Origin of the sequence: Cellulomonas sp. ICMP 17802 (genome assembly GCF_041295535.1) — a bacterium.
In the GTDB taxonomy this organism is placed as follows: Bacteria; Actinomycetota; Actinomycetes; order Actinomycetales; family Cellulomonadaceae; genus Cellulomonas.
The window spans coordinates 108,545-219,656 of record NZ_JBGFQZ010000001.1; the positions used below are offsets into that span (position 1 = coordinate 108,545).

Below are 111,112 nucleotides of genomic sequence, written 5' to 3' on the forward strand. Positions count from 1 at the left end.
CGCCGTTGGAGACCGCGTCGGCGTAGTGCAGGAAGCCGCGCAGCGTGCTGGCGCCGTCGTTGTACACGTTGGTGATCGCCGTGTGGTCGATGCTGCTGACCAGCACCATGTGCCGGCGGGCGCGGCTGAAGATGACGTTGAGCCGCTTCTCGCCGCCCGCGTTGTTGATCGGTCCGAAGTTCATGCGCATGCGCCCGTCCGGGCCGGCGGCGTAGCAGACGCTCATGAGGATCACGTCGCGCTCGTCGCCCTGGACGTTCTCCAGGTTCTTCACGAACAGCCCGACCACCTGGCCGTCCTCCTCGCGCGCGACCTCGGCGTCGTAGCGCCGGTCGAACTCCGGGTCCTCACGGGCCAGGGCGTCCAGCGCACGCTCGATCTGCGACTGCTGCGCCTCCGAGAACGCGACGATCCCGAGCGTCTGCCCGGTCTCGCGGGCCAGCAGCTCGCGCACCAGGTGCGCGATCCAGACGGCCTCCTGCGGGTTGGTGCGCTGGACGTAGACGCCGTCGAGCACGCGCATCGCGCTGATGCTGCGCTCGAGCAGGCCGTCGACGGCCGCGACGACGTCGTCCGGGTCGGGCGCGTCGCCCACCGTCAGCTCCAGCGGGCGGGCCCGCACGTGCGTGAGCGTCCGGTCCGGGATGGTGGTGAGCCGGCCCTCGTAGAAGGCGGCGTTGCTGAACTGGATGAGCGCCTCGTACTGGCTGCGGTAGTGCCAGGTGAGCATGGTCGACGGCAGCCGGACGGACCCGACCGCGAGGAAGCTGTCGGAGTCGAGGACGGAGCCGACCGGGGCGTCGTCGTCGCCCCCCTCGAGGAGCTCCCCGGAGCCGGCCTGGAAGTACCGGGTGGGCGGCAGCTGCATGCGGTCGCCCACGACGATCACCTGCGCCCCGCGGAACAGCGCCGGCACGGCCTCCTCGACCGGGATCTGGCTGGCCTCGTCGAAGATCACGACGTCGAACGAGCCCTCGAGCGGCAGCGTGTCCGACAGCGACGACGGGCTCATCAGCCACACCGGACGCATCGCGGCGACGACCACCCCGGGGTCCGCGGACGCCAGGTGCCGGATCGACTTGTAGGCCCGGACCTTGCCGAACTCGTGCTCCAGCTCGCGACGGCCGGCCATCCAGGCGGCCTTGTCTGCACGCTCCTCGGGGTTCATGCCGCTGACGCTGCGCTGGGAGTGCGCGACCGCCGCGGCGAACCTCGCGCGCAGCCGCGCCGTGACGACCTCGGCGTTGGCCCGCTGCAGCTGGGGCGCCCGGTGCGCGACGCGGTCGAGCAGGTCGGCCAGGCGGTCGCCGTCGAGCCGGCCGAGCGCGGGCAGCTGCGCCCGCGCCTCCGCCATCGACGCGGCGACCACGGCGTACTCGAGCTGGTCGGGCGCGGCGTCGAGCCGGCGCAGCGCCCGCAGGACCGTCGGCGCGGCGGCCAGGTCGCGCAGCGGGGCGGCGACGGCCCGCACCAGGGCCTGGCCGGTCGCGCCGGTCAGGCCGCGGAGCTCGTCGCGCAGCGCCGCGAGCGGCAGGTCGTCGACACCCGCGACCAGGCCGCCGAGGGCCGAGCGCACCGCGTCGACCAGCTCCGGGAGGCGGTCGAGCACGTCGTCGGGCTGCTCGTCCGCGAGGCGCGTGCGCCAGACCGCGAGCGCGCCGGTGTACCGCCGGACGGCCGCGATCCGGTCCGTCAGCACCGCGAGGTCGCCGTGGCCCCAGTCGCGTGCCGTCTGCTGCGACAGGACGTCGGCCCGCGTCGCCGTGTCGTACCGCGCGACCAGCAGCTCGAGCGCCTGCGTGGCCGTGGGCCGGACCTGCCGGTCGGCGGCGTCGAACCCGTCGTCGACCAGCCGTCGCACCCGGCGCCAGCCGCCGTCGAGGAACTTCCAGAACGAGCCCTCGCGCCGGCGGGCGATCTCCAGCGCGGCGGCGGCGTCGGGTGCCGACAGCGGCGCGCGCCAGCCGACCGCGGCCCGGTCGGCGGCGTCGGCGGCCGCCTCGACCTCGCGCCAGGCGACCGTGGCCTCCTCCAGCCGGCGGGCCTCGGGCGTGCGCGGCGTGACCGCGGCCCCCAGCGAGCGCCGGACCAGCGGGGCGAGGACCGCGTGCATCTGCCCGACCGCGTCGGCGTCGTCCAGCGTGAGCCCGTCGGTCGAGCCGCCGGCCGCGACCAGCAGCGCGAGCACCGCGTCGGACGCCGCCACGGCCTCGGCGGCCCGCTGCGCCACGACCGCGTCGGCCCGCGGCTGGTCGAGCACCTCGGGGTCGACCAGCCGGACCGGGCTGCGCGCGAGGACGGGCTCGACCCCCGCCCGCGCGAGCGCACCGACGAGCGCGTCCACCAGCGGCCGCGCCGGCACCCACGCGCCCGGCTCCGGCAGCAGCGCCTGCTCGACCGGGGTCAGGTCGGCGCCCCAGCGGGACCCGCGCAGCGCGACCAGCCGGTCGAGCACCTGCTGCACGGCGACGCCCCCGCCGTCGGACGCCAGGGCGTCCTCGTACAGCCCGACCTCCGCCAGCGCCGCGGTGGTCGCCTCGATGAGCGCGGTCCGCCGGGCCTCGACCGCCTCGAGCGGCTCGGCGTCGGTCAGCCACCGCTCGTACGTCGCCCGCAGGCCGTGCACGAACTCCTTCTTGTCCTCCTGGCTGTCGTGCACCAGCGTGCAGATCTCGTCGAGCCCCTGAGCCCGCAGCCGGGCGTGGACGACGTCCAGGGCGGCCCGCTTCTGGCAGACGAAGAGCACGCGCTTGCCGTGCGCGACGAAGTCGGCGACCAGGTTGGTGATCGTCTGCGACTTGCCCGTCCCGGGCGGCCCCTGGATCACGAAGTTGTCGCCCGAACGGGCCTGCGCGACGGCGGCCACCTGGGAGGAGTCCGCCGGCACGACGAGATAGCGGTCGGTCACGGGGATCGTGGCGCCCGTCGGGGCGACGTCGCGGGGCGCGGTGGAGAACAGCTCCTCGAACGCGGCGTTCGGCACCGGCTCGGCCAGCAGCGAGTCGTAGTCGCGCACCAGGCTGAGCGTCCGGTAGTTGAAGTTGGCCAGCGTGACCATGGTCAGGTCGACGTCCCACGTGTACGGGTTGTCGTCGGCGGTCGAGGTCACCGAGAAGGTCTCGACCACGTGCTGGGGCGCCGGCTCGTCGCCCAGCTCGACCGACATCGGGATCGGCCGCCGCGCGATCCGGTCCCGGAAGATCTGCACGCCCAGCGGCGCCCATCCCGGCCGCCGGTAGGAGTACGCGTACTGGCGACGCCCGACCGCAGGGCTGCCCGACGGCCGTCGGCGCCGGTACGCCTGCAGGGCCACCTGCGCGCGGTGCCGGACCAGCTCGATGCGCGGCGTGTCCACGAGCCCGACCACCACCGCCGGCTGCGTGGCGCGCGCCTGCTGCTCGATGGTCGCGCGCAGCTGCTCGACCGCCCCGCCCTCGGCGAGGTCGACCGTCTCGGGCAGCCGCAGCCCGAAGAGCTCGTCCAGCTGGTGGCGCAGGACCGGGTTGACCTCGGCGACCGTGCTGGTCAGCTGCAGCCGGTAGGCGTCGCGCACCCCGCGCTGCTTGGTCAGCGTCACCGGCGCGAGCACGAGCGGCGACTCGATCGGCGTGCCGGGGTCGTTCTTCACGTCGTGCCAGCGCAGGAACGCGGTCACCAGCCGCAGCTGGTCGTGCCCGTACTCCGCCCGGTCCCGCCGCGCCGACGAGATGATCGCGTCGAGCGACGCCGCGGCGTACGGGGCGTCGTCCCACCGCACGAGCGAGCCGACGTCGAGGGCCTTGCCGTCCACCAGCCGCGCCGACGCCGGACCGCCCCACGTGAACAGCTGCGAGGCGCGGACGTGGCGGACGTCGAGCACCAGCGGCACCGACGCCTCGGTGAGGTTGAGGGTCCGGCCCGTCGGCCGGAAGTACAGCAGGGGGTTGCGCCGGGACGCGTCGAACAGCCGGTCGCGCAGGTGCTCCAGCACCGCCGCCCGCGGGTCGGGGCGCTCGCCCAGCACCCGCACCAGGTCGAAGTCCTCGGGCTGGTCCCGGTACGTGTCGAGCCTCGCGACGACGTCGGCCAGGTCCTGGGCCCGGCGGCGGCGGTCGGGGGCGATCATCGAGCTGGCGACGGTCGCCAGCACGGGGTGCAGCGACGGCGCGAGCGCGAACAGGTTGTTCCGCCGCTGCTGGAGCAGGTCGGCGTCGGCCTCGTCGGCCAGGTCCAACCCGCACAGCAGCGCGACCAGCAGCTCGCCCAGGCTCGCGATGTCGGTGAGCTCGTCGTGGTGGCCCACCAGGTGCTCCCACCGCTGCCACCCGGCGACGATCCGCATGGTGCCCTGCGGGGTCGTCCGCGTCGGCGCGTCGGCCCCGGACAGGTCGCGCTCGACGGTCACGTCATGCTCGACCTCGACGGCGCTCGAGCGCTCGGCCGCCGCGAGCGCGGCGCGGTTGCGCACCGGCGGACCGGCCAGCGCGACGTCGACGGTCACCGGCTCGTCGTCCGCCTGGCCGAGCGCGTCCAGGCCGCGCAGGGGCGCCACCCGGCCGGTCTCGTGCAGGCTCTGGACCGTCCGGAACATCGGGAGCAGCAGCCCGAGCACGTCGTCGGCGGGCAGCCCGCCGCGGGCGACGGACTGGTCGACCAGGGCCCGCATCAGCCGGCCGCCAGCTGTGCGGTCGCCCGCTCGCCCAGGTCCAGCTCGGCGGCGACCATCCGCAGCAGGTCCGGCCCCAGGCCGACCCGGCGGGCCAGCGCGACCACCGCGGCGAGGTCGCCGAGGCCGCCGTCCTCGTCGGCGGTCGCGAAGTCCAGCAGCACCGCCGCGAGATACGTGCGCGTCTCGGCGGGCAGGTCCGCCGGGGTGTCCGTGAGGGCGGGGCTCTGGGTGCCGACGAGCACGCCGTACTGCTCGGCCAGCGCGGCGGCCTCCTCGCCGCGCACGGCGTCGTCCGCCACCAGCATCCACACCAGGGACCGCGTGAGCTCGGCGAGCCGGTCCTGCCCGAGGACGTCGAGCGCGGCCAGGTCGAGCTGCGGGCCCAGGGCGGCCGCCACCGCGGGATCGGCTCCCGACCCGCGCTCCTGCCACTCCTGCAGCGCCCACGCCCGCAGCACCGTCTCGGGGTGCGTGGTCCCCGCGCTCGGCACGCTGTAGTCGACCTCCGCCGCCTGCCGCAGGTACGCCGCCGAGTCCACCCTGGCCAGCCCCGTGGACACCTTGACCAGCCCGCTCACCGTCGTGGTCAGCGACCCGCAGGCCAGCACGGCCCCGCGGTCGGCGTACAGCTCCGTGGCCAGGCGGAACCGCCGCGCGGTCTCCAGGTACTCCGACGGCGTGCGGGCGTCCGACTCGGCGGCGTCGAGCAGGCGCGCCGCCGCGAGGTAGCGGCCGCCCTCCGCCGTCCACAGCACGTGGTGCGCGAGCTCGTGCCCGGCGACCGCGCAGAGCTCGGCCGGGTCCAGCAGGTTGAGCGTGCCGCCGCCCAGCACCAGCACCGCCCGGTCCGGGACGAACACCAGCTCGGCGGTGGTGCCCGGGCCGCCCTCGTCGACGTAGATCTCGACCGGGACGGCCACGCCGAGCGCGTCCGCGGCCCGCTGGACGGCGGCGTGGACCTCCGGGTGGGCGGTCGCCTCGACCCGGTACGTCTGGCGCAGCAGCAGCTGGCCGAGCTCCGGGCCGGTCGTGGGTCGCAGCGCGCCGATCGCCACGGGGTTCTCGCGCTCGAGGAGCGCCGTGACCTCGCGGTGGTACGGCAGCGGTCGCCAGTCGGTCACAGCGCCTCCCGTCGTCGTCCGGCCCCGGCGACGATAGCCGCCGCGCGGTCGCGGGGCCCGCGACGACGCCGGTCAGCCGGCCGGGGTCGTCACCAGCCCGGGGCGCAGCCGGGTCCCGCGGCCGGCCCGGCGCCGGACGACCCACTCGGCGACCGCGAGGTTGACCACCCAGCCCGCACCCATCAGCAGGGCGCGCGTGGTGACGTCCGGCGTGCCGACGGTCAGCGTCCAGGGCGCGAAGATCAGCGCCTGCGTGCCCGCGCCCAGGCCGAGGGCGTACCCGCGGGTCATCCACGCGCTGTGGGTGACCACGTCCCCGCGCCGGACGGCCGCGACGCCGAGCACCAGCGACGCGACCATCGCCGACCCGGCGAGCCACCGGAACACCTCGAGCAGCGTCCCGTCACTCGGCGGCAGGTCGGAGAACGACGCCATCCAGAGGCCCGCGAGCGCCGCGAGGATGCCCGCGGGCGCCACCACCCGACCCGCGAGCCGGTGCCACCGTGGTCGGCGTCGACGCAGCCCGGGGTGGAACTGGAACGCGCCGAGCAGCAGGAAGGTGGTCGCGCACACGATGTGCGCCACGACCGGCACCGGCATCGTGACGAACCGCTCGTTCTCCGGCGTCACCGCCGGGTCGCCGCCCAGCTCCGCGAGCCGGAGGGCTCCCGCGAGCACGGGGACCAGGCTCAGCGCGATCAGGCCGGTCGGGATGCGCCAGGCGTGCGCTCGTCGGGTCATGCCCCGAGCCTGCCGACGGCGGCCGCCCCGGTCATCGGTCCTTCGCCCGGCCGCGGGGTCGGCCGATCGGCCGAGGCGCGGGTGTCCGACGCCAGGTGCAGAGTGGGCGCATGGTCGCCTCCGCGTTCCGCGCGCTGCACGACGGGTCCGGCCCGCTGCTCCTGCCCAACGCCTGGGACGTCGGCTCGGCGCTCGCGTTCGTCGACGCGGGCTTCCCGGCGGTGGGCACCACGAGCTTCGGCGTCGGCGCCGCGGCCGGAAAGCCCGACGGCGACCGCGCGAGCCGGGACGCGACCCGCGAGCTCGTGCGGCGGCTGGCGCACCTGCCCGTGCCGGTCTCGGCGGACGTCGAGGACGGGTACGACGACGACCCGGAGGTGGTCGCGGCCTTCGTCGCGGACCTGCCGGTGGCCGGCATCAACCTCGAGGACAGCACCGACGGCCGGCTGGTGGAGCCCGCCCGCCACGCGGCGAAGGTCGCGGCGGTCGCCCACGCGGCACCGGACCTGTTCGTCAACGCGCGCGTCGACACGTACTGGTTCGGCCAGGACGCCACCGTGCGCGCGACGGTCGACCGGGCGCTCACCTACGTCGACGCGGGCGCCGCCGGCATCTTCGTCCCCGTCGTCGGCGGCGTCCTCGCCCCCGCCGACCTGCGCGTGCTCGCGCGGGAGATCCCGGTCCCCCTGAACGTGCTGGTGGTGCCGGGCCTGAGCCTGACCGAGCTGGGCGAGCTCGGCGTCCGCCGCGTGAGCACGGGCTCGCTGCCCTACCGCGCCGCGGTCGACGCCGCCGTCTCGGTGGCGACCGCCGTGCGCGACGGCCGACCGGCACCGGCCGCCACCTCGTACGCGGACATGCAGGAGCGCCTGCGCCGGCACGACGCCTGACGCTCGGGCGACCCGCTCAGACGAACCGCTCGACGAACGCGATGACCGTCGACTCGTTCCACCCGTCGATGCCCTCGAACACCTCGGCGCGCTCGGGCGAGGCCATCCACGCCCGCTCGAGCCGCCCGAACTCCTCGGTGTCCCCCTCGGCGCTGACGGCCCACGTGAACTCCGCGGCCTCCCGGTTGAGGTACGCGGACTCCACGGTGAAGCCGTACGCGGCGCGGGCGGGCACCAGGCGGGACGGCCACCACGCGAGGAAGTCCTCCACCAGGTGCGGCTTGAGGTGGTAGCGGCGCAGCTGCACGGTCCTGGTCATGCGCCCTGCGCCAACCACGCCTCGAAGGCCTCGAACGACGACGGCCGCCCGAGGAAGCCCTCGACCAGGTCGGCGGCGTCGGCCGAGCCGCCCGGCGCCAGGATGGCCTCGCGGTACCGGCGGCCGACGACGGGGTCCATGAGGCCGGCGGTGAAGGCCGTGCGCAGGTCCTTCGCGATCACCAGGCTCCAGAGGTACGTGTAGTACGCGGACCCGTAGCCCTCGAGGTGGCCGAACCCGGCGTACTGGTGGGTGTCCGGGATCGGGGTGTACGGACCGAAGCGGGCGTCGACGTCGGCGGTGTACCCGGCCAGGTCGGCGGGCGGGTCGGCGTGCAGGCCGTACGAGAGGGCCGTGAAGTTGAGCTGCCGGCGGGTCCAGGCGCCGCGCGCGAAGCCGTCCGCCCGTCGCATCGCGGCCACCAGCTCGGCCGGGATGGGCTCCCCGGCGGCGTTCGTAGCGAACGAGCCCAGCACGCCCGCGTCCCAGCCCCACTCCTCGAGCAGCTGGCTGGGGGCCTCCACGAAGTCCCACTCGGTGGCCACGCCCGTGAACATCGCCCACTCCTGGTGGCCGCCCAGCACCTCGTGCACCAGGTGGCCCAGCTCGTGGAAGAAGGTCAGCACGTCGTCGTGCTCCATCAGCCCGGTCGGGAAGTTGCAGACCAGCACGCCCTCGGGCAGCGACCGGCCCGCGATGCCCGGCACCAGCCCGAACTGCGCGGCGTGGTTGAACTTGCCGGCGCGCGGGTGCATGTCGAGGTACACCCGGCCGATCAGCGAGCCGTCGGCGGAGACGTCGTAGACCTGGACGTCCTCGTGCCAGGTGGGGGCCTCGACCGGCACCAGCGCGATGTCGAAGAGCCGCGACACCACGTCGAGCACCCCGGGCAGCACGGCGTCGTACCGGAAGTACTCGCGCACCTCGCGGGCGTCGACGTCGTACTGCTCGTTCTTGATGACCTGCTCGTAGTACAGGTTGTCGGCCGGGGTGACCGCCGCCGCGTCCGGGACGTCCTGGCGGTAGCGGGCGAGCATGACCTCGACGTCGCGGGCGGCCGGACCCGCCGTGAGGGCGTCGAGCCGCTCGATCAGGTCGGCGATCGCCTGGCCCGAGCCGATCATCTTGACCTCGGCGTCGTAGGTGGGCCAGTCCGGGTAGCCCAGCAGCGCGGCGCGCTCGGCGCGCAGCCGCAGCAGCTCCGCCAGCAGGGGCTCGTTGGCCGGCCAGCCGAGGGACTGGTGCTCGCGTGTCAGGGCCAGCCGGACGTCGGGGTCGGTCGCGTAGGTGCGGACCGGCAGGAGGTCCGGGTACTCGGTCGTCAGCGTGACCAGCCCGTCCTCGTCGGCGGGGTGCTCCGCGCGGAAGTCGTCGGGGAGCCCGTCCAGCTGCTCGAGCGGCACCCGGATGCTGCGCACGCCGTCGCGGATGTTGCGCGAGAACTCGAGCCCGATCTCCGTGCACCGCTGCGCCAGCGCCCTCAGCCTGTCGCGGTCCTCGAGCGAGCGGTCGACGCCCGCGCGCCGGAAGTCGCGCAGCACGTGCTCGCGGACGCGCGCGGCGCCCGGCTCGAGCCCGTCGGGGTCGGTCGCGGCCAGCACCTGCCAGAGCTCGTGGTCCAGGCCCCGCTCGGTGGCCAGGTCCTCAGCCGCCTGCGCCCGCTCCTCGGCCGCCTGGCGCAGGTCCGCGTCGGGGTGCACCTCGGCGAGCAGGTGCGCGACGGCCGACGCCGACCCGAGCGCGATGTCGGCGTCGTTCCACCCGGCGAGCACCTCGGCCGTGGTGCGCGGCGTGCCGTCCTTCAGCCGGGCGATCAGCGCCCGGGCGGCGTCGAGGGACGCGTCGACCGTCGTCGCCAGGAAGTCCGGCCAGGCGGCGGGGTCCGTGGGGAAGACGGTCGGCGGCTGCGCAGGCATGCGGCCGACGATATCCGCCGGACCGCGGCGTGCGAACAGGTTTCAGCGGGGACCGCCCAGGACCAGCCGGACGGTCACGGTGTCGCCGACGTCGAGGTACTCGGCCTTGCGCACCATGTCCTTGACGGGCACCAGGTACCGGCCGTCCTTGGGGAACAGGGACGTCTCCCACTCGGTGTCGTCGATGCGCGCGAGCACGGGGATGACGCCCCAGCCGTAGGTGACCATCGCCGAGACGGCCTTGATGCTGGCGCTCTCGGCCTCGGGCACCGGCACGTAGTGGAACGGCGACGGCCCCCGCCAGTAGATGATCTCGCCGCTGAACTCCAGCTCCATCGGACCAGGATGGCGCAATCGGTTTGCCCCGGCGACGCCGGTCCTGGTCGACTGCCGCCGATGGCCACCACCGGGATGCACGACCGATCGCCCGCGTGGCGTCCAGCGGCACCGACAACGCGATGTTCCGGCTGGGCGACGACCTGGTGGTCCGCATGCCGCGCATCCACTGGGCGAGCGGCGGCGTCGACCACGAGGCGCACTGGCTGCCGCTGGTCGCCGGGCGGCTGCCGGTGACGGTCCCGCGGGTCGTGGCGGTCGGGGAGCCGACCCCGGAGTACCCGTGGACCTGGTCGGTGCTCACCTGGGTGCCCGGCGAGAACCCGCGGCTGGGCGAGCTGCACGAGCCGGCGGTGCTCGCCCGCGACCTGGCCGCGCTGCTGCGGGCGGTGCGCGCGATGGACCTCGAGGGCGGCGTCGACAGGGCCCGGCCCCTCGCGCACCGCGACGCCCAGGTGCGGGACGACATCGCGGCGCTGACGGACGAGATCGACACCGCGGCGGTCACGGCGATCTGGGAGCACGCGCTCGCGACCGCCGAGTGGACCGGGCAGCGGTCCTGGGTGCACGGCGACCTCGCGCCCGGCAACCTGCTGCTCGTCGACCACCGGCTCACGGGCCTGATCGACTTCGCGAGCATCGGGATCGGCGACCCCGCGCTCGACCTCGGCGTCGCGTGGAACCTCCTGCCGCCGTCGGCGCGCGCCGTGTTCCGGGAGGCGCTGGAGGTCGACGACGTCACGTGGACCCGGGCGCGGGCCTGGGCGCTGGCGCAGGCGCTGGTCCAGCTCCCGTACTACCGCGACACCAACCCCGCGCTGGCGGCCAACGCCCGGCACGTGATCCGCGAGGTCACCGCGGAGGCGTGACGTCCTGCAGCGACTCGGCGATCCGCGCGATCGCGGACAGCCGGCGGTCCCACTCGGCGCCGATCGCCTCGAGCGCCCGGGCGGTCTCGCTCAGCCGGGCGCCCAGCGCCCGGTACCGGATCTCGCGACCGACCCGGACGGGTTCGACCAGGCCCGCGTCCGCCAGCACGGTCAGGTGCTTGGCGATGGCCTGCCGGGTGACCGGGAGGCGGGTGGCCAGCGCGGACGCCGACCGCTCCTGCCTGCCCAGCTCCTGCAGGACCGCCCACCGGGTGTCGTCCGCGAGCGCGGCGAACACGGGGACCAGGGTCGCGGTCATCGGTCGGCGCCCTCGAGGTACGCGACCAGCTCGTCGAGCTCCTCGGTCCAGCCCTGCCGGTTCGAGCTCATCGCCTCGAACGGGTCGCGGCCCAGCAGGTCGAAGCCGGACTCGACGACGCTGAGCACGGTCGCGTCCCCGTCGGCCACGAGCGTGAACCGGACCAGGGTGGAGTTGTCCGGGCGGATCGGCTCGGCGGGCGTGCCCCACCGGAACGCGAACACCACGGGCTCGTCGAGCTCTTCGATCCGCACCGGAAACTCCCCGTAGCCCTCGAACCCGAACGTGCCCTCGCCACCCACCCGCAGGTCGGGCAGCGACGCCATGGTGCCGAACCACCGGGTGATCAGGTCGTCGCGGGTGAGCGCGGCCCACACCCGGGCCGGGGTCGCCCGGACGTGCACCGTGCGCGAGACGGTGTAGCTCTCCGTGTCGACGACGGCGGGCTGCTGGGTCATGGTCGTTTCCTCCGGCTCGAGCGGTCAGTCGTGCAACGTCAGGGTTGCACGAGATATCTCGTCGTCGCAACTGTGGGGTTGCATCTAGCCTGGCCCGGTGTCGATGGTGGACTGGCTGCGCGCCGACTTCGGCCTGGCCGTGGTGGAGCTGCGCGCCGCGGGCGGGTCCGACAGCGCCGCGCAGGTGTGGCAGGCGGTCACCGCGGACGGCGCCCGCTACGCGGTCAAGTGGACCTCCGGCGGGTCGGCGGCGGGGATCCTCCTGCCCGCGACGCTCGCGCTGCGGGGGATGCCCGTGCACCTCCGCACGGTCGGCGGCGCGTGGTGGAGCGACCGCGACGGTCGGCGGCTGTCGGTCGCCGGGTGGGTGGCGGGCCGCTCGGGCGTGGACTGGGAGGGCGTCGGCGACCTGCTGCGCCGGCTGCACGCGGTCCCGGTGGACGCGGGCCCGACGCTCCCCGCCGACGACGGCGCCCGGCGCGCGGTCGACGCGGTCGCGCTGGTCGAGAGCAGGCTGGCCACCGCGGACGACCCCGTTGGCCGCGAGGCCGCGGAGCACTGGCGCGCGATCGGGCCCCGGGTGTCCGCCGCGGTGGCGCTCGCGGAGGCGCATCCTCCCGTGGCAGTGCCCGTGATCTGCCACGGCGACCCTCACCTGGGCAACGTCGTGCTCAGCGCGGAGGGGCCGGTGCTGGTCGACTGGGACGACGCGGTCGTCGCCGCCCCCGAGCGGGACCTCGCGCTGCTGCTGGGTGGCATGGGTCGGTTCGGCGCCCGGACGGACCGCGAGCGCGGTCGGCTCCTCGACGGCTACGGATCCCAGCCCGACGAGGGTCGGCTCACGTTCTACCGGTGCGTGCGAGCCGTGGAGGATGCCGGGCTCTGGCTCGCGGACGCCCTCGACACCGGTGCGCCCGCCGACGAGCGCTCCCGGGCGCTCGCCATCGCGCGGGACGTCGCGGCGCCGGGCGGCCTGCTGCCCCTGGCGCTCGAACCGCTTTGACTCCGCCGTCGTCGCGGCGCACCATCGAATCCGACGTGTGCCGCGGGACGAGCCCCGGCCATCGGATCGGAGCGCATCACGATGCAGCGGGGAAGCGGGGCGGCCGTCCAGGCCTGCTCAGGCGTCGACCGGACGCCCGCCCAGCACGCCTGACGCCACCCGGCGCCACCACCGACGTCGCCGTCGGCGCTCAGGCGTGCCCTTCCACGCCGCACGAGAGCCGAGACCCATGAACCCCCTGACCGAACCCCTGATCCGCGCGTCCTTCGTGAACTGCTCGAAGCGCGAGGCCGCCCAGCTGACCCTGCCCGCCGACCTGGCCGACCTGCGCTGGGACCGCCTCGACTACCTCGGGTGGATCGACCGCAAGGCACCCCTGCGCGCGTACGTCGTCGTGCCCGTCGGCGAGACCCTCGTCGGCGTCACGCTGCGCTCCCCGGAAGGGACCGCGAAGCGCCGCCGGGCCGTCTGCGCGTGGTGCGAGGACGTCTACGCCACGGAGGACGTGTCCATGTACGTCGCGCGCCGCGCCGGCGGGCCCGGGCGCAACGGCGACACCATCGGCACCCTGATCTGCACGAGCTTCGACTGCTCCGGCAACGTCCGGCGCAAGCCGACCATCATCGAGGCGGGCCAGGACCCCGCGGGCGTCGTGCAGCGCCGGATCGAGGGCCTGCGCGAGCGCTCGGAGCGGTTCGCGCGGGAGGTGCTGCGCGAGCTCTGACGCGTCAGTCCTCGTCGAGGCAGAGGCAGAACGGGTGGCCCGCGGGGTCGATCATCACGCGGATGTTCGGCTGGAACTGCGCGTCCGCCTCGCGCGCGCCCAGCGCCAGCGCGTCCTCGACGGCGGACTCCAGATCACCCACCTGGAAGTCGAGGTGCATCATCGGCCTCTGCTGCCCGTCGACCGGGGGCCACACCGGCGGCTGGTAGCCCTCCGCCTGCTGGACCACCACGAAGCTGGCGCCGCCGGGCGCCTGGAGGATCGACGTCCCGGGCTCCTCGTGCCCGACCGGCCAGCCGAGCAGTGCGGAGTAGAACCCCGCGAGGGCTGACGGGTCGGGGGCCTCGATGGCCAGTCCCCACCACATGCCGTCCGACCGTGATCGCATGCAGCAAGTCTGCCGACCGCTCAGAGCAGCTGGTAGACCGACACGTGCGAGCGGGAGCCGGCGGTGAGCTCCGCGCCCGACCAGTCGGCGTGCCGGCTCTCGAGCGCGAACCCGGCCAGCTGCGCCATGAGGTCGAGCTCGGCGGGCCATACGTACCGGTGCGGGCTGCGGCCCAGGGTCGCCTGGCGCCCGTCGTCGAACCGGAAGTGGTGCGACACCACGCGCTGGTGCAGGACGTCGTAGGTGTCGAGGCCGATGTACCCGTCCTCGACGTGCCAGACCGTGGCCTCGACGCCCGGCGGGAGCGTGCGGAGCTCGGGGATCCAGAGCTCGATGACGAACCGCCCGCCGGGCGCCAGGTGGCGGGCCGCGTTGCGGAAGCACTCGACCTGGGACTCCTGGGTGAGCAGGTTGGAGATCGTGTTGTAGACGAGGTAGACGAGCGTGAACTCGCCCGGTGCCCGGGACGTGGCCATGTCGCCGACCACCACGGGGATCGTCGCCTCGTCGACCTTGGTCCGTAGCTGGTCGACCATCGGCCGCGAGAGCTCGATGCCGACCACGGGCACCCCGCGCTCCGCGAGCGGCACGGCGACGCGGCCGGTGCCGATCGCGAGCTCGAGCGCCCGACCGCCCTCCGCGAGCGCCGCGAGCCGGTCCACGGTGGGGCCCAGCACCTCGGGCGCGAACATGCCGGTGCCCGGCGTGTCATAGCGCCGGGCGGTCTCGGCGTCCCAGAGCTGGTCCTGGTCCATGCCGCCGACCATGGCAGCGCGGGCGCGCGCCGTCCACGGCTTTCACGGCTGGCGGCGGTGCACCGTCCACGCGGCCGCGGTGTCGAGATCCCCGTCCGCGACGCGCGTGAACACCAGGCGGTCGTGCAGGCGGTCGCGCCGGCCCGCCCACAGCTCCACCTCGTCGCAGTCGATCCGCCACCCGCCCCAGCCGTCCGGGACGGGGACGTCGTCGGGCGCGCCCGTGTCGGGGTAGAGGGCGGCGTACCGCTCGTAGGCCGCCACCAGCGCGGCCCGGTCGGCGACGGCACGCGACTGGTCCGACGCCCACGCGCTGATCCGCGAGCCCCAGGGCCGGGTGACGAAGTACTCGGCGATCTCGTCGCGCCCGATCGGCACCGCGCGGCCACGGAACCGGACCGCCCGGTACATCGCGGGCCAGGTCAGCGACGCCGCCACGCCGCCGGTCGCCAGGATCTCCGTGCTCTTGGCGGACCCCAGGTCGGTGACGAACCCGGGACCCCGCGCGTCGAGGAAGCGCATGAGGACGGTCCGCACGTTCGGGCGGCCGTCGGCGTCCACCGTGGCGACCGAGAGCGCGGTGGGTTCGACGACGTCGCCGCGCTCGGCCTGCCGGGCCTGCGCGTCGGTGAGCCACTGCCGGACGTGCTGGAGCGGCGTGGGTGCCAGCTCGCTCTCGCTGAGCCCGTCCCCGGAGTACTCCGTGCGCACGCCACCACCCATCGCCGTCCCAGCCGAACCTCCGGCGAGAGTACGCCGGTACCGTCCTGCCATGACCGCGAGCGACGACGTCCGGACCAGCGCCTTCCCGTGGGCCACGGTCATCGGCTGGACCGCGCTGCTCCTCGCCGGGCTCGCGGCGGTCGGCGCGGGGCTGGCCGCGAGCTACGCGGTCGACGGGGCGCGGGACCCGCAGTCCTGGGGCGACCTGGCCGCGGCCGTCGTCCTCCTGTACTCGACAGTCCCGGCGCTGGTCGCCCTGCCGGTCGCGGTCGTGCAGGCGCGCCGCGGGTGGGCACCGCCGTGGCGGACGCGGACCACCCTCGTCCTGGCGGCGCTCGCCCCCGTCGGGCTCGTGGCGCTGGTGGTCGTGAGCGCGTTCTCCTGATTCCTCGTGCTCCGTCGCCGAGCCCGCGCGTACGGTGACGCGATGGCCGAGCCGCCGATCCACGACCACTACGACACCGCCTTCGACGAGGACACGCGCCTGCGGCAGGGCCTCGGGCTGCTCGAGCTGGCCCGGGTGCAGGAGATCGTCCGGCGCCACCTCCCGCCGGCCGCGCGCGTGCTCGACGTCGGCGGGGCGACGGGCGTGCACGCCGAGTGGCTCCTCGCGGACGGGCACACCGTGCACCTGGTCGATCTGCTGCCCGGGCACGTCGCCCGGGCAGCGCAGAACCTCGGCCGGCACGAGCGCTTCACGGCGACCGTCGGCGACGCCCGCGCGCTGGCCCTGCCCGACGCGTCGGTCGACGCCGTCCTGCTGCTCGGCCCGCTCTACCACCTCACCGACCGCGCGGACCGGCTGGCGGCGTGGCGGGAGGCGCTGCGGGTCGTCGAGCCCGGCGGCGTCGTCGTCGCCATGGCGATCTCGCGGTTCGCGTCGCTCTTCGACGGCCTCGCGCAGGGCTACCTCTTCGACCCCGCGTTCCGGGCGATCGTCGCGCAGGACCTGGCGACCGGCGTGCACGAGAACCCCACCGGTGACCCGCGCTGGTTCACCACGGCGTACTTCCACCGCCCCGAGGAGCTCCCCGCGGAGGCGACCGAGGTGGGCCTCGACGTGGAGGAGACGGTCGGCGTGGAGGGGCTCGCGCACTGGATCCGCCCGCTGGTCCCGGCGCTCGACGACGCGGGCGACCGCGAGGTCGTGCTCGCGTCCGCGCGGGCGATCGAGGCGGAGCCGAGCCTGCTGGGGCTCAGCTCACACCTCGTCACGGTCGCTAGGCGCCGTAGAAGCTCTTGAGCAGCTCGAACACGACGATCGCCGGCCAGACGAGCGCCTTGGGGATCGCCAGCACGAACAGCCAGAACGTGTCGGCCTGCTGGAAGTAGTAGACCGCGCCGCCGATCAAGCCGAGGCCGTAGACGGCGCCGCCGCCGGCACCCGCACCGCTCGCCATGGTTGCTCCCGTCCGCCCCGCACCCGTGGATCGTCCCGGTCCACCACCCTAGGGCTCCGGCCTCCCCGGCGTCGCTGCCCGGACCTCGGCTCGTGCCCCTCCCGCGGGCGGCCGGGCGGGCCTACGCTCGGATGACCTGCCCTCGCACGCACGACCCACGGGAGCCCCCGTGACCGACACGATCGACCTCGACCTCCAGCTGGACCTCGACGACATCCTCGAGCGCCCCGTGGTGACGCGTCGCCCGCAGCGCGCCCCGGACCCGCCGTACCAGCCCCTCTCGGCCACGGTGCGGTACCCGCCGGGCCCGGTGCCGGACGTGCAGGACGCGGTCGTGGCGCCGGCCCGCGAGACGGTCCGACGACGACCGCGCCCCGCCCTGACCTGGACGTGGACCTGGCAGCGCTCGCGGGTGGTGGCCGGCCTGCTCGGGGTGTTCCTCGGCGGCCTCGGGCTGCACCGCATGTACCTCGGCTACTGGCGGCGCGGCCTGATCATGCTGGCGATCACGGTGGTCGGCGGCTTCTTCACGCTCGGGCTGGCGGCCCTCGTCATGGGCATGTGCGGCTTCGTCGAGGGGCTGCTGTACCTGTGCGTGCGCCGCGGACGGTTCTCGCGCGACGCACGCGGTCGACCCTTGCGCGGCTGACATGGACGAGGCACCGCTGCTCCGACAGCTCCGCAGCGACCTGCACGCGATGGACGACCCGCACGGCGCGGAGGCCCGCGCCCTGCGGCTGGTGGTCGGGTGGGCCGAGCACGGCGAGCGCGTGGACGGGCTGCCGTTCACGCAGGCGCGAGTGCACGGCCTGGTCACGACTGCCGTCCAGCGGCTCACCGACGAGTCGGTGGTCTTCCTCGAGGCCGGCGAGACGGTCCACGCCGACGCCGCCCGACGGAGCGCGTCCGCCCTGGAGGCGTACCTCTGACGGTCAGCCCGCCGGGTTCTGGTTGATGCGGACCATGTTGCCCGACGGGTCCCGGAACGCGCAGTCGCGCGGGCCCCAGGGCTGGTCGATGGGCTCCTGGAGCACCTCGGCGCCCGAGGCGCGCAGGGTCTCGAAGGTCGCGTCGACGTCGTCGGTCCGGAAGACGAGCATCGGCAGGACACCCTTGGTGAGGAGCTCCTGCAGCGTGTCCCCGTCGGCCTGCGAGCGGCCGGCGTGCGGGACGGACAGGACGATCCCGAGGCCCGGCTGCGCGTCGCTGCCGAGGGTCACCCAGCGGTACTCGCCGGACGACACGTCGTTCTGGACCTTGAGCCCGAGCGCGTCGCCGTAGAAGGCGATCGACTCGTCGACGTCGTTGACGGTGATGTTGGTGTACTGCAGTGCGATGGTCATGAACGGGACCCTAGGACGCGCTCTCCGGCGTCGCTTCTCTGATCCTGCTCGATGTCCCGCTCGATGATGCCGAGCGTGTAGGTCGCGTGTGGACCTTGGCGACGCAGGTGGGCATCGCCTTGACCGCCGCGTGCTCGTGGCGCCGGTAGGCGGTGGGGGTCTCGCCGACGATCTCCGTGAACCGCGAGCTGAACGACCCGAGCGACGTACAGCCGACCTCCATGCACGCGTCCGTGACGCTCACACCCGCCCGCAGCAGCGCCATCGCCCGCTCGATCCGGCGGGTCATCAGGTAGCTGTACGGGGTCTCGCCGTAGGCCGCGCGGAACTGGCGCGAGAAGTGCGCGGGGGACATGAGCGCCTTGGCGGCCATGGTCGGGACGTCGAGCGGCTTCGCGTAGTCGCGGTCGATCAGGTCCCGGGCGCGGCGCAGGTGAGCGAGGTTCTCCAGCTCCTGCGGGGTCATGCTCCGACCGTAGCAAAGGGCCGCCTGCGCGCGACGGCCGTCACACATCGGCCTCTGCGACCTCCTCGCGCACCTGCGCCGGCGCCGGCTCCCACGCGAAGCCGTCGGGGTCCGCGAACGCCCTCGCGTCACCGGCGATCGCCAGCCGGTGCGACCCGTCCCCGTCGGGCGCGACCCCGGCGTCCTTGGCCAGCGCGCGGCGCCCGTACAGAGCCAGCGTCACCGGGCTCGCCGACGACTCGAACTCCACGTACTTGCGGCCGAAGCTCTTGGCCACGACGAAGCCGTGCTCGACGTAGAACCGCTTGCTCACGGCCACGTCGGTCGCACCCAGCAGGAGCACGAGCTTGTCGATCGTCCGGGTGGCCGGGCCGGAGTCCTTCTTCGCCGACGTCGCGATCTTCCAGAGCGTCCCGTCGGGGGCCCGGAGCACGCCGCCGACGCCCCAGAACGTCTTCTCGACCGGCTTCACGGGCTCGGCGCCCGCGGCGACGGCGTCGTCGACGAGCGCGCGGACGTCCGCGGGCTGCGGCACCGTGATCGAGAGCGTGAAGCCGCGGAACCCGGTGGTCGGGTCGTCCGAGGCCTGGAAGCGGAGCGGCGCGTCAAGCCCGAACGCGTCGCGGTAGAAGTTCGCGGCGGCCGTGGGGTCCGCCACCTGCAGGGTGATCGAGTCGATGGTTGCCATGCCGACGACGCTAGGTCGGGGCGGGCCGGCGGTGCTTCTCGGTTCCTGCTCGATCCGAACCCGTCACCAGCCGTCCGAGGAGTCGGCGTGCATGGCCGGGCACGCGGTGGCGCCGTCGGCGAGCATCTCGAAGTGCCACAGCTCGTTCGCGTACGCGCGGCACAGGCCCAGCTCGACCCCGTGCTCCTCCAGCCAGAGCGCGCCGTCCGTCGGACCCACGTCGATCGCCAGGCCCTGCACGTGCGCCGACGACTCGGGAGGGAGAACCCACCGGTGCGCCTCCTCGAGCGACCCGTAGCGCTCCACCGCGGCGTCGACGAGCGCCTGCTGCTCCGCGGCGGACCGCCACCCGGACGTGAGGGTCAGCTCGACGCCGTCGGCCGCCGCGGCCGCCTGGGCTGCCACGAACCGTCGCTCGAGCTCGGGGTCCAGCCCGTGCGCGACGTGCGGGGACGCGACCGCGAGCCGGTCCGACCCGCGCACCCCCGCCGTGGACAGGGCGTAGGCGGCCGCCGCGACCGCGACGCACGCGCCGGTCAGCAGGGCGATGCCGGTCGTCCGGGCACGCCGGCGGCGCACGCGCTCCGGGAGGCTGCCGATGTAGAGGGTCACGCTGTCACTGTGCGTTCCGGGCACCGCGCTCCGCGTCCACCCAGGAGCGCCTCGCGGGACCGGTCGCGTGGACCCGGGGTCGGACCCGGATCCTCCCGTGGGTGGTGGTCGTGTCGGTGGCGCGTGCCACGGTGGGTCCCATGGAGATCACCCGCCTGCAACCGGCTGGGCTCGTCCGGAGCCCGGCGTTCAGCCACGTCGCCGTCGTGCCTGCGGGCGCGACGACCATCTACGTCGGGGGCCAGAACGGCGTCGACGACACCGGCTCGATCGTGTCGGACGACGTCGCCGAGCAGTCCGCGCGCACCATCGACAACGCGGAGACCGCGCTGCGGGCGGCCGGCGCGACACTCGCCGACGTCGTGCAGTGGACCGTGCTCATCGCCGCCGACGCCGACCTCGCCGCCGCCTACGGAGCCATCGCGCCGCGCCTGGCCGGCCCCGGGGCGCCGCCGCTCGTCACCGCCGCGCGGGTGGCCGGGCTCGGCGTGCCGGGCGCGCTGATCGAGGTCAGCGCGATCGCCGCGGTGCTCCCGAGCGCCTAGAGGCCCTCGACGACCTTCTTGAGCAGGGCGAGGTCGGCCCGCACCAGGGCCGTGTCCCGCTCGAGCTCGTCGTCGCTCATCCCCGGCGCGCGGCGCAGCGTGAAGACCACCTCGCAGCCGTCGCCGTCGGCGAGCGCGCGCATCGGCACGTACACGGACTCGCCGGTGGGCGTGAGCACCTCGTGGTCGAGGACGCCGTACTCGTTGGGCGGCGCGAACGTCACCCGCACCCGGCCCGCGGGCGTCTCGACGAACCAGTGGCCGCCGTCGTGCACGACCGCGCTGCCCAGGCCCGGAGCCCACCGGGGCAGGTTGGCCGGGTCGGCGACGAAGGCGTACACCTGCGCCACCGGTCGGGCGACGAACACGCTCAGGTGCCGGGACTCGGTCATGTCGCGATGCTTGCACGGCTGGCACGATGGCGGCATGGAACGCGTGGTGGGGATCGGTGGGTACTTCGTGCGGGCGTCCGACCCCGCGGCGCTGGCCGCGTGGTACCGCGACTGCCTGGGCCTGGACGTCGACGAGCACGGGCTCTGGGGCCAGGAGGCTGGACCGACCGTGTTCGCGGCGTTCGAGCCCGGCACCGACTACTTCGGGTCCCCCACCCAGCAGACCATGCTCAACTTCCGGGTCCGCGACCTCGACGCGATGCTGTCCCAGCTGCGCGCCGCCGGCGCGGACGTGTCGGACGAGACGCAGGACATGGACGGCGTCGGTCGGTTCGGCTGGGTCACCGACCCCGAGGGCCGCCGGATCGAGCTGTGGCAGCCCGCCTGAGCGGGCGACGAGCGGCGCCGACCGCGCGTGTCGAGGCACGATCTGACGCGTGACCGTCGATGTCCAACGCCTGCGCCGTGACGCCCACGAGCGCGCCGTCGCCCGGCCCCGCCGCGAGTTCGCCGGTGCGGTCGACGACCTGACCCACGCCGGGGTGGCGATGCGCCGCTACGTGCCCGCGGTCGACGCGCCGGCGGCGGCGGTCGTGTTCCTGCACGGCGGGTACGGCCTGTTCGGCGACCTCGAGCTGCAGGACGGCTACTGCCGGCGGCTCGCCGAGCGGCTCGGCGTCGTCGTGCTGTCGGTGGACTACCTCCTCGCGCCCGAGTCGACGCTGGACGACGCCGCGGCCGACGCGCTCGCGGGCCTCGAGCTCCTGGTCGGCGACGGGTTCGCGAGGGTGCTGCTGTGCGGGGACTCCGCGGGAGGGGCGGTGGCGATCCGGGCCGCGCAGCGCTCGGCGGTCCCCCTCGCGGGCCTCCTGCTGACCAACCCGAACGTCGACCTGACGTTGGCGTCGTACGACGCTGCGCGACCCGCCGGCCCCGACCGGGAGCTGTCCGCGACGTCCTTCCGCGCCTGGGCCCGGGTGAGCGACCTGGCCGACGCCCCGCGCCTCGACCGTGAGGTCGCGCGACTGCCCAGCGTGGTCGTGGTCGTCGGGACCCTGGACTCGCTGCTGCCCGAGTCGCGCGCGCTGGCGCAGGCCTGCGAGCGCGCCGGGGTCGCGTGCCGGGTGGTCGAGCTGGAGGGCGCCGAGCACGGGTTCGTCGGGACGGACCGCGCGGAGGAGGCGCTCGCCGCGTTCCGGGAGCTCATCGACCGGGTCTGAGGCGCTCGACCGGCAGCCTGGGGGTCCGGCCGCCCGGACCAGTCCGTCCGACCGTCAGGCCTGCGATGGCTGCGTGCCTGGCGGCCCGGTGAGCACCGTCGGGCGGTAGTCCAGCAGCTGCAGGCGGCCGTCGAAGGTGCGGCTCTCCAGCAGCTCGAGGGCGACGTCCGGATACTCGTCGTAGATCCGCTCGCGTCCCGTCTTCCCCGTGATCACCGGGAACACCACCACGCGGAAGCGATCCACCAGGCCGGCCTCGAGCAGCGACCGGCACAGCGTGAGGCTGCCGATCGTGCGCAGCGACGCGCCGTCCGCCTTCATCGCCCGGACCTCCTCGACCGGGTCCTCGCGCACGACGCGCGTGCGAGCCCACGCCACGGGCTCGCGCAGCGTGGAGGAGAACACCACCTTCGGCAGCTCGGTCAGGGAGGCGAAGCTCGGGTCGTCCGACGCGGCCGCGAACTCCGCCATCAACCGGTAGGTCGTCGCGCCCATGAGGATCGTGTGCTCGGCCTCGGGCGACGCGTCGCGCCACGACACGTACTCGGGCCCCTCGAGACCCCAGTACCCCGGCCAGCCCTCCGCGGACGCGTAGCCGTCGAGCGAGATGATGAAGTCAACGAGCAGCTCGGACATCGGGTCCTCCGTCCTCCCGGGTCGTCCTCACCCTGCTCGCCCCGGCGCCGGGCGGCAACCGCGCTCGCGGCACGCCGTCGGGGAGGCGGTGAGATGCTGGCCGGATGCTCGAGGCGCTCACCGGCACCGGCCTGGCCACCGCGGCCGGGCTCAACGCGTACATCCCGCTGCTGGTCCTCGGCGCACTCTCGCGGTGGACCGACCTGGTGAACCTGCCTCCCGGCTGGGAGTGGCTCGGGAACGGCTGGGTCCTGGCCGTGCTGGCCGTGCTGCTGGCGCTCGAGGTCGTCGCCGACAAGATCCCCGGTGTCGACAGCGTCAACGACGTGGTGCAGACGGTCGTCAGGCCCGCCGCGGGTGGCATCGCGTTCGGTGCCGGCGCGAGCTCGCAGACCGCTGTCGTCACCGATCCCGGCGCGTTCGTGTCGTCCGGCCAGTGGATCCCGGTGGCCGTGGGCATCGTCCTGGCCCTCGTCGTGCACGGCGCCAAGGCCACCGCGCGGCCCATCGTGAACGTCACGACGCTCGGCACCGGCGCACCCGTGGTGAGCACCGCCGAGGACGTCACGAGCGCCGGGTTGTCGTTCGCCGCGATCCTGGCGCCCCTGCTGGTGCTGGTCGGGCTGATCGGGCTGGTCGTCGTGTGGTTCCGCATCCGCGCACGACGCCGGCGCGGCGGGCAGCCCGGGGAGCCGTCGCACGAGGTCTCGCAGCCGCCGCCGGTCGACGTCCCCTAGCCGCTGCTCGAGGGAGCAGCCCGCAGGAGAACCGGCGTCAGGCCTGCATGTCCACGAAGCGTGAGTAGTGCCCCTGGAACGCCACGACGAGCGTGTCCGTCGGGCCGTTTCGGTGCTTGGCCACGATCACGTCGGCCTCGCCAGCGCGCGGCGACTCCTTCTCGTACGCGTCCTCGCGGTGCAGCAGGATCACGATGTCGGCGTCCTGCTCGATCGAGCCCGACTCGCGCAGGTCGCTCATCTGCGGTCGCTTGTCGGTGCGCTGCTCGGCGCCACGGTTCAGCTGCGAGATGGCGATGACCGGGACCTCGAGCTCCTTGGCCAGCAGCTTGAGCGCCCGCGAGAACTCGGAGACCTCCTGCTGGCGGGACTCGACGCGCTTGCCCGACGACATCAGCTGCAGGTAGTCGATGACCACGAGCTTGAGGTCGTGCTTCTGCTTGAGCCGCCGGCACTTGGCACGGATCTCCATGAGCGACATGTTCGGCGAGTCGTCGATGAACAGCGGCGCCTCGGAGATCTTGCCCATGGTCGCGGCGATCTTGGCCCAGTCGTCCTCGCCCATCTGGCCGTTGCGCAGCTTCTGCAGGTGCACGCGCGCCTCGGCCGACAGCAGACGCATGGTGATCTCGTTGCGGCTCATCTCGAGGGAGAAGACCACCGAGGTCAGGCCGTGCTTGATCGACGCCGAGCGAACGATGTCGATGCCCATGGTCGACTTGCCGATGGCCGGGCGGGCGGCGAGGACGATCATCTGCCCGGGGTGCAGGCCGTTGGTCAGCCGGTCGAGGTCCGAGAACCCGGTGGGCACGCCGATCATGCCCTCGCCGCGGTGGCCCGCCGCCTCGATCTCGTCGACCGCCCCGCCGATGATGTCGCCCAGGATCATGTAGTCCTCGGACGACCGGCGCTCGGTCACGGCGTAGACCTCGGCCTGCGCGTTGTTCACGATCTCGTCGACGTCGCCGCCGTCGGTGCCGTAGCCGAGCTGCACGATGCGGGTGCCGGCCTCGACCAGCTTGCGGAGCACCGAGCGCTCCCGCACGATCCGCGCGTAGTAGCCGGCGTTGGCGGCCGTGGGGACCGACGAGATGAGCGTGTGCAGGTACGGGGCGCCGCCGATGCGCTGGATCTCGCCGCGCTTGGTCAGCTCGTCCGCGACCGTGATGGCGTCGGCCGGCTCGCCGCGGCCGTACAGGTCGATGATCGCGTCGTACACGACCTCGTGCGCCGGGCGGTAGAAGTCGGTGCCGCGGATCTGCTCGACGACGTCGGCGATCGCGTCCTTGGAGATCATCATGCCGCCGAGCACGCTGCGCTCGGCGTCGAGGTCCTGCGGCGGGGTGCGGTCGTAGCCACCGCCACCGCCGCGGCTCGTGCCGGACGGCGCGCCGTACTCGAGCTCCTCGATCGTCACCTGGTCCCCATCGTCGTCGTCGAACACATGTTCCATGGGGGGTCTGACATCCGCGCCCAGACGAGCCCTGCCGACGTTCCGACAGGTCCTCGCACACGCGACGTTAGGGCTCCCGAGCCGCGCGACCAAACCGCCGCGACGGCCTGTGGGGAACTGACCGCGCACCTGTGGGGACGGTTGTGGACTTCTGTGGAGCAACCCTCGCCTACTGTGAACCGAGCTGTGGATCGCGTCCGATTTTGTCCACAGGCCGTGGACAGTCGTGTGGACGGACGGGCGATCCTGCGCCTGGATCTGGCCCTCACCCGCGCAAACGCTGTGCACCTGCTGTGGATGGGAGAAAGGTTGGCCGAGATTTCATCTGTCGGACACCCGTCCCCCGGCCTGGACAGGCAGATACTCGCGCTCGCCGTGCCGGCCCTCGGCGCGCTGGTGGCCGAGCCGCTGTTCGTCCTCGTCGACTCGGCCGTCGTCGGCCACCTGGGCACCGCGCCGCTGGCCGGTCTGGCGCTCGCGTCGACCGTGCTGGTGACCGTCGTCGGGCTCTGCGTCTTCCTCGCCTACGCCACGACCGCGGCCGTCGCGCGACGCCTCGGGGCCGGCGACCGGGGCGGCGCGCTGCAGGTCGGCGTCGACGGGATGTGGCTCGCTCTCGGCCTCGGGGTCGTCCTCGCCGTGGTCACCTGGCTGAGCGCGCCGACGCTGGTGGAGGCGCTCGGCGCGTCCGGCGAGGTCGCGCACCAGGCCGTGACCTACCTGCGCTGGTCGTCGCCCGGGCTGCCCGGGATGCTCCTGGTCCTCGCGTCGACGGGCGCGCTGCGCGGCCTGCTGGACACCCGCACCCCGCTGGTGGTCGCCTCGTCGGGCGCGGTGGTCAACGCGGTGCTCAACGTGCTGCTGGTCTACGGGGTCGGCATGGGCATCGCCGGCTCGGGGCTGGGGACCGCCCTCACCCAGCTGGCCATGGCCCTCGTGCTGACGGTTGTGGTCGTGCGCGGCGCCCGGGCCGCCGGTGCCCACCTGCGGCCCGCCGCCGGCGGCATCTGGGCCAACGCCCGCGCCGGCACGCCGCTGCTGATCCGCACCCTCTCGCTGCGGCTCGCGATCCTGCTGACCGTCTGGGTGGCCACGGGCCTCGGCGCCGTCGAGCTGGCCGGGCACCAGGTGGTCAACGCGATCTGGGGCCTGGCGGCCTTCGCGCTCGACGCCCTCGCGATCGCGGCGCAGGCCCTCGTCGGCCACGCCCTGGGCTCGGCCGACGTCCCGCGGGTGCGCGCGATCCTGCGGCGGACCCTGCAGTGGGGCGTCGGTGCGGGCGCCGCGCTCGGGCTGGTCGTCGGCGGTCTGTCCTGGGCCTACGTGCCGCTGTTCACGTCCGCCGACGACGTCCGGCGCGCCGCCGTGGCCGCCCTGGTGGTCGCCGCCGTGACCATGCCCATGGCCGGCTGGGTGTTCGTGCTCGACGGCGTCCTCATCGGCGCCGGCGACGGCCGCTTCCTCGCGTGGGCCGGCATGGCGACTCTTGTCGTCTACGTGCCGTTCGCGATGGCCGTCCGAGAGCAGGCGCCACCCGGCGCCGCGGGACTCGCGTGGCTCTGGGCTGCGTTCGCCGGGGTCTTCATGCTCGCCCGCGCCGCCACCACCGGCTGGCGCGCCCGCGGCACCGCCTGGATGGTCACCGGCGCATAGAAGAGACGCCCCGCTCCCACCAGGGGAACGGGGCGCCTCTCAGGACTGCTCAGGTCAGGCTGCGACGACCTTGACGGTCACCGTCGCGGACACGTCTGCGTGCAGACGGACCGACACCTGGTAGTCGCCGAGGGCCTTGATCGGCTGACCGATCTCGACCTTCCGCTTGTCGATCTGCGGGGCGCCCGACTTCTTGACCGCGTCAGCGATCTCGGCAGTCGTGACGGCACCGAACAGACGGCCCGACTCGCCGGCCTTGGCCGACACGACGACCGGCTTGCTCTGCAGCGAGTCGCGGATCGCCTTGGCGTCGTCGAGCGTCGCGATCTCGCGGGCCTTGCGGGCCTTGCGGATCGCGGTGACGTCCTTCTCGGCGCCCTTGGTCCAGGGCGTCGCCAGGTTGCGCGGGACGAGGAAGTTCCGGGCGTACCCGTCCTTCACCTCGACCACGTCGCCGGGCTCACCGAGACCGGTGACCTCGTGGGTCAGGATGATCTTCGCCATGATGGTCCCCTTTCTCAGCGCGCCGACGACGAGTACGGCAGGAGCGCCATCTCGCGAGCGTTCTTGACGGCACGCGCGATCGCGCGCTGCTCCTGGACGGACACACCGGTCACCCGGCGAGCGCGGATCTTCCCGCGGTCGGAGATGAACTTGCGCAGCAGCGCAGTGTCCTTGTAGTCGACGACGTCGATCTTCGCCGCCTTGAGCGGGTTCTGCTTCTTCTTGGGCTTTCGGACCACGGCCTTGGCCATCGTGGTGCTCCTTGTCTGCTGGAGCCCTGGGCGTTGCCGTGCCCAGGGATGGGGAATGTCTGAGTGTCAGGCGCCGATCAGAACGGGGGCTCGTCGGAGTAGCCGCCGCCGGAACCACCTGCGGGCGTCGCCCACGGGTCGTCCTGCTGGCTGCTGCCGCCGCCGGAGCCACCGAATCCGCCGCCACCGCCACCGTTGTTGAAGCCGCCGCCGCCCCCGCCGCCGAAGCCACCGCCGCCGCCACCCGAACGCTGGGTCCGGGTGACCTTGGCCGTGGCGTAGCGCAGGGACGGGCCGACCTCGTCGACCTGGAGCTCGTACACGGTGCGCTTCTCGCCCTCGCGGGTCTCGTAGGAGCGCTGCACGAGCCGGCCGGTCACGATGACGCGGGTGCCCTTGGTGAGCGACTCGGCGACCGACTCGGCCGCCTCCCGCCAGATCGAGCAGCGGAGGAACAGCGTGTCGCCGTCCTTCCACTCGTTGCTCTGGCGGTCGAACGTACGGGGGGTGGACGCGACGGTGAAGTTCGCGACCGCAGCCCCCGAGGGGGTGAAGCGCAGCTCGGGATCCCCGGTCAGGTTCCCGATCACCGTGATGACGGTCTCACCGCTCATGCCCAGCTCCTCGTTCGTTCGATCAGTCGGAATGTGTGGAGCCGCACGCTACGCGCGCGCACCCACAAGAGATCAGGCGTCGGCGCGAAGGACCTTGGTGCGCAGGACGACCTCGTTGAGGCCGAGCTGGCGGTCGAGCTCCTTGGCGGTGTCAGGCGTCGCGTGGAAGTCGATGACGGCGTAGATGCCCTCGGACTTCTTCTGGATGTCGTACGCGAGACGACGGCGACCCCAGATGTCGACCTTGTCGACAGTGCCACCGTCGGTCTTGACGACCGTCAGGTACTTGTCGAGCGACGGAGCAACGGTGCGCTCCTCGATCTCGGGGTCAAGGATGATCATGAGTTCGTACTGACGCAGGCTCATACCCACCTCCTCTGGTCTCAGCGGCCACGGTCGATCCGTGGCAGGAGGGTCTGTGCGTCGCTGGCCGGACCGCTCCGTCCATGACGACGGCGCTCTCCGGGCACAGCAATCTCCAAGGCTACCCGGCCCGGAGCCACCGCCGAAATCGGCTGTGGACGGGCTGGGACCCGGAAGCTCGGGCGAGGGGCGGGCGAGCGCCCCTCGCCAGGGTCAGGGGGTCGGCGTGGGGGCCGGTGTCGGTGCGGTCGTCGGTGGCGCCTTGGGACCGGTCGAGATCACCAGGCCCACGCTGCTGCCGGGCGGCAGCGAGGTGCCGCCGCCGGGCTCGACGCGGATGACGCGGCCGCTGGTGACGGTGTCGGACGGCTCGGACGTGATGGTCGGGTTGAGGCCGACGTTGAACAGCGCCGCGGACGCGTCCGCCTCGAGCTTGCCCTCGAGACCGCCGGGCACGTTCACCGCCGCGGGTGCCTGCTCGGTGGGCGCGGTGGTGGGCTCGGTCGTCGGCGCCGTCGACGGTGCTGCGGTCGGCGTGCCCTTGGTCCCCACGTTGGCGCGGTCCGGGAACGGCACCACGTCGACGTAGGCGGGCATCGCGAAGACCTGCTTCATGTACGACGCCCACAGGAACGCCGGCCACGAGCCACCGGTGACCTCCTTGAGCGTGCGGCCGCCCTTGGTCTTGCCGAACGGCGTGATCGTGTCGATGCCCTTGCCGTCGACGCTCTGCTGGCTCAGCGAGACCTCGGTGACGATGTTCGGCGTGAACCCGATGAACCACGCCGACTTGTTGAGGCTCGCCGTGCCGGTCTTGCCGGCGATCGGGCGGCCGAGCGGCTTGACCCAGTCCTTGCCCGAGCCGGACTCGACGACCTGCTGCATGGCGTACGTGGTGTCGGCCATGACGTCGGCGGCGAACACCGACTCGCCCGCGACCTTGTGCTCGAACGCGACCGTGCCGTCGGAGTTCTTCACCGTGGCGACGATGTACGGGTCGTGGCGGGTGCCGCCCGACGCGATGGTGCCGTACGCGCTCGCCATGTCGAGCGGGTTCACCAGGTCGGTGCCCAGCACGTTGGCGGGGTTGGTGCCCATGGTGATCCCGACGCCGGCCGCCTCGGCCGTCTTCGCGGTGTTCTCGGGGCCGACCTTCATGTTGAGCTGCGCGTAGACCGTGTTCACGGACTGCGCGGTGGCCTTGACCAGGTCGATCGTGCCCTCCTGCTCGTTGTCGAAGTTGCGGACGGGCTCGTTGTTCGCCGGGTCCCAGCCCGGGACGACCTGCGGCGTGTGCCCGTTGAACTTCGTCGTGAGCGGGATGCCCTGCGAGAGGGCGGTGATCAGGGTGAACGGCTTGAAGGTCGAGCCACCCTGGATCGCGTCGTACGTCGCCCGGTTCTTGGAGTCGGTCAGGTAGTCCGGGCCGCCGTACAGGGCGAGGATCGCGCCGGTCTTCGGGTCGACGGACGTGATCGACGGGCGGACGCGGGCGGCGACGTCGTCGCCGTTGTCGGCGGGCTTGCCGCTCTGGCCCTCGAGCGTCCCGGCCATGAACTGGTTGACCTGGTCGACCGTGAGGTCCTGCATCTTCTTGTCGATCGTGGTCACGATGTTGTAGCCGGAGCGGTTGAGCTCGTCGCGCGTGATCTCGTACGGCGGCTTCTCCAGCTCGTCGATGACCATCTGCAGCAGGTAGCCGTTGGTCCCGCGCATGGTCTCGCTCGGCGCGTACGCGATCGTCGGCGGGAACACCATCGCGGCCCGCGCGGTCGGGTCCACCCAGCCCTGCTCCTCCATGGAGTCGAGCACGATGTTCCAGCGCGCCTCGGCCTTCGCCGGGCTGACCGCCGGGTCCCAGTTGTTGGGCGACGGGATGATGCCGGCCAGCAGGGCGGCCTGCTCGACCGTGAGCGCGGAGGCGTCGACACCGAAGTACGCCTGCGCGGCGGCCTGGATGCCGTACGAGTCGCGACCCCAGTAGATGGTGTTGAGGTAGCCGTCCATGATCTGGGCCTTGGACTTGCTCTTGGCCACCTTGATGGCCAGCAGCGTCTCCTTGAACTTGCCCACGTAGTCGGTGGTCGTCTTGTCGACGTAGTAGCGCTCGACGTACTGCTGCGTGAGGGTCGACCCGCCCTGGGTCTTGCCGCCGCGCAGGTTGTTGATGAGCGCGCGGGTCATGCCCGTGACGGAGACGCCGCTGTTGTTGGTGAAGAACGTCTTGTCCTCGGCCGCCGCGACCGACTGACCGACGTACGGCGGCAGGGCGGTGGTGTCGACGATCTGGCGCTTCTGCATGGCGAACGTGCCCATGACGGCCGGCGGGGTGCCGTCGGCGTCCGGCGCGAAGTAGACGGTGGACGTCTGCGCGCGGGTGTCGTCGGCGGGGTTCGGGACCTTGGTGAACGCGTAGGCGCCGACGACCGCGCCCATGCCGAGGAAGCCGACGGTGAGGACGGTGCCGAGCACCACGCGCCAGGAGGGCAGCCAGCGGTGCAGGCCGTGGAACCCGGTGCGCGGGTAGTCGAAGAAGCGTCGCTTGGGGGCGCTGCTGCCCGACGAGGACGTCGACCCGCGGGGCGCGCTGCGCTTGCCGCGAGCGGGAGCCCTCCGATTCGTGCCTGCCAACGCGCTGCCTTCCGTCCGACGACTGTGATGGGCGCGCCGCCCGGATCCGGGCAGGCGTCAGCCGCGCAGCCAGTATGGGGGACCGCTCTGTGCCCGCCAGTGGACCCGCGGGCCGAATGCGGAGAGCCTTCACACGATCGGCACGGCGCCCGCGAACACCGGCCCCACCTGGGCCTCAGGACGTGACGCCGGTCACCCCCGGCGGGGGCCGACTTGCTCGTGGAGTCACACTCGACATACTCTCCGGATGTATCGAGTTGATACATCGACTCCACCAACATCCTGAGGAGGTGCCCCTGTGCGCGGTCGTTCAGACGTGCTCGAGCCGGCCATCCTCGGGCTGCTCCACGAGTCCCCGATGCACGGCTACGAGCTGCGCAAGCGGCTCAACCTGGTGCTCGGCTCGTTCCGGGCCCTCTCGTACGGCTCGCTGTACCCCTGCCTCAAGTCGCTGGTCGACCGCGGCTGGATCCAGGGGACCGAGTCGATCGTGGCCCCCCACACCGTGGCGTCCAAGCGCGCCCGCATCGTCTACCAGCTGACCGCCGACGGCAAGGAGCACCTCCAGCAGGTGCTCGCGTCGTCCGGCCCCGCCACCTGGGAGGACGAGAACTTCGACGTCCGGTTCGCCTTCTTCGGGCAGACCGACGCCGAGACCCGCCTCCGGATCCTCGAGGGTCGGCGCACGCGCCTGACCGAGCGTCTCGAGACGGTCCGCCAGTCCTTCGCCCGCACCCGCGAGCGCATGGACGAGTACACCCTCGAGCTCCAGCGGCACGGCCTCGAACAGGTCGAGCGTGAAGTCCGCTGGCTCGACGGGCTGATCGACAACGAGCGCGGCCTTCGTCGCACCCGTCCTGCAGGCACCGGTCGTCCGGCCGTTGCTGACACACCCGTGGAGGACGACGACGTCGCCCCCGCGCGAACCACCGAGAAGGAGCGAGGATGACCTCCATCCGCGTCGCCATCGTCGGCGTCGGCAACTGCGCCGCGTCGCTCGTCCAGGGCGTGCACTTCTACGCCGACGCCGACCCGAGCGGCACCGTGCCCGGCCTGATGCACGTGCAGTTCGGCGACTACCACGTCAGCGACATCGAGTTCGTCGCCGCGTTCGACGTCGACGCGAAGAAGGTCGGCTTCGACCTGTCCGAGGCCATCGGCGCCTCGGAGAACAACACCATCAAGATCGCCGACGTCCCGCCGCTCGGAGTGACCGTGCAGCGCGGTGTCACCAACGACGGCCTCGGCAAGTACTACCGCGAGACCATCACCGAGTCCGACGCCGAGCCGGTCGACATCGTCGCCGCCCTGCGCGAGGCCCGTGCCGACGTCCTCGTCTGCTACCTGCCCGTCGGGTCCGAGATCGCCGCGAAGTACTACGCGCAGTGCGCGATCGACGCCGGTGTCGCGTTCGTCAACGCCCTCCCCGTCTTCATCGCGTCCGACCCGGTCTGGGCCGCGAAGTTCGAGGCTGCCGGCGTCCCGATCGTCGGCGACGACATCAAGTCGCAGGTCGGCGCGACCATCACGCACCGCGTGCTCGCCCGCCTCTTCGAGGACCGCGGCGTCGTGCTGGACCGCACGTACCAGCTGAACGTCGGCGGCAACATGGACTTCAAGAACATGCTCGAGCGCGAGCGCCTGGAGTCCAAGAAGCTCTCCAAGACGCAGGCCGTGACCTCCAACCTGTCCGGCCCCCTGGGCGGCAAGAAGGAGGACCGCAACGTCCACATCGGCCCGTCGGACTACGTCGCCTGGCTCGACGACCGCAAGTGGGCCTACGTCCGCCTCGAGGGTCGCGCGTTCGGCGAGGTGCCCCTGAACCTCGAGTACAAGCTCGAGGTCTGGGACTCGCCCAACTCGGCCGGCATCATCATCGACGCCGTCCGCGCCGCGAAGATCGCCAAGGACCGCGGCATCGGCGGCCCGATCCTGTCGGCGTCGACGTACTTCATGAAGTCCCCGCCCGTGCAGACCGAGGACACCGAGGGTCGCGCGCAGGTCGAGGCCTTCATCCGCGGCGAGCGCGAGCGCTGAGCTCGGCTCACCCGCTGATCTGACAGACGAAAGGCGCGCACCCCTCCGGGGGTGCGCGCCTTCGTCATGCCGGCTGCGACCTCACTCGCCGACCAGCCAGGACGTCAGGCCGGTGGTCCACCTGCCGCCCGGGGGGACCGGCGCCAGCACGAGGGAGCCACCGTCGGCGCCGTGCACCGTCAGCTCGGTCGGCAGGGTCGCCGCCTCGCAGCCCGGTGTCGCCGCTACGTAGACCGTCCCGCCGACCGCGGCGACCCGGTAGGAGGCAGTGGCCCTCTGCACGGGCGTGCCGTCGGTGAGGTACACGCCCTCGGGGCACGCGTTCGCGGTAGCCAGCCCGGGCGTGAGGGGCACGCCGGACAGGGCCGCGATCCCGTCGCTGACGAACGCACCCGCTCCGGCGGAGGTGAACGGGTCACCCTCGACCTGCTGCCGGACCACCGTGACGGTCCCGTCCAGGTCCGCCCGGACCAGTCGGGGGTTCCAGTCGAGCGGACCGCCTCCGCCGGTGAAGTCGAAGCACTGGGCCAGCACGCCCGTCGCATCGATCCAGGCGACGGTGCTGCACTGCGCGTTCGGCTGCCCGTAGGGGATCTCGACGCGCGTCCCCGCGACCGGGTCGACCACCACCACCGCGTCGGCCGATGCCGTGTCGGACGCGACCAGACGCCGGTCCGGGCTGAGGCTGACGGGCGAGGAGGAGGACCCGAGGCCAGGGATCGCCCGTGCGTCGCCGTCGACCGGCACGGCATAGGTGTCCGGTGAGCCGGGCCCTTGGACGGGTACCGTCCACACCTCGGTCCCGTCGGCGACCGTCGCCACGTAGACGCCGGGCAGCTGACGCGGGTCCGGCGTGACGGAACCGGTCCCCAGGTCGAGGGTCGCGGGCGCTCCTCCCACCGTCACCCGGGCGTTCGTCGCCCCCGCCCGCCACCACAGGATCCGGAGCTCGCTGGAGCTCGTCAGGTCCGCCACGAGGTAGCGGTCGCCGTGCGGCGACACGAGCAGCACGTACTGCCCGGCGACGGTGCCGTCCTCGGCAGCCGGGCGGTAGGTCACCAGCACCCACCCGGGCGTCGTCGCGGCCGGCAGACCGGCGGGCAGCGGCAGCGACGGCGGCATGCCGGGTGCCGTGAGCGGGATGGGAGTCGCCGTCGGGGTCGGCGTGGGGGACGGGGTCGGCGTCACCATCGTCGGCGACGGTGTCTGGGCCGGCGGCGGCGGTGTCGGGGTGTACCGGGACCCGATCCAGCCCGCGGTGGCCAGTCCGGCGATCGCCGCGACCGCGAGGGTGGACTCCACCGAGTGCCGGACCAGCCGCCGGTGCTTGACCCGACGCACCGTCCGGGCAAACGCGGCGGACGCCGGGGCGATCCCGGCGATCGCGCGCTCCTGCGCGACGAGGGCGTCGGCCATCAGGTCGCTGAGCTCACGCGTCATGGCGCACCTCCGGAGTGGGGACCAGCCGGACGGGCTCGCCGTCGCTGGTCGTGCTCGTCGTGCCGAGCAGGGCATTGAGCGTGCCGACGCCGTCGGCCACGTACCGCTTGACTGCGCCCTCGCTGAGACCGAGCAGCGTGGCGGTCTCGCGGACCGACAGGTCGTCGAGGTGACGGAGCACGACGCAGGCACGCTGCCGAGGGCTGAGGCGGGACAGCGCCGCGCGGAGCTCGTCGGGGAGGCCACGCTCGGCCGGCTCGTCGACGACCACCACCTCTCTGGCCGACGCGCGCTCCAGCGCCGCGTGCTCGACGGTGTCGTGCCGGGCGCGGTCGATGAAGCGCGAGACGATGGCGCGCCGCACGTACTGCTCGGCCTGCTCGACCGACCGGAACCGCGCCCGCCCGCCGAACGAGGACACGAGCGCGTCCTGCACCAGGTCCTCGGCGTCCGCGCGTGACCGGACCAGCAGCATCGCCCGGGCGACCAGTCGGGCGTAGCGCTCGGCGACCACCCGCTCGAGCATCGGCTCCCAGTGCCTGCTCATGTCGCCTCCTCCACGCCGTCCTACCAAGACAACGAGCCCCGCCGCCAGGAGGTTGTGGGTGGTGCGTGCGCGGGTGGGGAGACGGGCAGCGTGGAACCGGATGGGAGGATGACCCGGTGCAGGTGATCGCCGACCTCAAGGCCCTCTGGCCGCTCCGGGACTTCCGCAAGCTGTTCGCCGTCCGGCTCGTGAGCCAGACGGCCGACGGCATGTTCCAGGTCGGGCTGGCCACGCTGTTCTTCTTCTCGCCCGAGAACGCCAGCACCGCGGTCGGCGTCGCGACCGCCTTCGCCGTCCTCCTGCTGCCGTTCACCATCGTCGGCCCGTGGGCCGGGGTGCTGCTGGACCGGTGGCGGCGGCGGCAGGTGCTGTTCGTCGGCAACCTGGTCCGCGTCGCGATCACGCTGCTCATCGCGGTGCTCATGGTGACCGACGGCGTCGGACCCGCGGTGTACGTGCTCGCGCTGGTCAACCTGTCGATCAACCGGTTCCTGCTCTCCGCGCTCAGTGCGTCCCTGCCCCGCACGGTCGACGGCCCGCTGCTGCTCACGGCGAACTCGCTCACGCCCACCCTGGGCGCCGCGGCGGCCGGCGTCGGCGGTGCGATCGGCCTGGTGCTCGGCCTCGTGCTGCCGGCCGGGCGCGGCCGGGACGCGGCCGCGCTGTTCATCGCGGCGGGGGTCATGGCGACGGCGGCCGCGCTGGCCACGCGCCTGGGCAAGGACCGGCTGGGTCCCGACGAGCGCGCCGACGCCCGCCAGATGAAGACCGCGCTGAGCAGCCTCGCGCACGGCCTGGTCGCCGGGGCGAAGCACCTGATCGCGCGGCGGACCCCCGCCCGGGCGCTCGGCATCATGGCCGCGCACCGGTTCCTCTACGGCGTCACGTTCATCGCCAGCATCCTGATCGCGCGCAACCTGCTCTCGGACCCCGCGGACGCCGGCGAGGGCCTGCGCACGTTCGGCCTGGTGCTCGGGGCGTCGGCGGCCGGGTTCGTGCTCGCCGTCGTGCTGACCCCGGTGCTCTCGCCGCGCACCGGGCCGCACGTGTGGATCGTGCTCTGCCTGTCGCTCGCCGCCCTGAGCCAGCTGCTGCTCGTCGCGTCGGCGTCGCGCGGGGCGGTGCTCGTCGCCGCCGGCTCGCTGGGCCTGGCCGCGCAGGGCGCGAAGATCGCGGTCGACACGATCGTGCAGCGCGACACCGACGACGCCTTCCGTGGCCGGGCGTTCGCCCTGTACGACGTCCTCTACAACGCGGCGTTCGTCGGCGCCGCCGCGCTCGGCGCGGTCACGCTGCCGGACACGGGGTACTCCCGCGGCCTGTTCCTCGTCCTCGCGGTCGCGTACGCCGGCTTCGCCGCGCTGTACGGCTCAGCCTCTAGGGGGGTACCAACCGTGCGCGCGTCCGAGGCACGATTGGCCTCGTGAGCAGCAACGACAGGACGGCCGGGCTCCAGGGCGACCTGCCGCTGCGTGCCGTCCTCGCCAGCGACCTCGCGCTGAGCATCTCGGACGCGCTGCAGCCCGACAACCCGCTGGTCTGGGTCAACGGGGCGTTCACGCGGCTCACCGGCTACCCGGCGGACGAGGTGCTGGGCCGCAACTGCCGGTTCCTCCAGGGCCCCGACACCGACGCGGTCGCCGTGGCCCGCATCCGGACCGCGCTGGACGAGGGGCGGGCGAGCGCCTCGGTGATCCGGAACTACCGGCGGGACGGGTCCCCGTTCTGGAACCAGGTGGTGATCAGCCCCGTGAGCGACGAGACCGGGCTGATCACCCACCATGTCGGCATCCAGGCGGACGTGAGCGACCGTGCCGACGGCGACCGCGTGCGCGACCTCGAGATGGAGCTGGTCGAGCAGGCGACGGCCCGGCTCGACCTGCTCGCGCGGATCAGCGACGAGCTCGTCCGGCACCTGGACTACGACGACGCGGTCGACGCGCTGGGTGACATCGCCATCCCCGCGCTGGCCACCTGGGGCTACGTCGCCATGACCGACGACCGCGGCCGGTTCGCGCGCGTGCACCTGGTGACCGGCGACCCGCACGACCGCGAGACCGCCCGGGCCCTCGCCGACGCGGACATCAGCTGGCTGGCCCGCTCGCCCAAGATCGCCGAGGCGCTCACCAGCAGTCCCGGCTTCGTCGCCACCCCGTACTCGGTCGACCTCGCGGGTCTGCCCGACCGCACCACGCCGGAGCAGCTGGACCTGCTGCGCCGGCTGGGGCTGGGCAGCGCGATGGTGGTGCCGCTGCGTGCGCGCGACCGCGTCATCGGCGTGCTCGCCCTCGTGGCCGTGGACGGGTTCAGCGGCGACGCGGTCGTCACGGCCGCCCACCTGGGCCGCCGGGCCGGGCTCGCGCTCGACAACGTGCGGCTGTTCCTGGCCGAGCGCACCGCCGCGCTGACGCTGCAGCACAGCCTGCTGCCCCAGATCCCGCAGATCCCCGGGCTCGACATCGCCACCGCCTACGTGCCGTCGACCCGGCGCACCGAGGTGGGCGGCGACTGGTTCGACGTGCTGCCGCTGCCCGACGGGGCCATCGGTCTCGCGGTCGGCGACGTGGTCGGCCACGACCTGCGCGCCGCCGCCGCCATGGGCCAGCTGCGCTCGCTGCTGCGGTCGTACGCGTGGGAGGGGTCGACGCCGGGCCAGGTGCTCGCCCGGGCCGACGAGCTGGTGCGAGGGCTGGACATCGCCGACATCGCCACCTGCGCCTACCTGCGCTGGCGGTCGTCCGACGACGGCGCGCACGTCACCTACGCCCGTGCCGGCCACCCGCCGCCGCTGCTGCGGCTCGTCGGGGGCGAGGTGCGGTCGCTGGACGAGGGGCTGTCGACGCCCATCGGCCTGGCGGGACCGGGCGGCGCGGAGGCGACGATCGACGTGCCCGCGGGAGCGACGCTCGTCCTCTACACCGACGGCCTGGTGGAGCGCCGGGACCGCGGGTTGCGCGACGGCATCGCGGCCCTGACCGCCGAGCTCTCCGCCCTGCCGGACGGCGCCGACGCGACCAAGGTCAAGGACCGGCTGGTCGAGGCGTTCGTCGGCCCCCACCAGGAGGACGACGTCTGCCTGCTCGTGGTCAGGCGCGCGCTGCCCACCAGCTGAGCAGCTCGTCGCGCGCTGCCTCGGCACCCAGCGGTCCGCGCTCCATCCGGAGCTCGAGAAGGTACCGGTACGCCTCGCCCACCTCGCGGCCCGGTGCGAGCCCGAGGATCTCCATGATCTGCGTGCCGTCCAGGTCGGGCCGGACCGAGTCCAGCTCCTCCTGCTCCTGCAGGCGGGCGATCCGCTCCTCGAGGTCGTCGTACGCCGCGGACAGCCGCGCCGCCTTGCGCAGGTTCCGCGTGGTGCAGTCCGACCGGGTCAGCCGGTGCAGCCGCTCCAGCAGCGGGCCGGCGTCGGTCACGTAGCGGCGCACGGCCGAGTCGGTCCACGCACCCTCGCCGTAGCCGTGGAATCGCAGGTGCAGCTCGGTCAGCCGGGCGACGGCCTGCACGGTCGCCTTGTCGAAGCGCAGCTCCTTGAGCCGCTTGGCGACGAGCTTCGCGCCGACCATCTCGTGGTGGTGGAAGCTGACGCCGCCGCCCTCCTCGAACCGCCGGGTCCGCGGCTTGCCGATGTCGTGCAGCAGCGCCGCCAGCCGCAGCACCAGGTCGGGCCCGGGGACGACGCCGTCCGGGCCGGTCTCCAGCGCGATCGCCCGCTCGAGCACCATCAGCGAGTGCTCGTAGACGTCCTTGTGCCGGTGGTGCTCGTCGATCTCGAGGCGCAGCGCCGGCAGCTCGGGCAGCACGTGGTCGGCGAGACCCGTGTCCACCAGCACCTCCAGGCCCGCACGCGGCTGGTCCGAGAGCAGCAGCTTGCTCAGCTCGTCGCGCACGCGCTCGGCCGAGACGATCGCGATGCGGTCCGCCATGTCGACGATCGCCTCGCGCGCGGCGGGGTCGACCCCGAAGCCGAGCTGCGCGGCGAACCGCGCGGCGCGCATCATCCGCAGCGGGTCGTCGTCGAACGACTGCCGCGGGTCGACGGGGGTGCGCAGCAGGCCGGCCGCGAGGTCGGTCAGGCCGTCGAACGGGTCGACGAACGTCAGCTCGGGCACCCGGACCGCCATGGAGTTCACCGTGAAGTCGCGGCGGGACAGGTCACCCTCGAGCGAGTCGCCGAACGCGACCTGCGGCTTGCGCGACGCTGGGTCGTACTCGTCGGTGCGGTAGGTGGTGACCTCGACGACGACGTCCTCGGCCAGCGACGAGCGGCGGCCCGCGAACCGGCGGGCGCCGATGGTGCCGAACTCCTTGCCGATGTCCCAGTGCGCGTCGCCCCAGCGCGCCAGGATCGCCTCCGTCTGGTCCGGCATCGCGGACGTCGTGAAGTCGAGGTCGGCCGAGACCCGGCCGAGGAAGGCGTCGCGGACCGGACCGCCGACCAGCGCGAGCTCGTGCCCGGCGGCGCGGAACAGCTCGCCCAGCTCGAGCGCGTCCGCGGGCAGGCCGGCCAGCACGCCGAGGGCGCGCTTCCGGAGCGCGGCGAGGGCGGCATTCAGGTCGGAGGGCTCAGGGCTGACGGACGGCACTCGTCCAAGCCTGCCAGACGCACAGGGTGACGCGGCCCGCTCCGGGCGGGGGGCGGGGCGTCGAGTCGTTACAGTGTCGATATGTCGAGCCCGGCGCGCCCACCCGTCCCCGGGGGCGTCCCGTCGCCGCCGGGCGGTCATCCGCTGCGCATCGACCCCCGCCACAGCATCAGCCGCGTGCCCGCGCCGCCGCTCCCTGTGGTCGACGAGACGTCGGCGGGCGGCATCGTCGTCAGCCGACGCCAGGGCGTCGACCACGCCGCGGTCATCGCGCGCCGCAACCGCGCCGGGCGGCTCGAGTGGTGCTTGCCCAAGGGACACCTCGAGGGCGACGAGACCCCCGAGGAGGCCGCGGTCCGCGAGATCGCGGAGGAGACCGGCATCACCGGGCAGGTGCTGCGCAGGCTCGGGGTCATCGACTACTGGTTCAGCGGCGACGACCGCCGGGTGCACAAGGTCGTCCACCACTTCCTGCTCGGGGCCACCGGCGGGTCGCTGACCGTCGAGGGCGACCCGGACGGCGAGGCCGAGGACGCCGCGTGGATCCCGGTGGCCGAGCTGCACGGCATCCTGGCGTACCCGAACGAACGGCGCCTTGCCGAGGCAGCACTCCTCGTGCTCGTCGGCGAGGCATGAGCGCCCGCTCGCTGCGACGCCGGGTGCTGTGCGCGGCCCTGGCCGTCGCGGGTGCGCTCGCGAGCGTCGCCCTCCCCGCGAGCGCGGCGACCAAGGAGCCCGACCTCCCGGTCTCCGTGCAGATCACGTCGGTCTCCCCGAGCGTGCTGCGGCCCGGCGAGGACCTGCAGGTCCACGCGGTGCTGCGCAACGACGGCGACACGGCGATCGCCCGGCCCAGCGCCGCCCTGCGGCTCAGCCGGTTCCGCGTGAGCTCGCGGGCCGAGGTCGACGCCTGGGCGCAGGGCGGGGCCTCGGGGCTCGGGCGCACGTCCCGCGTGGCCACGGCACCGGTCGCCGCACCGCTGGCGCCGGGGGCGAGCATCGCGGTCGACCTGGTGGTCCCGGCCGCCGGCATCCGCCTGCTCGACGGCGCCGACACCTGGGGACCGCGCGGCCTGGTGGTCGAGGCGCTGGACGGGTCCGACCGGGTGGGACTGCAGCGCACGTTCCTGCTCTGGCTCACCACCGACGACGTGCCGCAGGTGCCCGTGTCGATCCTCGTCCCCGCGGTCGGCCCCCCGTCCGCGCCCGCGCCGGCCGAGGACGGCGCCGGTCCCGACGAGCAGACCGTCGCCGCGCTCGACGAGCTCACGGCCCCCGGAGGCCGGCTCCACGACCTGGCGACGGCGGTGGCCACCGACCCGGACATCGGCGTCGCTGTGGACCCCGCGCTGCTCGCCGCCGCCTCCGCGGGCACGCCGCGCACCCGCACGTGGGCCACCGAGCTCACCGACGAGCTGCGCACCCACGACGTCGTCGCGCTCCCGTGGTCCGACCCGGACATCGCCGCCGCCGCGCACGCCCAGCACGCCGACCTGGTGCAGGTCGCGGTCGACCGGACCGCGCAGGCGGACACGTCCGGCCTCGACGCGGCGTCCGGGCTCCTGTGGGCGCCGGGCGCGGAGCTCCCCGACCAGACGACGGCGGCCGTGACGTCGCAGGTGGGCGCCGACCTGCTCGTGCTGCCGCCCCGCACGGACGCGGACGCGCGGGTGACCCCGGACGCCCACGCGTCGGCGCACACCACCGTCGGCACGGTCGCGACGCTCGGCCCCGACCGGACCCTCACGCAGCTGCTCGCCGCCCCGCGCACCGTCGACCCGGGCGCCACCACGACCACCACGGTGCAGCGCGCGCTCGCGGAGCTGGCCGTCATCAGCCGGGAGGCGTCCGACCCGCCGCGGCTCCTGCTCGCGCCCGACCGCGCCTGGGTGCCGGACCTGCCCAACGTCACGGCCCTGCTCACCGCGCTGCAGAGCAGCCCCTGGGTCAGGGTCGCCCCGGTCGCCACGCTCCGCGCCGTCGCCGCGAACCCCACCCGGACCACGCTGCCCGCGGAGAGCACGGGCGCCGACGAGCTCGCCCCGGCCTCCGTCCGCGCCGTCGCCGACGCCCGCGAGCGCGCGATCGCGTTCGCCAGCGTGACCAGCGAGCCGGCCATCCTGCTCGAGGGCGTGGACACGGCCGTCCTGGCGCCGCTGTCCGTCGCCTGGCGCGCGGAGCCGGCCGGGCGCGACGCCCTGGTGACGTCGGTGGTCGACGAGGTGGACGCGCGCACCACCGGGCTGTCCATCGCGCGGGTGAGCGACGTCCGGGTGGTCGCCGCCGACAGCGAGCTCCCCATCGTCGTGCGCAACACGCTCGCCGTCCCCGCGACCGTGCTGCTCGAGGTCACCCCGCGCAAGGCCTGCCTCGAGGTCGGCGACATCGAGCCCGTGGCGGTCGACGCCGAGAGCGAGCTGAGCGTCCGGATCCCGCTGCACGCGCGGGCCAACTGCTCGGTCGTCGTCACGGCCCGCCTCACCGCGACCGACGGGCTCGCCGTGTCCCCGACCGTGCGGTTCACCGCGCAGGTCGCGCCCACCATCGAGAGCATCGGCACCATCGTGGTCGGCGTGCTGCTCGCGATCGGGCTGGTGCTCGGGATCGTGCGGACCGTACGCCGCGGGCAGAGCGGCCGGCGCGGCGCCCGGACCGTGTCGGAGGCCGACGCCCCGACCACGCTGCCCGTGCTCGGCGGGACGCCCGAGGACGAGCAGGAGCCCCGATGACCGCCACCTCCGACGACGGGGTGCGGCGCGGCGCAGCGCTGATGGCCTCGGGCACCGCCGCGTCGCGGATGCTCGGGCTGCTGCGCGGCATGGTGCTCGTCGCGGCGATCGGGGCGACCGGCCAGGCCGCCGACGCCTTCGCGGTCGCCAACAAGCTGCCCAACGTCCTCTACATGCTGCTCGCCGGCGGCGTCCTCAACGCGATCCTGGTCCCCCAGGTGGTCCGCGCGTACCGGCGCTCCGGCGGCCAGGAGTACGTCGACCGGCTGCTCACCTTCGGGTTCGTGGTGCTGGCCGGGGCCTCGCTGGTGCTCACGGTCGCCGCGCCGCTGCTGGTCCGGCTCTACTCCGACCCGTGCAGCCAGTCGCAGACCGGCCTCGCGACGACGTTCGCGTACTGGTGCATCCCGCAGCTGTTCTTCTACGGGGCGTACGCGCTGCTGGGCCAGGTGCTCAACGCGCGCGGCTCGTTCGGGCCCTACATGTGGGCGCCGGTGGTCAACAACGTCGTGTCGATCGCCGGGTTCGGCGTCTTCATCTGGGCCTTCGGCATGGCCAAGAGCACCGACGTCGAGCTGGCGGCCACGTGGACGTCTGGCCAGGTCGCGCTGCTCGCCGGCGCCGCCACCCTGGGCGTCGTCGCGCAGGCCGTCGTGCTGATCCCGGCGCTGCGCCGCGCCGGCGTGCACTACCGGCCGCGCTGGGGCCTGCGGGGCTCCGGGCTGGGCCGCGCGGGGAACGTCGCCACGTGGACGCTCATCGGCCTGACCGTCGGCCAGCTGGGCTACATCGTGGTCTCGCGGGTCGCCTCCCAGGCGCCCGGGGCCGCCGCCGGTGCCGTCGCGTGCGCGGCGCCCGGCGCGGTCGCCGGCAACGCGGCCTACGACTACGCGTTCCTCATCTTCATGCTGCCCCACTCGCTGGTCACGGTCTCCCTGGCCACCGCGCTCTTCACGCGGCTGTCCGGCCAGGCCCACGACGGCGACGTCGACGGCGTGCGGGCCACGCTGTCGTCCGGGCTGCGGGTGGTCGGCATCTTCACCATCGCGGCCACCGCGGTCATCGCCGTGCTGGTCACGCCCCTCACGCAGCTGGTGCTCTGGACGGCCACCCCGGCGGCGGCCCACGCCGTCGCCGGCGTCGTGCTGACGATGATCCTCGGGCTCGCGGCGTTCGGCGCCTGGTCGATGTGCCAGCGCGTGTACTACGCCTACGAGGACGCCCGGGGGATGGTCCCGATCCAGGTCGCCATGGCCGCCGTCGTCGTGCTCGGCACCCTGCTGGGCCGGTCCGTCCTGCAGCCCGGGCTCTGGGTGGCCGGCGCCGGGCTGGCCATGAGCGTGTCGTACGCCGTCGGCACCGCGCTCGCCCTCTGGCACCTGCGGCGCCGGCTCGGCACGGTCGACGGAGCGCACGTCGCGCAGGTGCACGCGCGGGCCCTCGTCGCGGGCATCGCCTCCGCCGCGGTCGGGTTCGCGCTGCAGCAGGTGCTCGCGCACACCATGCCCGGCGGCCATCTCACCTCGATCGTCGAGTGCGTCGTCGTCGGCTCGGTCATGGGCGCCGTCTACCTGGGCGGCCTGCGGGTGCTCCGGGTGCGCGAGCTCGACCAGCTGCTGGGACCGCTGCTGGCCCGGATCCCCGGAACGGGTCGCCTGCGCGGGGGACGCCGCTGATCCAGCACGTCTAGCATGCAGGTGGTCGTGCGGACGTGCGGGCTGGGGATCGACACGGAGGTGCTGGTGAGCGAGGTCGTCGGACGAGGCACGGTGCTCGCGGGCCGCTACCGCGTGCTCGCCCCGGTGGTGTCCGACCTCGAGGGCGCCAGCGCGTGGCAGGCGACCGACCAGATCCTCGACCGCCCCGTGCGCGTGCGCATCCTCGAGCACGGTGCCGTCGCCCCCGCGCTCGACGCCGCCCGCCGTGCCGCTCTGGTCACCGACTCCCGGCTCGTGCGGGTGCTCGACGTCGGCACGCACGAGGGCTACGGCTACGTCGTCTCCGAGCAGCTGGTCGGCCCGTCCCTCGCGCAGCTCGCCGCCGCCGCCCCGCTCACGGCCGAGCAGGCGCGCGCGATCGTCGGCGAGGCGGCCTCCGCGCTCGAGGTCGCCCGGCGGCGCGGCGTCCACCACCTCGCCCTGCGGCCGTCCGTGCTGCACGTCAGCCCCGACGGACGCGTGCTCCTGGGTGGTCTCGCGCTCGATGCCGCCCTGCTGGGCGACTCGGGCGGCGACGCCCGGTCCACCACCCGTGCCGACGCCGTCGGCCTGGTCCGCCTCCTGTACGCCGCCCTCACCGGCCTCTGGCCGGCCGACCCGCGCGCGCCGCAGACGCCCGGCGGGGAGACCTTGCCGCCCGCGCCCGTGGTCGACGGCTCGCCGGTGGCCCCCGCGGACCTCGTGCCGGGCGTGCCCAACGACCTCGACACCCTGTGCGTCGTGACTCTGGGGCCGAACGACGACGGCCCGCACAGCCCCGGCGAGCTTGTGCGCGAGCTCGAGCCGTGGGGTGAGATCCGCGCCTCCGTCGACCCCGCGCCGGTCGGCGGGGCGGCGGTCACCGCGCAGTTCCCGCCCACGGGCGAGGCCGCGCCCGGTGGCGGGGTTCCCGAGCCCGACGAGGGCGACGAGCAGGACACCGCGCCCGTCGTGGTGCAGCGGCAGTCCGTCCGGACCGCGTTCCAGCAGCAGGACCCCCCGGGCGCGAACCGCCCGGGCACGCCGCCGCCCGCCATCCCGGCGCGCGCCGGGTCGCTCGGGGCCACCCCGGTCGAGCCCGCGACGGTCCCTACCGGTCCTCCCGCGCCCGAGCCGCCCGTCGCGGCCACGGCCACGCTGCCGCCCACCGCCCCGGCCCCGGCCCCGGCCCCGGCCCCGACGCCACCACCGCCCGCCCCCGAGCCTCCGGTGCTGCCCACCGTGATCCGCCGCCCGGTCGCGCAGTCGACCGGGTCCGGCGCTCCGCCCTCCGTGCCCCCCGCCGTGCCGCCGGCCGCCGCACCGCCGCCCGCGCCGACGTCCGCGTTCGACTTCGGCGACGTCATCGGCGCGGAGCAGGCCACGCGGGCGCGCCGGCCCACGCGGCTCCGGTTCGACCCGACGGCGTTGGTGCTGATCATCGTCGTGATCGTCGTGATCGTGGGCGTGGTGCTGGCGTTCAAGGCGCTGTTCTCGTCGACCGGATCGTCGGGGAGCCCGAACACCGCGGCGTCGCAGAGCACGTCGGCGCCCGCCGGGTCGGCCGCACCGACCGAGGCCGCGCCCGCGGCGTCCGAGCCCGCCGCCCCGGTCGGTGGCGCCCCGGTCATCGCCTCGGCGACCACGATCGACCCGTCCGACTCCGACGGCGAGCACCAGGAGGACGTGGCCAAGGCGTTCGACAGCGACCCGTCGACGTTCTGGTACACCCAGACCTACAAGCGAGACGACTTCGCGGGCTTCAAGAACGGCGTCGGCTACGCGATCACGCTGACGGCGAAGACCACCGTCACCACCGTGACGCTGCACTCCAACAGCACGGGCGGCAACGTCGAGATCCGGGCGACGGACGCCGCGAACCCGACCACGGGACCGGTGCTGGCCTCCGGGCCGTTCGGGCCCGACGCGGTGTTCACCCTCAACCCCGCGACCGAGACCCAGTCCCTCGTCCTGTGGATCACGCAGCTGCCCACGGCTCCCGACGGCGGCTTCCGGCTCGAGCTGACGGAGATCGCCCTGTCGTAGGCGGGCCCTGGAACAGATCCCGCCTAGGATCGGTTGATCCCGTCAGCCCAGCCGGAACGTCTCCGGCATGCCGAACCGCAAGGAAGTCCCGTGACCGAGCAGTCCACCACCATCCGCGATCTCGTCATCGTCGGCTCGGGCCCGGCCGGCTACACCGCCGCGATCTATGCTGCCCGCGCGGGCCTGGCGCCCCTCGTCATCGCGGGTTCCGTCACCGCCGGTGGCGCGCTGATGAACACCACCGAGGTGGAGAACTTCCCCGGCTTCCCGGACGGCGTCCAGGGCCCGGAGCTCATGGAGGGTCTGCAGAAGCAGGCCGAGAAGTTCGGTGCCGAGGTGCTGTGGGACGACGCGTCGTCGCTCGACCTGACCGGTGAGATCAAGACCATCGAGACCCTCGGTGGCGAGACCTTCCGGGCCCGCGCCGTCATCCTGGCCACCGGCTCCGCCTATCGCGAGCTGGGTCTCGACGACGAGAAGCGCATGTCGGGCCGCGGCGTGTCCTGGTGCGCCACCTGCGACGGGTTCTTCTTCCGCGACCAGGAGATCATCGTGGTCGGCGGCGGCGACTCGGCCGTCGAGGAGGCCACGTTCCTCACCCGGTTCGGCAAGCGCGTCACCCTGGTGCACCGCCGCGACCACCTGCGCGCGTCCAAGATCATGGCTGACCGCGCCGCGAACGACCCGAAGATCGAGTTCGCCTGGAACAGCGAGGTCGTGGCCATCCATGGCGAGAACAAGGTCACCGGCGTGACCCTGCGCGACACGGTCACCGGTGAGACCCGCGAGCACCCGGCCACCGGCGTGTTCGTCGCCATCGGCCACGTCCCGCGCTCCGAGCTGGTGCGCGGGCAGGTCGACCTGGACGACGAGGGCTACGTGCAGGTCATCGGCCGCTCGACGGCGACCAACCTCACCGGCGTCTTCGCGTGCGGCGACCTGGTCGACCACACCTACCGCCAGGCGATCACCGCCGCCGGCTCCGGCTGCGCCGCGGCGCTCGACGCCCAGCACTTCCTGGCGTCGCTCGGCGACCTGGTCGCGCCGGTCCCCCCGATCGAGTCCTACGCGCAGGAGATCCGATGAGCACCACCGCCCCCGTCACCGACGCCACGTTCCAGGCCGAGGTGCTGGAGTCGACCGTGCCCGTGATCGTCGACTTCTGGGCCCCGTGGTGCGGACCGTGCCGCATGGTCGCCCCGGTGCTCGAGGAGCTCGCGGCCCAGTACGACGGCCGTGTGAAGATCGTCAAGGTCAACTCCGACGAGAACCCGCAGGTCACGGGCGACTACGGCATCGTCTCCATCCCGACGCTCAACTTCTACGCCGGCGGTGAGCTGGTGAAGTCGGTGATCGGCGCACGGCCCAAGTCGATGATCGCCGAGGACATCGAGAGCGTGCTCGCCTCCGTCTGACGCCTTCCGAGAGCCCCCTGCCCAGCGGCAGGGGGCTCTCGTGTCGCTGGGACGGTGCACGGAGCATCGTGGCCGCCGTGCGAAACTCGGCTGCATGACTGAGCACCCGGTTCCCGACGGCGAGACGTCGGGCCCCCCCACGTCCTTCGCCGCCGGCACCGGAACGCGCCTCGACCGCTGGCTCGGCTCCTACGCCGAGCGGACCCACGGCATGCGGTCGTCCGAGATCCGCGCGCTGTTCGCCGTCGCCAACCGCCCCGAGGTCGTCTCGCTCGCCGGCGGCATGCCGTTCCTCGAGGGCCTCCCGCTCGACATCCTCGGCGACCTCGCCCAGCGCGTCGTCGCCACCCGCGGTCTGCAGGCGCTCCAGTACGGGTCCGGCCAGGGCGACGAGACGCTGCGCGAGCAGATCCTCGACGTCATGGCCCTCGAGGGCATCGACGCGCACCCGGACGACGTCGTCGTCACCACCGGCTCGCAGCAGGCCCTCGACCTGGTCACGCGCATCTTCATCGACCCGGGCGACGTCGTCGTCGCGGAGGCCCCGTCCTACGTCGGCGCGCTGGGCGTCTTCCGCGCCTACCAGGCCGACGTGGTCCACGTGCCCATCGACGCCGACGGCCTGATCCCCGCCGCGCTCGAGTCCACGCTCGCCTCGCTGGCGCGCGAGGGACGCCGGGTCAAGTTCCTCTACACGGTGCCCAACTTCCACAACCCGGCGGGTGTCTCGCTCTCGGTGTCGCGACGCCCCGAGGTGCTGGCGATCGCGCGGCGCTACGGCGTCCTCGTGCTCGAGGACAACCCCTACGGCCTGCTCGGCTTCTCGGGGGACCCGCGGCCCGCGCTGCGCTCGATGGACGACGAGGGCGTGCTCTACCTCGGCTCGTTCTCCAAGACGTTCGCCCCCGGCTACCGCGTCGGCTGGGTGGTCGCCCCCCACGCCGTGCGCGAGAAGCTGGTCCTGGCCAGCGAGTCCGCGATCCTGTGCCCGTCCAACGCCTCGCAGATCGCGATCTCGACGTACCTGGCCACCTGCGACTGGCAGGGCCAGATCAAGTCGTACCGCGAGCAGTACCGCGAGCGGCGCGACGCCATGGTCTCCGCCCTCGCCGAGCACCTTCCCGACGCCTCCTGGAACGTCCCCGACGGCGGCTTCTACACCTGGGTCCGCCTGCCCGACGGCCTCGATGCCAAGGACATGCTGCCTCGCGCCGTCACCGCCCGGGTCGCCTACGTCCCCGGCACCGCGTTCTACTTCGACGGCTCCGGCGCCGACCACATGCGCCTGTCCTTCTGCTACCCCACGCCCGACCGCATCCGCGAGGGTGTCCGTCGCCTGGCCGGCGTCGTCGCGGGTGAGCGCGAGCTGGTCGAGCTCTTCGGGACCACCGGCTCGATCGGGCAGCGGGACGTCGAGGCACCCGGTCCGGATGTCGCCTGACCTGCGGCTTCACTCCGCCGACGCCCCGCCCGACCGCCCCGACCTCGTCGCTCGTTCCGCGTCTACCGCTCGTTCCGCGTCTGCCGCTCGTCCCGCGTCTGCCGCTCGTCCCGGGTCTGTCGCTCGTCCCGGGTCTGTCGCTCGTCCCGCGACTGTCGCTCGTCCCGCGTCTGTCGCACGTCCCGCGCCCGTCGCACGTCCCGCGCCCGTCTCCCGTCCCGCCATCGGAGCTCCGCTGTCATGACCGCCGTACCGCCGCCACGCGTCGTCGTCCTCGCCGGGGGCCTGTCCCACGAGCGTGACGTCTCGCTGCGCTCCGGCCGACGGGTCGCGGACGCCCTCCGATCCGTCGGCGTCGACGTCTCGGTGCACGACGTCGACGCCGACCTGGTCCCCGCGCTCCTCCAGCTGCAGCCGGACCTTGTCTGGCCGTTGCTGCACGGGACCAGCGGCGAGGACGGATCGGTGCGGGACGTCGTCCAGATGCTCGGGCTGCGCCTCCTGGGCACCGGCCCCCGCGAGAGCCGCATCGCGTGGAGCAAGCCCATCGCCAAGACGGTCGCCGTCCGTGCCGGGCTCGCGACGCCCGACTTCGTGACGCTCCCGCAGTCGCTGTTCCGCGAGCTCGGCGCGCGGCAAGTGCTCGACTCGATCGTGCGTCGCCTCGGCCTGCCCGTCGTCGTGAAGCCCTCCCGCGGCGGCTCGGCGCTCGGGGTCACGCTCGTGTCCGGCGCCGACGCGCTCCCCCAGGCGATGGTCGACTGCTTCGCGTACAGCGACACGGCCCTGGTCGAACGGGCCGTCGCGGGTACCGAGGTCGCCGTGAGCGTGGTGGACACCGGGGACGGGCCGTTCGCGCTGCCGGCCGTGGAGATCGTCACCGACGGTCCGTACGACTTCGACGCGCGCTACAACCCTGGGCGCACCGAGTACTTTGCGCCCGCCCGGCTGTCGCCGGCCCTGACCGAGCGCGTGCGCGACGTGGCCGTGGCGGCACACGTCGCGCTCGGTCTCGAGGGCCTCTCGCGAACCGACCTCATCGTCGACGACGACGGCACCGTGTGGTTCCTCGAGGTCAACGTCGCACCCGGGATGACCGAGACGTCCCTTCTCCCGCAGGCCGCCGAGGCCGCCGGGCTGCAGCTCGGCGACCTCTACCGGGCGCTGGTCGAGGCTGCGCTAGCGCGCTGACCTGCGGCAACACTCGTTCCTGTACACACACGCGCGGCGGGCGTGTACGTGACGCCGGCCGCCGCTCGTCCCGCTCAGCCCTTGAGGAGGCCTGGGTCCTCAGGGGCCAGGCTGGCCAGGATCCGGTTCAGGTCCTGCACCGAGGCGAACTCGACGGTCAGGCGGCCGCGCGACTTGCCCAGGCTCACCTTGACCCGGGTGTCGAATCGATCCGAGAGCCGAGCTGCCAGGTGGTCGAGGGCCTCGTTCTTCACGCCGGCCCGCGGCGCCGCGCGACGCACGGCGGGCTCGCCGTCTCCCCCGAGCGACACGATCTCCTCGACCGCGCGGACCGACAGCCCCTCGGCGACGATCCGCTGGGCGAGCCGCTCGATCGCCGCGCCGTCGCTCAGCCCGAGCAGCGCGCGGGCGTGCCCTGCGGACAGGACGCCGGCCGCGACTCGTCGCTGGACCAGCGGCGGCAGCTTGAGCAGGCGCAGCGTGTTCGAGATCTGCGGCCGCGACCGCTGGATCCGCGTCGCCAGCTGCTCGTGCGTGCAGCCGAAGTCGTCGAGCAACTGCTGGTAGGCAGCCGCCTCCTCGAGCGGGTTCAGCTCCGAGCGGTGCAGGTTCTCGAGCAGGGCGTCCCGCAGCAGGTCCGCGTCCTCGGTGTCGCGGATGATCGCCGGGATCGTGGCGAGCCCGGCCGCCTGGGTGGCACGCCACCGGCGCTCGCCCATGATCAGCTCGTACCCGTCACCGGCGTCCCGCACGACGATCGGCTGGAGGACGCCGACCTCACGGATCGACCCGACCAGCTCGTCGAGCGCGTCCTCGTCGAAGACCGTCCGCGGCTGCTTGGGGTTGGGGCGGATCTCCCCGACGGGCAGCTCAGCGAACCGCGCACCCGGCACGGGGACCAGTCCGTCGCCGCTCTGGACCGCCTCGGTCGGAACGGCCGCCTCGGTGATCGGCTCCACGGGCACACCGTCATCTCCCGCCGACTGCGGGAGCACGTCGACCTCGGGCACCTGCACGGCCTCGTCGACCTGCTCGGCGACGACCTGCGGCGACGTCTCGACAGGCGGCGCCTCCGTCAGGACGGCCGTGGTGCTTGCGCCCGACGCGGTGGCCTCGGCGCTGTCCCGCTTGGGGTCGGGGAAGAACACGTCGACCGGTCGCTCCGCCCCGGTGGGGCGCTGGCCGTCGAGCCCGGTGGGGATAAGGGCACCGAGGCCCCGGCCCAGGCCGCGTCGCTTCTCGCTCACTGTTCCTCCTGAAGCACGGCCGAGGCCGGCTGGTGTTCGTGGATGGTCGGCTGCACGGCGCCGTCGGCCGAGTGCCCGTTCACGTGTGTCTCCTGCGCGTCCGGTTCGCCAATGACGCCGGCCGCGCCACGCTCCGCGACCTCCCGGGCTGCCTCGAGGTAGGCCAGGGCGCCCGACGAGCCCGCGTCGTACGTCATCACCGTCTGCCCGTAGCTCGGAGCCTCGGAGATGCGCACCGACCGAGGGACGGTCGTGCGCAGCGTCCTCTCCGGGAAGTGCGTCCGGACCTCGTTCGCCACCTGCTGGGCGAGGTTGGTCCGCGCGTCGTACATGGTCAGGAGGATCGTCGAGACGTGCAGTCGCGGGTTCAGGTGCGCCTGGATCAGCTGGATCGTCTTCAGCAGCTGGCTCAGACCCTCGAGCGCGTAGTACTCGCACTGGATCGGGATCAGCACCTCGCGGGCGACGACGAACGCGTTGACGGTGAGCAGGCCGAGGCTCGGCGGGCAGTCGACGAACACGTAGTCGATGCGCTCCTGGCCGTTGGCCACCCGCCACTCGAGGTACGTGTCGAGGGCGTTCCGCAGGCGGGTCTCACGCGCCACCATCGAGACCAGCTCGATCTCGGCCCCGGAGAGGTCGATCGTCGCGGGCAGGCCCCACAGGTTCGGCACGTCGGGGCTCTCCTGCACCGCGTCCGCGATCGGAGCGCCGTCGACCAGCACCTCGTAGATCGAGGGCGTCCCCGCGCGGTGCTCGATACCGAGCGCCGTCGACGCGTTCCCCTGCGGGTCGTTGTCCAGCACCAGCACGTTGAGCCCAGACTGCGCGAGTGCAGCCGCCAGGTTGACGGTGGTCGTCGTCTTGCCGACCCCGCCCTTCTGGTTCGCGACCGTGATGATCCGCGTCTGGGGCGGGCGCGGGAACCGCCGTCCCCGGAGCTCGATCCGGCGTCGAGCGTCCTGCTTCAGCTGCGCCATCAGGGGCGTGTCGTCCGTGACGGCCGGCAGGCTCTCGACCAGCGCCGCACGACGGCTCTCGTCGGGGTCGAGCCCGTGGCGCGGCGTCATGGGCGAGATGGTGTCACGGCCGACGGCCCCTGCGGTGCCAGCATCGCCGGTCGCAGGGTCCAGTTCTCCCGCTGCACCGTGCTGCTCCTCGGCCGAGCCGCCGGTGTAGGTATCGGCAGGGTCCGTTGCGAGCACTGCGTCGGCACCCACCCGTGGACCGTCGGCACCGTACCCAGCGCGAGGGTCATCCCATGACCCGTCCTGCTCGCCGTCCGACAACTGCTCGGGCGACCCATCCAGCTCGCCGGCTGTTTCACGTGAAACAAGGTCCCCACGTGCTCCCGATCCGGTGGCGACTGCCGCTCCGGGCGCGACGCCCTCTTGCGAGTCGAACTGTCGGACGTCGGAAGTCGGCGCCGTCACAGGGGCGGCACGGCTCGGGCCGCCGTCCGCTGGAGGCAGGCCGCGAGAGCTCTCCAGCCCCTCTGCCGGTGGCTCGTACACGCGCGGACCGGGTGCGGTCTCCATGACCTGCGGTTCGGCCTGACGCGCGTGCGGCACCGCAGTCAGCCCAGGGTCACTTCCCTGAAGGGCAGCGGCCGCCGCAGGCGCGAACTGAGTAGCGGCTGAGGCACCAGCGGACTCAGCGGCAGTGGGCTGACCAGCAACGGCGTCATGCCCAGTGGCAGTGGTCTCAGGAGCCCAGACGGACGCGGGTGCCTCACCTTGAGTGCCGGCGTCGGCCGGTGTAGCCGGAGCGCCCAGGTCGATTGCGGCGGCCTCGTCCCCGGCCTCGTCGTCGTGACGCCGCTTCTTCCTACCGAACACCAGGAACTGCCTCCCGTACGACGCGGACCACTCTCGTCACTTCGACCCCCTCGATCGTGGGTGCCTCCAACACCGAGGCGGCGCCGGCTCCCAGCTTGCGGCCCACGTGCTTGGCGGCCTCGATCTCGTCCTCTGCCCTTCCGCCCTTCAGCGCGACAAGCGATCCACCCGGCCGGAGCAGCGGCATGGCCCACCGGTAGAGCTTGTCGAGCGATGCGACCGCCCGGACCGTCACAGCATCCGCCGTCAACTGTCCGTGCTCGTCCTGAGCCCGCCCCCGGCGCACGACCACGTTGTCGAGCCCGAGCGCCTGCGAGACCTCCGTCAACCAGTCGGTCCGTCGCTCCATGGGCTCGAGGAGGACGACCTCGGCCTGGGGCAGCATCGCGGCGACCACCACGCCCGGGAGCCCTGCTCCGCTCCCCAGGTCGATGATCCGGCCCTCAGTCGGAAGGAAAGGCACCACCGCAGCGGAGTTCAGCAGGTGGCGCTCCCAGAGACGCGAAAACTCCCGAGGACCGACGAGACCCCGAATCTCTCCCTCGCGGACCAGCATGTCGTGGAAGGCGAGGACCTTGGGCCACGCGCTCCCGAAGAACGGCGCCAGTCGAGGGTCGCCGTCCAGAGGGTCGGCTCTGTCGACGTCTGCCGACCGAGCTTCTGTCACCGTCTGGACCCCTTGGTTTCACGTGGAACATGTGCCGTTCACAGCCAGCGTGTCGCTTCTGCGGGCCCCGTTCAAGCGCCCACACCGCGCGGCGCCGCCCTACCGTACCGTGCGTCAGCGAGACCGCTCGCTCCGTCCGATGGCGGCTGTGGAGAGAACCTGGGTCGAGGTGGTCCGCTTGTCACGCGCCCCCGGTCCAGGTCACCCAGCGACAGCCAACGTGACGGGATTGGTCCCGCGCATTGAAGGCTGGATGCGGCAGCAGAGCCCGCGTCCCGCGGGCGATTCCCGACCGCATCCGGTGCGCCTCACCCCTCTTCACTGCTGTCCAGCACGCCCCGTGGCCGCTCCCCTTCCCTTGGGGCTTCACAGGGCCCGACGTGGCTCGAGGCCAGCGGCGCCGCGGCTGATGACCACACGAGACCCGTGCGGACGCACGAGCGCGGCGCGATCTTCCGCAGACGGCCCCGGATCGCCCTGATGACACGCGACGCGCGGTTTCACGTGAAACGAGGCCGCCCGCACGTCCCCGAACTTGGTACCGAGTCAGACCGGTCAGGGCGCGCCGGGCCGAGCCGATCGGGGTGGGGCGGGCCGAGCCGGGCCGGTCAGGGCGAGCACGGCCGGTCAGGGCGAGCCGGGCCGGTCACGACGAGCTGGTTCGGTCTGGGCTAGCCCGGCGGGGTCTAGCCGGCGTGTGTGCGGGTCGTCGCGCGCGGAACGGCGACCACCAGTATTCAGTCAGCGGCGAAGACCAACGAGGCGTGCAGTGTGATGTTCCACGTGAAACATGTGCCGAACTTGCGCGAGGGAGCCGAGACAGCCGTAGTCGCGAAGGGTGGTGCCCTTCCGTCGAGATCCCGTGGCGCAAGGCAATGCCACCGGCCACGCCGACTCGGCACCTGCCCGGGACTAGCAGGGCCCGTCACCGAGGCTCGAGGACGTCAAAGAGGCGCGTTCATACAGGGGCGTGAACTGAGCTCAGCCACTCTCGTCTGTCCACGCAAGCACGTGGAGCGCATGTGTCAGGCCGCTGTGGGTTCTCCGCACGAATCGACGGCTTCATGTCGGCCACTTCCCGTCGGCCGCTCGGGCATGCGGGGCTCGCGGGGCGCCGAGTCTTGGCTCAGCCGCTCGTTGCCGGCAGCACAGGCGCCTCAAGTGCTCGCATGGCACCAGGCCTTGTTGCGCCCGGCCAGCCGGCAACACAAGCATGGGAGGACTTGCACCATGTCGGCGCAGTGCTCTCCGTGCCCACGCGCCGTTGGCTCAGCCGCTCCCCGATCGACGCCCTCGGCAGCTGGGCTCGACTCTGTGCACCAGCGCCCGCTCGCGCGGCCCCGAGCCAGTCACCGAACGCGGATCGAGCATTTGCGAAGCGGCCGGGTGCGGCGACCAGGAACGACCAGGACGACGCCTCACACAGGAGCGTGAGGTCCGGCTCGGCTCGCGGGCGCACGCCGACGCGAGTGGTAGCGGGCGAAGGCATCGTGGCCGAAGGGTCTGGACCTGGCGCGATCGTCGGCCGCGCGTCGTCGCGCGCCATTGTCGGCCTCTCTCGCGCGCAAGCGCGATCCACAGCGGCCCATCCACGATCCGTCGGCGAGCTACCGACGTTGTTTCACGTGAAACAGACCGGTTCCTCGGCACGGACTGCGCGAGCGCGATAGGCACGCGAGTGGACATGGGCGGGCCGTTGCCATCCAGCGGCGAGCGGTTGTGAGTCCGGATCACCCGCGGACCGGTGACTGGCTGACGGTTCGTACGTCTGACCCGGTCGGCCCAAGGGCGCTCGATGCCCGCGAGATCGCCGTGAACGGCCGGGGTCGGGAGGTCAGGAGTACGGGAGCGGGCCACCTTCCGAGCAGTGCGGACCCCTAGTACCGACAGCGACAGGTGCGCTGTTCTCCGTGGAACAAGCTCAGACACCACTAAATGTTTCACGTGAAACACGCCTGGACCGCTTCGGGGCCACTGTTGTACTTGCGTGGGACACCCTCGGGCACCCACACCGGCGGCACGCTGTTTCACGTGGAACAAGCTCGGACGCCACCCGCTAGCAGCCGGCTGTTTCACATGGAACAACCTGGCGACAAGGATCGCAGGGAAGCCGACGCCACCGGGCAGAACGAAGGGGCGGGCTCGGAAGCCCGCCCCTCAGCCCTACGCGACGATCCTCAGGCGGGGCGGATCACCACGTGGCGGTTGGGCTCGACACCGTCCGAGTCGCTCGACATCCCCGCGCTCGCCACGGCGTCGTGGACGACCTTGCGCTCGAACGGGTTCATGGCGTCCAGGGCCACGGCCACACCGGACTCCCGCACGCGGGCGATCGCCTCGTTGGCGACGGTGATGAGCTCGGCGCGACGACCGGCACGGTAGCCGGCGACATCGAGCATCAGGCGGCTGCGCTCGCCGGTCTTCGCCTGGACGGCGAGGCGGGTCAGCTCCTGCAGAGCATCGAGAACCTCGCCGTCGGGCCCGGCCAGCCGGGACAGGGACGTGTCGGCGGGGTCCTCGGACACGATCTCCACGGCGGCACGGCCGTGGTCGATGTCGATGTCGATGTCGCCATCGAGGTCGGCGATGTCCAGCAGCTCCTCGAGGTAGTCGGCGGCGATCTCGCCCTCTTCTTCGAGGCGCTTGGTGCTGACCGTCTCGACAGGAGCGGCGTCAGGCTGGGTCGAACTCATGGAGTCTCTCTCCGATCAACGTCGCGCGGGTGCGCTACTTCTTTGGCTTGGTGGGGGCGGCTGGCGCCGAGGTGCTGGGCCCGTCGGGCTCGTCGTCGGGCGACGAGTTCGGCTTGTCGGTCACGTCGCCCGAGATGACTCGGGGCGGCTTGTTGCGGTCCTTGCGCTTCGGCTGCTGGCGCTGTCCGCGCGGCTTCTCCTCGATGAGGACGGTCGTCGACGGGGCGGCGTCCTCGATCAGGGGGGCGTGGCCGGCGGCCGCCTTGCGGGCCTTCCGTTCCTTCATGGCGATCTCGGCCTGGGAGCCAGGGGCCGGCATCCGGCGGATCGTGTAGAACTGCTGGCCCATCGACCAGAGGTTGGTGGTGGTCCAGTAGATGAGGACACCGATGGGGAAGTTCACGCCCGAGAAGGCGAAGATCAGCGGCAGGACGTAGAGCAGGACCTTCTGCTGCTGAGCCATCGGGCCCTGGAGCGCGGCCGGCGGCATGTTCTTCATGGTCAGCTGGCGCTGCGTGAGGAAGGTCGTCGCCGACATCGCGACGATCAGGAGGGCGCTGACCACCCGGATGTGCCAGTTGTCACCGGCCTGCATGAACGTGCCGGACAGCGGGGCACCGAAGATCGTCGCGGCCTCGGCCTGCGCCGCCAGCTCGGGCGACATCGGGCCGATGGGCGGGTACGCACCCGACGCGACCTGCGGGAGCTCGATGAGCACGCGGAACAGCGCGAAGAAGATGGGGGACTGCAGCAGGATCGGCAGGCAGGACGCGAACGGGTTGGTGCCGTTCTCGCGGTAGAGCGCCATGGTCTCGCGCTGCAGAGCCTCGCGCGACGCCGGGTCCGTCTTCCCCTTGTACTTCTTCTGGATCGCCTGCATCTGGGGGGCGATGAGCTGCATGCCCCGCGATGCCTTGATCTGGCGGAAGAAGAGCGGGATGAGGGCGATCCGGATGACGATCACCAGCCCCACGATGGACAGGCCCCAGGCCGCGCCACTGGCAGGGTCGAGCCCGACCGCCTCGAAGAGCGCGTGGAACTGGACCATGATCCAGGCCACGACGACCATGATCGGTTTCAGCAGACCGTCGAACCACGACATGTGGCAGAACTCCTCGTTGGGGTCAGTGCGTGGCCGTGGCCACGGGGGAATGACGGTGAGCGGACCGTGCTGGTGGAACGTCGTCCACGCCGCCCAGGTTCCAGGGGTTGCACCGCAGCAGCCGCCAGACCGCAAGCCGTGTCCCGCGGATCGCGCCGTGACGCTGCAGCGCGATCACCGCGTACTGCGAGCAGGACGGGTAGAACTTGCAGGTGGGAGGCGTCATCGGGGAGATGAACCGCTGGTATACCCGGATCAGCAGCACCAGCAGGAGCGCGGGAGCACGCCCGATCGCACGAACCACGGAGTGAAGAGTCATGGGATGACTACGCCTCGGTCCGTCGGCGGGCGCGGCGGGCCGCCGTCTCGAGCGCACCGTCCAGATCGGCTCCGAGGAGCGCGAATGGTCGGTCGGCGGCGGACGGGAGCGCCCGGATGACGATCCCCGCGTCGGCCGGCAGGTCGGCGAGCCGAGCCCGCACGAGCTCGCGGAGACGCCGCTTCACCAGGTTCCGGGTGACCGCCGTGCCGACAGCCTTGGACACGACAAGACCGACCACCGGCCCGGTGGGCGAGTGATCGGTCCGTGTCGTCAGATGCACCACGAGGGTGTCCCGTCCGCCGCGCGCACCTCTGCGCACCGCCTGCTCGAAGTCGGCAGCGCGGCGCATCCGGTGCGCGGCGGACAGCACCGACGGTGGTGTCAGGCCGAGAGCTCCGCGCGGCCCTTGCGGCGGCGAGCCGCGAGGATCGCGCGGCCGGCACGCGTGCGCATGCGCAGGCGGAAGCCGTGGGTCTTGGCCCGGCGCCGGTTGTTCGGCTGGAAGGTGCGCTTGGTCACGAGAGTCTCCAACTACATCGGGTGGGTCTCGCAGGTGCCGCGCGACCAGGTTCAGGCTGCCGAGAACGAATGCTCCGGGACACACAGGCAGACACAGCTGCACGCGTGCGGCGTCAGGGCGCGCCAGGAGGAGCCATCGATAAGGCTGCAATACCGTACTTCCCGCCGTGCTGGCCGGTCAAATGCGCGCGACTCGCCGAACCGATCCTCCCACACCCGTGCGCGGAGCCCTCTGACGTCACCCGCTGAGGCACTGCCCGTGCCGGAGGGTGACCACTACGATCGGTCAGCGTCGCAAGGAGGCGCGCAACCTGTGGACCGCCACGTGGTGGACAGGGGACGACGTGCGACGAGCACGACCACCACGGCCGCTCCGGATGCCGTCCTGATCACGTCGGGCAGCGTCAGAGTCCGCCGAGCACATCCGCTCACAGGTGTGGACAACTGTGTGGACAACCCGGGGTCGTGCGAGACTCGACCACCCACGCGAACGAACAACCGAGGTAGCACGTGTCACAGGACGAAGAGCTCGCCCGGGTCTGGGGGCACGTGGTGTCGACCCTCGAGGAGAGTCCCGACATCACCCCGCGCCAGATCGCGTTCGTCCGGCTGGCGCGTCCTCTGGGACTTCTCGACGGGACGCTCCTCCTCGCGGTCGGCAACGACCTCACCAAGGACTATCTCGAGTCGCGCGTGCGCGGCGAGGTGACCGTCGCCCTCAGCGCCGCGCTCGAGCGCGAGGCCCGTTTCGCCATCACGGTCGACCCCGAGCTGGCCGAGGACGCACCTCCTGCTCTCCGCGTGGTCGGTACCGAGCAGCGTCACGAGCCGTACAGCCCGTCGCGCGACGAGCGCGAGGCGGACGAGGCCGACGCGCGCCGCGAGGCACGTCCCGACCTGTCGCTCGTGAACGACGACGACACGAGCGACCACGACTCCCGCCGGACGGGCCGCTACAGCGGGCGTGACGACGACCGCCCGTCACCGGGCAACCGACGCCAGCCGGCCGAGCCGGCCCGACTGAACCCGAAGTACCTCTTCGAGACGTTCGTCATCGGCAGCTCGAACCGCTTCGCGCACGCCGCCGCGGTCGCCGTGGCAGAGGCGCCGGCCAAGGCCTACAACCCGCTGTTCATCTACGGGGACTCCGGCCTGGGCAAGACGCACCTGCTCCACGCGATCGGGCACTACGCGCAGAACCTCTACCCGAGCGTGCGTGTGCGGTACGTGAACTCCGAGGAGTTCACCAACGACTTCATCAACTCCATCAGCGAGGGCAAGGCCGGCGCGTTCCAGCGTCGCTACCGCGAGGTCGACGTCCTGCTCATCGACGACATCCAGTTCCTGCAGGGCAAGGAACAGACGATGGAGGAGTTCTTCCACACGTTCAACACGCTGCACAACGCGAACAAGCAGGTCGTGATCACGTCCGACCTGCCGCCCAAGCAGCTGAACGGCTTCGAGGACCGCATGCGGTCGAGGTTCGAGTGGGGCCTGATCACCGACGTCCAGCCGCCGGACCTCGAGACCCGCATCGCCATCCTGCGCAAGAAGGCCGGCAGCGAGCGCCTGCAGGCACCGCCGGACGTGCTCGAGTACATCGCGAGCAAGATCTCGACCAACATCCGCGAGCTCGAGGGTGCGCTCATCCGCGTCACCGCCTTCGCCAACCTCAACCGCCAGCAGGTGGACCTGTCGCTCGCGGAGATCGTCCTCAAGGACCTCATCACCGACGACCAGACCACCGAGATCACGGCCACGCAGGTGATCGGGCAGACCGCCGCCTACTTCGGTCTGAGCATCGACGACCTGTGCGGCTCGAGCCGCTCGCGCGTCCTGGTCACGGCCCGGCAGATCGCGATGTACCTGTGCCGGGAGCTCACTGACCTGTCGCTGCCGAAGATCGGCCAGGCCTTCGGCGGCCGCGACCACACGACGGTCATGCACGCCAACCGCAAGATCCGCGAGCTCATGGCGGAGCGCCGGTCGATCTACAACCAGGTCACCGAGCTCACCAACCGGATCAAGCAGCAGAACCGCGGCTGAGACGGGCCTGTTCTGGGTGATTCGCCCGGCCGTCTCCCCATGGTTATCCACAGCTGTCCACAGGAACCTGGGGACGCTTGTGACGGCATTCACCCGATCGGCGCATCTGGTGCCCGAGGCGCTCATGGCAGCCCGCTGACCTGCGGCGACGGCACAAAACCGGGCGATAGGGACGAATGTGGACGCTCACAACCCGTCATTCTGGGCTTCTGGGCATGAGACAACTCTCACGGTCGAAACGTTCCGACCCCCTTGACCACAACCTTCACCCTCGGGATGAGACATGCATGGGACGAATCTCCACACCTGTGCGTACACCTGTGGATGACGGTGGACGACCCCCGGTTGTCATGTGGATGGGAGGCCCTCTCGCGGTGGACGCAGAACGCCCCGACCACAGCCGTCCACGACCGTCCACCGGGTGTCCGATCCCGCCCACACCCGGCGTGCACAGCCAGAACCGCGACTGACCTGGGCGGAGACCTGTCATCCACACGATGCACAGCACCGATGACGATGACGAGACTTCTCTCCCTGGTGGATCCACACACCGCCAAAGGGCTCCGAGCGTCCACGAACGACCTGCGAACGACACGGTTGTGGTTGTCATCCCCATGCCCGTACCGAGCGTCGGACCACTCGCGTAGTGTTCGCCTGACGCCTGTCCGACCGGACCTCCTCACAACCTGTGACGGCACGCCGGCAGGCCCGCTCGACGAGAGGTGAGGTATGAGGTTCCGGGTCGACCGCGACGTTCTCGCGGACGCCGTCACGTGGACGGCGCGCAGCCTGCCCACACGGCCGCCGGTCCCCGTCCTGGCAGGTGTCCGCCTCGAGGCAGACACCACCGGGACCGTGCAGCTCTCCAGCTTCGACTACGAGGTCTCCGCACGGTCGCAGATCCCGGCAGACGTCAGCGAGGCCGGCTCCGTGCTGGTCTCGGGCCGCCTGCTCGCGGAGATCTCCCGCGCGCTGCCGGACAAGCCGGTCGACGTGGTGCTCGAGGGCACCAAGGTCGTCGTGACCTGTGGTGCCAGCCGCTTCACGCTGCTGACCATGCCGGTCGAGGACTACCCGAACCTCCCGGTCATGCCGCCGACCACGGGCACCGTCGACGGCGACGAGCTCACGCACGCCGTCGCACAGGTGTCCGTCGCCGCGAGCCGGGACGACACGTTGCCGCTGCTCACGGGCGTGCGGGTCGAGATCGAGGGCGAGAAGGTCACGCTGCTCGCCACCGACCGCTACCGGCTCGCGCTGCGCGAGCTCACCTGGAAGCCGTCGTCGCCCGACATCTCGACCGTCGCGCTGGTCCGTGCCCGCACCCTCTCGGACGCGGCCAAGTCGCTCGGCGGCGCCGGCTCGGTGACGGTCGCACTGTCCACCGGTTCCGGCGTGGACATGATCGGATTCGAGGCCGCCGGCCGGCAGACCACCAGCCTGCTCGTGGACGGCGACTACCCCGCGGTCCGCCGGCTGTTCCCCGACGAGACGCCCATCCACGCCATCGTCGGCACGCACGCGCTGGCCGACGCGGCCAAGCGCGTGGCCCTCGTCGCCGAGCGCAACACCCCGATCCGCCTGTCGTTCAGCGAGGGCCAGGTCGTCCTCGACGCCGGCCAGGGCGACGACGCGCAGGCCTCCGAGGCGCTCGAGGCCACGCTGGTCGGCGACGACATCTCGGTGGCGTTCAACCCCCAGTTCCTGCTGGACGGTCTGGGTGCGCTGAGCACCACGTTCGTCCGGCTGTCGTTCACGCACCCGAACAAGCCGGTCGAGTTCACCGGTCAGGAGACGCTGGACGGCGAGGACAACCCCGAGTACCGCTACCTGCTGGTGCCGATCCGCTTCGCGAGCTGATCCCGACCAGGCTGATCCTGATCAAGGTGACCCTGACCAGCGCCGCACGCCGCGCTGCGGCAGAGTGAGCGAGACACGCACGACGGAACCGAAGAAGAGGCAGGCGGCATGCACATCGGTCTGGTGGGTCTGGGCAAGATGGGCGCGAACATGCGGCAGCGCATCCGTGCCGCGGGGATCGACGTCACCGGGTACGACCGCAACCCCGACGTCACCGACGTCCCGTCGCTGGATGCGCTCGTGGCCGCGCTCCCCGAGGGCGAGCGCATCGTCTGGGTGATGGTGCCCTCGGGCGAGATCACGAACGCGGTCATCACGGCGCTGTCCGTGCAGATGTCGCCGGGCGACATCGTGATCGACGGCGGCAACTCGTACTACCAGGACGACATCCCGCACGCGCAGCTGCTCGCGTCGCACGGCATCCAGTTCATCGACGCCGGCGTCTCGGGCGGCGTGTGGGGCCTGACCAACGGGTACGGGCTCATGGTCGGCGGCGACGCGGACACGGTCGCCAAGGTCATGCCCGTGTTCGACGCGCTGCGCCCGGAGGGGCCGCGCGACGAGGGCTTCGTGCACGCCGGGACGGTCGGCGCCGGCCACTTCGCCAAGATGGTCCACAACGGCATCGAGTACGGGCTGATGCAGGCGTACGCCGAGGGCTACGAGCTCCTGGCGGCAAAGGACCTGGTCACGAACGTGCACGGCACGATGAAGGCCTGGCAGCGCGGCACCGTCGTGCGGTCCTGGCTGCTCGAGCTGCTGGTCAAGGCGCTCGAGCAGAACCCGGGCCTGGGCGAGATCGACGACTGGGTCGAGGACTCCGGCGAGGGCAGGTGGACCGTCGACGAGGCGATCGACCTCGCCGTGCCGGCGCCGGTGATCTCGGCGTCCCTGTTCGCCCGGTTCGCGTCGCGCCAGGAGGAGTCGCCGGCCATGAAGGCCGTCGCCGCGCTGCGTCAGCAGTTCGGCGGGCACGCCGTGAAGCCGGCCGGGACCACGGGCCCGGTCACGGGCACGCCCCCGGCACGGTCGGTCTAGCCGGGACCCGATGTACGTCGCGCACCTCTCGCTGACCGACTTCCGCTCGTACGCGCAGGTCGAGCTCCCCCTGGAGCCGGGCATCACCGCGCTCGTCGGACCCAACGGGCAGGGCAAGACCAACCTGGTCGAGGCGCTCGGCTACATCGCGACCCTCGGAAGCCACCGCGTCCCGACCGATGCGGCGCTGGTGCGTGCGGGGACGACGCGGGCCGTGGTCCGGGCCAAGGTCGTGCGGGAGCTCGAGCCGGGTCACCCACGGTCGACGCTCGTCGAGATCGAGGTCACGCCGGGCAAGGCGAACCGCGCGCGGGTGAACGGCGGGTCTCCGACGAGGGCGCGCGACGTGCTCGGCATCCTGCGCACCGTGCTGTTCGCGCCCGAGGACCTCTCGCTGGTCAAGGGCGACCCGGACGGTCGCCGCCGGTTCCTCGACGACCTCCTGGTGCAGCTCACGCCGCGGGTCGCCGGCGTGATCACGGACTACGACAGGGTGCTGCGGCAGAGGTCGGCCCTGCTGAAGTCGGCCGGCGCGGCCCGGCGGGGGGCCGGCGCCGACCTGCGCACGCTCGACGTGTGGGACGCCAAGCTCGCGCAGACCGGAGCGCAGATCATCGTGGCGCGGCGGAGCCTGGTCCGGTCGCTCGCGCCGCACATCGAGCGGGCATATGCGCAGGTCAGCGCCGGTCAGGGCGACGCGATCGTCACGTACAAGGCGTCGCTCGACGCGGTCCTCGAGACCGACGACGACGCGGCGTCGCCGGAGCTGGTCGAGGCCCAGCTGCTCGAGGCCATGGGTCGGCTGCGGACCAAGGAGATCGAGCGCGGGGTCAGCCTGGTCGGTCCGCACCGCGACGACCTGGTGCTCACGCTCGGCGGCCTGCCCGCCAAGGGGTACGCGAGCCACGGGGAGTCGTGGTCGTTCGCGCTCGCCCTCCGGCTGGCGTCGTACGAGCTGCTGACCCGCGGCGACGAGGTCGACGGGTGGGCCGGCGGCGACTGGGGACCGGACGGCGAGCCCGTGCTCATCCTCGACGACGTGTTCGCGGAGCTGGATGCCCGCCGCCGCGACAGGCTGGCCGAGCTGGTGGCCCCGGCGCGCCAGGTCCTCATCACGGCCGCGGTCGCCGACGACGTGCCGGCCCCGCTGGCCGGTGCCCGGGTGGACGTGATGGGCGGGGAGGTGGCGCGTGTCCTCTAGCGACGACGACCCCGGCCTGTTCACCAGGCCGAAGCCCGTGGACGGCGTCCCGCTGCGCGACCTGGTCGACCTCACGCCACCGCGGCAGGTGGCGCTGGGGGCCCTGGGCCGGGCGAAGGCCGCGGCCGCCCAGCGCGGGTTCCGGCCCGGCGACCCGGCGCGACGACGTCCGCTGGTCCCCGTGGCCGTCGGGACCGCAGGCCCGGGCGCGCGGGACCCCCAGCTCATCGGCTCCACGGTGAGCGGCCTGCTCGACCAGCTCGGAGGTACCTCGGACCAGGTGGCCGGCGTGCTCAAGCACCGGTGGTCGGAGCTCGTCGGGCCGCAGGTGGCCGAGCACTGCGAGTACGTGTCGTTCGAGGGCGGGGCCCTGACGCTCCGCGCCCACTCGACGTCGTGGGCGACGCAGCTGAAGTTCCTGACGCCGGCCATGCTCGGCCGCTTCGCGGCGGACCTCGGCGACGGGGTCGTCCTGGAGATCACCGTGCTGAACCCCGGCGGGCCGCGGTTCAAGACCGGGCCCAAGCGGGTTCCGGGCCGGGGAGAGCGCGACACGTTCCGCTGACTGCGGACACCCGCGCGGATGGCTGTGGGAAAAGAGGGTCCAGGCCCGTCCACCAGGTAGACTGTGAAGGTCATTCCTGGCGCATGTGTGCCCGGAACTCCAGCGTCATGGAGTGATCCGACCCGGTGAAGTTCGGTCGGCGCGCTCCGTCGCGTGTGAGAGCTTGAGGAGCACCACCGCCCGTGGCCGAGCAGAGCACCACCCCGTCCAGCACCACCAAGAGCACGAAGGATGGCAACGGCGGGTACGACGCCAGCGCGATCACGGTGCTCGAGGGGCTCGAGGCGGTGCGCAAGCGCCCCGGCATGTACATCGGCTCCACGGGCGAGCGCGGCCTGCACCACCTGGTGTCCGAGGTCGTCGACAACTCGGTAGACGAGGCGCTCGCCGGCTACTGCGACCACATCGAGGTGACGCTGCTGCCCGACGGCGGCGTGCGCGTCGTCGACAACGGCCGTGGCATCCCGGTGGCCATCCACCCGACCGAGGGCCGGCCGACCGTCGAGGTCGTCATGACGATCCTGCACGCGGGCGGCAAGTTCGGCGGCGCGGGCTACGCGGTCTCGGGCGGACTGCACGGCGTCGGCATCTCCGTGGTCAACGCGCTGTCCACGCGCGTGGAGACCGTGGTCAAGCGCGACGGCTTCACCTGGCAGCAGGACTTCTCCGACGGCGGCAAGCCGCTGGGCGAGCTGCAGAAGGGCGCGCCCACGGACGAGACCGGCACGTCGCAGACGTTCTGGGCGGACCCGGCCATCTTCGAGACCACCGAGTACGACTTCGAGACGCTCCGCGCGCGCTTCCAGCAGTACGCGTTCCTCAACAAGGGGCTGCAGATCTCGCTGACCGACGAGCGCCCCGCGCACCTCGACACGGGCGACGAGGTCGCCGGCGACGAGGAGACGGAGGAGGGAGCCCCGGCCGCCTTCCGCACCGTCACCTACAAGTACGACGACGGCCTGGTCGACTACGTCAAGCACCTCAACAGCGCCAAGAAGGTGGAGGTCGTCCACCCGGACATCATCGACTTCGAGGCCGAGGACACCGAGCGCCGGATCGCCGTCGAGATCGCCCTGCAGTGGACCAACGCGTACTCCGAGTCGGTGCACACGTACGCGAACACGATCTCGACCACCGAGGGTGGCACGCACGAGGAGGGCTTCCGCGCGGCGATGACCTCGCTGATCAACCGCTACGCGCGCGACAAGGGCATCCTCAAGGACAAGGACGAGAACCTCACGGGCGACGACATCCGCGAGGGCCTCACGGCCGTCATCTCGATCAAGCTGGGCGAGCCGCAGTTCGAGGGCCAGACGAAGACCAAGCTGGGCAACACCGAGGCGAAGACGTTCGTGCAGCGGGTGGTCAACGACCAGCTGGGCGACTGGCTCGAGTCGCACCCGACCGAGGCCCGCGACGTCATCCGCAAGTCGATCCAGGCCGCCGCCGCCCGCATGGCCGCGCGCAAGGCCCGCGAGGCCACGCGCCGCAAGGGGCTGCTCGAGTCCGGCGGCATGCCGGGCAAGCTGCGCGACTGCCAGTCGAACCGGGCCGAGGAGTGCGAGGTCTTCATCGTCGAGGGCGACTCGGCCGGGGGCTCCGCGGTGCGCGGCCGCAACCCGCGGACGCAGGCGATCCTCCCGATCCGCGGCAAGATCCTCAACGTCGAGCGCGCGCGGCTGGACCGGGCGCTGGGCAACCAGGAGGTCCAGGCGCTGATCACGGCCTTCGGGACGGGCATCGGCGAGGACTTCGACCTCAGCAAGCTGCGGTACCACAAGATCGTGATCATGGCCGACGCCGACGTCGACGGTCAGCACATCCGGACCCTGCTGCTGACCCTCCTGTTCCGCTACATGCCGAACCTGATCACGCACGGCCACGTCTACCTGGCGCAGCCGCCGCTGTACCGGATCAAGTGGGCCAACGCCGAGCACGACTACGTGTACTCGGACCGCGAGCGGGACGCCGTCATCACCGACGGCCAGGCGAGCGGCAAGCGCCTGCCCAAGGAGAACTCGGTCCAGCGCTACAAGGGCCTGGGCGAGATGGACTACCAGGAGCTGTGGGAGACGACCATGTCGCCCGAGCACCGCACGCTGCTGCAGGTCACGCTCGACGAGGCCGCGGCGGCCGACGAGATCTTCTCGGTCCTCATGGGTGAGGACGTCGAGTCCCGTCGCTCGTTCATCCAGCGCAACGCGAAGGACGTGCGCTTCCTCGACATCTAGTCGAGGGACCGCACGGGCCGCACGCACGCACCTGACGTAAGGAACCACGTTGAGCGAGACCACCGGCAACGAGATCGAGCACGGCCGTATCGACCAGGTCGACCTGCAGCTGGAGATGCAGCGGTCGTACCTGGACTACGCCATGTCCGTCATCGTCGGCCGCGCCCTGCCGGACGTCCGTGACGGCCTCAAGCCGGTGCACCGCCGCGTGCTCTACGCGATGTACGACGGCGGCTACCGCCCGGACCGGCAGTTCTCCAAGTGCTCCCGCGTCGTCGGCGACGTCATGGGCAAGTACCACCCGCACGGTGACACGGCGATCTACGACGCCCTGGTCCGCCTGGTCCAGGACTGGTCGCTGCGGTACCCGCTGGTGGCCGGCCAGGGCAACTTCGGCTCCCCGGGCGACGACCCGGCGGCCGCCCCGCGGTACACCGAGTGCAAGATGGCCCCGCTGTCCATGGAGATGGTCCGGGACATCGACAAGGACACCGTCGACTTCCAGGACAACTACGACGGCCGCACGCAGGAGCCCACGGTCCTGCCGTCGCGGTTCCCGAACCTGCTGGTCAACGGCTCGGCGGGCATCGCCGTGGGCATGGCGACCAACATCCCGCCGCACAACCTGCGCGAGGTGGCCGAGGGCGTCCAGTGGCACCTCGACCACCCGGACGCGTCCCGCGAGGAGCTCCTCGCGGCGCTGCTGCAGCGGATCAAGGGCCCGGACTTCCCCACGGGCGCGACGATCCTGGGCCACAAGGGCATCGAGGAGGCGTACCGGACGGGCCGCGGCTCGATCACGATGCGCGCGATCGTCCAGGTCGAGGAGATCCAGGGCCGCATCTGCCTGGTGGTCACCGAGCTGCCGTACCAGGTGAACCCGGACACCCTGGCCAAGAAGATCGCCGACCTGGTCAAGGACAACAAGGTCACCGGCATCGCGGACATCCGCGACGAGACGAGCGGTCGCGCCGGCCAGCGCCTGGTGATCGTGCTCAAGCGCGACGCCGTCGCCAAGGTGGTGCTCAACAACCTCTACAAGCACACGCAGCTGCAGGACACGTTCGGCGCCAACATGCTCGCGCTGGTCGACGACGTGCCGCGCACGCTGAGCATCGACGCCTTCGTGCGCCACTGGGTCACCCACCAGCTCGAGGTCGTCGTCCGCCGCACCGCGTTCAAGCTGCGCGAAGCCGAGGCGGACATCCACATCTACCGCGGCTACCTCAAGGCGCTCGACGCGCTGGACGAGGTCATCGCGCTCATCCGCCGCTCCCCCGACGCGGACGACGCCCGCACCGGCCTGATGGCGCTGCTCGACATCGACGAGCTCCAGGCCAACGCGATCCTCAACCTGCAGCTGCGCCGGCTGGCCGCGCTGCAGCGCCAGGAGATCCTCGAGCGCTACGCCAAGCTCGAGGCCGAGATCCTCGAGTACCGCGCGATCCTGGAGTCCGAGGCGCGCCAGCGCGACATCGTCTCCGAGGAGCTGGGCGAACTCGTCGCGAAGTACGGCGACGAGCGCCGCACGACGATCCTGCCGTTCGACGGCGAGGTCAGCGTGGAGGACCTCATCGCCGAGGAGGAGATGGTCGTGACCATCACCCGCGGCGGGTACGCCAAGCGCACGCGCTCGGACAACTACCGGGCCCAGCGCCGCGGTGGCAAGGGTGTGCGGGGCGCGCAGCTGCGCGAGGACGACCTGGTCGACCACTTCTTCGTGACGACGACGCACCACTGGCTGCTGTTCTTCACCAACCTGGGCCGCGTCTACCGCGCCAAGGCGTACGAGCTGCCCGAGGGCGGCCGCGACGCGAAGGGCCAGCACGTCGCCAACCTGCTGGCGTTCCAGCCCGGCGAGAAGATCGCGCAGGTGCTCGACATCCGCGACTACACCAAGGCCGAGTACCTGGTGCTGGCGACGCAGCGCGGCCTGGTGAAGAAGACGCGGCTGGCGGACTACGACTCCAACCGCTCCGGCGGCGTCATCGCGATCAACCTGCGCGAGGACGACGAGGGTCTGCCGGACGAGCTGGTCTCGGCCCGCCTGGTGGACTCCGACCAGGACCTCATCCTGGTGTCCCGCAAGGGGCAGTCGGTGCGGTTCACCGCCTCCGACGACTCGCTGCGTCCCATGGGCCGCGCGACGTCCGGGGTCACGGGCATGAAGTTCCGCGACGACGACGAGCTGCTGGCCATGGACGTCGTGCGCGAGGACGCGTTCCTGTTCACCGTGACCGAGGGCGGCATCGCCAAGCGCACCGCGCTCACGGTCGAGAACTACCGGCAGCAGGGCCGTGGCGGCCTGGGCATCAAGGTGGCCAACCTCCCCGAGGCGAACGGCGACCTCGTGGGCGCCCTCGTGGTCGACCCTGACGACGAGGTCCTGGTCATCATGGAGCGCGGCAAGATCGTGCGTTCGGCCACGTCAGAGGTCAATGCGACCGGTCGCACCACGCAGGGCGTCATCTTCGCCAAGCCCGACAACGGAGACCGGATCATCGCCGTCGCGCGCAACACCGAGCGACACCTGGCGGACGAGGCAGGTACCGTGGGCGCTGAGAATGGCCAGGTTTCCGACGGACCGGACGCCGAGACGGCCCCCGAGCAGCCTGTGACCGACCCGTCAGCGGAGGACGCATGACCGATTCCACGCCCCCCTCGATCCCGCCGCGCAAGCGCCCGACGACGCCGACGACAGCCGGCCGTCAGACGACGTCCGCGCCGCGCGCCCCGCGCGCGGGATCGACCACGGCGTGGAGCGAGCCGGCCGCCGACGACGCCGCGACGCACGTGCCCGGCCTGAACGGCAGCAACGGCACCGCCGCGTTCACCGTGCCCTCCAGCACGATGCCTCCGACGGTCGCGCCGACCCGCACGTCGACCCGGCCCGACCCGGCCCCGCGGGCGACCGCGGAGCGCACGGCCACGGTCGAGCGGGAGCCGGTCGAGAAGGTCGCGCCGGCCCCCGCCGCGGCGACCACCGCGATATCTCCACAGGATCGTGACAGCACCAGCGGCCCGGTGGGCGACGAGCACGACCCGCCGTCCCCGATGATGGTGGCGGTGGACACCGCCACGGTCTGGCTCAAGAAGGCCGGCGTCGCCACGTCCGCCGCGTTCACTGCGGCAACTCGACCCCGTCCCAAGGAACCGACCATGACGACCACCCCGGCACCCGTCCAGGCGGCCACCCCGAGCACACCTCGGGCCACCACCTCGACGGAGAACCTGACCGGTGCGCGCCCCAGCACGGGACGCATCCCGACGGTCGGCCAGCACGGCGCCCCGCGCCGGGTGCGGCTCGCGATCTCGCGCGTCGACCCGTGGTCTGTCATGAAGCTGTCGTTCCTGCTGTCGGTCGCGATCGGCATCATGATCGTCGTCGCCGCCGCCGTCATCTGGTTCACGCTGAACGGGCTGCAGGTCTTCACCAAGGCCGACAACCTGGTCACGCAGATCACCGGGACGGAGAGCGGGATCGACATCCTGCAGTACGTGGAGTTCTCCCGGATCATCTCCGGCGCGACCCTCATCGCGGTCATCGACGTCTTCCTGATCACCGCGCTGGCGACCATCGGTGCGTTCCTCTACAACATCGTCGCGGCGCTGGTCGGTGGCGTGCACGTGACCATGACGGACGAGTGACGAACCCCCACCGCTAGCGGGTTTGGGCGGCACCCCTGCCCTGGGGTAGTCTCGTCCGGCGCCACTGCGGCGCATGCAGTGCACGGGCCTATAGCTCAGACGGTTAGAGCGCTTCCCTGATAAGGAAGAGGTCACAGGTTCAAGTCCTGTTAGGCCCACTCCCGACCCGTGGGGGAACCGATGAAGAAGCTCCTGCTCCTGGTGGCCGTTGCCGCCGTCGGATTCGTCGTGTGGCAGAAGTACGCGCAGGATCGCGACGAGCGAGACCTGTGGGCAGAGGTCACCGACACCTTCGAGTGAGGCCCATGGCCTTGCCGACGGGGCCATGGCGCAATTGGTAGCGCACCTGCTTTGCAAGCAGGGGGTTAGGGGTTCGAGTCCCCTTGGCTCCACAGCCAGACAGGCCGCTGCCCTGGTCCGACCGACCAGGACAGCGGCCTTCGCCGTTCCTGCGGCTAGTGGTCTCCGTGGCCGTCCCGACCGGCGTCCACCCCCCAGTCGATCAGGGCGGGCCGGAACGTCGACAGCGGCAGGATGACCTCGGTGTGGCTGCCGTCCGGGCGGACCCGGTAGAGGCCGAACAGCCCGTGGTCCTCCATGCGGAAGACCAGCCACCGACCGTCCGGCGAGTACGAGCCGAGGAAGGCGTTGACCTCAGGGTCGTGGAACGCCGTGACCTGCCGTACTCCCGACCCGTCCGGGCGGACCGTCACGATGTTCGCGGAGTCGTCGGCCACGTAGTGGTTGGCGTTCTCGGTGACTGCGATCCTGCGTCCGTCGGGTGCCCAGCTGGCCTTGATGGTCTCGTCGGCGGTGAACGGCCGGATCTGCGTCGTGCGTCCGCTGCGCAGGTCGTACATGAACAGACCGCGGGCGGGCTCGAGGTTGGGCGGTGGGCCGAGGACGGTGCCGTCCCAGCCCTGGAAGATCAGGGTCCGGCCGTCCGGTGAGATGTTCGGATCGGTGACGAAGCCGTCGGGGAACGGCCCGACGACCCGGCGCTGGTCGGTGCCGTCGGCCTTCATGCTCCAGATGGCGTCGTCGTGGGTGGTGAGGTCCTCGCGCTCGAAGTAGATGCGGCGACCGTCCGGAGAGAACGACGGCTGGTTGTCGGTGACACCGGGCGGCTGCGGGAGGACCCGCAGGTCGGAGCCGTCGGGACGGACGATCGCCGTCCTGGTGGACGTCCCGTCGTCGAGGCTGAACACGAGGTGTCGCCCGTCGGCGGACCAGTCCGCGTTGGTCGGATCGCCGGCGCCGTGCGTGATCTGGGTCAGGTCGGTGCCGTCGGGGCGGAGCGTGAAGAGCTGCCGGTCACCCGCCGCGGTCGCCGCGGAGAAGACGATGAGACCGTCCGGGTCGTGGTGGTGGGGCGGGGTGGCGGCGGCTGGCGTCGAGACCCCGAGAGCCCCTCCCGCGACGAGGGCGACGAGGCCGGCCAGGGCCGGCCGGCGAAGGCGCGCATCCATGTGTTCGGTCCTCTCACGTGCAGGGCATCCTGAGGAGGTGACCGATCGCCATGGGTCGGGTGTCGGTGATGGCACCGAGGCTGAACGGACCGGGGTCCCCAAGCACCCGTCTCGCGTAGGCCCCGCTGCATCTCGCGAGAGAAAGAGGTGCTCGGAGCCTTCTCCGGGCCGTCCTGCGGTGTCAAGGTGGGTGCGCGATGACGAAGCCGACCGACGTCAAGACGAGCCTCGACGCGTACCGCGCCCGGCAGGGTGAGTTCCGGGTCCTGGACGTGCCGGACCTGCAGTACCTGATGGTCGACGGGCACGGCGACCCCAACTCCGCCGCGTTCACTAACGCCATGGAGGCGCTCTACCCGGTGGCGTACGCGGTCAAGTTCGCGAACCGGCGTGCCCTCGGGCGCGACTACGTCGTCCCCCCTCTCGAGGGTCTGTGGTGGGCCGACGACATGGCGGCGTTCACGGCGGCGCCGGACAAGACCCGCTGGGACTGGACGCTGATGATCCTGGTCCCCGACTGGGTCGACCGGTCGACGGTGGACGCGGCGATCGCCCAGGTCCGCGAGAAGAAGCGGCCGGATCGTCTCGACGACGTCCGGTTCGAGGTCCTGTCGGAGGGGCGCTGCGTGCAGACGCTCCACGTGGGACCGTTCGACCAGGAGGCCGGCGTGCTCACGCAGATGCATCACGACGTCATCCCGAGCCATGGCCTGCGCATGACGGGCAAGCACCACGAGATCTACCTGAGCGACGCCCGCAGGGTGGCGCCCGAGCGGCTCCGGACCATCCTGCGGCAGCCGGTCGTCGCGGACCCGCGCTAGACGATGCCGAGAAACTCCCGCGCCGGCCCGACTCCGTCGAGGGTGACGTCCAGGCGGTGGGCCTCCGGGCGCGACTGCCACGCCGCCAGGCTCAGCACGTAGCGGTTGGAGAGCACGGCCTTGCCCTCGCGCGGGTCGATGTCGACGCCGTTCTCGGCGTACCCGAGCCGGCGCGTGACACCGTTCGACGCCGCGTTGTCGGCGAACGCCTGCGTGGTGGCCTCGTGCGCACCCAGCCCCTCGAACAGGAGGTGCAGGATCATCAACCGCATCCGGGTACCCAGGCCCTGACCCTGGTGCCGACGACCGAGCCACGAGCCGGTCTCCGCCGTGCGCGTCACCGGGTACGCCTTCGCCATCATGCCCTGCACGCCGAGCACCTCGCCGCCGCGCACGAGCGCGAGGTCGAGGTGCCAGTCGTCGGGGGTGGTCGCGGCGCGCTTGCCCCACTGGAACGTGAGGACGCTGCGGGCCACCTCCGTGGGCGTGCCGCGCGACCAGGTGCCGGTGAAGGGCATGAAGTCCGGGTCGTGGATGCCCTCGGCGGCCAGCTGGGCCAGCGCGGTCAGCGTGCTCTCGTCGAGGTAGCGGAGCTCGAGGTCTCCGCAGGTCACGCGCAGGGCAGCCAGGGGCCAGAGGTCGGCGAGGTCGGTCATCGCTGCAGGCTGCCGTCGCAGATCGCCCCGGTCAACAACAATGCCCTGCACGCGTGTCGGCGCGGTCGTCTAGGTTGGTCCGCTGTGACCGCTCCCGTCATCGCCGCGCACGGCCTCACCAAGCGCTTCGGCGACTTCACCGCCGTCGACGGCATCGACTTCGAGGTGCCGCCGGGCGAGTCGTTCGGGCTGCTGGGACCCAACGGCGCGGGCAAGTCGACGACGATGCGGATGGTCGGTGCCGTGTCGTCGCGCACGGCCGGCGACCTGCGGGTGCTCGGCCTGGACCCGGACACCCACGGGCCGGAGATCCGCTCGCTGCTCGGGGTGGTGCCGCAGGAGGACAACCTCGACACCGAGCTGCGCGTGCGCGACAACCTCATCGTGTACGGGCGCTACTTCGGCATCCCGCGGTCGGTGTGCGCGGCCCGGGCGGACGAGCTGCTGGGCTTCGCGCAGCTCGAGGAGAAGCGCAACGCCAAGGTCGACGACCTGTCGGGCGGCATGAAGCGGCGCCTCACCATCGCCCGCGCGCTCATCAACGAGCCGCGCATCCTCATGCTCGACGAGCCGACCACCGGCCTCGACCCGCAGGCCCGCCACGTGCTGTGGGACCGGCTGTTCCGGCTCAAGGAGCGCGGCACCACGCTGGTGCTCACCACGCACTACATGGACGAGGCCGAGCAGCTGTGCGACCGCCTGGTGGTCGTCGACAAGGGCCAGATCATGGCCGAGGGCAGCCCGTCGTCCCTGATCAGGCAGTACTCGACGCGCGAGGTGGTCGAGCTGCGGTTCGGCTCCGACCGCAACGCCGACGCCGCCCAGCGGATGGCCGGGCTGGTCGAGCGGATCGAGGTGCTGCCGGACCGGGTGCTGCTCTACGCCGACGACGGCGAGGCGGTGCTCGAGCGCGTCACCGACCTGGGTCTGCACCCGACCACGTCGCTGGTGCGACGGTCCAGCCTCGAGGACGTGTTCCTGCGGCTCACGGGGCGGAGCCTGATCGAATGACGACCACCCTGCCCGAGGCGGCGGTCGCGGCCGCGGTCCGCCCGCGTCGGTTCGGCGCCTGGTACGTCGCGGAGCACCAGCTGCGCGGCATGAAGGCGTACGGCTGGACCATCGTGGTGGGCTCGGTGGGCAACCCGCTGCTCTACCTGCTCGGCATCGGGCTGGGCCTGGCCACGTTCCTCGACCAGTCGGTGGCGTCGGGGGCCGACGGGCCGGTCAGCTACGTGTGGTTCGTCGCGCCCGCGCTGCTGGCCACCGCCGGGGTGACGGTCGCCATGGACGAGTTCACGTTCGTGATCATGGCCGGGTTCAAGTGGCGTCGGATCTTCTGGGGCATGAACGCCTCCCCGATCGCTCCGCCGCAGATCGCCGCCGGGCTCGTGCTCTCGGTGATCCTGCGCATGCTCTTCACGACGACGGTGTACTACCTGCTCATCGTCGCCTTCGGGGCGGTCGGGGACCCGGTGACGGGCGCCCTGATGCCCCTGGTGGGTGTGCTCGCCGGCCTCGCGTTCGGCCTGCCGCTCATGGCGTTCTCCGCGTCGCTCACGGAGGACAAGGGGCAGTTCGCGCTGGTGCAGCGCTTCGTCTTCACGCCGCTGTTCCTGTTCTCCGGCACGTTCTACCCGCTGGCCACGCTCCCCGTGTGGCTGCAGTGGGTCGGCTGGATCTCCCCGCTGTGGCACGCGAGCGAGATCGGCCGGTCGCTGTCCTACGGGTCGCCGCCGGGGGCGTGGCCTGTCGGGTGGCACTACGTGGTGCTCGTGGTGCTCGCCGCCGTCGGCTGGGTGCTGGCCCGGCGCGTGTTCGTCAGGAGGCTGCGCGGATGACCACCACCGCCACCGCTCCCTCGCGCAGCACCGCCGTCAGCGCCCTCTACGCGCGCAACGCCCGGTCGGTCGTCGCCCGCGGGCTCAAGGCCACCAAGAGCTCCAGCGGGGTCGTCGTGCTCTCCGGCTTCTTCGAGCCGGTGTTCTTCCTGTTCGCCATGGGGGTCGGGCTCGGCTCGTACATCGGCGACGTCGAGCTGCCCGGCGGCGGGTCCGTCTCGTACGCGGCGTTCATCGCGCCGGCGCTCCTCGCGGTCTCGGCCATGAACGGCGCGGTCTACGACTCCACCTGGAACGTGTTCTTCAAGATGCACTTCGGCAAGCTCTACGACGCGATGCTCGCGACGTCGCTGGGCCCGCTCGACGTGGCGTTCGGGGAGATCACCTACGCGCTCCTGCGCGGCGGGGTGTACGCGATCGGGTTCCTCACCGTCATGCAGGTCATGGGCCTCAACCTGGCGTGGTCGGCCGCCCTGGCCATCCCCGCGGTGCTGCTGGTCGCCTTCGGGTTCGCCAGCGTCGGCATGGCGGTGACCAGCTACATGAAGACCTTCCAGCAGATGGACTGGATCAACTTCGTGATGCTCCCGATGTTCCTGTTCTCCGCCACCTTCTACCCGATCACGGTGTACCCGGGGTGGCTGCAGGGCGTGATCAAGGCGCTGCCCCTGTGGCACGCGGTGGAGCTGGTTCGCGGCCTGACGCTCGGCGTGCTGGACGGGTCGATGGTGGTCCACGTCGCGTACTTCGTCGCGATGATCGGGCTCGGCCTGTCGTTCACCACGGTGCGGCTGCGGGCCCTGTTCCTCGACTGACGTCCGACATTCGAGACAACCGTCCCGTGTAGGATTGGGCGAGTGATCGGGATCATCGACTACCGCACAGGTAATTCGCAGAGCATTTCTTATGCGCTCGAGCACCTCGGTGTCCCGCACGCGCTCGTGGCCAAGCCCGGCGAGTGCGACGAGGTCGACAAGTACATCCTGCCCGGGGTGGGCGCCGCCGGCGTGACCATGGAGTCGCTGCGCCAGGAGGGCTGGATCGACCACCTGTCCGAGAAGATCCTTGGCGATGGTCAGGGATTTCTCGGTGTGTGCGTCGGCCTGCAGGTGCTCTTCGAGCACTCCGAGGAGGGCGACGTCGAGTGCCTCGGGTGGCTCCCGGGCAGCGTCCACGAGTTCGACCGCGCCGAGGTCCGGGTGCCGCACATGGGCTGGAACAATGTCGAGGTGCGGGGCGACCACCCCTTTTCCCGGTCGTTCACGCCGGGTGGCTTCTACTATTTCGTGAATTCTTTCTACGCCCGGCCCACGGACGATTCCGTGCTCGTCGGCGCCACCACCTACGGCACGGAGTTCGCCGCCGCGGTGGCCTCCAAGAACATCATGGCGACGCAGTTCCACACCGAGAAGAGCGCGCGCGCCGGCCTCCAGGTGCTCAAGGCGTTCTGCGACCTCGACGTCACCGAACTGAAGGATCTCGATGCTCGCTAACCGGCTCATCGCCTGCTTCGACGTCAAAGACGGCCGCGTCACCAAGGCTCAGCAGTTCCAGGACAACATCGACGTGGGGGACCCGGCCGAGCTGGCCGACCGGCTGTACCACGAGGACGTCGACGAGATCGTCATCTACGACATCATGGCCAGCGCCCAGAAGCGCCAGATCGACCTCGAGATGGTGCGGAAGGCGGCCCACCGCACGTTCGTCCCGCTGACGGTCGGCGGCGGCATCCGGCACCTCGAGGACATGCACGCGGTGCTGCGCGCGGGCGCCGAGAAGATCAGCATCGACTCGATGGCCGTGCGCAAGCCCGAGATCATCACGCAGGGGTCGGTCGAGTTCGGCCGCCAGTGCATCGTGCTGAGCATGCAGGTCAAGCGCGTCGACGTGACCCCGAGCATCCCCAGCGGGTACGAGATCGCGATCGACGGCGCCCGGACCTACACCGGCATGGACGCGGTCGAGTGGGCCAAGCGCGGGCAGGACCTGGGCGCCGGCGAGATCGTGGTGAACAGCATCGACCGGGACGGCACGGGTGCCGGGTACGACCTCGACATCACGGGCATGATCACCGAGGCCGTCTCGTTGCCGGTGATCGCATCCGGCGGGGCCGGGCTGGTCAGCCACGTGAGCGACGCGTTCGCCATCGGGGCCACGGGCGCCATCGTGAGCTCGATGCTCTACTCCCCGCGGGTGGAGCACACGCTGTCGGTCGAGGAGATGAAGGCGCAGCTGGTCGAGCTGGGCGAGCGGGTCCGGCCCGTGCACAGCGCGGACTGAGCGGCCTCGCCCGAGCAGACCCGTCCGATCGGTTCCCGCACGCAGCACGAGACCCCCGGACCGTGCGGGTCCGGGGGTCTCGTGCGTGCAGGACTAGATGGAGGGCGTGTCGCCCTCGCCGGCGTCGGCCACCGGGTCGGGGCTGCCGGCCGGCTTGGTGGTGCGGCGCGTGGTCGCCTTCTTCGCGGCCTCGGTCGCCTCGGCGACCTTGTCCTTGGCCGCCTCGGTGGCGTCGGCCACCTTCCCGCTGAGCTCGTCCTTCGCCTCGGAGACCTTCTCGGTCAGCGACTCGGTCGCCGCCGAGACCTTCTCCGCCGCCTTGCGCGTGGCGTCGCGGCCCTTGGCGACGGCGCTGCCGGCCGCCTCACCGACCGCGTCCGCGGCGTCGGCCACCCGCGCGTGCGTGGTGCCGGCGTCCGTCGGCTCCCACGGCTCCGCCCACGGGTCGACGCTCGAGCGCGAGCGGGTCCACGCGGCCACGGCGGCCCCGATCCCGATGAGCGTCGCGAGCAGCCAGAAGACCTTGGCGCCCGTGTGGCTCTTCTTCCCCGACGCGGCCCCCGCGGCGGCGGCGAGGGACGCGGCCTTGCCCTTGCCCTTGTCGGCGGCGACGTCGGCGGCCTTCTCGGCCGCGGCGCCGGCCCGGACGGCGGCCTCGTTCAGCGCGGCGACCAGCTTGGGCAGGTACTCGTCGACGATCTTGTCGTGCGCGGTGTCGATGGCCGGCGAGACCTTGTCCGCCGCCGTCTCGACCTTGGGAGCGGCCGCCTTCACGCTCTCCTTGTACAGGTGCTCCACGCGCGGCAGCAGCCAGTCGATGGCCGCCTCGACCTTCGGGGTCGTCCAGTCCTTGGCCTGCGCCGCGGCGTCGCCCGCCTTCGACGCGGCGGTCCCCGCGGTCTCCTTCGCGCTGCGGGCGGCGTCGGCGAGGGTCGCGCCCAGGTCGGCCGCCTGGTCCTTCAGCTTCTCGGTATCGACGTCGATCTTCGGGCGGCTCTTGGTGTACGGCATTCTCGGCTCCCGGCTCGTCGGCTGCACTGGCCTCCCACTCTGCCACCGCGCGAGCGGCCGCGCAGGATGGTCTTTGCCCGACAGAGAGCCTGTGGCCTGCGGAACCGCCCGATCACGGGTGTCCCCCAGGGTCGCGTGCGAGACTTCTCGCATGTTTGCGACCCTGCACACGACCGCCGGAGACATCCGGATCGAGCTCTACCCCAACCACGCGCCGCGCACGGTGCAGAACTTCGTCGGACTGGCCACGGGAACGACCCCGTGGACGGACCCGACGACGGGCGAGGAGCGCACCGACCCGCTGTACGACGGCGTGGTCTTCCACCGCGTGATCTCCGGGTTCATGATCCAGGGCGGCGACCCGCTGGGCACCGGCCGCGGCGGCCCGGGCTACACGTTCGACGACGAGATCCACCCCGAGCTCTCGTTCAACGAGCCCTACCTGCTCGCCATGGCCAACGCCGGCAAGCGCCTCGACCCGACCACCGGCAAGGTGGGCGGCACCAACGGCTCGCAGTTCTTCATCTCGGTGGCCCCCACCGAGTGGCTCAACGGCAAGCACACGATCTTCGGCAAGGTCGCCGACGACGAGAGCCGTGCCGTGGTCGACGCGATCGAGTCCACCCGGGTCCGCCCCGGCGACCGCCCCGTCGAGGACATCGTCATCAGCTCGGTCACCATCGAGGACTGAGACCACCATCAGCGAGACCTCCCAGCCGGGCGCGCCGGTCGCGCCGCCGGTCTGCCCTCGGCACCCCGACCGGGTGTCGTACGTGCGGTGCCAGCGGTGCGGCCGGCCCACCTGCCCGGAGTGCCAGCGGCAGGCGGCCGTCGGCATCCACTGCGTCGACTGCGTCGCCGAGGCCGCGCGCGCCGTGCCGACCACCCGGACCGCCCTCGGCGGTGTGCGCCACGACGGCCGGCCGGTGGTCACCCTCACGCTCATCGGGCTGTGCGTCGTCAGCTTCGTCCTGCAGCTGGTGGTGCCGTCGTGGACCTCGCGGTGGCTCTTCTCGCCCGTCTCGGGGTTCTACCAGCCGTACCGCTTCCTCACCGCCGCGTTCCTGCACTCGCCCGGGCAGTACCTGCACATCGTCTTCAACATGGTCGCCCTGTGGTTCGTCGGGCCCACGCTCGAGAACGTCCTCGGCCGCGCGCGGTACATCACGCTCTACCTGATGTCCGCCGTCGGCGGCTCGGTGGGCTCCGTGCTGCTGGCCAGCGCCACCCACAGCTGGTCCGCGGCGAGCGTCGGGGCGTCGGGGGCCGTGTTCGGGCTGTTCGGCGCGATGCTCGTGGTGAGCAAGCGGCTCGGCGGCGACGTGCGCGGCATCCTCGTGCTCATCGGCATCAACCTGGCGCTCGGCTTCGTCATGGCGAACATCGCCTGGCAGGCGCACGTCGGCGGGCTCCTCACCGGCGGCCTGCTCGCGGCCGCCTATGCCTACGCGCCCCCTCCCCGACGGCGGCTCGTGGCGGTGCTCGCGCCCGTGCTGCTCGGCGCCGTGCTGCTCGGAGCCACGCTCGCCGCGTACGCCTCGGTGGGCGCCTTCTCCTGAGCCCGCAGCGGGGCTCCCACAGCACGTCTCGGCCGCTCGTCGGCTGTCCCCATGGTTACTCACACCTGTGGAACTACACCCGTGTAGTTATCCACAGACTTGTGCACCGCTGGGGACAACGGCGGCGTTCTCGCAGGTCAGCGGGGGTGCCTGTGGACGGCCGTGCGCGTCCCGCGGTGGGGGTGAGGGTGGGGACGACCGCGGTGGATGCGTCGATCAATGTGCGACGGACCGGCGGCAACGCTGCGGCCCACGCATTCATCCATGCATCCATCTATTTGGGCGACCACGTTCGGGGCAGGAGGCGATGAAGGCGGCGCCGACGCTCGGCTGCAGCTGACGAAGGCGGCGTCGACGCTCGGCTGCAGCTGACGAAGGCGGCATCGACGCTGGCCTAGTCGACGCCGGCGGAGGGGACGCGGGGCTGCGGTTGACGAACGCCGGGCCGGGGACGACGAAGGCGCCGCCCGCACGAGCGGACGGCGCCTGGGTCACGGCAGGGGGCTGGTCAGCGCCAGCGGGTCGTCATGCCGAAGCCGGCGATGATCAGCACGAACCCGATGAGCAGGTTCCACTGCTCGATGCCGGGGATCGGGTACTGGGACTGCGTGAGGTAGGTGACCACGATCCAGACGAGCCCGAGGATCATGAGGCCGAGCATCACGGGCAGGAACCAGGGCGCGTTGACCTTGGGGCCCGTCGACTTGGCGGGCGGCGGCGTGTACGTCGCCTTCTTGCGCGACTTCGACTCAGGCACGTCCGGTGCTCCTGTCCTGCGGCTGTGCGGCGCGGGGGCCGCGGGAGACCACGCGATGACGTCGTGGTCGTGGGCGGTCGATCATGGTGCGTCGGGCCCGCTCCGTCACGGACTCATCGCATCGTGACCTAGCGTAGTGCCCGCCCGTACCGGGCCGACGCACCCGAGGAGCCGTCCGTGACCGACCACCCGCACCGCGCGCGTCGCGTCGTCGCGCGCGGCACGCTGTCGGTGGCCCTGGTGCTCGCGCTGTCCGGTGCCCTGTTCGCGGCCAACGCCAAGTTCGCCCGCGCGTCCGGCGAGCGGCACCCGCAGGACCTGCGGGAGCTGGCGCAGGTGGAGACCACACGCGTCACGCACCTGTCCTCTGAGGTCGACGCGCTGCGCGCCGAGGTCGACGCGCTCACGGCCGACGAGAACGCCGCGGCCGGCACCGTCGTCGGGTCGCCCAGCGAGGGCTACCTGGTCGAGGGCGGGCTCGTGCCGGTGGACGGCCCGGGCCTGACGGTCCAGCTCGACGACGCCCCGGCGGACTCCCCGCGCCGCGAGGACGTGAGCCCCGACGTGCTCGTGGTGCACCAGCAGGACCTCCAGGCCGTGATGAACGCCCTGTGGGCCGGCGGCGCCGAGGCGATGGAGCTGATGGACCAGCGGGTGATCTCGACCAGTGCGGTCCGCTGCGTGGGCAACGTCCTGCGGCTGCACGGTCGGCTGTACTCGCCGCCGTACGTGGTCCGGGCCATCGGGAACCCCGCGGACCTCCGCAAGGCCTTGTCGGCGTCTCCGGCGGTGCAGTCGTACCTGCGGGACGCGGCCGACGTCGGTCTCGGCTGGTCCGTCACCGACGCGCAGGAGCCGCTCGAGCTGCCGGCGTACTCCGGCACCACCGAGCTGTCGTCCGCCTCGGTGCCCGACGGCGTCGAGATCCTGCCCGGGCTGGAGGCGGCCGAGGACGAGGCCCGCACCAGCGCACCGGACACCACCGAGAGCACAGGGAGCACCCGCTGAGCGGCGACACCACCACCGGGCCGGCGCCGGCCGCCCGGACCTCCACGGGCCGGGTCCGTCACGTGACGTACGGCGTCATCGGCGTGGTCGGCGAGCTCCTCATCACCCTCGGGGTGCTGCTGTTCGCGTTCCTCGTCTGGCAGCTCTGGTGGACGGACGTCATCGGCAACCGGGCCCAGGCCGAGATCGTGCGGGAGCTCCCCTTCGAGCCGGTGCCGACCGCGACCGCGACCGCCGGCGCCGACGCCCCCGCGGGTCCGGTCATCGCACCCCCGCGCCGCGACGAACCGCCCGTGATGGCCGAGCCGCCGCACGCGACCACGTTCGCGACGATCCAGGTGCCGCGGTGGGCCGGCGAGCCCGAGCGGCCGATCAGCCAGGGGACGGACCGCGCGACCGTGCTCGACGTGCTGGGCATCGGGCACTACGAGGGCACGGCGATGCCGGGCGGGGTGGGCAACTTCGCGGTGGCCGGCCACCGCACCACGTTCGCCAAGCCGTTCAACCGGATCGCGGAGCTGCAGGTGGGCGACCCGCTGGTCATCCGGACCACGGACAACATCTGGTACGTCTACCGCGTGACCTCGACGGAGATCGTCAGGCCGTCGAACGTCGGCGTCATCGCGCCGGTGCCCAACCAGCCCGGCGCGGTCCCGACGGAGCGGATGATCACCCTGACCACCTGCCACCCGATGTTCTCGGCGCGCGAGCGGTACATCGTCCACGGGGTGCTCGACTACTGGGCACCGGTGGCGGACGGCATTCCGGCCGAGCTGGTCGGAGGCGCATGATGGGCACCCTCGAACGAGACGGAGGACGCTGATGTACGGATGGCTGTGGCGGCACACGCCCGGACCCGCCGCCGTGCGCGTCCTGATCCTCACGGTCGCAGCGCTCGCGGTGCTGGCGGCCTGCTTCGCGTGGGTGTTCCCGGTGGTCTCGCCGTACATGCCCTTCAACCAGACGACGGTGGGTGAGTGACGTGACCCGCATCCTCGTGATCGACAACTACGACTCGTTCGTCTACACGATCGTCGGCTACCTCAACCAGCTGGGCGCCGAGACCGTGGTCGTGCGCAACGACGCCGTGCCGCCCGTCGAGGAGCGCACCGGGTTCGACGGCGTGCTGGTGAGCCCTGGTCCGGGGACGCCCGCCGACGCCGGCCAGAGCATGCAGGTGATCCGCGACTGCGCCGCCGCCGGGCTGCCGATGCTCGGCGTCTGCCTGGGCCACCAGGCCCTGGGCGAGGTGTTCGGCGGCACGGTCACGCACGCGCCCGAGCTCATGCACGGCAAGACCAGCCAGGTGGAGCACAAGGGCGAGGGCGTGCTGGCCGGGCTGCCCGACCCGTTCACGGCCACCCGGTACCACTCGCTCGCGGTGGTGAACGGGACGGTCTCCGACGAGCTCGAGGTCACCGCCACGGCGCACGGCATCATCATGGGCCTGCAGCACGTCTCGCTCCCCCTGCACGGGGTCCAGTTCCACCCCGAGTCGGTGCTCACCGAGGGCGGCCACCGGCTGCTGGCCAACTGGCTCGCGATCTGCGGCGACGACCAGGCCGTGGCCCGGTCCGCGGGGCTGCACCCGCTTGTCCGGCTCTGACCTGAGACACGACGAAGGGGCCGTCCCGAGAGGGACGGCCCCTTCGTCGTTCGTGCTATGGCTTGGGTGGCGACGCGGACGCGCCCGTTCCGGTCGCGGCCTTCGCCACATGGATGTCGATCTGCTGGTCCAGCGGGACCTCGTCGCCGGCCGTCGGGTCGGTGCGGAGCACGGTGCCGTCCGGCTGGTCCGAGACGTCGTCGATCCGGTTGAAGTTCTTCAGCCCGAGGCCCTGCAGCTCCGCGACGACCTGGTCGTAGGTCTTGCCCACCAGGTCGTTCGGGATGGTCGCGGTGGTCGGCGCGACGGCGATCTGCAGGTTGACGGTCCGGCCCTGCTTGACCAGCGTGCCGGGTGCGACGTCCTGCGCGACGACCGTGTCCGGGGTCTGCGCGGACTCGACCGGCGAGGTGTTGGCCTGGAGCTTGGACGCGTTGAGGATGTCCTTCGCCTCGGCCGTGGTCTTGCCGGTGACGTCGGGCATCGAGACGTTGCCTGTGGAGACGAAGAGCGAGACCTCCGAGCCGGCGGGCACGGTCGTCCCCTCGGCCGGGTCGGTCTTGGTCACCTGGCCCTGCGGGTACTCCGGGTTGTCGTCGTCCTGCCGGTTGGCCGAGACCTTGAGCCCCTTGCCCGTGAGGATGTCGACGGCCTCCTGCTCGGTCTTGCCGGCCACCGAGGGGACGACCACGTTGGCCGCGCCCGTCGAGATCCAGACCTTGACGTCCGACCGCGGCTCGACCGCGGTGCCGGCCTCGGGGTCGGACCGGATCGCCTGGTCGGCGGGCACCGTGTCCGACGGTTCCTCGGCGCGCACGAACACCAGGTTGGCGTCCTCGATGGCGGCCTGCGCCTCGGCCGCGCTGAGGCCGACGGTGACGGGCACGTTGACGGTGTCCGGGCCGGCGTTCTTGTTCGCGTTGGCCACGAGCAGCGCCACGATCCCCGCGACGGCGAGCACCGCGATCGCGATGAGCAGGGGCAGCAGCCACGGTCGGCGCCGGCCCTCCTCCTCGTCCTCGAACGGGGTGGTGGCGACGGCCGCGCCGGTGGAGGCCCACGGCGGGCTCGCCGGCGGCATGGCCTGCGTCGTGGCGACGGGCGGGGCCAGGACCTGCGTGGCCTCGGTGGCCGGCGTGGCGACCAGGGCCGCCGCAGCCAGCGCGCCCACCGCGGGGGCGCCCACGGCACCGCCGCGGACTGCGGCCTCGAGGTCGGAGCGGAACTCGGCGGCGGTGGAGTAGCGGGCGTCGCGCTCCTTGGCCAGGGCCTTGAGCGTGATGCGGTCGAGCGTGTCCGGCACGTCGGAGGCGAAGGTGCTGGGCACCGGCGCGGCCTCGCGGACGTGCTGGTACGCCACCGCGACGGGCGAGTCGCCGATGAACGGCGGGCGACCGGTGAGCAGCTCGAACAGCAGGCAGCCGGTGGAGTACAGGTCGGAGCGCGCGTCCACGGTCTCGCCGCGCGCCTGCTCGGGCGACAGGTACTGCGCGGTGCCGATCACGGCCTGCGTCTGGGTCATGGTCGCCGCGGAATCGGCGACGGCGCGGGCGATGCCGAAGTCCATGACCTTGACCGCGCCGGTGGGCGTCAGCATGACGTTGGCGGGCTTGATGTCGCGGTGCACGATGCCCGCGTGGTGGGAGTACTCGAGCGCCGACAGCACGCCGGCCGTGATCTCGACGGCCTCCTCGATGGGCACGGCGTGGCCGTCGCGCAGGATGTCCCGCACCGTGTGGCCCTCGACGTACTCCATGACGATGAACGGCACGTGCGCGACGACGCCGGTGGGCTCGGTGAAGACGTCCTCGCCGGTGTCGTAGACCGAGACGATGGCCGGGTGGTTGAGGGCCGCGGCGGACTGCGCCTCGCGACGGAACCGGTTCTGGAACGAGGGGTCGCGGGCGAGGTCCGAGCGCAGGATCTTGATGGCCACCGTGCGACCGAGCCGGGTGTCGTGGCCGATGTGCACCTCGGCCATGCCACCCCGGCCGATGAGCTCGCCGACCTCGTACCGTCCGGCGAGGATGCGGGATCCGTCGTCCACCACTAGGCGTCCTTTGCTTCCGTCGATGCCGGGCCCGCGGCGAGCGCTGCCGACCCGTTCTCCGTGATCATCCCATCGCGGGTGTCGCCACGAGGGTAATGGGCGGCCGTGGCCGAGAGCCTGGTCTGGCCGTCCGGCGGTCCGTCCGCCTTGGTGAGTTGCGCGGCGAGGGCGGCGCCCAGCAGGCCGATGAGCAGCAGGGCGAGCGCGATCAGGGGCCACGAGAGGCGCCCCGAGCGACCGACGCGGACCCCGGTGGTGGGCGCGGAGCGACGGGTCGCCGCGCGGCCGGTGGGCGCCTCGTCGGCCCGCCGGGTGCGGCGCGGCGGGTAGGACGGCGGGGGCGCCACGGGGGCCGACGTCGCGGCGGTGGCGAACGTGTCCGGGGTGCGGACCTGCCGGCTGACCAGGACGGGGACGCCCGACGGCGGGGTGCGCGGCACCAGCTTGTCCAGCAGCTGCGCCAGCTCCTCGCCCGATGCGGGCCGCGTGCTCGGCTCCTTGGAGAGCAGGCGGACCACCAGCGCGGCCAGCTGCTTGTCGACGGTCGGGGGCAGCGGCGGCACCGGGTTGTTCACGTGCGCCACGGCGATGTCCACCGCGGTCGGCCCCGTGAAGGGCCGGTGCCCGACGAGGGCCTCGTACGCGATGATCCCGAGCGAGTACAGGTCGGACAGGGGGGTCGCGGGCTTGCCGACCGCCTGCTCCGGGGACAGGTACTGCGCGGTGCCCATGACCATGCCGGTCGCGGTCATCGTCACCTGGTTGCGGGCCAGCGAGACGCCGAAGTCGGTGATCTTCACGCGGCCGGCGCGGCCCAGCAGGATGTTGCCCGGCTTGACGTCGCGGTGCACGACGCCGGCCAGGTGCGCGGCGTGCAGCGCGCGGGCGGTCTGCGCGAGGATCGGCAGCAGCCGGCGGGTGGGCAGCACGGGCTCGCGCTCGAGCAGGTCGGACAGCGGCTCGCCGACCACCAGCTCCATGACCAGGAACCCCGACCCCTCCTGCTCGCCGTAGTCGAAGAGCTGGGCGATGTTGGGGTGCGACAGCGACGCGGAGTTGCGGGCCTCGGTGCGGAACCGCTCGAGGAACCCGCGGTCGCCGGCGAACTCGGAGCGCAGCACCTTGACGGCGACCGGGCGGGCGAGGGCGTCGTCGTACCCCTCCCACACCTCGCCCATGCCGCCGACGGCGATCTGCCGGACCAGCCGGTAGCGCTCGCCGAGCAGGACCCCGGGTGCCGTCTTCATGACCCGAGCACCGCCTCGATGACGGCCTTGGCGATGGGGGCCGCGACCCGTCCACCGGTGGCCTCGTTGCCGGCGTTCCCGCCGTGCTCGACCAGCACGGCGACGGCCACGCGGGGGGCGTCGGCCGGTGCGAAGGCGGTGAACCACGCGTGCGGCGCCAGGCCGTCGGCCGTCTGCGCGGTCCCGGTCTTGCCGGCCACCTGCACGCCGGGGATCTGGGCGGCCGTGCCCGAGCCGCTCTGCACGACGCCGACCATCATGTCGCGCAGCGACGCGGCGGTGCCCGGCGAGACCGCGGTGGAGTAGACGGTCGGCTTGGTCTCGGAGACCTTCTGCAGGTCGGCGCTGCGCACCGTCTGGACCACGTACGGCGTCATCAGCTTGCCGCCGTTCGCGATCGCCGCGGACACCATCGCCATCTGCATCGGCGTCGCCTGCACGTCGCGCTGCCCGATGGCGGACTGGGCCGTGACGGGGGCGTCCATCTGGGCGGGGAAGACGCTCTCGACGACCTTCATCGGGATGGTCAGGCCGGGGTCGTTGAACCCGAACCGCTCCGCCTGCTCGCGCAGCGCGTCGGCGCCGACGTCCAGCCCCAGCTGCCCGAACGCGGTGTTGCAGGAGACGCGCAGCGCGTCCGCGAGCGTGATCGGGTCGCTGCCGCAGCCGCCGCCACCGAAGTTGCCGATCGTCGCGGAGGTCTGCGGGAGCGTGAGCTGCACGGGAGCGGGCAGGGTGCTGGCGGGCGTGAACTGCCCGCTCTCGAGGGCGGCCGCGGCCGTGACCAGCTTGAACGTCGACCCCGGGGGGTAGCGCTCGAGCGTCGCGTTGCTGCGCAGCGGGTTGCCCGGGGCGGACGCGAGCTGGTTGTACGCCGCGCCGGCGGCCTTGGTGTCGTGCGACGCCAGCAGGTTCGGGTCGAAGCCCGGCGTCGAGACGAGCGCCAGGATCTTGCCGGTGGACGGCTCGATCGCCACGACCGCGCCCTGCTGCCCGGCCAGCCCGTCGAGCGCCGCCTGCTGGGCGGCCGGGTTGATCGTGGTCTCCACGGCCGCGCCCTCGGGCTGGCGGCCCGTGAGCACGTCGCGGATGCGCGAGAAGAACAGCTGGTCGCCGCGGCCCGTGAGCTCGTCGTTGGCGGCGTTCTCGAGCTGGGTGCGGCCGTTGACCACCGAGTAGAAGCCGGTCATCGCCGAGTAGAGCTCGCCGTTCGTGTACGAGCGCTGGTAGCCGTAGGAGTCCTCGACCTTGGTGGACTGGGCGATCGCCTCGCCCGCGACGACGATCGGTCCACGCGCGTTGCCGAACTCGCGGTACAGCGTGCGCACGTTCCGGCTGTCGTTGTTCAGGCGCTCGGCCTGGAAGTACTGGATCCAGGTGGCGCCCGCCATCAGGCCGACGAACATCACGAGGACCACGGTCGCCAGGCGGCGCAGGGGCGTGTTCATCGCACCCCTCGGATGATCTCGGTGGGCTCGTCGTCGTCGCCGCCCACCACGACGGGCGTGCCCGCGACGGGCGTGAGCGACGGCTTCATGGACGGCGCCGGGCGCCGGGCCTCGTCGGAGATCCGCAGCAGCAGCGCCACGATCACCCAGTTGGCCACCAGCGACGAGCCGCCGTACGCCAGGAACGGCGTGGTCAGGCCGGTCAGCGGGATGAGCCGCGTGACGCCGCCGACGACCACGAAGGTCTGCAGCGCGACGATGAACGCGAGGCCGCCGGCGAGCAGCTTGCCGAACCCGTCGCGCACGCCGATCGCGGTGCGCATGCCGCGCTCCGCGAGGATGGCGTAGCAGAGCAGGATCGCGAGCAGGCCGGTCAGGCCCAGCTCCTCGCCGAGGGACGCGACGATGAAGTCGGACTCGGCGAACGGCACGAGGTCGGGCCGCCCCTGCCCCCAGCCGGTACCGAAGAGCCCGCCGCTGGCCATGCCGAACAGCCCGCGGACCAGCTGCCCCGACCCGCCCGGGCTCTGGTCGAAGACGGCGGGGTCGAAGGCGTGCAGCCAGGCGTCGAAGCGCGCGCCGACGTGCGAGAAGGCGCTCGCGGCCAGGACCGCGCCGACGACGAACAGCAGGAGGCCGATGACCACCCAGCTGAGCCGCTCGGTGGCGAGGTAGAGCATCGCGACGAACAGGCCGAAGAACAGCAGCGACGTGCCGAGGTCGCGCTCGAGCACCAGGACCGCGACGGACGCGCCCCAGACGATGAGGATCGGTCCGAGGTCGCGCGGTCGGGGCAGCTGCAGGCCCAGCACCTTGGGGCCGGCCAGCGCGAGGGTGTCGCGGTGCGTGACCAGGTACCCGGCGAAGAAGATGGCGAACGCGATCTTGGCGAACTCGGCCGGCTGGAAGCCGACGCCGCCGACGCGCACCCAGATGCGGGCGCCGTTGATGAGGACGCCCAGGCCCGGGACCAGCGGCAGCATGACCAGCACGAGACCGGCGACCATCGCGGTGTAGGTGTAGCGGCGCAGCGTCCGGTGGTCGCGCAGCAGGACGATCACCAGCGCCGCCAGCACCACCGAGATCGCCGTCCACACCAGCTGGCGCTGCGCGAACGTGTCGTCGCGGCCCCGGGCGGTGTACGCGAAGTCGATGCGGTAGATCATCGCCAGCCCGATGCCGTTGAGCGCGACCGTGATCGGCAGGATCACCGGGTCGGCGAACGGGGCGCGCCAGCGCAGCACGAGGTGCACGCCGATCGCCAGCGCGGCCAGGCCGAGGCCGTAGCCGATGACGTCGGGCGGCACCTTGTCCGAGGTGCCGATGCCCGCCAGGGCGTACGAGGCGACGCCGATCGCGAGCGCGAGCAGCAGCAGGCCGAGCTCGACCCCCCGGCCGGCCCGCACCTGGTGCGGCTGGACGGTAGCCATCACGCGCGGCTCACGGCGTGGCCGTCCCCGAGGGGGACGGGCTGGTGGACGGGGTGGGCGAGGGCGTCGGCGCGGGCGACGTGTCCTCCTGGAGCATGCCGACCAGGTTGCGGGCGTCGTCGAGGGAGTCCGCGTGGATGGTCTGCTCGACCCGCTCGCGCAGGTAGCCCGAGCTCAGGTCCTCCACGTCGGTCCCCGTGCGGTGGACCACCGACGACAGCGGGATCGTGCCGATCGTCTGGGGCAGCCCCCGGAAGATGACGACCTCGCCCTGGTCGATGCCGACGTAGTACTGCGTCTGCGTCCACGCGTACGCGACGGCCGCGCCCGCCAGCACCACGACCGCGACCACCACCCAGGCCACGACGGCGCGCCAGCGGCGGGCCGGACGCGGCTCGTCCTCGTCCTCGTCGTCGGTGGCACGGGGCGCGGGGACCTCGACGGCCCCCTCGGTCTCGACGGGCTCCTTCGCCGTGCGCGACAGGGCCGCGGCGCGGGCCGCCGGGCCGTCGGCGGCCGACGTCGGGTCGTTGCGGCTCAGCGCCGCAGCGCCGACCACCGTCGCCCTCGTCGTCGGGCCGGCACCGTCCGCGACGTCGTCCAGCTCGATCACGTCGGCCAGCACCACGGTGATGTTGTCGCCGCCGCCGGCCCGCAGCGCGAGCTGGACCAGGCGGTCCGCGCAGGCGTCGACGTCCTCGATGCTCGCCATGGTCTCTTCGATGGTGTCCGCGCTGACGAAGCCGGACAGGCCGTCGGAGCACAGCAGCCAGCGGTCGCCCGGGCGCGCCTCGCGGACCGACAGGTCGGGGGTCACCTCGGGGTCGAAGTCGCCGAGCACGCGCATGACGACCGAGCGCTGCGGGTGGTGCTCGGCCTCCTCGGGCGTGATGCGGCCGATGTCCACCAGGTGCTGCACGAACGTGTGGTCGGTGGTGACCTGCGTGAGCACGCCGTCGCGCATGAGGTAGCCGCGCGAGTCGCCCAGGTGCACCATCGCGAGCTTGTTCCCCGCGCGCAGGATCGCCAGGACCGTGGTGCCCATGCCGGTGAGCTCGGGGTCGGCGTCGCTGCGCGCGATGATCTCCTCGCGGGCCTCGGCCAGCGCGGACTCCAGCTGGTCCAGGGCGTCGTCGGGACCGTGCGACTCCCCGTCCAGCGGCGCGAAGGAGGCGACGGCCACCGACGAGGCGACGTCGCCACCGGCGTGGCCGCCCATGCCGTCCGCGACCATGAGCAGGTGGGGCCCGGCGTACGCCGAGTCCTGGTTGTTGGAGCGCACGAGTCCGACGTCGGACCGCGCCGCATACCTGAGTGCGACGGTCACCGGGTTACCTCTGCAGCTCGAGAACGCTCTGGCCCACGCGGACGGGTGTACCCGTCGGGACGGGAGTCGGCGCCTCGACGCGCTGGTCGGCCACGAATGTCCCGTTCGTCGATCCGAGGTCCTCGACGAACCACTGGCCACCCTGCGGGAAGATCCGTGCGTGCCGCGACGACGAGTAGTCGTCGTCCAGCACCAGCGTGCAGCCCGGCGCGCGGCCGATGAGCACCGCCGACGACGCCAGCGGGACGATCGTGCCGCGCAGCGGACCCTCGGTGACCACGAGCCGCGTCGGGCCGGACCCGCTGCGGGTCGAGCGCGGGGTGCGGGCCGGGGCGGCCTCGGGCTTGGCTGGCTCGGTGGCGACGGCCGCCGCCACCGCCGGCGCCTTGCGACGGCGACGGTCCGTGATCCGCGTGCCGTACAGGTCGCGGCGCAGCACGCCGATGGCGAAGAGCACGAGCACCCACAGCAGGGCCAGGTAACCCAGCCGCAGCAGGGTGATCGTCAGCTCACTCATGTGCCGGCGTCACTCGTCCGGGTCCGGCTCGCCGCCTGTCCAGAACAGGATCCGGGTGCGCCCGATGGTCAGCGTGTTGCCGTCCAGCAGGGTCGCGGCCGGAACCTGGTGGCCTTCGACGAAGAGTCCGTTGGTGGAGCCCATGTCCGTGGCGATCACGCCGTCGGACGTCACGCGGATCTCGAGGTGCCGGCGGGACACGCCGGGGTCGTCGACGATGATGTCCGCCTCCGACCCGCGCCCGATGACCGTGACCGGCCCGGTGAGGATGTAGCGCTGGCCGTCGATGTCGACCAGGGGGTGGCGGGCGCTCGGAGCCGAGGTCGCCGACGCGGGAGCGACCGCGCCCCGCACCGTCGCGCTGTGCACCCGGAACCGCGCGGCCTCGAGCTCGCTGTCCTCGCTGAACGACACGGTCACGGGCCCGACGAACGCGTACCGCTGGCTCGCGGCGTAGTCGGTGACGTTGTTGGCGAACTCGTCCGCCAACGCCTCCGCACCCCACGACTCCACCTGGTCGTAGTCGGCAGTCGCGAGCTCGATCGTGAACTCGTTGGGCACGACGGTCCGGTCGCGGCCGACGACGGCCGCCCGGTCGTCCACCTCGCGGCGCAGCGCGCTCGAGAGGTCGAGCGGCTTGAGCTCGCTCTTGAAGGCCTTGGCGATGGCGTTGTTGACGACGCGCTCGACGCCGTTCTCGAACCTGTCGAGGATGCCCATTGCCACCTCCCACGTACCTCTCGCGCGTCCACCTGCACGTGTCGTGCCGACGATCCGCCCTGATCGTATCCGTGCCCCGCCGGTACGGGCCCGGATGCCGGGTGATGTGCGCGCGGCGCGGCCTCCGAGGTGGTCCGGAGGGCCCCGGCGATCGTGCTAATGTTCTCCGGCGCGCGCGAGTGGCGGAACGGCAGACGCGCTGGCTTCAGGTGCCAGTGTCCGAAAGGGCGTGGGGGTTCAAATCCCCCCTCGCGCACACAGGACGTCTCAGGACGTCGACAACAGGCCGGACCCTCAGGGTCCGGCCTGTTGCGTTCCCGGGTCCGGCAAAGTGCCCCCTTTCCTGCGGTCGACGCTCCTCGGTACGGTCGGCTCACGCCCTGCGGGACACCGGGCATCGCGTGGCAGTCGCCGGAGGAGGCGTGCCGTGACCGCAGGGACGAGGGTCGGCCGACGGGTCGCGGGAGCGGTCGGGCTGCTCGTGGCCGCGCTCCTCGTGGCGTCGTGCGACGGCGGCGGCATCAACCTCCCCACCCCGACGCGCACGCTCCCGACGCCGACGATCACGCTCCCGGCCCGGCCGACGCCGACCGTCACGCTGCCGGTGCGGCCGACACCCGCGCCGACCGCCACCGTGACGGAGGAGCCGGCCCCTGAGCCGACCGCAGAGCCGACCCCCGAACCGACCACCGAACCCGTCCCCGAGCCGACCCCGACCGACGAGCCCGCCCCGCCGCCGTCGGCGACCGAGACCGCCGCCGTGCCGGAGCCCTCCAGCCCACCGACCGAGACCGCCATCGCGGGGCCCACACCCACCCAGGAGGTCACGCCGTCGCCGTCCCCGTCCGCGGACGACTCGGCCGAGGCCGACTCGGGCGGCACCCCGGCGTGGGTCTGGTGGGTGGTGGGGCTGCTCGTGGTCGCCCTCGGCGTCGGGATCCCGCTGATCGTCCGCGCCCGCCGGCGAGCCGCCTGACGCAGGCCGGCTCGGTAGCCTGAGGGGACTCGCGGCGAGCGAGGTCGCGACGGGGACCGCCCCGCCGCTCGTCACTGTCATCGTCGACACACGAGGGAAGCGCCATGTCGAACGTGGCCCGAAGGTGCACCGATCCGGCGTGCGCCGCCCAGGGGAAGGTGCAGGCAGGCACCACCTGCGCGGTGTGCGGGAAGCCGACCCAGTGGACGGTCCTGCGCGTCCCGCCGCCGGGCTCGGGTCCGATCGCCCCGATCTACAGCACGCCGATGCCGGTCGCCCGGCCGGTCGGCACCGAGACCCGCACCTGCACCAACCCGGGCTGCGCCCGCTTCCACCTGGCGCAGGACGACCCGTTCTGCGGGGCGTGCGGACAGGCGACCGTCGTCGCGACGACCACCTAGGAGCTGCGCGCCGGCGACGCGCTCGCGCTGACCGCGGCGACGTCGACGCCGAGGCCGGCCAGGAGCGATGCGGCGGGGTCGGGCTCGGGCCGCGTGAGCAGCGCGAGGAGCAGGTGGCGCGGGGTGATGCGGCGCGCGCCCTCGTCGGCGGCGAGCGTGTAGGCCAGGGGCAGCACCCCGCGGAAGCCCGAGGTCGGCTGCCCGCTGCTGCGCCGGCTGATGGGCACGGTCCGGTCGAGGTCGGGGCTGGTGATGCCGATCGCCGCGAGCGCGGCGCGGTCGAGCGTCCGGAGCTGCGACCGCGCGTGGTCCAGGTCCACCCCCAGCAGCTGGGCGATCTCCGGGTCGTGCAGCAGGCCGAGCAGCAGGTGGTCCGTGCCGACGCGCCGGTCCCCCCGGAGCGCGGCCTCGTCGGCACCGGCGGAGACGGCGGCTCGTGCGGCGGGCGTGAGTCGATCGAACACGGTTCCTACTTCCCGTACTTGGCGTGCACCGACTGCCGGGCCACGCCGAGGGCGTCGCCGATCTGCTCCCACGACCAGCCCTGCTCGCGGGCGACGGCCACCTGCTGGGCCTCCACCTGCTCGGCCAGCCGCCGCAGGGCGCCGACGGCGCGCAGGCCGACGGCCGGGTCGGTCGTGCGGAGCTGGGCGGAGAGGTCGGCGGCCGGCATGGCGTCAGTCTGGATTGACACGATCACCCCTGTCAATCCAGACTGACAGTCGAGACGATGTCAGGCCAGACTGACACGAGGAGGAACGATGGCCGACCAGGTGGTGGTCGACGGTCTCCGGATGCGCTATGGGCACACCGACGTGCTCGACGACGTGGCGTTCCGGGTGGGCCCGGGTGAGGTGGTCGCGCTGCTGGGGCCCAACGGCGCCGGCAAGACCACGACGATCGAGATCCTCGAGGGGTTCCGGACGCGGTCCGCCGGCCGCGTGGGGGTGCTCGGCACCGATCCGGCGCAGGCCGACGAGCGGTGGCGGGCTCGGGTCGGCGTGGTGCTGCAGTCGTGGCGCGACCACGGCAAGTGGCGGGTCCGGGAGCTTCTCGCGCACCTGGGCTCGTACTACGCGCCCTACTCGACCCCGGGGACCGAGCGCCCCTGGGACGTCGACCAGCTGCTGGCCGCCGTCGGGCTGACCGAGCAGGCCCACCAGGACGTCCGCCGGCTCTCGGGCGGGCAGCGTCGCCGCCTGGACGTCGCCGTCGGCACGGTCGGCCGCCCCGAGCTGCTGTTCCTCGACGAGCCGACCGCCGGGTTCGACCCCGAGGCCCGGCGCGAGTTCCACCGGCTGGTGCGCGGGCTCGCGGACTCCGAGGGGACGACGGTGCTGCTGACGACGCACGACCTGGCCGAGGCCGAGGCGCTCGCGGACCGCATCCTCGTGCTCGACGACGGCCGGATCACGGCCGACGGCACCGCCGCCGACCTCGCGCGGCGGTTCGCGGGGCAGGACGAGGTCCGGTGGACCGTGGCCGGCGAGCACTTCGCGCGGTCGACGGCCGACTCCACCGCGTTCGCGTTCGACCTCTTCCGGGCGCACGGCGACGCCGTCCGCGACCTCGAGATCCGGCGGGCGTCGCTCGAGGACGCGTACCTGGCGATCGTGCGGCGGGCGGAGTCGGGTCTGCGGGTGGCGTCGTGAGGCCCGGGCTCGCGCGCGGCCTGGTCGAGCTGCGCCAGTCGTTCACCGGCCCCGAGCTCCTCGGCCAGCTGCTGTGGCCGGCCGTGAGCCTGGTCGCCCTCGTGCTGCTGCAGCACCGCGACGTCGGCGCCGACGGGATCACCTGGGGGGCGTTCGCCGTGCCCGGCGTGGTGGCGATGTTCGTCGCGCTCGGCATGCTGCTCGACGTCCAGCAGGTCAGCGCCGACCGCGAGGACGGCACCGTGCTGCGCGCCAAGGCCACGCCGGACGGCGTCCGCGGCTACCTCGTCGGCAAGCTGGTGACCGTCTCGCTGACCGTGCTGGTGTACGTGGCGATCGTGCTGGTGGGCGGCGCGCTGCTGGTCGACGGCGTGGACCTGCGCACGGTCGACTGGGCCACGTTCGCGTGGGTGCTCGCGCTGGGTCTGGTCGCGACCCGGTCGCTCGGCCTGGTGCTCGGCGCGCTCGTGCGCAGCTCGCGCGGCGCCGGCTACGTCTCGCTGCCGGTGGTCGGGCTGATCGCGGTCTCGGGCCTGCTCGCCCCGGTCACCGCGCTCGCGGCCGGCTGGCAGGCGCTCGCGCAGGTGTTCCCCGTGTACTGGCTGGGGCTCGGGATGCGCAGCGCGTTCCTGCCGGACGCGGCGGCGGCCGTGGAGCTCGGCGGGTCGTGGCGCCCGCTGCAGACCGCGGCGGTGCTGGGGGCGTGGGCGGTGGCCGGGCTGGTGCTGGCGCCGGCGACGCTGCGGCGGATGACGCGCGGGGAGTCGGGCTCGCGGGTCGCCGCCGGGCGGGAGCGCGCGCTGCAGCGGGTCGGGTAGGGACCGCGGGCCCGCTGGTCTGCGACGATGCGGGCATCCGGGTCCCGCCTCGTCACCGTGAGGTCACGTGATCAGCGCCGCCGAGCTGTCCGCCATCCCGCTGTTCGCCGAGCTCACGGCCGAGCAGCTCGACTTCCTGGCGCGGGCGGTGGAGGACATCCAGCTGCTGCCGGGCGAGTACGCGGTGCACGAGGGCGACGACCGCGCGCTGTTCGTGGTCGTCGACGGTCGCGTCGACCTCACCAAGGAGGTCAACGGGGTCGAGCGCGTGATCGGTCCGCGCGGTCCCGGCGAGCTGTACGGCGAGGTGCCGGTCATGCTCAGCATGGCGATGCCGGCGAGCTGCGTGGCGGTCGAGCCGTCCCGCATGCTCAAGGTGGACGTCGGCACGTTCTTCACCCTGGCGGGCATGGCCCCGCAGGTGGTGGCCACGGTGGGCGCGCTGGCCAAGGGCCGGATGGAGGGCCTCAAGGAGATCGCGGCGGAGAAGCCGACGCCGGACGTGGTGGTCGTCGGCCCGCTGGTGGACCCGCGGGTGCACGAGCTGCGTACCTTCCTGCACCGGAACCGCGTCACGTTCGAGACGGTCAACACGGCGGCCGCGGCGCACGGCCTCGAGGTCGAGCTGGCGGACGGCACGCGGCTGGTCGACCCGACGGTGCGCGAGGTCGCGCTCGCGGCCGGGCTGCCCGTGGTCCCGGCCCACGACGACTACGACGTCGTGATCATCGGCGGCGGCCCGACCGGGCTCACCGCGGCGGTGAACGGCGCCGCCGAGGGGCTCCGCACGCTGGTGGTCGAGAGGTTCGCGCCGGGCGGGCAGGCGGGCACGTCGACGCGGATCGAGAACTACACGGGCTTCCCTTTCGGCGTCTCGGGCGACGAGCTCGCCAGCAAGGCCCTGCGCCAGGCCCGTCGGCTCGGCGCCGAGATCGTCGTGACCCGAGGCGTCGAGGCCATCGACCCCCTCACCCGGACGCTCACGCTCGACGGCGGCGCGCAGATCGGCGCCAGGGTCGCGCTGCTGACCTCGGGGGTCGAGTGGCGGCACGTGGAGCTCGACGCCATCGACCGGTTCGTCGGCAACGGGGTGTACTACGGCGCGGCGCGCAGCGACTCGGGGCTGGCGCACGGCAAGGACGTCGTCATCATCGGCGCCGGGAACTCCGCCGGGCAGGCCGCGCTGTTCTTCTCGCGGCACGCGCGGTCGGTGACCCTCGTCGTGCGCGGCGAGTCGCTCGCCGCGAGCATGTCGCAGTACCTGATCGACCAGATCGGCTCGAACCGGCACGTCAGCGTGGAGACGCGGTCCGAGGTCGTCGCGCTCCACGGGCAGGACTCCCTCGAGCAGATCGAGACCGTCGACCGGCGCACGGGAACCGTCGCGGTGCGCCGGGTCGAGGTGCTGTTCGTGATGATCGGCGCCGACGCGGTGACGTCGTGGCTTCCCGACGAGGTCGCGCGCGACGAGCACGGCTACGTCCTCACCGGGCCCGACGCCCGGCGATCGGGCGCCTGGACGAGCGCGCGGGAGCCGTTCGCGCTCGAGACCACGGCGCCCGGGATCTTCGCCGCGGGCGACGTGCGGTCCGGCTCGGTCAAGCGGGTGGCCGCCGGGGTGGGCGAGGGCGGCATGGCGATCGCGTTCGTGCACCAGTTCCTCGCGCTGACCACCTGACCCTCACCCGATCGGCCTACGCAGGACCGGGGCGATCCGGACAGACCGCCTGCCGCGCGTTCCGGAGCGGACGTCCGGCTCCGTACGTTCCTGACGACCGTGCCCCGCATCCGGCCGACCCTGAGGACTTCCGTGCGCTTCCTGACCTTCCCGCGCCGGAGCGCGGCACTCGCTGTCGCCACCGTGCTGGCCCTGGGGGCCGGCCTCACCGCCGGCGCCCTTCCCGCCGCCGCGGCCGACCCCGTCGGCTTCACCGTCGACGACTTCGCCGGGCACGCCATGGGCACACGTTCGGTGCCTCCGACCAGCGACTTCACCTGCGAGCCGTCGCAGGGGTCCGCCGTCACGGTCTCGGGCGGGCAGATGCGCGTCACCATGCCCGGGCGCGGCAGCGCGGGGAACAGCGCCTGCGGGATCGCGAACACCTGGGTGGAGTGGAGCCCGGCGCTGCCCGTGGACATCACCAACGGCGGCACGGTCGACCGCATCGTCATGAAGTACCAGGACATCGCGCCGCAGGTGGACGGCAACCCCATCAGCTTCGGCATCCAGGTGGAGGACTCGAGCGGGCGGCGCGGGACGGCCGCCGGGCTGGCGCGCGGCAAGGAGGACAACTTCCTCAGCGTGCGCTACACGCCCGAGTACCCGGGCGACGTCACCTGGCTGGCGCCGGGCTGGCAGCAGCCCTCGGTCGACCTCACGCAGATCGTGCGCCTGCGCCTGACCATCGGCGCGACGCTGCAGAACACCACCACGGCCGTCACGTTCACCAGCCTCGGCTTCGTCATGAACGAGCCGGCCTACGAGATGCCGGCCATCCCCGCGGCCGGACCGTGGGTGTTCCCGGCCTCGACGGCGACCAGCACCACGCTCGACGTCACCGGCTTCCCCGAGCCCACCGTTACGGTCTCCGGCGCCCCGGCGTGGCTCACCGCCTCCAGCGTGAAGGGGTCGCACCAGAGCCGGCTGACGCTCTCCGGCAATCCGGGGACGGCGTACGTCGACACCACGGTCCACGTGCACGCGGTGGTCGCCGACGGGCTCGTCGCCGACCGCGACGTGCGCCTCGTCGTCCCGTCGCCGGTGACCTTCTCGCCCGCCGCGGCACCGACGACCACCGTCGGCGCCGCCGGCCCCCTCGCGCTGGGCACCGTCGTCTCGACGCCCGTGGCCGCCGCGACCGCCACCACCGGCCTGCCGCCCGGCACGTCGCTCCAGGTGGTGGGCGGCGCGCTCCAGCTGACCGGCACACCGACCACCGGCGGCACCTACTCCGTGAGCACCACGCTGGACACCGGCTTCGTGCAGCGGCCGGTCACCGTGCCGGTCGTGGTCCAGGCGCCCCCGACGGTCGCGCACACCGCCGACCTGGCGCTCGTCAAGGACGTCGCGATGACCCCCGTCGACGTCGCCGTGGGCGGATACCCCGCGCCGGCGGTCGTCGTGACCGGGTTGCCCGCCGGGCTCAGCGCGACGCGGACCGCGACGGGCGTGCAGGTCAGCGGGATCCCCTCCGCCGACGGCTCGTCGTCCGTGACGGTCACCGCCGCGAGCAGCGCAGGCACCGCGTCCGACGGCTTCGCGGTGCTCGTCGGCGAGCCCGCCGCGCTCGCGGCCCTGCCCGCGGCCACGCTCGAGGCGGGCACGGCGGCGCGCATCCCGCTCGTGCTCACCGGGTCGCCGACGCCGACGGTCACGGCCACCGGCCTGCCCGCCGGACTCAGCGTCGTGGTCGACGGCGGCGGGACGGCGATCGCCGGGACGCCCACGCGCGCCGCCGCCGGCACGGGGACGGCCCACCTGGTTCCGACGAACGCCCTCGGGGCCGGCACCGGCGTCGACCTCGCCTGGACGGTCGAGGCGGCGCCGCTGCTCACGGGCCCGACCGCGGTCGACGCGCACGTGGGCACACCGCTGACCCAGGCCTACGCCGCATCGGGCTACCCGACGCCGACCGTCACCCTGCAGGTCCTCGCGGGCGGCACCCTCGCGGCGCTGCCGGCCGGCGTCACGGTCGACTCCTCGACGCCCGGCACGCTGGTGCTGACGGGCACGCCGACGCAGGCCGGCACGACCCTGGTGCGCATCACGGCCGCGAACGGCGTGGGTGCCGACGTCACGCGGGACGTGACCCTGACCAGCCTCCTGGCCCCGTCGTTCACCGACCCGACGCCCTCGCTCGTGGTGCGCGCGGGCGTCCCGGCGTCGCTGACCCTGCAGGTCGCGGGGCACCCCGCGCCGACCCTCACGGTCACCGGTCTGCCGGCGTGGCTGACGTTCGACCCCTCGACCGGCACGTTCTCCGGCACCCCAGCCGCGTCCGACGCGGGCGACGCCGGCCCGGTCACGGTGACCGCGACCAACTCCTCGGGCTCGGCGGCGGCGGTCCTGTCCGTCCGGGTCACCACGCCGCCGGCGCTGTCGGTGGGCGATCCCGCCGGTCACGCCGTCGCGGGGGTGGCGCTCCCAGGCACGTTCGTCGGCACCGTCAGCGGCTTCCCGCTGCCGACCGTCACCGCCACCGGGCTCCCCGCCGGGCTGAGCCTCACGGTCGCGCCCGACGGTGCGGTGCGCCTGACCGGGACGCCGACCGGTCCGGGCGGACCCTTCGTGGCCCACCTCACGGCGACCAACGGCGTCGGCGCGGCGGACACGGCGAACGTCGCGTGGGAGGTCTGGACCGTCCCCACGCTCAGCGGCCCGAGCACCGTCACGCTGCCGGTCGGCGCGTCGGCGACGATCCCCTTCACGCTCACGGGGTACCCGGCGCCGACCATGGTCGCCACCCCGGCGCTGCCCGCCGGCCTGAGCATCGTGGGCGGCTCCGTCGTCGGGACGCCGACCGCCCCGGGGACCACCGCGCTGCAGCTCACCGCGACGTCGTGGGCATCGAGCGCCCCGCTCGCCGTCACCGTCGTGGTCACCTCGGAGCCCGCGTTCGCACCGGCGCCGACGACCACCCACGTCCGCCTGGGCTCCGCGGTGGACCTGCCGGCCTTCGGCACGGTGGGGTACCCGGCGCCGACGGTCACGATCGGCTCGCTGCCGGCCGGCCTCGCCGCCGTCGCCGACGGGACCGGGTTCCGGCTGGTCGGGACCCCGACGGCCACGGGCACGACCACCGTCCCCGTGTCGCTCGCCAGCTCGGCGGGCACGGCATCGGTCGGCTGGCAGATCCTCGTCGAGGAGCCCGCCTCGGTCAGCGCGCCGGCGTCGGTCGGCACGCCGGTGGGCGCCGCGATCGCCCCGGTCGTCGTCACGGCCGGCGGCTACCCGCGGCCGACGCTGGTGGCCTCCGGGCTGCCGGCCGGGCTCTCGCTGATGGACGGCGGGACGGGCTGGACGATCGTCGGGACCCCGACGGTCGCCGGGCGCTCGACCGTCACGCTCACCGCCGACAACGGCATCGGCGCGGCCGCCTCGACGACGGTGCAGCTCGACGTGCTCTCTGCGCCGACCCTCGGCCAGGCGTCCTACGACGCCACCTTCGCCGCCGGCCAGACCTCGACCCTGATGGTCACGGCCGACGGGCACGAGGCGCCGGTCCTGTCGGTCGGAATGCTGCCCGCGTGGCTGACGTTCGACCCGGCGACGGGCACCTTCACGGGGTCGCCGTCCGCGGCCGACGAGGGCGTCGCGGCCCCGGTCACCGTCACGGCCACGAACGCGTCGGGTACCGACACCGCGCCCGTGACCATCACGGTCACGACGACGGCGGCGACCACCGACACGGGCGGCACCACGACGGTGCTGTCCGGCGCGACGGTCGACGAGCCGCTGACGACGGTGACGGGCTACCCCGTGCCGGTCGTCACGGCGACCGGCCTGCCCGCCGGGCTCACGCTGGTCCAGTCGGGCCGGGACCTGCACCTCGTGGGATCCAGCACCGTCACCGGAGCGCACGCGGTCACGCTGGACGTGCACAACGGCACCGGCCCCGCCGTCACGGTCGGGTGGACCGTGCGGGTGGTCAGCCCGGCCACGGTCGCCGCGACCGGCCGGGTCGAGGTCGTGCGCGGCTCCGCGCTGAGCGTCCCGGTCACCGCGTCCGGCTTCCCCGCCCCCGTCGTCACGGCTGCCGGCCTCCCGGCGGGCGTCACGTGGGTGCCGGCGGCCGGCGGCGGTCGGCTCGTCGGGACGCCGCTCGTCGCGGGGACCTCGCGGGTCACGCTGACCGCGACCAACGGCGTGGGCGCCGCGGCGACCACCGACGTGCTCGTCGTGGTCGGCCTGCCCACGGTGCACGTCGCGCTGTCGGCCGGCACGGTCGCGGTCGGCGGCACCCTCGCGGTGACCGTCGACGGACTGGGCGCGGGCGAGACCGTCGACGTCGAGCTGCACTCGACCCCGCAGCTGCTGGCGCGCGCGACCGCGGACGCGACGGGTGCCGTCCGGCTGACGGTCCGGGTGCCGGCCGGGACGCCCGTCGGGTCGCACACGATCGTGGTGGTCGGGTCGTCGGGGGCGTCCGGCAGCGCGGCCGTCCGGGTGGTGGCGGCGGCATCGCCCGCGCTCGCGGCGACCGGGTCGGGAGCGACCGACCTGGGTCTGCTGGGGCTCGTCCTGGTGCTCGGCGGTGCCGCGGCGGTCGGAGCGCGAGCGCGGCGCCGCGACGTGTGACGTCGGTGGAGGCGGGCCGTCCGCGGCCTGCCTCCCCGTGTCTGTCAGTGGTCGCGTGCACCCTGGAGCCATGATCACTCTCTCGTGCTCGTGCGGCTCGGCCGGCACCACCCGTCGTCACCCGATGCGCGGCCTGTCGGCCGACCAGCGCGCCGCGCTGATCCGGGACGCGTTCTCGGTGAGCGGGGGCTTCCTGGCCCTCGAGGTCGACGCCTCCTGGCACCCCGGCTCCGACGAGCCGACGGAGGCGTGCGTCGTACTCGCGGACCTGGACTCGCTCGACGCCTCGGCGGGCCTCGACGCCGACGGCGCGAAGGCGATCCGGGACCTGCTCGAGGTCGGGCACGTGCGCGGCCAGGCGCTGCCCGCTCCGGTCGAGGTGGGGTCGGTGCGGTTCCGCGTCGCCCCGGCCGACGAGTTCGGCCCGGCCATGTCCTACCTGGTCACCGAGGGCACCGAGACGATCCTCGAGGCGACGGTGCCCGTGCCGCACGCCGACCTGCTGCCGGCCCTGCTCGCGGTGCACCGCGACCGCGGGATCGAGGGCCTGGTCCGCCTGGACGTGCGCGCCGCCCGGCTCGGGCTGGCCCGCGCGATCGCGACCCTCGACGCGGAGCAGCGCTCGGCCGTCGCCTGACCGTCACCAGGACCGGGCGCGGGCCACCGCCGCCTCGAGCTCGTCGTCGTCGACCACGGGGTACTGGGGGTCGTCGGGGTCCAGCAGGTCCAGCCCCTCACGCAACGCCGCGAGCTGGTCCGGGTGCGCGGCCCAGTGCGCCTCGGGCACACGCAGCACGGCCATGAGCAGGTCGCCCGGGTAGAGGTCGCCCTCGAGCAGCGGGCGGTACCGCAGCATGCCGACGGCGATCGGCACCACCGTCTCGCGTGCGACGTCCTGCGCGATGAGCACACGCAGGTCGTCGATGCCGAGCTCGACCAGCGGCACGGTCCGCAGGCTGTGCACGCGGCGCACCAGCCCGGTCGCGTCCTGCGGCGCTGGCCCCCACGCGGGCGGGTCCACCTGGTCGAGCGTGCTCGCGCCGAGGGACGCGCTCCCCGGGGGCACCTCGGTCATCGGACGTCCTCTCCTGGCTCTCGGTGACGCGTCGGCGGGCGGGCGCGTCTCCCCCCAGCATGCGCCGCCGCGGGCCGATCCGGTCGGCCGGCCCGGATCGGCCCTCGGGCTGGGACTTCGGCCCCCCGTCGACGCCGTCGCGGCCCGACATGCTGGCACCAGCGGCGATGGAACAGCACTCGGAGGTTCAGCATGGACACGGCGCACGACGCGCTCCTCGACGTCGGCCTGGTCAACTCGTGGCACCTGGTCACCAAGGCGCAGGCGGCGGGCGTGGGTCCGGGCGTCTACCTGGCCCACCGCACGAAGACGGCCGCGCTCGACTGGCGCGCGTCCGGCTGGACCGTCGCGGACGTCGCGCACGTGTCGAAGGCCCGACGGTTCCCCGTCCAGGACCCCGCGGACCAGGACGAGATGCTCCTCGACGCGATCACGTGGGCGAACGCCCGGTACGGCACGACCGTGTGGGCGACCATCCCCGGGCTCCCCGGCGACCTCTTCCCGGCCGAGGTCGCGTCCTGGGCCGCGGAGCGCGTCGCCGCCTCCACCGCGGCGGCCTGACCTCGGGTCAGTCCCGGGGCGCGTGCCGGTCGAGGAACCGGTAGACCTCGGTGGTGTCCACGCCGGGGAACACCCCGACGGGCAGCGCGGCGAGCAGGGACGCGTGCGGGCGGGCGCTCGGCCACGACTTGTCGGACCAGCGTTCCGCCAGGTCCGGCGGGGGCTGGCGGCAGCACATCGGGTCCGGGCACCTCGATGCTGCGCGCTCGGTGGTCTCCCGGCCGCGGAACCAGCGCACGTGCGCGAACGGCACGCCGACGGAGACCGAGAAGGCGCCCTGCGACGACGGCTGGACGCGGGACGTGCACCAGTAGGTTCCCGACGAGGTGTCGGTGTACTGGTAGTACGGCGAGAACCGGTCCGCCAGCGTGAACACCACCCGGGCGGTCCACTGCCGGCAGACGGGCTGCCCCTCGATGGCCCCGAGCGGATCCGCCGGGAACTTCACGCCGTCGTTCTCGTAGGCCTTGTGCAGCGTGCCGCCCTCGTGGACCTTCATGAAGTGCACGGGGATGCCGAGGTGGCGCGTCGCCAGGTTGGTGAACCGGTGCGCGGCGGTCTCGTAGGGCACGGCGAAGGCGTCGCGAAGGTCCTCCACCGACAGCCGGCGCTCGGCCTTGGCCTCCTGCAGGAACGGCACGGCGCCGTCCTCGGGCAGCATCAGCGCGGCGGCCAGGTAGTTCGCCTCGACCCGCTGGCGCAGGAAGTCGCCGTAGTCCTTGGGCTCGGCGTGGCCCAGCACGTGGCTGGCGATGGCCTGCAGCAGCGGTGAGCGGGCGTCGCTGGTGCCGGGGTTGCCCTGCGGCAGGTAGATGCGGCCGTTCGCCAGGTCGGTGACCGACCGGGTCGAGTGCGGCAGGTCGGGCACGTAGTGCAGCGCGAAGCCGAGGTGCGCGGCGATGTCGGCCGTCGCGCGCTGCGACAGCGGGCCGCCCGGGTGGTCGATCGCCGCGAGCAGCGTGCGCGCGTGGTCCTCGAGCTCCGGGAAGTAGTTGTCCTGCGCGCGCATGCGGATCCGCAGCTCGGCGTTGGCGCGGCGGGCCTCCTCGGGGGTGGCTGCGTTCTCCATGAGCAGGCGCTGGATCTCGGCCTGCAGGCGGACCAGGGCCTCCAGGGCGTCGGCGGGCAGCGACCGGCCGACCTTGACCGGCGAGACGCCGAGCGACGCGAACAGCGGCCCGCGCTGGGCGCGCTCGAGCTCGACCTCCAGGGCCGCGCGCCGGGTGGGCGGCTCGGTGCGCAGCAGCTCGGCCAGCGGGACGTCGAGCGCCTCCGCCACCTGCGCCAGCAGCGAGAGCTTGGGCTCGCGGTGACCGTTCTCCAGCATCGAGACCTGCGAGGGCGCGCGGCCGATGGCCGCGCCGAGGTCGTCGAGCGTCATGTTCCGGCCCGTGCGCAGGTGCCGGATCCGTCGTCCCAGCACGAGCGTGTCGAGGCCGCCGTTGGCCGTCGTCGTCATGCCGTCCACCCTCGCCCGGCGCCTGCGCTTCTGTCCAGGAGAAGGATTGCCGATCTTCTGCGGCAATCACGAGGGAAGAACCGCCGAACCCCGAGGAAAGTCGAGGTCAGGCCGAAGGGCCGAGAAGAACGCCCCAATGACGGAGGACACCATGAGCACCACCAGGCACGGCGACCAGACGCAGACCGCGGCCGAGCTCGCGGCGAGCTGGGACCTCGACCCGCGCTGGGCCGGCATCCGCCGCACCCACACGGCCGAGGACGTCGTCGCCCTCCGCGGCTCCGTCCGCGAGGAGAGCACGCTCGCCCGCCGGGGCGCCGAGCGCCTCTGGGAGCTCCTGCACTCCCGGACGCTCCTGCCCGCGCTGGGCGCGCTGACCGGCAACCAGGCCGTGCAGCAGGTGCGGGCCGGGCTCGAGGCCATCTACCTGTCCGGCTGGCAGGTCGCCGCCGACGCCAACCTGTCGGGCCAGACGTACCCGGACCAGTCGCTGTACCCGGCCAACTCGGTGCCGTCGGTCGTGCGCCGGATCAACAACGCGCTGCTGCGCGCCGACCAGATCGAGTTCGCCGAGACCGGCCGCCGCACCCGCGAGTGGCTCGCGCCGATCGTCGCCGACGCCGAGGCGGGGTTCGGCGGCCCGCTCAACGCCTACGAGCTGATGCACTCGATGATCTCCGCGGGCGCGGCCGGCGTGCACTGGGAGGACCAGCTGGCGGCCGAGAAGAAGTGCGGCCACCTGGGCGGCAAGGTGCTGGTGCCGACGTCGCAGCACGTGCGGACCCTGTCCGCCGCGCGGCTCGCGGCCGACGTCGCCGGGGTGCCGACGGTCGTCGTCGCCCGCACGGACGCCCTGGGTGCGGACCTGCTGACGTCGGACGTCGACCCGCGCGACGAGCCGTTCCTCACCGGCGAGCGCACGGCCGAGGGCTACTACCGGGTGCGGCCGGGCCTGGACCCGGTCGTCGCGCGCGCCGAGGCGTACGCGCCGCACTCCGACCTCATCTGGGTCGAGACGTCGACGCCCGACGCCGCGCTGGCCATCGAGTTCGCCGAGCGGATCCACGACCGGTTCCCGGGCAAGCTCCTGGCCTACAACTGCTCGCCGTCGTTCCACTGGCGCTCGCAGCTGGACGACCTGCAGATCGCGCGGTTCCAGCGGGAGCTCGCCGGCCACGGGTACGTCTTCCAGTTCATCACCCTGGCCGGGTTCCACGCCCTGAACCACTCGATGTTCTCGCTGGCCCGCGGCTACGCCGAGCGCGGCATGAGCGCGTACGTCGAGCTGCAGGAGGCCGAGATCGCCTCCGAGTCCGACGGCTACACCGCCACGCGCCACCAGCGCGAGGTCGGCACCGGCTACTTCGACCGCGTCGCCACCGCGATCAGTCCCGAGAGCGCCACCCTCGCGCTCGCCGGCTCGACGGAGACGGCCCAGTTCACCCACTGACACCCCGCGAACTCGGTGCTCCGCGCCGAGCTCGCGGCCCAGCACCCGAGGAGCTCGCCATGACCATCACCATCCCCCCGCCGCTGATCCGACCCCACCTGTCGCCGACCGGGCCGTCCGTCGCCGGGACCGACCAGATCCTCACCTCTGAGGCGATCGACTTCCTCACCGACCTGCACGTCCGGTTCTCCGGCCGGCGTCACGACCTGCTGCTGGGCCGCCAGCACCGCCGGACGCGGTTCTCCAACGGCGCCGACCCGGACTTCCTGCCCCTGACAGCCGGCATCCGTGCCGACCCCACCTGGCGGGTGGCCGGCCCCGGGCCCGGGCTGGAGGACCGACGCGTCGAGATCACCGGCCCCACCGACCGCAAGATGACGGTCAACGCGCTGAACAGCGGCGCCAAGGTCTGGCTGGCCGACATGGAGGACGCCACGAGCCCGACGTGGGCCAACGTGATCGGCGGGCAGCACAGCCTGTTCGACGCGATCCGCGGCCAGGTCGACTTCACGAGCCCCGAGGGCAAGGAGTACCGCGTCGGGACGACCACCCCGACGATCGTGTTCCGACCCCGCGGCTGGCACCTGACCGAGAAGCACCTGGAGTTCACGGACCGGGCCGGTCAGGTCTGCGCGGCGTCGGCGAGCCTGGTCGACGCCGGCCTGTACCTGTTCCACAACGCGCAGGCCCTCATCGACTCCGGCCGCGGCCCGTACCTCTACCTGCCCAAGCTGGAGGGTCACCTGGAGGCACGCCTCTGGGACGAGGTCTTCCGGTTCACCGAGACGTACCTGGGCCTGCGGTACGGCACCATCCGCGCGACGGTCCTCATCGAGACCATCACGGCCGCTTTCGAGATGGAGGAGATCCTCTACGAGCTGCGCGACCACTGCGCCGGCCTGAACGCCGGTCGCTGGGACTACATCTTCAGCGTCATCAAGAACTTCCGCGCTCGCGGGCCGCGCTTCGTCCTGCCCGACCGCGGCAGGGTGACGATGACGGTCCCGTTCATGAAGGCGTACACCGAGCTGCTCGTCGCCACCTGCCACAAGCGGGGCGCGCAAGCCATCGGCGGCATGAGCGCGTTCATCCCGGACCGCCGCGACCCGGAGGTCACCGACACGGCGTTGGCGCAGGTCAGGGCAGACAAGCAGCGCGAGGCCGGGCAGGGGTACGACGGCACCTGGGTGGCCCACCCCGACCTCGTCCCGGTGGCCCGCGCGGTGTTCGACGAGGCGCTCGGCGAGCGCATCGACCAGCGGCACCGGCTCCGGGAGGACGTGCACGTCACCGCCGTGGACCTGCTCGACATCCCGTCGGCCGGCGGCGGCGAGCCCGGGGCCGTCACCGACGCCGGGCTGCGCGGCAACGTGTCGGTGGGCGTCCGGTACCTCGAGGCGTGGCTGCGGGGCATCGGCGCGGTGGCCATCGACCACCTCATGGAGGACGCCGCGACGGCCGAGATCTCGCGCTCGCAGGTGTGGCAATGGGTGCACCAGGAGGTGGTGACCGCCGAGGGCACGCGGATCGACGCCGCACTGGTCGAGAAGGTCCTGGCCGACGTGCTCGGGGGACTGCCCCGGTGGGACGGCGACCGGTACGACGACGCCGCCGACCTGTTCCGGCAGGTCGCCCTGGCGGAGGACTTTCCCACCTTCCTCACGGTGCCCGCGTACACGCAGTTCCTCGTCGCGCACGAGTGACGCAGGCGGCCCCGGGTCACGAGACCTGGGGCCGCCTCGTGCGCCAGGATGGCGGGCATGGCCGACGACGAACGCCCGGTGCTGGTCACCGGCGGGACCGGGACCCTGGGCCGGGCGCTGGTGCACACGCTGCTCGACCAGGGACGCGCGGTGCGCGTGCTCAGCCGCCGGGACCGGACGCCGGCCGTCCCCGACGCGGTCGGGTGGGTGGTGGGCGACCTGGTCACCGGGCACGGGCTGCGCGCGGCGGTCGACCGGGTGAGCGCCGTGGTGCACTGCGCGAGCGACCCCCGCAAGCCCGACCGCGACCTCGAGGCCGCCGTGCAGCTGCTGCTCGCGGCCCGGGCAGCGCACGTGCCGCACCTGGTCTACATCTCGATCGTCGGCGTCGACCAGGTCCCGCTCGCGTACTACAAGGCCAAGCGGCGGGTGGAGGAGATCGTCGAGGACGGCGGCGTGCCCTGGACCACGCTGCGGGCGACGCAGTTCCACGAGTTCGTCGCGACCCTGCTGGACTACCTCTCCCGCGGACCGGTCGCGCTGGCCCCGGCCGGGCTGAGCGACCAGCCGATCGACGTGCGCGAGGTGGCGGCGCGGCTCGCGGAGCTGGTCGCGGCGGGACCGTCGGGGCGGGTGGAGGACCTGGGCGGTCCGCAGGTGCTCACCACCGCCGAGCTGATGCGCACGTACCTCGCGGCGACCGGGCGGCGCCGGCCCGTGTGGACGGTCCCCGCGCCCGGGCCCCTCCAGGGCTTCCGCGGCGGCGGCCACCTCGCTCCCGAGCACGCGGTCGGGCTGGTCACCTTTGCCGAGTGGATCGGCACGCGGGCCGGGTCGGCGGGCGTCGGACGGCCCTAGCTCTCGAACAGGCAGAACGGGTGGCCGGCCGGGTCGAGCATGACGCGGACGGCGTCCTGCGGCTGGAACCCGGCGAGCGTCGCGCCCTGTGCCAGCGCGTGCTCGACGCCCCGCGGCATGTCGTTCACCCAGATGTCCAGGTGCTCCATCATCTGCTGGTGGTCGGTGGTCGCCGGCCACACCGGGGGCTCGTAGAGCGGGTCGGAGCTGAACGCCACCCCGGTGCCGCCGGCGGCCGGCCGCAGCAGCACCCAGCCGGGCTCCTCGCCCATCGTCCGCCAGCCCAGCAGCCGCCGGTAGAAGTCCGCGAGCGCGTTGGCGTCGCGTGCCTCCAGCACGGTCGTCGAGAGGGCCCAGTCGAGACCGGCGTGGTGAGTGCTCGGCTCGCGGACGGCCGGGCCGCCGAAGACCGTCAGCGGCGACGCATGCCGGGGCTCGTAGAGGCCGAGCACGCCGCCGCTCGGCAGCGGGATCCGCGTGACCACACCCCAGTCCCGGGTCTGCGGCGGCTCGAGGGGGCGGACGCCCTTCGTCGCCAGGTCGGCCATCGCCGCGTCGAGGTCCTCGCACATGAGGTGCAGCGTCGCGCCGTCGGCGCCGTCGCCGGGATGCACCCCGAGCTCGGTCGCCGGGAGCGCGAAGATCAGCCACCCGTCCCCCGAGGTCGCGTCCTCGACCGACGACCAGCCGAGCACGTCGCGCAGGAACGCCCGGTCGGCCGCCGGGTCCGAGCTGGCCAGCAGCACGTGCACCGCGGAGATCATGCGACCAGCGTCGTCACCTGTTCCCGCGTTCGCCACCCGGAAAACCCCTTGGCGCGGTCGAGATCCGGACGTACGGTCGTCGCACACGGGAAGGAGGTGGTCCAGGACATGAAGTCTTCCAGGACGCGTGAGGTGACTGTCCGCTAGTCGCCCGTCAGTACTCGGACGGATTGCATCGTCGATCCGCCCGCAGGCCCACCGGGTCGGCGAGCGAATCACAGGCAGTCACCGCAGCCCGTGGGAGCCGCGACCTCGTCCTTCGCGGCAGGGCCCCGCCAGGGGAACCAGCCCACGGGCTGTTGCCTGCCCATCTCGTGGCAGGGTGGAGCCGTGGCACTCAAGAACCCCGCTCAGATCAACCAGATGCGTCCCGCCGGCAAGTTCGTCGCCGGCGTCCTGTCCTCCCTGCGTGACGTCGCCCGCGAGGGGATGACGCTCAAGCAGCTGGACACGCACGCGCACCGGATGATCGACGCGGCGGGCGCGCACTCCGTCTACCTGGGCTACCACCCGTCCTTCGGCGCGATGCCGTACCCCGGGGTGCTGTGCA

At 72.8% G+C, this 111,112-nt stretch carries 109 protein-coding genes and 3 tRNA genes (2 of these 112 cut by a window edge); 61 read left to right on the forward strand and 51 right to left on the reverse strand.

What is annotated here, in order from left to right; translation table 11 throughout:
- From AB5970_RS00595 to AB5970_RS00605, 3 genes are all read right to left on the reverse strand, one after another.
- Window positions 1-4,645: the 5' portion of an AAA domain-containing protein gene (locus AB5970_RS00595; protein ID WP_370501957.1), read on the reverse strand. 437 nt of this gene lie to the left of the window's left edge; 4,645 of the gene's 5,082 nt are visible here — the first part of the coding sequence; the start codon lies at window positions 4,643-4,645; its stop codon lies beyond the left edge, outside the window.
- Complete coding sequence (locus tag AB5970_RS00600) at window positions 4,645-5,769, reverse strand: M48 family metalloprotease (RefSeq protein WP_370501958.1); 1,125 nt, start codon at window positions 5,767-5,769, stop codon at window positions 4,645-4,647. Before AB5970_RS00600 ends, AB5970_RS00595 begins: the two co-directional genes overlap by 1 nt.
- Before the next feature lie 72 nt (window positions 5,770-5,841).
- Window positions 5,842-6,510, reverse strand: a complete 669-nt coding sequence (locus AB5970_RS00605; protein ID WP_370501959.1) for a DUF2306 domain-containing protein — start codon at window positions 6,508-6,510, stop codon at window positions 5,842-5,844.
- A 110-nt stretch (window positions 6,511-6,620) separates the two neighbouring features.
- Between AB5970_RS00605 and AB5970_RS00610 the strand changes: the two genes are divergently transcribed.
- Window positions 6,621-7,400: an isocitrate lyase/PEP mutase family protein gene (locus AB5970_RS00610; RefSeq protein ID WP_370501960.1), complete on the forward strand. Its 780-nt coding sequence runs from the start codon at window positions 6,621-6,623 to the stop codon at window positions 7,398-7,400.
- Window positions 7,401-7,416: 16 nt separating this feature from the next.
- Here the strand turns inward: AB5970_RS00610 and AB5970_RS00615 are convergent, their stop codons facing one another.
- The 3 genes from AB5970_RS00615 to AB5970_RS00625 are packed head-to-tail and all read right to left on the reverse strand — an operon-like array spanning window position 7,417 to window position 9,971.
- Entirely contained in the window at window positions 7,417-7,719 is a 303-nt protein-coding gene (locus AB5970_RS00615; protein WP_370501961.1) for a hypothetical protein, read from the reverse strand.
- A complete protein-coding gene (locus tag AB5970_RS00620) occupies window positions 7,716-9,635 on the reverse strand; it encodes a M3 family metallopeptidase (protein WP_370501962.1) in 1,920 nt (639 codons plus the stop codon). Before AB5970_RS00620 ends, AB5970_RS00615 begins: the two co-directional genes overlap by 4 nt.
- A 42-nt stretch (window positions 9,636-9,677) precedes the next feature.
- The gene (locus tag AB5970_RS00625; RefSeq protein ID WP_370501963.1) at window positions 9,678-9,971 is read right to left on the reverse strand and encodes a DUF1905 domain-containing protein; all 294 of its coding nucleotides are present in this window, start codon (window positions 9,969-9,971) and stop codon (window positions 9,678-9,680) included.
- Between the two features lie 95 nt (window positions 9,972-10,066).
- On the opposite strand from AB5970_RS00625, the gene AB5970_RS00630 reads away from it, so the two are divergent.
- Window positions 10,067-10,840: an aminoglycoside phosphotransferase family protein gene (locus tag AB5970_RS00630; RefSeq protein ID WP_370501964.1), complete on the forward strand. Its 774-nt coding sequence runs from the start codon at window positions 10,067-10,069 to the stop codon at window positions 10,838-10,840.
- Here AB5970_RS00630 and AB5970_RS00635 read toward each other — a convergent pair.
- Complete coding sequence (locus tag AB5970_RS00635) at window positions 10,824-11,159, reverse strand: ArsR/SmtB family transcription factor (protein ID WP_370501965.1); 336 nt, start codon at window positions 11,157-11,159, stop codon at window positions 10,824-10,826. The two genes, AB5970_RS00630 and AB5970_RS00635, sit on opposite strands and share 17 nt — an antisense overlap.
- Complete coding sequence (locus AB5970_RS00640; protein ID WP_370501966.1) at window positions 11,156-11,617, reverse strand: SRPBCC domain-containing protein; 462 nt, start codon at window positions 11,615-11,617, stop codon at window positions 11,156-11,158. The genes AB5970_RS00635 and AB5970_RS00640 overlap by 4 nt, the downstream gene beginning before the upstream one ends.
- A gap of 103 nt (window positions 11,618-11,720) precedes the next feature.
- Here AB5970_RS00640 and AB5970_RS00645 point away from each other — a divergent pair, with 103 nt between their 5' ends.
- Complete coding sequence (locus AB5970_RS00645) at window positions 11,721-12,620, forward strand: phosphotransferase (protein ID WP_370502523.1); 900 nt, start codon at window positions 11,721-11,723, stop codon at window positions 12,618-12,620.
- A gap of 229 nt (window positions 12,621-12,849) precedes the next feature.
- Window positions 12,850-13,344 (forward strand): FBP domain-containing protein, encoded by a 495-nt coding sequence (locus AB5970_RS00650; RefSeq protein ID WP_370501967.1) that lies wholly within the window; start codon window positions 12,850-12,852, stop codon window positions 13,342-13,344.
- 4 nt (window positions 13,345-13,348) lie between these two features.
- Here AB5970_RS00650 and AB5970_RS00655 read toward each other — a convergent pair whose 3' ends face one another.
- From AB5970_RS00655 to AB5970_RS00665, 3 genes are read right to left on the reverse strand one after another with little or no spacing between them, the layout of a single operon-like run.
- Window positions 13,349-13,732 (reverse strand): VOC family protein, encoded by a 384-nt coding sequence (locus AB5970_RS00655; protein ID WP_370501968.1) that lies wholly within the window; start codon window positions 13,730-13,732, stop codon window positions 13,349-13,351.
- A 20-nt stretch (window positions 13,733-13,752) separates the two neighbouring features.
- Window positions 13,753-14,487, reverse strand: a complete 735-nt coding sequence (locus tag AB5970_RS00660) for a class I SAM-dependent methyltransferase (protein WP_370501969.1) — start codon at window positions 14,485-14,487, stop codon at window positions 13,753-13,755.
- Between the two features lie 42 nt (window positions 14,488-14,529).
- Window positions 14,530-15,198: a pyridoxine/pyridoxamine 5'-phosphate oxidase gene (locus AB5970_RS00665; protein ID WP_370501970.1), complete on the reverse strand. Its 669-nt coding sequence runs from the start codon at window positions 15,196-15,198 to the stop codon at window positions 14,530-14,532.
- Window positions 15,199-15,259: 61 nt separating this feature from the next.
- Here AB5970_RS00665 and AB5970_RS00670 point away from each other — a divergent pair, with 61 nt between their 5' ends.
- Window positions 15,260-15,595, forward strand: coding sequence for a hypothetical protein (locus AB5970_RS00670; RefSeq protein WP_370501971.1), 336 nt, complete (start codon window positions 15,260-15,262; stop codon window positions 15,593-15,595).
- 42 nt (window positions 15,596-15,637) lie between these two features.
- Window positions 15,638-16,453: a class I SAM-dependent methyltransferase gene (locus AB5970_RS00675; RefSeq protein WP_370501972.1), complete on the forward strand. Its 816-nt coding sequence runs from the start codon at window positions 15,638-15,640 to the stop codon at window positions 16,451-16,453.
- On the opposite strand, the gene AB5970_RS00680 is transcribed toward AB5970_RS00675, so the two are convergent.
- On the reverse strand, window positions 16,431-16,610 hold the full coding sequence (locus tag AB5970_RS00680) for a hypothetical protein (RefSeq protein ID WP_370501973.1): 180 nt from the start codon (window positions 16,608-16,610) through the stop codon (window positions 16,431-16,433). The two genes, AB5970_RS00675 and AB5970_RS00680, sit on opposite strands and share 23 nt — an antisense overlap.
- A 169-nt stretch (window positions 16,611-16,779) precedes the next feature.
- Between AB5970_RS00680 and AB5970_RS00685 the strand changes: the two genes are divergently transcribed.
- Window positions 16,780-17,259, forward strand: coding sequence for an NINE protein (locus AB5970_RS00685; RefSeq protein WP_370501974.1), 480 nt, complete (start codon window positions 16,780-16,782; stop codon window positions 17,257-17,259).
- A gap of 1 nt (window position 17,260) precedes the next feature.
- The gene (locus AB5970_RS00690; protein ID WP_370501975.1) at window positions 17,261-17,539 is read left to right on the forward strand and encodes a hypothetical protein; all 279 of its coding nucleotides are present in this window, start codon (window positions 17,261-17,263) and stop codon (window positions 17,537-17,539) included.
- Window positions 17,540-17,542: 3 nt separating this feature from the next.
- Here the strand turns inward: AB5970_RS00690 and AB5970_RS00695 are convergent, their stop codons facing one another.
- The 4 genes from AB5970_RS00695 to AB5970_RS00710 form a co-directional block, all read right to left on the reverse strand.
- A complete protein-coding gene (locus tag AB5970_RS00695; protein WP_370501976.1) occupies window positions 17,543-17,953 on the reverse strand; it encodes a VOC family protein in 411 nt (136 codons plus the stop codon).
- A 10-nt stretch (window positions 17,954-17,963) separates the two neighbouring features.
- Window positions 17,964-18,419, reverse strand: a complete 456-nt coding sequence (locus AB5970_RS00700) for a helix-turn-helix transcriptional regulator (protein ID WP_370501977.1) — start codon at window positions 18,417-18,419, stop codon at window positions 17,964-17,966.
- 40 nt (window positions 18,420-18,459) lie between these two features.
- A complete protein-coding gene (locus AB5970_RS00705) occupies window positions 18,460-19,107 on the reverse strand; it encodes a VOC family protein (RefSeq protein WP_370501978.1) in 648 nt (215 codons plus the stop codon).
- 63 nt (window positions 19,108-19,170) lie between these two features.
- A complete protein-coding gene (locus AB5970_RS00710; protein ID WP_370501979.1) occupies window positions 19,171-19,719 on the reverse strand; it encodes a M15 family metallopeptidase in 549 nt (182 codons plus the stop codon).
- A gap of 140 nt (window positions 19,720-19,859) precedes the next feature.
- On the opposite strand from AB5970_RS00710, the gene AB5970_RS00715 reads away from it, so the two are divergent.
- Entirely contained in the window at window positions 19,860-20,264 is a 405-nt protein-coding gene (locus tag AB5970_RS00715) for a RidA family protein (RefSeq protein WP_370501980.1), read from the forward strand.
- Here the strand turns inward: AB5970_RS00715 and AB5970_RS00720 are convergent.
- Window positions 20,261-20,656, reverse strand: a complete 396-nt coding sequence (locus AB5970_RS00720; RefSeq protein WP_370501981.1) for an SRPBCC family protein — start codon at window positions 20,654-20,656, stop codon at window positions 20,261-20,263. The genes AB5970_RS00715 and AB5970_RS00720 overlap by 4 nt on opposite strands.
- A 34-nt stretch (window positions 20,657-20,690) precedes the next feature.
- Between AB5970_RS00720 and AB5970_RS00725 the strand changes: the two genes are divergently transcribed.
- A complete protein-coding gene (locus AB5970_RS00725) occupies window positions 20,691-21,044 on the forward strand; it encodes a VOC family protein (RefSeq protein WP_370501982.1) in 354 nt (117 codons plus the stop codon).
- A 49-nt stretch (window positions 21,045-21,093) separates the two neighbouring features.
- The gene (locus tag AB5970_RS00730; RefSeq protein ID WP_370501983.1) at window positions 21,094-21,876 is read left to right on the forward strand and encodes an alpha/beta fold hydrolase; all 783 of its coding nucleotides are present in this window, start codon (window positions 21,094-21,096) and stop codon (window positions 21,874-21,876) included.
- A 54-nt stretch (window positions 21,877-21,930) separates the two neighbouring features.
- Here AB5970_RS00730 and AB5970_RS00735 read toward each other — a convergent pair whose 3' ends face one another.
- Window positions 21,931-22,512, reverse strand: coding sequence for a dihydrofolate reductase family protein (locus tag AB5970_RS00735; protein WP_370501984.1), 582 nt, complete (start codon window positions 22,510-22,512; stop codon window positions 21,931-21,933).
- A gap of 104 nt (window positions 22,513-22,616) precedes the next feature.
- Between AB5970_RS00735 and AB5970_RS00740 the strand changes: the two genes are divergently transcribed.
- Entirely contained in the window at window positions 22,617-23,249 is a 633-nt protein-coding gene (locus AB5970_RS00740; RefSeq protein ID WP_370501985.1) for a DUF4126 domain-containing protein, read from the forward strand.
- 37 nt (window positions 23,250-23,286) lie between these two features.
- Here the strand turns inward: AB5970_RS00740 and dnaB are convergent, their stop codons facing one another.
- Window positions 23,287-24,666, reverse strand: a complete 1,380-nt coding sequence (gene dnaB, locus AB5970_RS00745) for a replicative DNA helicase (protein ID WP_370501986.1) — start codon at window positions 24,664-24,666, stop codon at window positions 23,287-23,289.
- A gap of 333 nt (window positions 24,667-24,999) precedes the next feature.
- Between dnaB and AB5970_RS00750 the strand changes: the two genes are divergently transcribed.
- Complete coding sequence (locus AB5970_RS00750) at window positions 25,000-26,355, forward strand: MATE family efflux transporter (protein ID WP_370501987.1); 1,356 nt, start codon at window positions 25,000-25,002, stop codon at window positions 26,353-26,355.
- 54 nt (window positions 26,356-26,409) lie between these two features.
- On the opposite strand, the gene rplI is transcribed toward AB5970_RS00750, so the two are convergent.
- The 5 genes from rplI to AB5970_RS00775 all read right to left on the reverse strand — a co-directional run bounded on the left by rplI (window position 26,410) and on the right by AB5970_RS00775 (window position 30,718).
- Window positions 26,410-26,859: a 50S ribosomal protein L9 gene (gene rplI, locus AB5970_RS00755; protein ID WP_370501988.1), complete on the reverse strand. Its 450-nt coding sequence runs from the start codon at window positions 26,857-26,859 to the stop codon at window positions 26,410-26,412.
- A gap of 14 nt (window positions 26,860-26,873) precedes the next feature.
- Window positions 26,874-27,110, reverse strand: coding sequence for a 30S ribosomal protein S18 (gene rpsR, locus AB5970_RS00760; protein WP_028051084.1), 237 nt, complete (start codon window positions 27,108-27,110; stop codon window positions 26,874-26,876).
- Window positions 27,111-27,187: 77 nt separating this feature from the next.
- Window positions 27,188-27,724, reverse strand: coding sequence for a single-stranded DNA-binding protein (locus AB5970_RS00765; protein ID WP_370501989.1), 537 nt, complete (start codon window positions 27,722-27,724; stop codon window positions 27,188-27,190).
- Between the two features lie 72 nt (window positions 27,725-27,796).
- On the reverse strand, window positions 27,797-28,090 hold the full coding sequence (gene rpsF, locus AB5970_RS00770; RefSeq protein ID WP_370501990.1) for a 30S ribosomal protein S6: 294 nt from the start codon (window positions 28,088-28,090) through the stop codon (window positions 27,797-27,799).
- 210 nt (window positions 28,091-28,300) lie between these two features.
- Complete coding sequence (locus AB5970_RS00775) at window positions 28,301-30,718, reverse strand: transglycosylase domain-containing protein (RefSeq protein ID WP_370501991.1); 2,418 nt, start codon at window positions 30,716-30,718, stop codon at window positions 28,301-28,303.
- A gap of 298 nt (window positions 30,719-31,016) precedes the next feature.
- Between AB5970_RS00775 and AB5970_RS00780 the strand changes: the two genes are divergently transcribed.
- A complete protein-coding gene (locus AB5970_RS00780; protein WP_370501992.1) occupies window positions 31,017-31,667 on the forward strand; it encodes a PadR family transcriptional regulator in 651 nt (216 codons plus the stop codon).
- Window positions 31,664-32,755 carry an inositol-3-phosphate synthase gene (locus tag AB5970_RS00785; RefSeq protein ID WP_370501993.1) on the forward strand — a complete coding sequence of 364 codons (1,092 nt, stop codon included), beginning with the start codon at window positions 31,664-31,666 and terminating at the stop codon, window positions 32,753-32,755. The genes AB5970_RS00780 and AB5970_RS00785 overlap by 4 nt, the downstream gene beginning before the upstream one ends.
- A gap of 81 nt (window positions 32,756-32,836) precedes the next feature.
- Here AB5970_RS00785 and AB5970_RS00790 read toward each other — a convergent pair whose 3' ends face one another.
- Window positions 32,837-34,195, reverse strand: coding sequence for a hypothetical protein (locus AB5970_RS00790; protein ID WP_370501994.1), 1,359 nt, complete (start codon window positions 34,193-34,195; stop codon window positions 32,837-32,839).
- Window positions 34,185-34,742, reverse strand: coding sequence for an RNA polymerase sigma factor (locus AB5970_RS00795; protein ID WP_370501995.1), 558 nt, complete (start codon window positions 34,740-34,742; stop codon window positions 34,185-34,187). The genes AB5970_RS00790 and AB5970_RS00795 overlap by 11 nt, the downstream gene beginning before the upstream one ends.
- A 116-nt stretch (window positions 34,743-34,858) precedes the next feature.
- Between AB5970_RS00795 and AB5970_RS00800 the strand changes: the two genes are divergently transcribed.
- Together AB5970_RS00800 and AB5970_RS00805 are read left to right on the forward strand one after the other, a co-directional pair.
- Window positions 34,859-36,169 carry an MFS transporter gene (locus AB5970_RS00800; RefSeq protein WP_370501996.1) on the forward strand — a complete coding sequence of 437 codons (1,311 nt, stop codon included), beginning with the start codon at window positions 34,859-34,861 and terminating at the stop codon, window positions 36,167-36,169.
- Window positions 36,166-37,854, forward strand: coding sequence for a SpoIIE family protein phosphatase (locus tag AB5970_RS00805; protein WP_370501997.1), 1,689 nt, complete (start codon window positions 36,166-36,168; stop codon window positions 37,852-37,854). Before AB5970_RS00800 ends, AB5970_RS00805 begins: the two co-directional genes overlap by 4 nt.
- Here AB5970_RS00805 and AB5970_RS00810 read toward each other — a convergent pair.
- Window positions 37,829-39,466: a CCA tRNA nucleotidyltransferase gene (locus tag AB5970_RS00810; protein ID WP_370501998.1), complete on the reverse strand. Its 1,638-nt coding sequence runs from the start codon at window positions 39,464-39,466 to the stop codon at window positions 37,829-37,831. The genes AB5970_RS00805 and AB5970_RS00810 overlap by 26 nt on opposite strands.
- Here AB5970_RS00810 and AB5970_RS00815 point away from each other — a divergent pair.
- The 8 genes from AB5970_RS00815 to AB5970_RS00850 all read left to right on the forward strand — a co-directional run bounded on the left by AB5970_RS00815 (window position 39,407) and on the right by AB5970_RS00850 (window position 49,823).
- Window positions 39,407-39,961 (forward strand): NUDIX hydrolase, encoded by a 555-nt coding sequence (locus tag AB5970_RS00815; RefSeq protein WP_370501999.1) that lies wholly within the window; start codon window positions 39,407-39,409, stop codon window positions 39,959-39,961. The genes AB5970_RS00810 and AB5970_RS00815 overlap by 60 nt on opposite strands.
- Window positions 39,958-42,054, forward strand: coding sequence for a DUF6049 family protein (locus tag AB5970_RS00820; protein ID WP_370502000.1), 2,097 nt, complete (start codon window positions 39,958-39,960; stop codon window positions 42,052-42,054). The genes AB5970_RS00815 and AB5970_RS00820 overlap by 4 nt, the downstream gene beginning before the upstream one ends.
- Window positions 42,051-43,730, forward strand: coding sequence for a murein biosynthesis integral membrane protein MurJ (gene murJ, locus AB5970_RS00825; RefSeq protein WP_370502001.1), 1,680 nt, complete (start codon window positions 42,051-42,053; stop codon window positions 43,728-43,730). The genes AB5970_RS00820 and murJ overlap by 4 nt, the downstream gene beginning before the upstream one ends.
- Before the next feature lie 66 nt (window positions 43,731-43,796).
- On the forward strand, window positions 43,797-45,776 hold the full coding sequence (locus tag AB5970_RS00830; RefSeq protein WP_370502002.1) for a protein kinase family protein: 1,980 nt from the start codon (window positions 43,797-43,799) through the stop codon (window positions 45,774-45,776).
- 90 nt (window positions 45,777-45,866) lie between these two features.
- Window positions 45,867-46,862, forward strand: a complete 996-nt coding sequence (gene trxB, locus AB5970_RS00835; RefSeq protein ID WP_370502003.1) for a thioredoxin-disulfide reductase — start codon at window positions 45,867-45,869, stop codon at window positions 46,860-46,862.
- Window positions 46,859-47,191 (forward strand): thioredoxin, encoded by a 333-nt coding sequence (gene trxA, locus AB5970_RS00840; protein ID WP_370502004.1) that lies wholly within the window; start codon window positions 46,859-46,861, stop codon window positions 47,189-47,191. The genes trxB and trxA overlap by 4 nt, the downstream gene beginning before the upstream one ends.
- A gap of 94 nt (window positions 47,192-47,285) precedes the next feature.
- Window positions 47,286-48,632 carry a PLP-dependent aminotransferase family protein gene (locus AB5970_RS00845; RefSeq protein ID WP_370502005.1) on the forward strand — a complete coding sequence of 449 codons (1,347 nt, stop codon included), beginning with the start codon at window positions 47,286-47,288 and terminating at the stop codon, window positions 48,630-48,632.
- 240 nt (window positions 48,633-48,872) lie between these two features.
- Window positions 48,873-49,823 carry a D-alanine--D-alanine ligase family protein gene (locus tag AB5970_RS00850; RefSeq protein WP_370502006.1) on the forward strand — a complete coding sequence of 317 codons (951 nt, stop codon included), beginning with the start codon at window positions 48,873-48,875 and terminating at the stop codon, window positions 49,821-49,823.
- A gap of 74 nt (window positions 49,824-49,897) precedes the next feature.
- Here AB5970_RS00850 and AB5970_RS00855 read toward each other — a convergent pair whose 3' ends face one another.
- From AB5970_RS00855 to rpmH, 8 genes are all read right to left on the reverse strand, one after another.
- Window positions 49,898-51,070: a ParB/RepB/Spo0J family partition protein gene (locus tag AB5970_RS00855; protein ID WP_370502007.1), complete on the reverse strand. Its 1,173-nt coding sequence runs from the start codon at window positions 51,068-51,070 to the stop codon at window positions 49,898-49,900.
- On the reverse strand, window positions 51,067-52,140 hold the full coding sequence (locus AB5970_RS00860) for a ParA family protein (RefSeq protein ID WP_370502008.1): 1,074 nt from the start codon (window positions 52,138-52,140) through the stop codon (window positions 51,067-51,069). The genes AB5970_RS00855 and AB5970_RS00860 overlap by 4 nt, the downstream gene beginning before the upstream one ends.
- A 757-nt stretch (window positions 52,141-52,897) precedes the next feature.
- Window positions 52,898-53,575, reverse strand: coding sequence for a 16S rRNA (guanine(527)-N(7))-methyltransferase RsmG (gene rsmG, locus AB5970_RS00865; RefSeq protein WP_370502009.1), 678 nt, complete (start codon window positions 53,573-53,575; stop codon window positions 52,898-52,900).
- Window positions 53,576-55,752: 2,177 nt separating this feature from the next.
- Window positions 55,753-56,268 carry a protein jag gene (locus AB5970_RS00870; protein WP_370502010.1) on the reverse strand — a complete coding sequence of 172 codons (516 nt, stop codon included), beginning with the start codon at window positions 56,266-56,268 and terminating at the stop codon, window positions 55,753-55,755.
- A 34-nt stretch (window positions 56,269-56,302) separates the two neighbouring features.
- Window positions 56,303-57,370: a membrane protein insertase YidC gene (gene yidC / locus AB5970_RS00875; RefSeq protein ID WP_370502011.1), complete on the reverse strand. Its 1,068-nt coding sequence runs from the start codon at window positions 57,368-57,370 to the stop codon at window positions 56,303-56,305.
- 22 nt (window positions 57,371-57,392) lie between these two features.
- Window positions 57,393-57,689: a membrane protein insertion efficiency factor YidD gene (yidD, locus tag AB5970_RS00880; RefSeq protein WP_370502012.1), complete on the reverse strand. Its 297-nt coding sequence runs from the start codon at window positions 57,687-57,689 to the stop codon at window positions 57,393-57,395.
- A 7-nt stretch (window positions 57,690-57,696) separates the two neighbouring features.
- Window positions 57,697-58,062 (reverse strand): ribonuclease P protein component, encoded by a 366-nt coding sequence (rnpA, locus tag AB5970_RS00885; RefSeq protein WP_370502013.1) that lies wholly within the window; start codon window positions 58,060-58,062, stop codon window positions 57,697-57,699.
- An 11-nt stretch (window positions 58,063-58,073) separates the two neighbouring features.
- Entirely contained in the window at window positions 58,074-58,211 is a 138-nt protein-coding gene (rpmH, locus tag AB5970_RS00890) for a 50S ribosomal protein L34 (protein WP_043601468.1), read from the reverse strand.
- 510 nt (window positions 58,212-58,721) lie between these two features.
- Here rpmH and dnaA point away from each other — a divergent pair.
- From dnaA to AB5970_RS00945, 11 genes are all read left to right on the forward strand, one after another.
- Window positions 58,722-60,257 carry a chromosomal replication initiator protein DnaA gene (gene dnaA, locus AB5970_RS00895; protein ID WP_370502014.1) on the forward strand — a complete coding sequence of 512 codons (1,536 nt, stop codon included), beginning with the start codon at window positions 58,722-58,724 and terminating at the stop codon, window positions 60,255-60,257.
- 729 nt (window positions 60,258-60,986) lie between these two features.
- Window positions 60,987-62,117 carry a DNA polymerase III subunit beta gene (gene dnaN / locus AB5970_RS00900; protein WP_370502015.1) on the forward strand — a complete coding sequence of 377 codons (1,131 nt, stop codon included), beginning with the start codon at window positions 60,987-60,989 and terminating at the stop codon, window positions 62,115-62,117.
- A gap of 54 nt (window positions 62,118-62,171) precedes the next feature.
- The gene (gene gnd, locus AB5970_RS00905; protein ID WP_370502524.1) at window positions 62,172-63,155 is read left to right on the forward strand and encodes a phosphogluconate dehydrogenase (NAD(+)-dependent, decarboxylating); all 984 of its coding nucleotides are present in this window, start codon (window positions 62,172-62,174) and stop codon (window positions 63,153-63,155) included.
- Window positions 63,156-63,165: 10 nt separating this feature from the next.
- Complete coding sequence (gene recF / locus AB5970_RS00910; RefSeq protein WP_370502016.1) at window positions 63,166-64,356, forward strand: DNA replication/repair protein RecF; 1,191 nt, start codon at window positions 63,166-63,168, stop codon at window positions 64,354-64,356.
- Window positions 64,346-64,921, forward strand: a complete 576-nt coding sequence (locus AB5970_RS00915; RefSeq protein ID WP_370502017.1) for a DUF721 domain-containing protein — start codon at window positions 64,346-64,348, stop codon at window positions 64,919-64,921. Before recF ends, AB5970_RS00915 begins: the two co-directional genes overlap by 11 nt.
- A gap of 182 nt (window positions 64,922-65,103) precedes the next feature.
- Window positions 65,104-67,152: a DNA topoisomerase (ATP-hydrolyzing) subunit B gene (gene gyrB / locus AB5970_RS00920; RefSeq protein ID WP_370502018.1), complete on the forward strand. Its 2,049-nt coding sequence runs from the start codon at window positions 65,104-65,106 to the stop codon at window positions 67,150-67,152.
- A 49-nt stretch (window positions 67,153-67,201) separates the two neighbouring features.
- Complete coding sequence (gene gyrA / locus AB5970_RS00925; protein ID WP_370502019.1) at window positions 67,202-69,796, forward strand: DNA gyrase subunit A; 2,595 nt, start codon at window positions 67,202-67,204, stop codon at window positions 69,794-69,796.
- The gene (locus tag AB5970_RS00930) at window positions 69,793-70,800 is read left to right on the forward strand and encodes a DUF3566 domain-containing protein (protein WP_370502020.1); all 1,008 of its coding nucleotides are present in this window, start codon (window positions 69,793-69,795) and stop codon (window positions 70,798-70,800) included. Before gyrA ends, AB5970_RS00930 begins: the two co-directional genes overlap by 4 nt.
- A gap of 84 nt (window positions 70,801-70,884) precedes the next feature.
- Window positions 70,885-70,958 (forward strand) — tRNA-Ile (locus AB5970_RS00935).
- Between the two features lie 22 nt (window positions 70,959-70,980).
- The gene (locus AB5970_RS00940) at window positions 70,981-71,100 is read left to right on the forward strand and encodes a DLW-39 family protein (RefSeq protein ID WP_370502021.1); all 120 of its coding nucleotides are present in this window, start codon (window positions 70,981-70,983) and stop codon (window positions 71,098-71,100) included.
- A gap of 19 nt (window positions 71,101-71,119) precedes the next feature.
- A tRNA-Ala gene (locus AB5970_RS00945) sits at window positions 71,120-71,192 on the forward strand.
- 63 nt (window positions 71,193-71,255) lie between these two features.
- On the opposite strand, the gene AB5970_RS00950 is transcribed toward AB5970_RS00945, so the two are convergent.
- Window positions 71,256-72,269: a TolB family protein gene (locus AB5970_RS00950; RefSeq protein WP_370502022.1), complete on the reverse strand. Its 1,014-nt coding sequence runs from the start codon at window positions 72,267-72,269 to the stop codon at window positions 71,256-71,258.
- Between the two features lie 197 nt (window positions 72,270-72,466).
- Between AB5970_RS00950 and AB5970_RS00955 the strand changes: the two genes are divergently transcribed.
- Complete coding sequence (locus tag AB5970_RS00955; protein ID WP_370502023.1) at window positions 72,467-73,090, forward strand: GyrI-like domain-containing protein; 624 nt, start codon at window positions 72,467-72,469, stop codon at window positions 73,088-73,090.
- Here AB5970_RS00955 and AB5970_RS00960 read toward each other — a convergent pair.
- Entirely contained in the window at window positions 73,087-73,746 is a 660-nt protein-coding gene (locus tag AB5970_RS00960) for a GNAT family N-acetyltransferase (RefSeq protein WP_370502024.1), read from the reverse strand. The two genes, AB5970_RS00955 and AB5970_RS00960, sit on opposite strands and share 4 nt — an antisense overlap.
- A gap of 84 nt (window positions 73,747-73,830) precedes the next feature.
- Between AB5970_RS00960 and AB5970_RS00965 the strand changes: the two genes are divergently transcribed.
- Genes AB5970_RS00965 through hisF form a run of 5 tightly spaced genes read left to right on the forward strand, consistent with a single transcriptional unit; the run spans window position 73,831 to window position 77,867 of the window.
- Window positions 73,831-74,757, forward strand: a complete 927-nt coding sequence (locus AB5970_RS00965; protein WP_370502025.1) for an ABC transporter ATP-binding protein — start codon at window positions 73,831-73,833, stop codon at window positions 74,755-74,757.
- On the forward strand, window positions 74,754-75,587 hold the full coding sequence (locus AB5970_RS00970; RefSeq protein ID WP_370502026.1) for an ABC transporter permease: 834 nt from the start codon (window positions 74,754-74,756) through the stop codon (window positions 75,585-75,587). The genes AB5970_RS00965 and AB5970_RS00970 overlap by 4 nt, the downstream gene beginning before the upstream one ends.
- The gene (locus AB5970_RS00975) at window positions 75,584-76,402 is read left to right on the forward strand and encodes an ABC transporter permease (protein ID WP_370502027.1); all 819 of its coding nucleotides are present in this window, start codon (window positions 75,584-75,586) and stop codon (window positions 76,400-76,402) included. Before AB5970_RS00970 ends, AB5970_RS00975 begins: the two co-directional genes overlap by 4 nt.
- Before the next feature lie 42 nt (window positions 76,403-76,444).
- A complete protein-coding gene (gene hisH, locus AB5970_RS00980) occupies window positions 76,445-77,080 on the forward strand; it encodes an imidazole glycerol phosphate synthase subunit HisH (RefSeq protein WP_370502028.1) in 636 nt (211 codons plus the stop codon).
- Complete coding sequence (hisF, locus tag AB5970_RS00985) at window positions 77,070-77,867, forward strand: imidazole glycerol phosphate synthase subunit HisF (protein WP_370502029.1); 798 nt, start codon at window positions 77,070-77,072, stop codon at window positions 77,865-77,867. Before hisH ends, hisF begins: the two co-directional genes overlap by 11 nt.
- Before the next feature lie 93 nt (window positions 77,868-77,960).
- Here hisF and AB5970_RS00990 read toward each other — a convergent pair whose 3' ends face one another.
- Window positions 77,961-78,878: a hypothetical protein gene (locus tag AB5970_RS00990; protein ID WP_370502030.1), complete on the reverse strand. Its 918-nt coding sequence runs from the start codon at window positions 78,876-78,878 to the stop codon at window positions 77,961-77,963.
- Window positions 78,879-79,029: 151 nt separating this feature from the next.
- On the opposite strand from AB5970_RS00990, the gene AB5970_RS00995 reads away from it, so the two are divergent.
- Both AB5970_RS00995 and AB5970_RS01000 read left to right on the forward strand, forming a co-directional pair.
- Window positions 79,030-79,569 (forward strand): peptidylprolyl isomerase, encoded by a 540-nt coding sequence (locus AB5970_RS00995; RefSeq protein ID WP_370502031.1) that lies wholly within the window; start codon window positions 79,030-79,032, stop codon window positions 79,567-79,569.
- Between the two features lie 73 nt (window positions 79,570-79,642).
- Entirely contained in the window at window positions 79,643-80,437 is a 795-nt protein-coding gene (locus AB5970_RS01000; protein WP_370502032.1) for a rhomboid family intramembrane serine protease, read from the forward strand.
- Between the two features lie 508 nt (window positions 80,438-80,945).
- Here AB5970_RS01000 and AB5970_RS01005 read toward each other — a convergent pair.
- Complete coding sequence (locus AB5970_RS01005) at window positions 80,946-81,194, reverse strand: cell division protein CrgA (RefSeq protein WP_370502033.1); 249 nt, start codon at window positions 81,192-81,194, stop codon at window positions 80,946-80,948.
- Between the two features lie 177 nt (window positions 81,195-81,371).
- Between AB5970_RS01005 and AB5970_RS01010 the strand changes: the two genes are divergently transcribed.
- The 4 genes from AB5970_RS01010 to AB5970_RS01025 all read left to right on the forward strand — a co-directional run bounded on the left by AB5970_RS01010 (window position 81,372) and on the right by AB5970_RS01025 (window position 83,808).
- Window positions 81,372-82,202, forward strand: a complete 831-nt coding sequence (locus tag AB5970_RS01010) for a DUF881 domain-containing protein (protein WP_370502034.1) — start codon at window positions 81,372-81,374, stop codon at window positions 82,200-82,202.
- Between the two features lie 62 nt (window positions 82,203-82,264).
- Window positions 82,265-82,993 carry a class E sortase gene (locus AB5970_RS01015; protein WP_370502035.1) on the forward strand — a complete coding sequence of 243 codons (729 nt, stop codon included), beginning with the start codon at window positions 82,265-82,267 and terminating at the stop codon, window positions 82,991-82,993.
- A 31-nt stretch (window positions 82,994-83,024) separates the two neighbouring features.
- Complete coding sequence (locus tag AB5970_RS01020; protein WP_370502036.1) at window positions 83,025-83,183, forward strand: hypothetical protein; 159 nt, start codon at window positions 83,025-83,027, stop codon at window positions 83,181-83,183.
- A gap of 1 nt (window position 83,184) precedes the next feature.
- Window positions 83,185-83,808: an aminodeoxychorismate/anthranilate synthase component II gene (locus tag AB5970_RS01025; RefSeq protein WP_370502525.1), complete on the forward strand. Its 624-nt coding sequence runs from the start codon at window positions 83,185-83,187 to the stop codon at window positions 83,806-83,808.
- Between the two features lie 55 nt (window positions 83,809-83,863).
- Here AB5970_RS01025 and pknB read toward each other — a convergent pair whose 3' ends face one another.
- Genes pknB through AB5970_RS01060 form a run of 7 tightly spaced genes read right to left on the reverse strand, consistent with a single transcriptional unit; the run spans window position 83,864 to window position 92,547 of the window.
- Window positions 83,864-85,858 (reverse strand): Stk1 family PASTA domain-containing Ser/Thr kinase, encoded by a 1,995-nt coding sequence (pknB, locus tag AB5970_RS01030; protein ID WP_370502037.1) that lies wholly within the window; start codon window positions 85,856-85,858, stop codon window positions 83,864-83,866.
- A complete protein-coding gene (locus AB5970_RS01035; protein WP_370502038.1) occupies window positions 85,858-87,105 on the reverse strand; it encodes a serine/threonine-protein kinase in 1,248 nt (415 codons plus the stop codon). The genes pknB and AB5970_RS01035 overlap by 1 nt, the downstream gene beginning before the upstream one ends.
- Window positions 87,102-88,553, reverse strand: a complete 1,452-nt coding sequence (locus AB5970_RS01040) for a peptidoglycan D,D-transpeptidase FtsI family protein (protein ID WP_370502039.1) — start codon at window positions 88,551-88,553, stop codon at window positions 87,102-87,104. The genes AB5970_RS01035 and AB5970_RS01040 overlap by 4 nt, the downstream gene beginning before the upstream one ends.
- The gene (locus tag AB5970_RS01045) at window positions 88,550-89,983 is read right to left on the reverse strand and encodes an FtsW/RodA/SpoVE family cell cycle protein (protein ID WP_370502040.1); all 1,434 of its coding nucleotides are present in this window, start codon (window positions 89,981-89,983) and stop codon (window positions 88,550-88,552) included. The genes AB5970_RS01040 and AB5970_RS01045 overlap by 4 nt, the downstream gene beginning before the upstream one ends.
- Before the next feature lie 10 nt (window positions 89,984-89,993).
- Window positions 89,994-91,310, reverse strand: coding sequence for a Stp1/IreP family PP2C-type Ser/Thr phosphatase (locus AB5970_RS01050; protein WP_370502041.1), 1,317 nt, complete (start codon window positions 91,308-91,310; stop codon window positions 89,994-89,996).
- 4 nt (window positions 91,311-91,314) lie between these two features.
- On the reverse strand, window positions 91,315-91,827 hold the full coding sequence (locus AB5970_RS01055) for an FHA domain-containing protein FhaB/FipA (RefSeq protein ID WP_370502042.1): 513 nt from the start codon (window positions 91,825-91,827) through the stop codon (window positions 91,315-91,317).
- Between the two features lie 9 nt (window positions 91,828-91,836).
- Window positions 91,837-92,547 (reverse strand): FhaA domain-containing protein, encoded by a 711-nt coding sequence (locus tag AB5970_RS01060; RefSeq protein WP_370502043.1) that lies wholly within the window; start codon window positions 92,545-92,547, stop codon window positions 91,837-91,839.
- A 173-nt stretch (window positions 92,548-92,720) separates the two neighbouring features.
- On the opposite strand from AB5970_RS01060, the gene AB5970_RS01065 reads away from it, so the two are divergent.
- From AB5970_RS01065 to AB5970_RS01075, 3 genes are all read left to right on the forward strand, one after another.
- A tRNA-Leu gene (locus AB5970_RS01065) sits at window positions 92,721-92,803 on the forward strand.
- A gap of 171 nt (window positions 92,804-92,974) precedes the next feature.
- Window positions 92,975-93,523: a hypothetical protein gene (locus AB5970_RS01070; protein ID WP_370502044.1), complete on the forward strand. Its 549-nt coding sequence runs from the start codon at window positions 92,975-92,977 to the stop codon at window positions 93,521-93,523.
- A gap of 104 nt (window positions 93,524-93,627) precedes the next feature.
- A complete protein-coding gene (locus AB5970_RS01075; protein WP_370502045.1) occupies window positions 93,628-93,924 on the forward strand; it encodes a hypothetical protein in 297 nt (98 codons plus the stop codon).
- On the opposite strand, the gene AB5970_RS01080 is transcribed toward AB5970_RS01075, so the two are convergent.
- Together AB5970_RS01080 and AB5970_RS01085 are read right to left on the reverse strand one after the other, a co-directional pair.
- Window positions 93,921-94,388: a Clp protease N-terminal domain-containing protein gene (locus AB5970_RS01080; protein ID WP_370502046.1), complete on the reverse strand. Its 468-nt coding sequence runs from the start codon at window positions 94,386-94,388 to the stop codon at window positions 93,921-93,923. The genes AB5970_RS01075 and AB5970_RS01080 overlap by 4 nt on opposite strands.
- A 5-nt stretch (window positions 94,389-94,393) precedes the next feature.
- The gene (locus AB5970_RS01085) at window positions 94,394-94,597 is read right to left on the reverse strand and encodes a hypothetical protein (protein ID WP_370502526.1); all 204 of its coding nucleotides are present in this window, start codon (window positions 94,595-94,597) and stop codon (window positions 94,394-94,396) included.
- Between the two features lie 88 nt (window positions 94,598-94,685).
- Here AB5970_RS01085 and AB5970_RS01090 point away from each other — a divergent pair, with 88 nt between their 5' ends.
- The 5 genes from AB5970_RS01090 to AB5970_RS01110 all read left to right on the forward strand — a co-directional run bounded on the left by AB5970_RS01090 (window position 94,686) and on the right by AB5970_RS01110 (window position 103,329).
- On the forward strand, window positions 94,686-95,576 hold the full coding sequence (locus AB5970_RS01090) for an ABC transporter ATP-binding protein (protein ID WP_370502047.1): 891 nt from the start codon (window positions 94,686-94,688) through the stop codon (window positions 95,574-95,576).
- A complete protein-coding gene (locus AB5970_RS01095; protein WP_370502048.1) occupies window positions 95,573-96,394 on the forward strand; it encodes an ABC transporter permease in 822 nt (273 codons plus the stop codon). Before AB5970_RS01090 ends, AB5970_RS01095 begins: the two co-directional genes overlap by 4 nt.
- Before the next feature lie 67 nt (window positions 96,395-96,461).
- Complete coding sequence (locus tag AB5970_RS01100) at window positions 96,462-98,072, forward strand: FAD-dependent oxidoreductase (protein ID WP_370502049.1); 1,611 nt, start codon at window positions 96,462-96,464, stop codon at window positions 98,070-98,072.
- A 132-nt stretch (window positions 98,073-98,204) separates the two neighbouring features.
- Window positions 98,205-102,692: a beta strand repeat-containing protein gene (locus tag AB5970_RS01105; RefSeq protein WP_370502050.1), complete on the forward strand. Its 4,488-nt coding sequence runs from the start codon at window positions 98,205-98,207 to the stop codon at window positions 102,690-102,692.
- 70 nt (window positions 102,693-102,762) lie between these two features.
- The gene (locus tag AB5970_RS01110) at window positions 102,763-103,329 is read left to right on the forward strand and encodes a hypothetical protein (RefSeq protein ID WP_370502051.1); all 567 of its coding nucleotides are present in this window, start codon (window positions 102,763-102,765) and stop codon (window positions 103,327-103,329) included.
- 3 nt (window positions 103,330-103,332) lie between these two features.
- Here AB5970_RS01110 and AB5970_RS01115 read toward each other — a convergent pair whose 3' ends face one another.
- On the reverse strand, window positions 103,333-103,767 hold the full coding sequence (locus tag AB5970_RS01115; RefSeq protein WP_370502052.1) for a contact-dependent growth inhibition system immunity protein: 435 nt from the start codon (window positions 103,765-103,767) through the stop codon (window positions 103,333-103,335).
- A 192-nt stretch (window positions 103,768-103,959) separates the two neighbouring features.
- Here AB5970_RS01115 and AB5970_RS01120 point away from each other — a divergent pair, with 192 nt between their 5' ends.
- Window positions 103,960-104,328 (forward strand): hypothetical protein, encoded by a 369-nt coding sequence (locus AB5970_RS01120; protein WP_370502053.1) that lies wholly within the window; start codon window positions 103,960-103,962, stop codon window positions 104,326-104,328.
- Window positions 104,329-104,335: 7 nt separating this feature from the next.
- On the opposite strand, the gene AB5970_RS01125 is transcribed toward AB5970_RS01120, so the two are convergent.
- The gene (locus tag AB5970_RS01125; RefSeq protein WP_370502054.1) at window positions 104,336-105,787 is read right to left on the reverse strand and encodes a helix-turn-helix domain-containing protein; all 1,452 of its coding nucleotides are present in this window, start codon (window positions 105,785-105,787) and stop codon (window positions 104,336-104,338) included.
- 151 nt (window positions 105,788-105,938) lie between these two features.
- On the opposite strand from AB5970_RS01125, the gene aceA reads away from it, so the two are divergent.
- The 3 genes from aceA to AB5970_RS01140 are packed head-to-tail and all read left to right on the forward strand — an operon-like array spanning window position 105,939 to window position 109,798.
- Window positions 105,939-107,237 carry an isocitrate lyase gene (gene aceA, locus AB5970_RS01130; RefSeq protein WP_370502055.1) on the forward strand — a complete coding sequence of 433 codons (1,299 nt, stop codon included), beginning with the start codon at window positions 105,939-105,941 and terminating at the stop codon, window positions 107,235-107,237.
- A 59-nt stretch (window positions 107,238-107,296) separates the two neighbouring features.
- On the forward strand, window positions 107,297-108,940 hold the full coding sequence (gene aceB / locus AB5970_RS01135) for a malate synthase A (RefSeq protein WP_370502056.1): 1,644 nt from the start codon (window positions 107,297-107,299) through the stop codon (window positions 108,938-108,940).
- 57 nt (window positions 108,941-108,997) lie between these two features.
- Window positions 108,998-109,798, forward strand: coding sequence for an SDR family oxidoreductase (locus tag AB5970_RS01140; RefSeq protein WP_370502057.1), 801 nt, complete (start codon window positions 108,998-109,000; stop codon window positions 109,796-109,798).
- Here AB5970_RS01140 and AB5970_RS01145 read toward each other — a convergent pair.
- On the reverse strand, window positions 109,795-110,562 hold the full coding sequence (locus AB5970_RS01145; protein ID WP_370502058.1) for a VOC family protein: 768 nt from the start codon (window positions 110,560-110,562) through the stop codon (window positions 109,795-109,797). The two genes, AB5970_RS01140 and AB5970_RS01145, sit on opposite strands and share 4 nt — an antisense overlap.
- A gap of 330 nt (window positions 110,563-110,892) precedes the next feature.
- On the opposite strand from AB5970_RS01145, the gene map reads away from it, so the two are divergent.
- Window positions 110,893-111,112, forward strand: partial view of a type I methionyl aminopeptidase gene (gene map / locus AB5970_RS01150; RefSeq protein ID WP_370502059.1) — the beginning only. Its footprint extends 545 nt past the window's final position; 220 of the gene's 765 nt are visible here — the first part of the coding sequence; it begins with the start codon at window positions 110,893-110,895; its stop codon lies beyond the right edge, outside the window.

Excerpts from the sequence above, each read along its gene's own strand:
- AB5970_RS00605 (WP_370501959.1), bottom strand. The coding sequence starts at position 6,510 with ATGACCCGACGAGCGCACGCCTGGCGCATCCCGACCGGCCTGATCGCG.
- AB5970_RS00610 (WP_370501960.1), top strand. The coding sequence starts at position 6,621 with ATGGTCGCCTCCGCGTTCCGCGCGCTGCACGACGGGTCCGGCCCGCTG.
- AB5970_RS00615 (WP_370501961.1), bottom strand. The coding sequence starts at position 7,719 with ATGACCAGGACCGTGCAGCTGCGCCGCTACCACCTCAAGCCGCACCTG.
- AB5970_RS00620 (WP_370501962.1), bottom strand. The coding sequence starts at position 9,635 with ATGCCTGCGCAGCCGCCGACCGTCTTCCCCACGGACCCCGCCGCCTGG.
- AB5970_RS00625 (WP_370501963.1), bottom strand. The coding sequence starts at position 9,971 with ATGGAGCTGGAGTTCAGCGGCGAGATCATCTACTGGCGGGGGCCGTCG.
- AB5970_RS00635 (WP_370501965.1), bottom strand. The coding sequence starts at position 11,159 with ATGACCGCGACCCTGGTCCCCGTGTTCGCCGCGCTCGCGGACGACACC.
- AB5970_RS00640 (WP_370501966.1), bottom strand. The coding sequence starts at position 11,617 with ATGACCCAGCAGCCCGCCGTCGTCGACACGGAGAGCTACACCGTCTCG.
- AB5970_RS00645 (WP_370502523.1), top strand. The coding sequence starts at position 11,721 with ATGGTGGACTGGCTGCGCGCCGACTTCGGCCTGGCCGTGGTGGAGCTG.
- AB5970_RS00650 (WP_370501967.1), top strand. The coding sequence starts at position 12,850 with ATGAACCCCCTGACCGAACCCCTGATCCGCGCGTCCTTCGTGAACTGC.
- AB5970_RS00655 (WP_370501968.1), bottom strand. The coding sequence starts at position 13,732 with ATGCGATCACGGTCGGACGGCATGTGGTGGGGACTGGCCATCGAGGCC.
- AB5970_RS00660 (WP_370501969.1), bottom strand. The coding sequence starts at position 14,487 with ATGGACCAGGACCAGCTCTGGGACGCCGAGACCGCCCGGCGCTATGAC.
- AB5970_RS00670 (WP_370501971.1), top strand. The coding sequence starts at position 15,260 with ATGACCGCGAGCGACGACGTCCGGACCAGCGCCTTCCCGTGGGCCACG.
- AB5970_RS00675 (WP_370501972.1), top strand. The coding sequence starts at position 15,638 with ATGGCCGAGCCGCCGATCCACGACCACTACGACACCGCCTTCGACGAG.
- AB5970_RS00680 (WP_370501973.1), bottom strand. The coding sequence starts at position 16,610 with ATGGCGAGCGGTGCGGGTGCCGGCGGCGGCGCCGTCTACGGCCTCGGC.
- AB5970_RS00690 (WP_370501975.1), top strand. The coding sequence starts at position 17,261 with ATGGACGAGGCACCGCTGCTCCGACAGCTCCGCAGCGACCTGCACGCG.
- AB5970_RS00695 (WP_370501976.1), bottom strand. The coding sequence starts at position 17,953 with ATGACCATCGCACTGCAGTACACCAACATCACCGTCAACGACGTCGAC.
- AB5970_RS00700 (WP_370501977.1), bottom strand. The coding sequence starts at position 18,419 with ATGACCCCGCAGGAGCTGGAGAACCTCGCTCACCTGCGCCGCGCCCGG.
- AB5970_RS00705 (WP_370501978.1), bottom strand. The coding sequence starts at position 19,107 with ATGGCAACCATCGACTCGATCACCCTGCAGGTGGCGGACCCCACGGCC.
- AB5970_RS00715 (WP_370501980.1), top strand. The coding sequence starts at position 19,860 with ATGGAGATCACCCGCCTGCAACCGGCTGGGCTCGTCCGGAGCCCGGCG.
- AB5970_RS00720 (WP_370501981.1), bottom strand. The coding sequence starts at position 20,656 with ATGACCGAGTCCCGGCACCTGAGCGTGTTCGTCGCCCGACCGGTGGCG.
- AB5970_RS00725 (WP_370501982.1), top strand. The coding sequence starts at position 20,691 with ATGGAACGCGTGGTGGGGATCGGTGGGTACTTCGTGCGGGCGTCCGAC.
- AB5970_RS00735 (WP_370501984.1), bottom strand. The coding sequence starts at position 22,512 with ATGTCCGAGCTGCTCGTTGACTTCATCATCTCGCTCGACGGCTACGCG.
- AB5970_RS00740 (WP_370501985.1), top strand. The coding sequence starts at position 22,617 with ATGCTCGAGGCGCTCACCGGCACCGGCCTGGCCACCGCGGCCGGGCTC.
- AB5970_RS00750 (WP_370501987.1), top strand. The coding sequence starts at position 25,000 with ATGGGAGAAAGGTTGGCCGAGATTTCATCTGTCGGACACCCGTCCCCC.
- rplI (WP_370501988.1), bottom strand. The coding sequence starts at position 26,859 with ATGGCGAAGATCATCCTGACCCACGAGGTCACCGGTCTCGGTGAGCCC.
- rpsR (WP_028051084.1), bottom strand. The coding sequence starts at position 27,110 with ATGGCCAAGGCCGTGGTCCGAAAGCCCAAGAAGAAGCAGAACCCGCTC.
- AB5970_RS00765 (WP_370501989.1), bottom strand. The coding sequence starts at position 27,724 with ATGAGCGGTGAGACCGTCATCACGGTGATCGGGAACCTGACCGGGGAT.
- rpsF (WP_370501990.1), bottom strand. The coding sequence starts at position 28,090 with ATGAGCCTGCGTCAGTACGAACTCATGATCATCCTTGACCCCGAGATC.
- AB5970_RS00785 (WP_370501993.1), top strand. The coding sequence starts at position 31,664 with ATGACCTCCATCCGCGTCGCCATCGTCGGCGTCGGCAACTGCGCCGCG.
- AB5970_RS00790 (WP_370501994.1), bottom strand. The coding sequence starts at position 34,195 with ATGACGCGTGAGCTCAGCGACCTGATGGCCGACGCCCTCGTCGCGCAG.
- AB5970_RS00795 (WP_370501995.1), bottom strand. The coding sequence starts at position 34,742 with ATGAGCAGGCACTGGGAGCCGATGCTCGAGCGGGTGGTCGCCGAGCGC.
- AB5970_RS00815 (WP_370501999.1), top strand. The coding sequence starts at position 39,407 with ATGTCGAGCCCGGCGCGCCCACCCGTCCCCGGGGGCGTCCCGTCGCCG.
- AB5970_RS00810 (WP_370501998.1), bottom strand. The coding sequence starts at position 39,466 with ATGACCGCCCGGCGGCGACGGGACGCCCCCGGGGACGGGTGGGCGCGC.
- AB5970_RS00820 (WP_370502000.1), top strand. The coding sequence starts at position 39,958 with ATGAGCGCCCGCTCGCTGCGACGCCGGGTGCTGTGCGCGGCCCTGGCC.
- murJ (WP_370502001.1), top strand. The coding sequence starts at position 42,051 with ATGACCGCCACCTCCGACGACGGGGTGCGGCGCGGCGCAGCGCTGATG.
- trxA (WP_370502004.1), top strand. The coding sequence starts at position 46,859 with ATGAGCACCACCGCCCCCGTCACCGACGCCACGTTCCAGGCCGAGGTG.
- AB5970_RS00845 (WP_370502005.1), top strand. The coding sequence starts at position 47,286 with ATGACTGAGCACCCGGTTCCCGACGGCGAGACGTCGGGCCCCCCCACG.
- AB5970_RS00850 (WP_370502006.1), top strand. The coding sequence starts at position 48,873 with ATGACCGCCGTACCGCCGCCACGCGTCGTCGTCCTCGCCGGGGGCCTG.
- AB5970_RS00860 (WP_370502008.1), bottom strand. The coding sequence starts at position 52,140 with ATGACGCCGCGCCACGGGCTCGACCCCGACGAGAGCCGTCGTGCGGCG.
- AB5970_RS00870 (WP_370502010.1), bottom strand. The coding sequence starts at position 56,268 with ATGAGTTCGACCCAGCCTGACGCCGCTCCTGTCGAGACGGTCAGCACC.
- yidC (WP_370502011.1), bottom strand. The coding sequence starts at position 57,370 with ATGTCGTGGTTCGACGGTCTGCTGAAACCGATCATGGTCGTCGTGGCC.
- yidD (WP_370502012.1), bottom strand. The coding sequence starts at position 57,689 with ATGACTCTTCACTCCGTGGTTCGTGCGATCGGGCGTGCTCCCGCGCTC.
- dnaN (WP_370502015.1), top strand. The coding sequence starts at position 60,987 with ATGAGGTTCCGGGTCGACCGCGACGTTCTCGCGGACGCCGTCACGTGG.
- recF (WP_370502016.1), top strand. The coding sequence starts at position 63,166 with ATGTACGTCGCGCACCTCTCGCTGACCGACTTCCGCTCGTACGCGCAG.
- AB5970_RS00930 (WP_370502020.1), top strand. The coding sequence starts at position 69,793 with ATGACCGATTCCACGCCCCCCTCGATCCCGCCGCGCAAGCGCCCGACG.
- AB5970_RS00940 (WP_370502021.1), top strand. The coding sequence starts at position 70,981 with ATGAAGAAGCTCCTGCTCCTGGTGGCCGTTGCCGCCGTCGGATTCGTC.
- AB5970_RS00950 (WP_370502022.1), bottom strand. The coding sequence starts at position 72,269 with ATGGATGCGCGCCTTCGCCGGCCGGCCCTGGCCGGCCTCGTCGCCCTC.
- AB5970_RS00955 (WP_370502023.1), top strand. The coding sequence starts at position 72,467 with ATGACGAAGCCGACCGACGTCAAGACGAGCCTCGACGCGTACCGCGCC.
- AB5970_RS00960 (WP_370502024.1), bottom strand. The coding sequence starts at position 73,746 with ATGACCGACCTCGCCGACCTCTGGCCCCTGGCTGCCCTGCGCGTGACC.
- AB5970_RS00970 (WP_370502026.1), top strand. The coding sequence starts at position 74,754 with ATGACGACCACCCTGCCCGAGGCGGCGGTCGCGGCCGCGGTCCGCCCG.
- AB5970_RS00975 (WP_370502027.1), top strand. The coding sequence starts at position 75,584 with ATGACCACCACCGCCACCGCTCCCTCGCGCAGCACCGCCGTCAGCGCC.
- hisF (WP_370502029.1), top strand. The coding sequence starts at position 77,070 with ATGCTCGCTAACCGGCTCATCGCCTGCTTCGACGTCAAAGACGGCCGC.
- AB5970_RS00990 (WP_370502030.1), bottom strand. The coding sequence starts at position 78,878 with ATGCCGTACACCAAGAGCCGCCCGAAGATCGACGTCGATACCGAGAAG.
- AB5970_RS00995 (WP_370502031.1), top strand. The coding sequence starts at position 79,030 with ATGTTTGCGACCCTGCACACGACCGCCGGAGACATCCGGATCGAGCTC.
- AB5970_RS01020 (WP_370502036.1), top strand. The coding sequence starts at position 83,025 with ATGTACGGATGGCTGTGGCGGCACACGCCCGGACCCGCCGCCGTGCGC.
- AB5970_RS01035 (WP_370502038.1), bottom strand. The coding sequence starts at position 87,105 with ATGAAGACGGCACCCGGGGTCCTGCTCGGCGAGCGCTACCGGCTGGTC.
- AB5970_RS01040 (WP_370502039.1), bottom strand. The coding sequence starts at position 88,553 with ATGAACACGCCCCTGCGCCGCCTGGCGACCGTGGTCCTCGTGATGTTC.
- AB5970_RS01045 (WP_370502040.1), bottom strand. The coding sequence starts at position 89,983 with ATGGCTACCGTCCAGCCGCACCAGGTGCGGGCCGGCCGGGGGGTCGAG.
- AB5970_RS01055 (WP_370502042.1), bottom strand. The coding sequence starts at position 91,827 with ATGAGTGAGCTGACGATCACCCTGCTGCGGCTGGGTTACCTGGCCCTG.
- AB5970_RS01060 (WP_370502043.1), bottom strand. The coding sequence starts at position 92,547 with ATGGGCATCCTCGACAGGTTCGAGAACGGCGTCGAGCGCGTCGTCAAC.
- AB5970_RS01075 (WP_370502045.1), top strand. The coding sequence starts at position 93,628 with ATGTCGAACGTGGCCCGAAGGTGCACCGATCCGGCGTGCGCCGCCCAG.
- AB5970_RS01085 (WP_370502526.1), bottom strand. The coding sequence starts at position 94,597 with ATGCCGGCCGCCGACCTCTCCGCCCAGCTCCGCACGACCGACCCGGCC.
- AB5970_RS01090 (WP_370502047.1), top strand. The coding sequence starts at position 94,686 with ATGGCCGACCAGGTGGTGGTCGACGGTCTCCGGATGCGCTATGGGCAC.
- AB5970_RS01110 (WP_370502051.1), top strand. The coding sequence starts at position 102,763 with ATGATCACTCTCTCGTGCTCGTGCGGCTCGGCCGGCACCACCCGTCGT.
- AB5970_RS01115 (WP_370502052.1), bottom strand. The coding sequence starts at position 103,767 with ATGACCGAGGTGCCCCCGGGGAGCGCGTCCCTCGGCGCGAGCACGCTC.
- AB5970_RS01120 (WP_370502053.1), top strand. The coding sequence starts at position 103,960 with ATGGACACGGCGCACGACGCGCTCCTCGACGTCGGCCTGGTCAACTCG.
- AB5970_RS01125 (WP_370502054.1), bottom strand. The coding sequence starts at position 105,787 with ATGACGACGACGGCCAACGGCGGCCTCGACACGCTCGTGCTGGGACGA.
- aceA (WP_370502055.1), top strand. The coding sequence starts at position 105,939 with ATGAGCACCACCAGGCACGGCGACCAGACGCAGACCGCGGCCGAGCTC.
- aceB (WP_370502056.1), top strand. The coding sequence starts at position 107,297 with ATGACCATCACCATCCCCCCGCCGCTGATCCGACCCCACCTGTCGCCG.
- AB5970_RS01140 (WP_370502057.1), top strand. The coding sequence starts at position 108,998 with ATGGCCGACGACGAACGCCCGGTGCTGGTCACCGGCGGGACCGGGACC.
- AB5970_RS01145 (WP_370502058.1), bottom strand. The coding sequence starts at position 110,562 with ATGATCTCCGCGGTGCACGTGCTGCTGGCCAGCTCGGACCCGGCGGCC.